The 111,972-nt window shown below is 70.2% G+C and carries 110 protein-coding genes, 1 tRNA gene and 3 pseudogenes (2 of these 114 only partly in view); 79 read left to right on the forward strand and 35 right to left on the reverse strand.

Annotation, left to right across the window (positions count from 1 at the left end; all coding sequences use genetic code 11):
• From ACFYOH_RS00855 to tuf, 5 genes are all read left to right on the forward strand, one after another.
• On the forward strand, positions 1-2,770 hold the 3' portion of the coding sequence (locus ACFYOH_RS00855; protein WP_388619583.1) for a DNA-directed RNA polymerase subunit beta'. It extends 1,130 nt beyond the left edge of the window; 2,770 of the gene's 3,900 nt are visible here — the last part of the coding sequence; its start codon lies beyond the left edge, outside the window; the stop codon is at positions 2,768-2,770.
• Positions 2,771-3,385: 615 nt separating this feature from the next.
• Positions 3,386-3,757, forward strand: coding sequence for a 30S ribosomal protein S12 (gene rpsL, locus ACFYOH_RS00860; protein ID WP_003948652.1), 372 nt, complete (start codon positions 3,386-3,388; stop codon positions 3,755-3,757).
• Between the two features lie 2 nt (positions 3,758-3,759).
• The gene (rpsG, locus tag ACFYOH_RS00865) at positions 3,760-4,230 is read left to right on the forward strand and encodes a 30S ribosomal protein S7 (RefSeq protein ID WP_003998848.1); all 471 of its coding nucleotides are present in this window, start codon (positions 3,760-3,762) and stop codon (positions 4,228-4,230) included.
• A gap of 39 nt (positions 4,231-4,269) precedes the next feature.
• Positions 4,270-6,396 carry an elongation factor G gene (gene fusA, locus ACFYOH_RS00870; protein ID WP_388619585.1) on the forward strand — a complete coding sequence of 709 codons (2,127 nt, stop codon included), beginning with the start codon at positions 4,270-4,272 and terminating at the stop codon, positions 6,394-6,396.
• Positions 6,397-6,552: 156 nt separating this feature from the next.
• Entirely contained in the window at positions 6,553-7,746 is a 1,194-nt protein-coding gene (gene tuf / locus ACFYOH_RS00875) for an elongation factor Tu (RefSeq protein ID WP_351618223.1), read from the forward strand.
• 257 nt (positions 7,747-8,003) lie between these two features.
• Here the strand turns inward: tuf and ACFYOH_RS00880 are convergent, their stop codons facing one another.
• The gene (locus tag ACFYOH_RS00880) at positions 8,004-10,031 is read right to left on the reverse strand and encodes a glycosyltransferase family 4 protein (RefSeq protein WP_388619588.1); all 2,028 of its coding nucleotides are present in this window, start codon (positions 10,029-10,031) and stop codon (positions 8,004-8,006) included.
• Positions 10,032-10,210: 179 nt separating this feature from the next.
• On the opposite strand from ACFYOH_RS00880, the gene ACFYOH_RS00885 reads away from it, so the two are divergent.
• On the forward strand, positions 10,211-10,891 hold the full coding sequence (locus tag ACFYOH_RS00885) for a serine/arginine repetitive matrix protein 2 (protein WP_388619591.1): 681 nt from the start codon (positions 10,211-10,213) through the stop codon (positions 10,889-10,891).
• Between the two features lie 102 nt (positions 10,892-10,993).
• Here ACFYOH_RS00885 and ACFYOH_RS00890 read toward each other — a convergent pair whose 3' ends face one another.
• The 4 genes from ACFYOH_RS00890 to ACFYOH_RS00905 form a co-directional block, all read right to left on the reverse strand.
• Positions 10,994-11,251: a hypothetical protein gene (locus ACFYOH_RS00890; RefSeq protein ID WP_388619593.1), complete on the reverse strand. Its 258-nt coding sequence runs from the start codon at positions 11,249-11,251 to the stop codon at positions 10,994-10,996.
• Positions 11,248-11,595, reverse strand: coding sequence for a hypothetical protein (locus ACFYOH_RS00895; RefSeq protein ID WP_388619596.1), 348 nt, complete (start codon positions 11,593-11,595; stop codon positions 11,248-11,250). Before ACFYOH_RS00895 ends, ACFYOH_RS00890 begins: the two co-directional genes overlap by 4 nt.
• A 214-nt stretch (positions 11,596-11,809) precedes the next feature.
• On the reverse strand, positions 11,810-12,130 hold the full coding sequence (locus ACFYOH_RS00900) for a hypothetical protein (RefSeq protein WP_388619599.1): 321 nt from the start codon (positions 12,128-12,130) through the stop codon (positions 11,810-11,812).
• 198 nt (positions 12,131-12,328) lie between these two features.
• A complete protein-coding gene (locus tag ACFYOH_RS00905; protein WP_388619601.1) occupies positions 12,329-12,829 on the reverse strand; it encodes an ATP-binding protein in 501 nt (166 codons plus the stop codon).
• A 137-nt stretch (positions 12,830-12,966) separates the two neighbouring features.
• Between ACFYOH_RS00905 and ACFYOH_RS00910 the strand changes: the two genes are divergently transcribed.
• Together ACFYOH_RS00910 and ACFYOH_RS00915 are read left to right on the forward strand one after the other, a co-directional pair.
• Entirely contained in the window at positions 12,967-13,812 is an 846-nt protein-coding gene (locus ACFYOH_RS00910; protein WP_388621018.1) for a Scr1 family TA system antitoxin-like transcriptional regulator, read from the forward strand.
• Positions 13,809-13,997 (forward strand): DUF397 domain-containing protein, encoded by a 189-nt coding sequence (locus ACFYOH_RS00915; protein WP_388619603.1) that lies wholly within the window; start codon positions 13,809-13,811, stop codon positions 13,995-13,997. The genes ACFYOH_RS00910 and ACFYOH_RS00915 overlap by 4 nt, the downstream gene beginning before the upstream one ends.
• Here the strand turns inward: ACFYOH_RS00915 and ACFYOH_RS00920 are convergent.
• The 6 genes from ACFYOH_RS00920 to ACFYOH_RS00945 all read right to left on the reverse strand — a co-directional run bounded on the left by ACFYOH_RS00920 (position 13,975) and on the right by ACFYOH_RS00945 (position 19,902).
• Positions 13,975-15,207, reverse strand: coding sequence for an MFS transporter (locus tag ACFYOH_RS00920; protein WP_388619606.1), 1,233 nt, complete (start codon positions 15,205-15,207; stop codon positions 13,975-13,977). The genes ACFYOH_RS00915 and ACFYOH_RS00920 overlap by 23 nt on opposite strands.
• A gap of 105 nt (positions 15,208-15,312) precedes the next feature.
• Positions 15,313-16,611: a YrhB domain-containing protein gene (locus ACFYOH_RS00925; RefSeq protein WP_388619608.1), complete on the reverse strand. Its 1,299-nt coding sequence runs from the start codon at positions 16,609-16,611 to the stop codon at positions 15,313-15,315.
• On the reverse strand, positions 16,608-16,913 hold the full coding sequence (locus ACFYOH_RS00930) for a YrhB domain-containing protein (protein ID WP_388619611.1): 306 nt from the start codon (positions 16,911-16,913) through the stop codon (positions 16,608-16,610). The genes ACFYOH_RS00925 and ACFYOH_RS00930 overlap by 4 nt, the downstream gene beginning before the upstream one ends.
• Positions 16,914-18,638, reverse strand: a complete 1,725-nt coding sequence (locus ACFYOH_RS00935) for a putative T7SS-secreted protein (protein WP_388619614.1) — start codon at positions 18,636-18,638, stop codon at positions 16,914-16,916.
• The gene (locus tag ACFYOH_RS00940) at positions 18,638-19,300 is read right to left on the reverse strand and encodes a hypothetical protein (RefSeq protein WP_388619617.1); all 663 of its coding nucleotides are present in this window, start codon (positions 19,298-19,300) and stop codon (positions 18,638-18,640) included. The genes ACFYOH_RS00935 and ACFYOH_RS00940 overlap by 1 nt, the downstream gene beginning before the upstream one ends.
• Entirely contained in the window at positions 19,297-19,902 is a 606-nt protein-coding gene (locus ACFYOH_RS00945) for a hypothetical protein (RefSeq protein WP_388619619.1), read from the reverse strand. The genes ACFYOH_RS00940 and ACFYOH_RS00945 overlap by 4 nt, the downstream gene beginning before the upstream one ends.
• Positions 19,903-20,436: 534 nt before the next feature.
• Here ACFYOH_RS00945 and rpsJ point away from each other — a divergent pair.
• The 31 genes from rpsJ (at position 20,437) to truA (ending at position 37,750) form a co-directional block, all read left to right on the forward strand.
• On the forward strand, positions 20,437-20,745 hold the full coding sequence (gene rpsJ / locus ACFYOH_RS00950; RefSeq protein ID WP_003948644.1) for a 30S ribosomal protein S10: 309 nt from the start codon (positions 20,437-20,439) through the stop codon (positions 20,743-20,745).
• A 16-nt stretch (positions 20,746-20,761) separates the two neighbouring features.
• Entirely contained in the window at positions 20,762-21,406 is a 645-nt protein-coding gene (rplC, locus tag ACFYOH_RS00955) for a 50S ribosomal protein L3 (RefSeq protein WP_014674369.1), read from the forward strand.
• An 8-nt stretch (positions 21,407-21,414) separates the two neighbouring features.
• Positions 21,415-22,068, forward strand: a complete 654-nt coding sequence (rplD, locus tag ACFYOH_RS00960; protein WP_103812795.1) for a 50S ribosomal protein L4 — start codon at positions 21,415-21,417, stop codon at positions 22,066-22,068.
• Positions 22,068-22,487 carry a 50S ribosomal protein L23 gene (gene rplW / locus ACFYOH_RS00965; RefSeq protein WP_103812796.1) on the forward strand — a complete coding sequence of 140 codons (420 nt, stop codon included), beginning with the start codon at positions 22,068-22,070 and terminating at the stop codon, positions 22,485-22,487. Before rplD ends, rplW begins: the two co-directional genes overlap by 1 nt.
• A 38-nt stretch (positions 22,488-22,525) precedes the next feature.
• The gene (gene rplB, locus ACFYOH_RS00970) at positions 22,526-23,362 is read left to right on the forward strand and encodes a 50S ribosomal protein L2 (protein WP_070026315.1); all 837 of its coding nucleotides are present in this window, start codon (positions 22,526-22,528) and stop codon (positions 23,360-23,362) included.
• Positions 23,363-23,374: 12 nt separating this feature from the next.
• Positions 23,375-23,656 carry a 30S ribosomal protein S19 gene (gene rpsS / locus ACFYOH_RS00975; RefSeq protein ID WP_009190133.1) on the forward strand — a complete coding sequence of 94 codons (282 nt, stop codon included), beginning with the start codon at positions 23,375-23,377 and terminating at the stop codon, positions 23,654-23,656.
• A 45-nt stretch (positions 23,657-23,701) separates the two neighbouring features.
• The gene (rplV, locus tag ACFYOH_RS00980; RefSeq protein ID WP_351143382.1) at positions 23,702-24,049 is read left to right on the forward strand and encodes a 50S ribosomal protein L22; all 348 of its coding nucleotides are present in this window, start codon (positions 23,702-23,704) and stop codon (positions 24,047-24,049) included.
• On the forward strand, positions 24,049-24,867 hold the full coding sequence (rpsC, locus tag ACFYOH_RS00985) for a 30S ribosomal protein S3 (RefSeq protein WP_055706471.1): 819 nt from the start codon (positions 24,049-24,051) through the stop codon (positions 24,865-24,867). The genes rplV and rpsC overlap by 1 nt, the downstream gene beginning before the upstream one ends.
• A gap of 5 nt (positions 24,868-24,872) precedes the next feature.
• A complete protein-coding gene (rplP, locus tag ACFYOH_RS00990) occupies positions 24,873-25,292 on the forward strand; it encodes a 50S ribosomal protein L16 (RefSeq protein WP_030967307.1) in 420 nt (139 codons plus the stop codon).
• Positions 25,292-25,516, forward strand: a complete 225-nt coding sequence (gene rpmC / locus ACFYOH_RS00995) for a 50S ribosomal protein L29 (RefSeq protein ID WP_007494763.1) — start codon at positions 25,292-25,294, stop codon at positions 25,514-25,516. The genes rplP and rpmC overlap by 1 nt, the downstream gene beginning before the upstream one ends.
• A complete protein-coding gene (gene rpsQ, locus ACFYOH_RS01000) occupies positions 25,516-25,803 on the forward strand; it encodes a 30S ribosomal protein S17 (RefSeq protein ID WP_055706472.1) in 288 nt (95 codons plus the stop codon). Before rpmC ends, rpsQ begins: the two co-directional genes overlap by 1 nt.
• Positions 25,804-25,903: 100 nt before the next feature.
• On the forward strand, positions 25,904-26,272 hold the full coding sequence (gene rplN, locus ACFYOH_RS01005; protein ID WP_003998823.1) for a 50S ribosomal protein L14: 369 nt from the start codon (positions 25,904-25,906) through the stop codon (positions 26,270-26,272).
• Between the two features lie 2 nt (positions 26,273-26,274).
• Entirely contained in the window at positions 26,275-26,598 is a 324-nt protein-coding gene (gene rplX, locus ACFYOH_RS01010) for a 50S ribosomal protein L24 (protein ID WP_388619626.1), read from the forward strand.
• The gene (rplE, locus tag ACFYOH_RS01015) at positions 26,598-27,155 is read left to right on the forward strand and encodes a 50S ribosomal protein L5 (protein ID WP_061920719.1); all 558 of its coding nucleotides are present in this window, start codon (positions 26,598-26,600) and stop codon (positions 27,153-27,155) included. The genes rplX and rplE overlap by 1 nt, the downstream gene beginning before the upstream one ends.
• A 5-nt stretch (positions 27,156-27,160) precedes the next feature.
• A complete protein-coding gene (locus ACFYOH_RS01020; RefSeq protein WP_003948630.1) occupies positions 27,161-27,346 on the forward strand; it encodes a type Z 30S ribosomal protein S14 in 186 nt (61 codons plus the stop codon).
• Positions 27,347-27,559: 213 nt separating this feature from the next.
• Positions 27,560-27,958, forward strand: a complete 399-nt coding sequence (gene rpsH / locus ACFYOH_RS01025) for a 30S ribosomal protein S8 (protein WP_004984520.1) — start codon at positions 27,560-27,562, stop codon at positions 27,956-27,958.
• 24 nt (positions 27,959-27,982) lie between these two features.
• On the forward strand, positions 27,983-28,522 hold the full coding sequence (gene rplF / locus ACFYOH_RS01030; protein ID WP_388619630.1) for a 50S ribosomal protein L6: 540 nt from the start codon (positions 27,983-27,985) through the stop codon (positions 28,520-28,522).
• A 3-nt stretch (positions 28,523-28,525) separates the two neighbouring features.
• Positions 28,526-28,909 (forward strand): 50S ribosomal protein L18, encoded by a 384-nt coding sequence (gene rplR / locus ACFYOH_RS01035; RefSeq protein ID WP_030641198.1) that lies wholly within the window; start codon positions 28,526-28,528, stop codon positions 28,907-28,909.
• 41 nt (positions 28,910-28,950) lie between these two features.
• Positions 28,951-29,556, forward strand: a complete 606-nt coding sequence (rpsE, locus tag ACFYOH_RS01040) for a 30S ribosomal protein S5 (protein ID WP_009190144.1) — start codon at positions 28,951-28,953, stop codon at positions 29,554-29,556.
• A 2-nt stretch (positions 29,557-29,558) separates the two neighbouring features.
• Positions 29,559-29,741 (forward strand): 50S ribosomal protein L30, encoded by a 183-nt coding sequence (gene rpmD, locus ACFYOH_RS01045; protein ID WP_003998814.1) that lies wholly within the window; start codon positions 29,559-29,561, stop codon positions 29,739-29,741.
• A gap of 2 nt (positions 29,742-29,743) precedes the next feature.
• A complete protein-coding gene (gene rplO / locus ACFYOH_RS01050; RefSeq protein ID WP_030745257.1) occupies positions 29,744-30,199 on the forward strand; it encodes a 50S ribosomal protein L15 in 456 nt (151 codons plus the stop codon).
• Between the two features lie 243 nt (positions 30,200-30,442).
• Entirely contained in the window at positions 30,443-31,756 is a 1,314-nt protein-coding gene (gene secY, locus ACFYOH_RS01055; protein WP_388619634.1) for a preprotein translocase subunit SecY, read from the forward strand.
• Positions 31,756-32,418, forward strand: a complete 663-nt coding sequence (locus ACFYOH_RS01060) for an adenylate kinase (RefSeq protein ID WP_388619636.1) — start codon at positions 31,756-31,758, stop codon at positions 32,416-32,418. Before secY ends, ACFYOH_RS01060 begins: the two co-directional genes overlap by 1 nt.
• A 100-nt stretch (positions 32,419-32,518) precedes the next feature.
• Complete coding sequence (gene map / locus ACFYOH_RS01065) at positions 32,519-33,355, forward strand: type I methionyl aminopeptidase (protein WP_388621019.1); 837 nt, start codon at positions 32,519-32,521, stop codon at positions 33,353-33,355.
• A gap of 256 nt (positions 33,356-33,611) precedes the next feature.
• Complete coding sequence (infA, locus tag ACFYOH_RS01070; protein ID WP_003948620.1) at positions 33,612-33,833, forward strand: translation initiation factor IF-1; 222 nt, start codon at positions 33,612-33,614, stop codon at positions 33,831-33,833.
• Positions 33,834-33,892: 59 nt separating this feature from the next.
• On the forward strand, positions 33,893-34,006 hold the full coding sequence (gene rpmJ / locus ACFYOH_RS01075; RefSeq protein WP_003998809.1) for a 50S ribosomal protein L36: 114 nt from the start codon (positions 33,893-33,895) through the stop codon (positions 34,004-34,006).
• Between the two features lie 190 nt (positions 34,007-34,196).
• Positions 34,197-34,577: a 30S ribosomal protein S13 gene (gene rpsM / locus ACFYOH_RS01080; protein WP_009300593.1), complete on the forward strand. Its 381-nt coding sequence runs from the start codon at positions 34,197-34,199 to the stop codon at positions 34,575-34,577.
• Positions 34,578-34,642: 65 nt separating this feature from the next.
• On the forward strand, positions 34,643-35,047 hold the full coding sequence (rpsK, locus tag ACFYOH_RS01085) for a 30S ribosomal protein S11 (RefSeq protein ID WP_003956432.1): 405 nt from the start codon (positions 34,643-34,645) through the stop codon (positions 35,045-35,047).
• A 154-nt stretch (positions 35,048-35,201) separates the two neighbouring features.
• Positions 35,202-36,224, forward strand: coding sequence for a DNA-directed RNA polymerase subunit alpha (locus ACFYOH_RS01090; RefSeq protein WP_003966937.1), 1,023 nt, complete (start codon positions 35,202-35,204; stop codon positions 36,222-36,224).
• A gap of 117 nt (positions 36,225-36,341) precedes the next feature.
• On the forward strand, positions 36,342-36,836 hold the full coding sequence (rplQ, locus tag ACFYOH_RS01095; protein ID WP_388619640.1) for a 50S ribosomal protein L17: 495 nt from the start codon (positions 36,342-36,344) through the stop codon (positions 36,834-36,836).
• Positions 36,837-36,910: 74 nt separating this feature from the next.
• Positions 36,911-37,750: a tRNA pseudouridine(38-40) synthase TruA gene (gene truA, locus ACFYOH_RS01100; protein WP_388619642.1), complete on the forward strand. Its 840-nt coding sequence runs from the start codon at positions 36,911-36,913 to the stop codon at positions 37,748-37,750.
• Positions 37,751-37,754: 4 nt separating this feature from the next.
• On the opposite strand, the gene ACFYOH_RS01105 is transcribed toward truA, so the two are convergent.
• The 7 genes from ACFYOH_RS01105 to ACFYOH_RS01135 form a co-directional block, all read right to left on the reverse strand.
• The gene (locus tag ACFYOH_RS01105; RefSeq protein WP_388619645.1) at positions 37,755-39,782 is read right to left on the reverse strand and encodes an acyltransferase family protein; all 2,028 of its coding nucleotides are present in this window, start codon (positions 39,780-39,782) and stop codon (positions 37,755-37,757) included.
• Between the two features lie 35 nt (positions 39,783-39,817).
• Positions 39,818-40,918: a sugar phosphate nucleotidyltransferase gene (locus ACFYOH_RS01110; protein ID WP_388619647.1), complete on the reverse strand. Its 1,101-nt coding sequence runs from the start codon at positions 40,916-40,918 to the stop codon at positions 39,818-39,820.
• A 16-nt stretch (positions 40,919-40,934) separates the two neighbouring features.
• Positions 40,935-42,155: a glycoside hydrolase family 113 gene (locus ACFYOH_RS01115; RefSeq protein WP_388619649.1), complete on the reverse strand. Its 1,221-nt coding sequence runs from the start codon at positions 42,153-42,155 to the stop codon at positions 40,935-40,937.
• A 21-nt stretch (positions 42,156-42,176) separates the two neighbouring features.
• Entirely contained in the window at positions 42,177-43,628 is a 1,452-nt protein-coding gene (locus tag ACFYOH_RS01120) for a glycosyltransferase family 2 protein (protein ID WP_388619652.1), read from the reverse strand.
• 242 nt (positions 43,629-43,870) lie between these two features.
• Complete coding sequence (locus ACFYOH_RS01125) at positions 43,871-45,244, reverse strand: glycoside hydrolase family 26 protein (RefSeq protein WP_388619654.1); 1,374 nt, start codon at positions 45,242-45,244, stop codon at positions 43,871-43,873.
• A gap of 10 nt (positions 45,245-45,254) precedes the next feature.
• Positions 45,255-45,821, reverse strand: coding sequence for a hypothetical protein (locus tag ACFYOH_RS01130; RefSeq protein WP_388619657.1), 567 nt, complete (start codon positions 45,819-45,821; stop codon positions 45,255-45,257).
• A gap of 79 nt (positions 45,822-45,900) precedes the next feature.
• On the reverse strand, positions 45,901-46,776 hold the full coding sequence (locus ACFYOH_RS01135; protein WP_388619659.1) for a hypothetical protein: 876 nt from the start codon (positions 46,774-46,776) through the stop codon (positions 45,901-45,903).
• A gap of 257 nt (positions 46,777-47,033) precedes the next feature.
• Here ACFYOH_RS01135 and rplM point away from each other — a divergent pair, with 257 nt between their 5' ends.
• From rplM to glmM, 3 genes are all read left to right on the forward strand, one after another.
• Complete coding sequence (gene rplM / locus ACFYOH_RS01140; RefSeq protein WP_030345455.1) at positions 47,034-47,477, forward strand: 50S ribosomal protein L13; 444 nt, start codon at positions 47,034-47,036, stop codon at positions 47,475-47,477.
• A 42-nt stretch (positions 47,478-47,519) separates the two neighbouring features.
• Positions 47,520-48,032 (forward strand): 30S ribosomal protein S9, encoded by a 513-nt coding sequence (gene rpsI / locus ACFYOH_RS01145; RefSeq protein ID WP_003998795.1) that lies wholly within the window; start codon positions 47,520-47,522, stop codon positions 48,030-48,032.
• 146 nt (positions 48,033-48,178) lie between these two features.
• Entirely contained in the window at positions 48,179-49,537 is a 1,359-nt protein-coding gene (gene glmM / locus ACFYOH_RS01150; protein ID WP_388619662.1) for a phosphoglucosamine mutase, read from the forward strand.
• A 63-nt stretch (positions 49,538-49,600) separates the two neighbouring features.
• On the opposite strand, the gene coaA is transcribed toward glmM, so the two are convergent.
• Positions 49,601-50,569, reverse strand: coding sequence for a type I pantothenate kinase (gene coaA, locus ACFYOH_RS01155; RefSeq protein ID WP_388621021.1), 969 nt, complete (start codon positions 50,567-50,569; stop codon positions 49,601-49,603).
• Positions 50,570-50,803: 234 nt separating this feature from the next.
• Between coaA and glmS the strand changes: the two genes are divergently transcribed.
• Positions 50,804-52,651 (forward strand): glutamine--fructose-6-phosphate transaminase (isomerizing), encoded by a 1,848-nt coding sequence (gene glmS, locus ACFYOH_RS01160; protein ID WP_388619665.1) that lies wholly within the window; start codon positions 50,804-50,806, stop codon positions 52,649-52,651.
• 68 nt (positions 52,652-52,719) lie between these two features.
• Here the strand turns inward: glmS and ACFYOH_RS01165 are convergent, their stop codons facing one another.
• Positions 52,720-53,499 carry an SDR family NAD(P)-dependent oxidoreductase gene (locus ACFYOH_RS01165; RefSeq protein WP_388619666.1) on the reverse strand — a complete coding sequence of 260 codons (780 nt, stop codon included), beginning with the start codon at positions 53,497-53,499 and terminating at the stop codon, positions 52,720-52,722.
• Positions 53,500-53,591: 92 nt separating this feature from the next.
• Here ACFYOH_RS01165 and ACFYOH_RS01170 point away from each other — a divergent pair, with 92 nt between their 5' ends.
• The 6 genes from ACFYOH_RS01170 to tsaE all read left to right on the forward strand — a co-directional run bounded on the left by ACFYOH_RS01170 (position 53,592) and on the right by tsaE (position 59,711).
• A complete protein-coding gene (locus ACFYOH_RS01170) occupies positions 53,592-53,963 on the forward strand; it encodes a holo-ACP synthase (RefSeq protein WP_365580314.1) in 372 nt (123 codons plus the stop codon).
• Between the two features lie 45 nt (positions 53,964-54,008).
• Positions 54,009-55,442, forward strand: a complete 1,434-nt coding sequence (locus ACFYOH_RS01175) for an NAD(P)H-hydrate dehydratase (protein WP_388619668.1) — start codon at positions 54,009-54,011, stop codon at positions 55,440-55,442.
• 177 nt (positions 55,443-55,619) lie between these two features.
• Positions 55,620-56,540, forward strand: coding sequence for a L,D-transpeptidase family protein (locus ACFYOH_RS01180; RefSeq protein ID WP_388619671.1), 921 nt, complete (start codon positions 55,620-55,622; stop codon positions 56,538-56,540).
• 61 nt (positions 56,541-56,601) lie between these two features.
• Positions 56,602-57,765: an alanine racemase gene (alr, locus tag ACFYOH_RS01185; protein WP_388619673.1), complete on the forward strand. Its 1,164-nt coding sequence runs from the start codon at positions 56,602-56,604 to the stop codon at positions 57,763-57,765.
• A gap of 208 nt (positions 57,766-57,973) precedes the next feature.
• Positions 57,974-59,233, forward strand: coding sequence for an alpha/beta fold hydrolase (locus ACFYOH_RS01190; RefSeq protein ID WP_388621023.1), 1,260 nt, complete (start codon positions 57,974-57,976; stop codon positions 59,231-59,233).
• Positions 59,199-59,711 carry a tRNA (adenosine(37)-N6)-threonylcarbamoyltransferase complex ATPase subunit type 1 TsaE gene (tsaE, locus tag ACFYOH_RS01195; protein WP_388619676.1) on the forward strand — a complete coding sequence of 171 codons (513 nt, stop codon included), beginning with the start codon at positions 59,199-59,201 and terminating at the stop codon, positions 59,709-59,711. The genes ACFYOH_RS01190 and tsaE overlap by 35 nt, the downstream gene beginning before the upstream one ends.
• Before the next feature lie 303 nt (positions 59,712-60,014).
• Here tsaE and ACFYOH_RS01200 read toward each other — a convergent pair whose 3' ends face one another.
• Positions 60,015-60,566: a hypothetical protein gene (locus ACFYOH_RS01200; protein ID WP_388619679.1), complete on the reverse strand. Its 552-nt coding sequence runs from the start codon at positions 60,564-60,566 to the stop codon at positions 60,015-60,017.
• Between the two features lie 125 nt (positions 60,567-60,691).
• Between ACFYOH_RS01200 and tsaB the strand changes: the two genes are divergently transcribed.
• From tsaB to ACFYOH_RS01225, 5 genes are all read left to right on the forward strand, one after another.
• The gene (gene tsaB, locus ACFYOH_RS01205) at positions 60,692-61,348 is read left to right on the forward strand and encodes a tRNA (adenosine(37)-N6)-threonylcarbamoyltransferase complex dimerization subunit type 1 TsaB (RefSeq protein ID WP_388619681.1); all 657 of its coding nucleotides are present in this window, start codon (positions 60,692-60,694) and stop codon (positions 61,346-61,348) included.
• Between the two features lie 17 nt (positions 61,349-61,365).
• Positions 61,366-61,851 carry a ribosomal protein S18-alanine N-acetyltransferase gene (rimI, locus tag ACFYOH_RS01210; protein ID WP_388621025.1) on the forward strand — a complete coding sequence of 162 codons (486 nt, stop codon included), beginning with the start codon at positions 61,366-61,368 and terminating at the stop codon, positions 61,849-61,851.
• On the forward strand, positions 61,844-62,941 hold the full coding sequence (gene tsaD, locus ACFYOH_RS01215) for a tRNA (adenosine(37)-N6)-threonylcarbamoyltransferase complex transferase subunit TsaD (protein WP_388619683.1): 1,098 nt from the start codon (positions 61,844-61,846) through the stop codon (positions 62,939-62,941). Before rimI ends, tsaD begins: the two co-directional genes overlap by 8 nt.
• Entirely contained in the window at positions 62,938-63,195 is a 258-nt protein-coding gene (locus tag ACFYOH_RS01220; protein ID WP_388619686.1) for a hypothetical protein, read from the forward strand. The genes tsaD and ACFYOH_RS01220 overlap by 4 nt, the downstream gene beginning before the upstream one ends.
• 88 nt (positions 63,196-63,283) lie before the next feature.
• Positions 63,284-63,356 (forward strand) — tRNA-Gly (locus ACFYOH_RS01225).
• A 40-nt stretch (positions 63,357-63,396) separates the two neighbouring features.
• On the opposite strand, the gene ACFYOH_RS01230 is transcribed toward ACFYOH_RS01225, so the two are convergent.
• From ACFYOH_RS01230 to ACFYOH_RS01240, 3 genes and pseudogenes are all read right to left on the reverse strand, one after another.
• Positions 63,397-64,266, reverse strand: coding sequence for a hypothetical protein (locus ACFYOH_RS01230; protein ID WP_388619689.1), 870 nt, complete (start codon positions 64,264-64,266; stop codon positions 63,397-63,399).
• A gap of 363 nt (positions 64,267-64,629) precedes the next feature.
• A pseudogene (locus ACFYOH_RS01235) lies at positions 64,630-64,683 on the reverse strand (hypothetical protein); the annotation flags it as partial.
• A pseudogene (locus ACFYOH_RS01240) lies at positions 64,664-65,372 on the reverse strand (glycoside hydrolase family 3 N-terminal domain-containing protein); the annotation flags it as partial. The pseudogenes ACFYOH_RS01235 and ACFYOH_RS01240, both read right to left, overlap by 20 nt.
• A gap of 107 nt (positions 65,373-65,479) precedes the next feature.
• Between ACFYOH_RS01240 and ACFYOH_RS01245 the strand changes: the two are divergent.
• The 5 genes from ACFYOH_RS01245 (at position 65,480) to ACFYOH_RS01265 (ending at position 71,659) form a co-directional block, all read left to right on the forward strand.
• On the forward strand, positions 65,480-66,511 hold the full coding sequence (locus tag ACFYOH_RS01245; protein ID WP_388619691.1) for a LacI family DNA-binding transcriptional regulator: 1,032 nt from the start codon (positions 65,480-65,482) through the stop codon (positions 66,509-66,511).
• Between the two features lie 190 nt (positions 66,512-66,701).
• Positions 66,702-67,745: an LCP family protein gene (locus ACFYOH_RS01250; protein WP_388619694.1), complete on the forward strand. Its 1,044-nt coding sequence runs from the start codon at positions 66,702-66,704 to the stop codon at positions 67,743-67,745.
• Between the two features lie 149 nt (positions 67,746-67,894).
• Positions 67,895-68,251 (forward strand): YciI family protein, encoded by a 357-nt coding sequence (locus ACFYOH_RS01255; protein WP_388619698.1) that lies wholly within the window; start codon positions 67,895-67,897, stop codon positions 68,249-68,251.
• A 42-nt stretch (positions 68,252-68,293) separates the two neighbouring features.
• The gene (locus tag ACFYOH_RS01260; RefSeq protein WP_388619701.1) at positions 68,294-69,568 is read left to right on the forward strand and encodes an RNA polymerase sigma factor; all 1,275 of its coding nucleotides are present in this window, start codon (positions 68,294-68,296) and stop codon (positions 69,566-69,568) included.
• A 90-nt stretch (positions 69,569-69,658) separates the two neighbouring features.
• A complete protein-coding gene (locus ACFYOH_RS01265; RefSeq protein WP_388619704.1) occupies positions 69,659-71,659 on the forward strand; it encodes a cell wall-binding repeat-containing protein in 2,001 nt (666 codons plus the stop codon).
• Here ACFYOH_RS01265 and ACFYOH_RS01270 read toward each other — a convergent pair.
• The gene (locus ACFYOH_RS01270; RefSeq protein ID WP_388619707.1) at positions 71,643-72,830 is read right to left on the reverse strand and encodes a methyltransferase domain-containing protein; all 1,188 of its coding nucleotides are present in this window, start codon (positions 72,828-72,830) and stop codon (positions 71,643-71,645) included. The genes ACFYOH_RS01265 and ACFYOH_RS01270 overlap by 17 nt on opposite strands.
• 90 nt (positions 72,831-72,920) lie before the next feature.
• Here ACFYOH_RS01270 and ACFYOH_RS01275 point away from each other — a divergent pair, with 90 nt between their 5' ends.
• The 4 genes from ACFYOH_RS01275 to groL all read left to right on the forward strand — a co-directional run bounded on the left by ACFYOH_RS01275 (position 72,921) and on the right by groL (position 77,128).
• On the forward strand, positions 72,921-73,868 hold the full coding sequence (locus tag ACFYOH_RS01275; protein ID WP_388619711.1) for a polysaccharide deacetylase family protein: 948 nt from the start codon (positions 72,921-72,923) through the stop codon (positions 73,866-73,868).
• 59 nt (positions 73,869-73,927) lie between these two features.
• On the forward strand, positions 73,928-74,728 hold the full coding sequence (locus ACFYOH_RS01280; protein ID WP_388619714.1) for a polysaccharide deacetylase family protein: 801 nt from the start codon (positions 73,928-73,930) through the stop codon (positions 74,726-74,728).
• Between the two features lie 341 nt (positions 74,729-75,069).
• Entirely contained in the window at positions 75,070-75,378 is a 309-nt protein-coding gene (groES, locus tag ACFYOH_RS01285) for a co-chaperone GroES (protein WP_039652762.1), read from the forward strand.
• Positions 75,379-75,502: 124 nt separating this feature from the next.
• The gene (groL, locus tag ACFYOH_RS01290) at positions 75,503-77,128 is read left to right on the forward strand and encodes a chaperonin GroEL (RefSeq protein WP_388619717.1); all 1,626 of its coding nucleotides are present in this window, start codon (positions 75,503-75,505) and stop codon (positions 77,126-77,128) included.
• Between the two features lie 225 nt (positions 77,129-77,353).
• Here the strand turns inward: groL and ACFYOH_RS01295 are convergent, their stop codons facing one another.
• The 3 genes from ACFYOH_RS01295 to ACFYOH_RS01305 form a co-directional block, all read right to left on the reverse strand.
• A complete protein-coding gene (locus ACFYOH_RS01295) occupies positions 77,354-78,061 on the reverse strand; it encodes an ester cyclase (RefSeq protein WP_388619720.1) in 708 nt (235 codons plus the stop codon).
• Positions 78,062-78,420: 359 nt separating this feature from the next.
• Positions 78,421-79,194, reverse strand: a complete 774-nt coding sequence (locus ACFYOH_RS01300) for an SDR family NAD(P)-dependent oxidoreductase (RefSeq protein ID WP_388619723.1) — start codon at positions 79,192-79,194, stop codon at positions 78,421-78,423.
• Between the two features lie 756 nt (positions 79,195-79,950).
• Complete coding sequence (locus ACFYOH_RS01305) at positions 79,951-80,619, reverse strand: MOSC domain-containing protein (RefSeq protein WP_388619725.1); 669 nt, start codon at positions 80,617-80,619, stop codon at positions 79,951-79,953.
• 80 nt (positions 80,620-80,699) lie between these two features.
• Between ACFYOH_RS01305 and ACFYOH_RS01310 the strand changes: the two genes are divergently transcribed.
• Positions 80,700-81,599 (forward strand): LysR family transcriptional regulator, encoded by a 900-nt coding sequence (locus tag ACFYOH_RS01310; RefSeq protein WP_388619727.1) that lies wholly within the window; start codon positions 80,700-80,702, stop codon positions 81,597-81,599.
• A gap of 176 nt (positions 81,600-81,775) precedes the next feature.
• On the opposite strand, the gene ACFYOH_RS01315 is transcribed toward ACFYOH_RS01310, so the two are convergent.
• Entirely contained in the window at positions 81,776-82,105 is a 330-nt protein-coding gene (locus ACFYOH_RS01315) for a WhiB family transcriptional regulator (protein ID WP_388619730.1), read from the reverse strand.
• Between the two features lie 380 nt (positions 82,106-82,485).
• Between ACFYOH_RS01315 and ACFYOH_RS01320 the strand changes: the two genes are divergently transcribed.
• From ACFYOH_RS01320 to ACFYOH_RS01335, 4 genes are all read left to right on the forward strand, one after another.
• The gene (locus tag ACFYOH_RS01320) at positions 82,486-83,097 is read left to right on the forward strand and encodes a response regulator transcription factor (protein ID WP_003948568.1); all 612 of its coding nucleotides are present in this window, start codon (positions 82,486-82,488) and stop codon (positions 83,095-83,097) included.
• Positions 83,098-84,075: 978 nt separating this feature from the next.
• On the forward strand, positions 84,076-84,663 hold the full coding sequence (locus ACFYOH_RS01325; RefSeq protein ID WP_030641278.1) for a sigma-70 family RNA polymerase sigma factor: 588 nt from the start codon (positions 84,076-84,078) through the stop codon (positions 84,661-84,663).
• 164 nt (positions 84,664-84,827) lie between these two features.
• Positions 84,828-86,336: an IMP dehydrogenase gene (gene guaB, locus ACFYOH_RS01330; RefSeq protein ID WP_388619732.1), complete on the forward strand. Its 1,509-nt coding sequence runs from the start codon at positions 84,828-84,830 to the stop codon at positions 86,334-86,336.
• Between the two features lie 160 nt (positions 86,337-86,496).
• The gene (locus ACFYOH_RS01335) at positions 86,497-87,621 is read left to right on the forward strand and encodes a GuaB3 family IMP dehydrogenase-related protein (RefSeq protein ID WP_388619735.1); all 1,125 of its coding nucleotides are present in this window, start codon (positions 86,497-86,499) and stop codon (positions 87,619-87,621) included.
• A 78-nt stretch (positions 87,622-87,699) separates the two neighbouring features.
• On the opposite strand, the gene ACFYOH_RS01340 is transcribed toward ACFYOH_RS01335, so the two are convergent.
• Positions 87,700-88,263 carry a hypothetical protein gene (locus ACFYOH_RS01340; protein WP_388619737.1) on the reverse strand — a complete coding sequence of 188 codons (564 nt, stop codon included), beginning with the start codon at positions 88,261-88,263 and terminating at the stop codon, positions 87,700-87,702.
• A gap of 138 nt (positions 88,264-88,401) precedes the next feature.
• On the reverse strand, positions 88,402-89,610 hold the full coding sequence (locus tag ACFYOH_RS01345) for a nucleotide sugar dehydrogenase (protein WP_388619739.1): 1,209 nt from the start codon (positions 89,608-89,610) through the stop codon (positions 88,402-88,404).
• A gap of 280 nt (positions 89,611-89,890) precedes the next feature.
• Between ACFYOH_RS01345 and ACFYOH_RS01350 the strand changes: the two genes are divergently transcribed.
• The 9 genes and pseudogenes from ACFYOH_RS01350 (at position 89,891) to ACFYOH_RS01390 (ending at position 105,858) form a co-directional block, all read left to right on the forward strand.
• Positions 89,891-91,600: a glycerol-3-phosphate dehydrogenase/oxidase gene (locus ACFYOH_RS01350; protein WP_388619740.1), complete on the forward strand. Its 1,710-nt coding sequence runs from the start codon at positions 89,891-89,893 to the stop codon at positions 91,598-91,600.
• 197 nt (positions 91,601-91,797) lie between these two features.
• Complete coding sequence (locus tag ACFYOH_RS01355; RefSeq protein WP_388619741.1) at positions 91,798-93,909, forward strand: protein kinase; 2,112 nt, start codon at positions 91,798-91,800, stop codon at positions 93,907-93,909.
• A 163-nt stretch (positions 93,910-94,072) separates the two neighbouring features.
• Entirely contained in the window at positions 94,073-96,910 is a 2,838-nt protein-coding gene (locus ACFYOH_RS01360; RefSeq protein ID WP_388619743.1) for a protein kinase, read from the forward strand.
• Positions 96,911-97,059: 149 nt separating this feature from the next.
• Positions 97,060-98,820, forward strand: coding sequence for a protein kinase (locus ACFYOH_RS01365; protein WP_388619746.1), 1,761 nt, complete (start codon positions 97,060-97,062; stop codon positions 98,818-98,820).
• A gap of 122 nt (positions 98,821-98,942) precedes the next feature.
• Complete coding sequence (locus ACFYOH_RS01370; protein WP_388619747.1) at positions 98,943-100,721, forward strand: serine/threonine-protein kinase; 1,779 nt, start codon at positions 98,943-98,945, stop codon at positions 100,719-100,721.
• 43 nt (positions 100,722-100,764) lie between these two features.
• A pseudogene (locus tag ACFYOH_RS01375) lies at positions 100,765-101,254 on the forward strand (protein kinase); the annotation flags it as partial.
• A gap of 137 nt (positions 101,255-101,391) precedes the next feature.
• A complete protein-coding gene (locus ACFYOH_RS01380; protein ID WP_388619750.1) occupies positions 101,392-102,261 on the forward strand; it encodes a serine/threonine-protein kinase in 870 nt (289 codons plus the stop codon).
• A gap of 136 nt (positions 102,262-102,397) precedes the next feature.
• Positions 102,398-104,011 carry a succinic semialdehyde dehydrogenase gene (locus ACFYOH_RS01385; protein WP_388619753.1) on the forward strand — a complete coding sequence of 538 codons (1,614 nt, stop codon included), beginning with the start codon at positions 102,398-102,400 and terminating at the stop codon, positions 104,009-104,011.
• Positions 104,012-104,052: 41 nt separating this feature from the next.
• Positions 104,053-105,858 (forward strand): GMC family oxidoreductase N-terminal domain-containing protein, encoded by a 1,806-nt coding sequence (locus ACFYOH_RS01390; RefSeq protein ID WP_388619754.1) that lies wholly within the window; start codon positions 104,053-104,055, stop codon positions 105,856-105,858.
• Positions 105,859-105,924: 66 nt separating this feature from the next.
• Here the strand turns inward: ACFYOH_RS01390 and ACFYOH_RS01395 are convergent, their stop codons facing one another.
• Together ACFYOH_RS01395 and ACFYOH_RS01400 are read right to left on the reverse strand one after the other, a co-directional pair.
• The gene (locus ACFYOH_RS01395) at positions 105,925-106,968 is read right to left on the reverse strand and encodes an LAETG motif-containing sortase-dependent surface protein (protein ID WP_388619757.1); all 1,044 of its coding nucleotides are present in this window, start codon (positions 106,966-106,968) and stop codon (positions 105,925-105,927) included.
• Positions 106,969-107,679: 711 nt separating this feature from the next.
• Positions 107,680-107,958, reverse strand: coding sequence for a chorismate mutase (locus ACFYOH_RS01400; RefSeq protein WP_388619759.1), 279 nt, complete (start codon positions 107,956-107,958; stop codon positions 107,680-107,682).
• 285 nt (positions 107,959-108,243) lie between these two features.
• Here ACFYOH_RS01400 and guaA point away from each other — a divergent pair, with 285 nt between their 5' ends.
• Positions 108,244-109,824 (forward strand): glutamine-hydrolyzing GMP synthase, encoded by a 1,581-nt coding sequence (guaA, locus tag ACFYOH_RS01405; protein WP_388619762.1) that lies wholly within the window; start codon positions 108,244-108,246, stop codon positions 109,822-109,824.
• A 3-nt stretch (positions 109,825-109,827) separates the two neighbouring features.
• On the opposite strand, the gene ACFYOH_RS01410 is transcribed toward guaA, so the two are convergent.
• Positions 109,828-110,301 carry a pyridoxamine 5'-phosphate oxidase family protein gene (locus ACFYOH_RS01410; RefSeq protein WP_388619764.1) on the reverse strand — a complete coding sequence of 158 codons (474 nt, stop codon included), beginning with the start codon at positions 110,299-110,301 and terminating at the stop codon, positions 109,828-109,830.
• Between the two features lie 140 nt (positions 110,302-110,441).
• On the opposite strand from ACFYOH_RS01410, the gene ACFYOH_RS01415 reads away from it, so the two are divergent.
• Positions 110,442-111,236 carry a class II aldolase/adducin family protein gene (locus ACFYOH_RS01415; protein WP_388619767.1) on the forward strand — a complete coding sequence of 265 codons (795 nt, stop codon included), beginning with the start codon at positions 110,442-110,444 and terminating at the stop codon, positions 111,234-111,236.
• 15 nt (positions 111,237-111,251) lie between these two features.
• On the opposite strand, the gene ACFYOH_RS01420 is transcribed toward ACFYOH_RS01415, so the two are convergent.
• Positions 111,252-111,972, reverse strand: partial view of a DUF4429 domain-containing protein gene (locus ACFYOH_RS01420; RefSeq protein ID WP_388619768.1) — the 3' portion only. The gene runs 167 nt beyond the window's last position; the window shows 721 of its 888 coding nt (coding positions 168-888); the start codon falls outside the window, past its right edge; the stop codon is at positions 111,252-111,254.

A 111,972-nucleotide genomic window follows, 5' to 3' on the forward strand; every position in this document is an offset into this window, starting at 1 on the left:
TGTTGACGCCCTCTTCGACAACGGCCGTCGCGGCCGGCCGGTGACCGGTCCCGGTAACCGCCCGCTGAAGTCCCTCAGCGACATGCTGAAGGGTAAGCAGGGCCGCTTCCGTCAGAACCTGCTCGGCAAGCGTGTCGACTACTCGGCGCGTTCCGTGATCGTCGTCGGCCCGCAGCTGAAGCTGCACCAGTGCGGTCTGCCGAAGGCGATGGCGCTGGAGCTGTTCAAGCCGTTCGTGATGAAGCGCCTGGTCGACCTGAACCACGCGCAGAACATCAAGAGCGCCAAGCGCATGGTGGAGCGCGGCCGTACGGTCGTGTACGACGTCCTCGAAGAGGTCATCGCCGAGCACCCGGTTCTGCTGAACCGTGCTCCCACCCTGCACCGCCTCGGCATCCAGGCCTTCGAGCCGCAGCTGGTCGAGGGCAAGGCCATCCAGATCCACCCGCTCGTCTGCACCGCGTTCAACGCGGACTTCGACGGTGACCAGATGGCCGTGCACCTGCCGCTGTCCGCGGAGGCGCAGGCCGAGGCCCGCATCCTGATGCTGTCCTCGAACAACATCCTCAAGCCGGCCGACGGCCGTCCGGTGACGATGCCGACCCAGGACATGGTCCTCGGTCTGTTCTTCCTCACCACCGACGGCGAGATGCGTGACGTCAAGGGCGAGGGCCGCTCGTTCGCGTCCGTGGCCGAGGCGATCATGGCGTTCGACGCCGGCGAGCTGTCGCTGCAGTCGCGCGTGGACATCCGCTTCCCGGTGGGCACCATCCCGCCGCGCGGCTGGACCCCGCCGGCGCGCGAGGAGGGCGAGCCGGAGTGGCAGCAGGGTGACAGCTTCCGGCTGAACACCACGCTGGGCCGTGCGCTCTTCAACGAGCTGCTGCCCGAGGACTACCCGTTCGTCGACTACGAGGTCGGCAAGAAGCAGCTCTCCGAGATCGTCAACGACCTCGCCGAGCGCTACCCGAAGGTCATCGTGGCGGCGACGCTCGACAACCTGAAGGCGTCCGGCTTCTACTGGGCCACCCGTTCCGGCGTCACCGTCGCCATCTCCGACGTCGTCGTTCCTGAGGCGAAGAAGGAGATCGTCAAGGGCTACGAGGCGCAGGACGAGAAGGTCCAGAAGCAGTACGAGCGCGGTCTGATCACCAAGGACGAGCGCACGCAGGAACTCATCGCGATCTGGACCAAGGCGACCAACGAGGTCGCCGAGGCGATGAACGAGAACTTCCCGAAGACCAACCCGATCTTCATGATGGTGAACTCGGGTGCACGAGGCAACATGATGCAGATGCGTCAGATTGCCGGTATGCGTGGTCTGGTGTCGAACGCGAAGAACGAGACGATCCCGCGTCCGATCAAGGCCTCGTTCCGTGAGGGTCTGTCCGTGCTGGAGTACTTCATCTCCACGCACGGTGCCCGTAAGGGTCTGGCGGACACCGCCCTTCGTACCGCCGACTCGGGATACCTCACCCGTCGTCTGGTCGACGTCTCCCAGGACGTCATCATCCGCGAGGAGGACTGCGGCACCGACCGTGGCCTCAAGCTCCACATCGCGGAGCGCGGCGCGGACGGCGTGCTGCGCAAGGCGGGCAACGTCGAGACGTCCGTGTACGCGCGCTGCCTCGCCGAGGACATCGTCGTCGACGGCAAGGTGCTGGCCCCGGCCGGTACCGACCTCGGTGACGTGCTCATCGACGAGCTGGTCAAGCACGGCGTCGAGGAGGTCAAGACCCGCTCGGTCCTGACCTGCGAGTCCGCCGTGGGCACCTGCGCGATGTGCTACGGCCGTTCGCTCGCCACCGGCAAGCTGGTCGACATCGGTGAGGCGGTCGGCATCATCGCCGCCCAGTCCATCGGTGAGCCCGGTACCCAGCTGACGATGCGTACCTTCCACACCGGTGGTGTGGCCGGTGACGACATCACCCAGGGTCTGCCGCGTGTCGTCGAGCTCTTCGAGGCCCGTACCCCGAAGGGTGTCGCCCCGATCTCCGAGGCGAGCGGCCGCGTCCGCATCGAGGAGACCGAGAAGACCAAGAAGCTCGTCGTCACCCCGGACGACGGCAGCGACGAGACGGCGTACCCGATCTCCAAGCGTGCCAAGGTCCTGGTCAGCGAGGGCGAGCACGTCGAGGTGGGCCAGCAGCTCACCGTGGGTGCCACCAACCCGCACGACGTGCTGCGCATCCTGGGCCAGCGTGCCGTCCAGGTCCACCTGGTCGGCGAGGTCCAGAAGGTCTACAACTCGCAGGGCGTGTCGATCCACGACAAGCACATCGAGATCATCATCCGGCAGATGCTGCGCCGTGTGACGATCATCGAGTCCGGTGACGCCGAGCTGCTGCCCGGCGAGCTGGTCGAGCGCTCCCGCTTCGAGCACGAGAACCGTCGTGTGGTCCAGGAGGGCGGTCACCCGGCCTCCGGTCGTCCGCAGCTGATGGGTATCACCAAGGCCTCGCTGGCGACGGAGTCCTGGCTGTCGGCCGCCTCCTTCCAGGAGACGACCCGAGTCCTGACGGACGCGGCGATCAACGCCAAGTCCGACAGCCTCATCGGCCTCAAGGAGAACGTCATCATCGGTAAGCTCATCCCGGCCGGTACGGGTCTGTCCCGCTACCGCAACATCCGGGTCGAGCCGACCGAGGAGGCCAAGGCCGCGATGTACTCGGCCGTCGGCTACGACGACATCGACTACTCGCCGTTCGGCACCGGCTCCGGCCAGGCCGTCCCGCTGGAGGACTACGACTACGGTCCGTACAACCAGTAAGCGAGCAGCATGAAGGGCGGTCACCCCTCGGGGTGGCCGCCCTTCGGCGTTCCCGGTTGCCCATCGGCGTTGCCGACCGCCCTCGCGCCTCCCAGCCGCCTTCGCGCCTCCCGGCCGCCGTTCAGGCCCGCGGCGCGCAACTACCACCTCGGCGCCCCAGGGACGGGACAAGGCCTTCACGGCGCGGCAGGCGGCCGTGTACGGGCGGCGGGGGCACCACCAGGGACGCACGTCACAGGCGGCCGGAACGCGCCGGCCGGGAGGCGCGGTCGGCGGCCGGATTCCGCTGTGTTTCAACTGTTTTGACTGGCGGTACCCGGCACGAAGCGGGGCGTTGCGCCGCGCAGGGGCTTGACAGCGTGGCCGACGTGATAGAGGCAAGGCCCATTTGTTTTGACCACAGCGAATGAGGTAGGTACGCTCAGACCTTGTGCCTGGGGTGTGCCCTGGCTCTTGTGCGTGCCTTCAGACCGCACGGGAGCTGTGAGCGGCCACCGTAATCTGTGCTCTTTTCGCCTTGCGGCGGGAGTCCGCCGGATTCGACACACCCGACCGCGTGGGTCGGCGAAGTTCCAGGTTAGCTGTACCCATCGGCACACAGAAACCGGAGAAGTAGTGCCTACGATCCAGCAGCTGGTCCGCAAGGGCCGGCAGGACAAGGTCGAGAAGAACAAGACGCCCGCACTCGAGGGTTCCCCTCAGCGTCGTGGCGTCTGCACGCGTGTGTTCACGACCACCCCGAAGAAGCCGAACTCGGCCCTCCGCAAGGTCGCGCGTGTGCGTCTGACCAGCGGCATCGAGGTCACCGCTTACATTCCGGGTGAGGGACACAACCTGCAGGAGCACTCCATCGTGCTCGTGCGCGGCGGCCGTGTGAAGGACCTGCCGGGTGTTCGCTACAAGATCATCCGCGGTTCCCTCGACACCCAGGGTGTCAAGAACCGCAAGCAGGCTCGCAGCCGTTACGGCGCCAAGAAGGAGAAGTAAGAATGCCTCGTAAGGGCCCCGCCCCGAAGCGCCCGGTCATCATCGACCCGGTCTACGGTTCTCCTCTGGTGACCTCCCTGATCAACAAGGTGCTGCTGAACGGCAAGCGCTCCACCGCCGAGCGCATCGTCTACGGCGCCATGGAGGGCCTGCGCGAGAAGACCGGCAACGACCCGGTCATCACGCTCAAGCGCGCTCTCGAGAACATCAAGCCGACCCTCGAGGTCAAGTCCCGCCGTGTCGGTGGCGCCACCTACCAGGTTCCGGTCGAGGTCAAGCCCGGCCGTGCCAACACCCTGGCGCTGCGCTGGCTGGTCGGTTACTCCCGCGCCCGTCGCGAGAAGACCATGACCGAGCGTCTCCTCAACGAGCTTCTCGATGCCTCCAACGGCCTCGGTGCGGCCGTGAAGAAGCGCGAGGACACCCACAAGATGGCCGAGTCCAACAAGGCCTTCGCGCACTACCGCTGGTAGTCGCTACCCACATCGAGACCGAGAGAAGACTGAAGCCTTATGGCTACCACTTCACTTGACCTGGCCAGGGTCCGCAATATCGGGATCATGGCCCACATCGACGCGGGCAAGACGACCACCACCGAGCGGATCCTGTTCTACACCGGCGTTTCGTACAAGATCGGTGAGGTCCACGACGGCGCTGCCACCATGGACTGGATGGAGCAGGAGCAGGAGCGTGGCATCACGATCACCTCTGCTGCCACCACCTGCCACTGGCCGCTGGAGAACGTCGACCACACCATCAACATCATCGACACCCCGGGCCACGTCGACTTCACCGTCGAGGTGGAGCGCTCCCTGCGCGTGCTCGACGGTGCCGTGACGGTGTTCGACGGCGTCGCCGGCGTTGAGCCGCAGTCCGAGACCGTGTGGCGTCAGGCGGACCGCTACGGCGTTCCGCGTATCTGCTTCGTCAACAAGCTGGACCGGACCGGTGCCGAGTTCCACCGCTGCGTCGACATGATCTCTGACCGCCTCGGCGCTCAGCCGATCGTGATGCAGCTGCCGATCGGTGCCGAGGCCGACTTCAAGGGCGTCGTGGACCTGGTCCGCATGAAGGCGCTCGTGTGGTCCGCCGAGGCGACCAAGGGCGAGATGTACGACGTCGTCGACATCCCGGCCACGCACACCGAGGCGGCCGAGGAATGGCGCGGCAAGCTCCTCGAGGCCGTCGCCGAGAACGACGAGCAGCTGATGGAGCTGTACCTGGAGGGCCAGGAGCCCACCGAGGAGCAGCTGTACGCGGCCATCCGTCGGATCACCATCGCCTCCGGCAAGGGCACCGGCACCACCGTGACCCCGGTGTTCTGCGGCACCGCGTTCAAGAACAAGGGCGTCCAGCCCCTGCTCGACGCGGTCGTGCGCTACCTGCCTTCCCCGGTTGACATCGAGGCCATCGAGGGCCACGCGGTCAACAACCCGGAGGAGGTCGTCAAGCGCAAGCCGTCCGACGAGGAGCCCCTCTCCGCGCTGGCGTTCAAGATCATGAGCGACCCGCACCTCGGCAAGCTCACCTTCGTCCGGGTCTACTCGGGCCGCCTGGAGTCCGGCACTCAGGTGCTGAACTCCGTCAAGGGCAAGAAGGAGCGCATCGGCAAGATCTACCGCATGCACGCCAACAAGCGTGAGGAGATCGAGTCGGTGGGCGCCGGCGACATCGTCGCCGTCATGGGCCTGAAGCAGACCACCACCGGTGAGACGCTGTCCGACGACAAGAACCCGGTCATCCTGGAGTCCATGGACTTCCCGGCGCCGGTCATCCAGGTCGCCATCGAGCCCAAGTCGAAGGGTGACCAGGAGAAGCTGGGCGTCGCGATCCAGCGCCTGGCCGAGGAGGACCCGTCCTTCCAGGTCCACTCGGACGAGGAGACCGGCCAGACCATCATCGGTGGTATGGGCGAGCTGCACCTCGAGGTGCTGGTCGACCGTATGCGCCGTGAGTTCAAGGTCGAGGCCAACGTCGGCAAGCCGCAGGTGGCCTACCGCGAGACGATCCGCAAGGCCGTCGAGCGCGTCGACTACACCCACAAGAAGCAGACCGGTGGTACCGGTCAGTTCGCGAAGGTGCAGATCGGCATCGAGCCGCTCGAGGGTGGCGACACCTCGTACGAGTTCGTGAACAAGGTGACCGGTGGTCGCATCCCGAAGGAGTACATCCCTTCGGTCGACGCCGGTGCGCAGGAGGCCATGCAGTTCGGCATCCTCGCCGGTTACGAGATGACCGGTGTCCGCGTGATCCTGCACGACGGTGCCTACCACGAGGTCGACTCCTCCGAGCTCGCCTTCAAGATCGCCGGCTCGCAGGCCTTCAAGGAGGCCGCGCGCAAGGCTTCGCCCGTGCTGCTCGAGCCGATGATGGCCGTCGAGGTCACCACGCCCGAGGACTACATGGGTGAGGTCATCGGCGACATCAACTCCCGCCGTGGCCAGATCCAGGCCATGGAGGAGCGGGCCGGTGCCCGCGTCGTGAAGGGCCTCGTGCCCCTTTCGGAGATGTTCGGTTACGTCGGCGACCTGCGCAGCAAGACGTCCGGCCGCGCCAGCTACTCCATGCAGTTCGACTCCTACGCCGAGGTTCCGCGGAACGTCGCCGAGGAGATCATCGCGAAGGCCAAGGGCGAGTAACGCACCGCGTTCACACGCCGTAGGCTTGACTCCGGAGCCTCAAGGGGCAAACAGCCGTAAACCCGGATGTTTGCCCCCGGTTCCGGGCCTTTACAGCAAAGATCACCTGGCGCCGATGAAGTAAGGCGTACAGAACCACTCCACAGGAGGACCCCAGTGGCGAAGGCGAAGTTCGAGCGGACTAAGCCGCACGTCAACATCGGCACCATCGGTCACATCGACCACGGTAAGACGACCCTCACGGCCGCCATTACCAAGGTGCTGCACGACGCGTACCCGGACCTGAACGAGGCCACCCCGTTCGACAACATCGACAAGGCGCCCGAGGAGCGCCAGCGCGGTATCACCATCTCCATCGCGCACGTCGAGTACCAGACCGAGGCGCGTCACTACGCCCACGTCGACTGCCCGGGTCACGCGGACTACATCAAGAACATGATCACGGGTGCGGCGCAGATGGACGGCGCCATCCTCGTGGTCGCCGCCACCGACGGCCCGATGCCGCAGACCAAGGAGCACGTGCTCCTGGCCCGCCAGGTCGGCGTTCCGTACATCGTCGTCGCCCTGAACAAGGCCGACATGGTGGACGACGAGGAGATCCTGGAGCTCGTCGAGCTCGAGGTCCGTGAGCTCCTCTCCGAGTACGAGTTCCCCGGCGACGACGTTCCGGTCGTCAAGGTCTCCGCTCTCAAGGCCCTTGAGGGCGAGAAGGAGTGGGTGGACTCCGTCCTCAACCTGATGGCCGCCGTCGACGAGTCGATCCCGCAGCCGGAGCGCGACGTCGACAAGCCGTTCCTCATGCCGATCGAGGACGTCTTCACGATCACCGGTCGCGGTACGGTCGTCACCGGCCGTATCGAGCGTGGTGTCCTGAAGGTCAACGAGACCGTCGACATCATCGGCATCAAGCCGGAGAAGACCTCCACCACGGTCACCGGCATCGAGATGTTCCGCAAGCTGCTCGACGAGGGCCAGGCCGGTGAGAACGTCGGTCTGCTGCTCCGCGGCATCAAGCGCGAGGACGTCGAGCGCGGCCAGGTCATCATCAAGCCGGGCTCGGTCACCCCGCACACCGAGTTCGAGGCCCAGGCCTACATCCTGTCCAAGGACGAGGGTGGCCGCCACACGCCGTTCTTCAACAACTACCGCCCGCAGTTCTACTTCCGTACGACGGACGTGACCGGCGTGGTGACCCTCCCCGAGGGCACCGAGATGGTCATGCCGGGTGACAACACCGAGATGAAGGTGGACCTCATCCAGCCCGTCGCCATGGAGGAGGGCCTGAAGTTCGCCATCCGCGAGGGTGGCCGCACCGTGGGCGCCGGCCAGGTCACCAAGATCGTCAAGTAGGTTCCGCTTGCTTGAGGGTCACCTGACCTGAGGTCTCCGACCTGGGAGAGGCCCGTACGACTTCGGTCGTACGGGCCTCTTCGCGTTCCCGGCGGGGCCGCCGACTCCCCGGCAGTTCATGCGGGGCCGGGCACGCGGTGACGGTCTCGGGGTGCAGCACGCACGGCCTCTCCGGTGCGGCTCGGTTCCACGGGTCCCTCTGACACCGCAGCCTGGCGCCAGGGCTTCGTATTCGTCCCTGCGGGGGCCCGGGGCCGCTACGGCAGGTCGACGGCGTTGACGGACAGGTCGTTGTCGACCGTGTAGTACGGCCGTACGCGGGCGCGTCCGCGCGGGGTCTCCTCGAACACCGTGACGGGGTACACGTACACCTTCTTGCGGTCCTTGACGTCACCGAACCAGCCGCCGACGCGGACCGGTTCGGCCCGGCCTGCGACGCGGACCGACAGGTCCCACAGGTCCTGCTCGTCGTGGTGGTGCCGGGCGACGTCCGCGCAGCTGACGCGGACGTGCAGCAGCCCGTCCCCGTCGTGTTGCCAGGACGGCTCCAGGACCGGGGCGTCGGCGCGGCCGCGGTGCCGCAACTCAACACCCTCGGCGTCGGCGTCGGTCCCGAACAGACGCACCGTCACGCCGATCTCGCCGCCGTCGATGGCGATGCCCTGCACCTCGGCGTGCACGTCGGCCTCACGGGTGCTCAGCGCGACGAACCCGTCCACGGTCGCGTACGGCAGCAGTGCCCGCACCGGGGAGAGCTGCGGCTCGGGCCGGAAGTCCATCAGGCCCCGCAGGTCGAGCAGCTCGCTGCGCAGCCGCTTGCGCGGCCCCTTCGCCGGAGCGATCCACAGGTCCCACACCGCGTTGCCCAGGGGCAGCGTGCGCTCGACGGGAGCCGAGAGCCGGCCGCCGGCGTCGCGGACGAGCGGCACGCGCAGGGTCGTACGGTCCTCGCCGCCGCGCCTGATGAGCAGCAGCTCACCCTCGTCGACCGGCGCGGTGGGCGCCGTCACCACGCGCAGCGAGCCGTCCGCGTCGGTCTGGACGGACCCGCTCATCGGAGCCGGCGCCGGCGACACGGGCGCCTGCTGCCCTGCCACCCGGTCGGCGCGGCTGCGCAGACGGCCCCACAGCGAGGTGCGGACGGGCGCGGCGGTGGAGCGGCCGGCACCGAGCTCACGGAACAGCTCCTCGTAGCGCACGGCGATCGCGGCGGGGTCGAAGCGCTCGGCGTTGCGGCGGGCCGCGGCACCCATCGCGGCCCGAGCGCTGTCGTCGTCGATCAGCCGCAGCAGGCCCTCGGCGATGGAGTCGACGTCTCCCGGCCTGACCAGCAGGCCGTCCTCGCCGTCGCGGATGATCTCACGCGGGCCGAGCGGGCAGTCGGTGCTCACGACCGGGACTCCGCAGCGCATCGCTTCCACGATGGTCATGCCGAAGGACTCGCTGTCCGAGGTCACCGCGGCGATCGAACCCTTGACCCACTCGGCCTCGATCGGCGAGGCGAGTCCCATCAGATGGACCCGGTCGTACAGACCGAGGTCATTGATCAGGGAGCGCAGCTTCCCGCGCTGGCCGCCGTCGCCGTAGATCCGCAGGCGCCAGTCGGGGTGCTTGGCGGCGACCTTCGCGAAGGCCTGCACGAGCAGGTCGTACCGCTTGATGACAGCGAGCCGCCCCGCGGCGACGACCGTCTTGGCGGCAGGGTCGGCCGGGGACACCGACGGCGCGGGGACGCTGTTGGGTATGGAGACGATCGGCAGCCCCGGAACGGCCATGTCACTGCGGTAGTTGGCCGCATCGGCCTCGGAGACCGTGACGAATCCGTTCAGGCGTGCATAGGCCTTCTTCAGGTCCCCACGCAGGGCCTCCGAGTGCGATGCGAGCGTGATGTGCTCCTGGCCGATGCGCAGCGTCTGCTCGCCGCCGAAGCGCGCGACATACACGTTCAGGCCGGGGCGCGTCCCGATCAGCACATCGGGGCTGTTCCGGCGGAAGTGCGCGGCGGCCCGCTCGTCCGTCACGGTGCTGTACTGGTGGTAGCGGGCCTCGGCGGCGGGGAAGACCCGGGCCGGTACGGACCGGTCCTTCTCTGGGACCTCGCGCGTGTCGATGAGGCTGGTCAGCTTGATCCGCGGGTCCACGGCGAACAGCGGGGTGTCGATGCTCTGGAACACCGACACGATCTCCACCTCATGGCGCTCTGCCAGGGCCGAGGCGAGATTGATCGTCGTCCGGTTTGTCCCACCCAGGCCATACACATTGTGGATGAGGAACGAGATCTTCACGCAGTTCTCCTGCTTTGTGGCATGGGTCAGAGCCGCCGACTGGTCGGGTACAGGCCGTCCGCAGGGGCAGTCATACAGTATTCACACATTTTCCATACCGTTTACAAGGGGTTAGAGGTCTCGGAACGAACATGGGCCGGACGGGGCCGGCCGCGGCGATTGCCGTACCATGCGCCACTGTGGCGATACAGAACCCGTATCCGTGGGGCCCTCCTTACGGCGGCCCGCCGCCTCCGCCGCCGAACATCCCGGCGAAGGACCTGCGGCCCCGGCGCATCTGGTACGTGGTGGCCGGACTGCTGGGGCTCGTCCTGGCTGGTGCCGGCGTCGCCTTCATCGTGGTGACCGTGAAGGACACCGTGGGCTTGATCGACACCGCCCACAGCTTCTCCAGCGGCGACTCGCGGACGTTCGGCTTCGTCCGGGGGAAGACCAAGGCGATCTACGTCTCCCAGTCCGGGCCGGGCCATGTCGACTGCCGGATCCCGGATATGCGGTCCGGGTCGATGACCCGGCCGCGCAGCACTTTCCGCATCACCGCCGGTTCCCGCACCTGGGACCGCGTCTTCGAGGTGAAGCCCGACAGCACCGGCGACTACACGCTGACCTGTACGTCGGAGTTGCCGGCAGAGTTCGCGCTCGGAGACAAGCCCAAGGTGGGGGCCACGATCGGCAGCATCGCCGCGGCGATCGGCTGCTTCCTCGCCGCGGCCGCCGCGACCGTGACCATCGCCGTCGTCACCGGCGTTCGGCGCAGCCGCCACCGCCGACGACTCGCCGCCGCGTGGGCCCCGGCGCCGCAGTGGGGCCCACCGCCTTCCGGGCCCGCCCCGTGGCCCCCGGCCGGGCCGCTGCCCTAGCGTGTCGCGGCGAGCGGAACCCCTGCTTCATGAGCAGGGGTTCCTTTGTTTTCGGCTTGGCTGCGCGAACGGCCTCTTCAACGAGAGCGGCCCGATGTCGGCTCACCGGCCCAGGTAGGTGATTTGTAGGACGTAGACGCGCTCGCTGCGTACGACGATCTGATACGTGAACATCCCGCCGGGAACGACGACGTCTCCGCCCTTCGAGTCGTGACCGGCGTGGGCTCGGCCGTGCACGTACAGCGCCTCAGCGGCTCTGACCAGCTCTGCGGCCTTGTGTTCCACCTCGGTGAGGAAGGCGGGTGGGAGGTGACGGGCGGCTGCCTCCGCTGCGAAGGCGTACTCCCAGGTCCAGCTCAATCGCGTACTGCCTTCATCGCCTCGTCCAGGACAGCGCTCAGCTCCCGCAGGGCCGCACCGGCGACGGCCGGGTCTTCATGTTCCAGGTCGTTTCTGGCTCGGGCATGGCGGGCGGCGAGGTCCGGGCGGCGGGCGATCTCGATGTCCCTGGCCCAGGCCAGGACCCAGCTCCGCACCGGGCTGAGTGACTGCCACTCCACGGCCTTGGCGAATGCCTCGTCCTTCGTCCGCTGCATCTCTGGCAGGCGCCCGGGGTCGACGACGGCGAGGGCGGCCCGCAAAGCGTCCGGAGTCTGTTCGGGGCGGGGAACCAGCTCGTGTCCGTGGTCGGCCTGCGGGCTCATGGAGTCCTCCCGGGAGTGCACTGGCCAGGGTAGTCGTCCGGGACGACTGTGGTACGGGAGCGCGGACATGCTGTGCTGTCTTCCTGGTCAGTGGGTGGGGGAATGGCTGGGGCCGGAGCCGGGCCGGGAGTCTGTGGGGCTTTCGGCCGTGGCACGGCAGTCCCGGCAGAGATCTCCGGGCTCGGGGCGGGGATGCGGGGCGTTCGCGGTGCAGTTAGCCGTGGGTCTCCAGCTCGCGCAGGGCGGCGGCGATACGGGTGGCCCCCTCGGGGAAGCGGGCGGCGAGGGTCTTGATGTCGACGCGGGCGCCGGGCGACAGCGACTGGATGTGCACACCGAGCCCGATGGCGAGCCCGGACAGCTCCGGGTGCTGAGCCAGATGGTTGCCGATCACTGTGAGGCGGGTGGTGTGGCGGGTGTGCTCGTGGATGAGCCCGCCGGCGTGCGGCGTGGACGGGGGACGCCGGTTCGAGTGCTTGGTGGCCGCAATGCCGGACCGGGCCGGTGACGGCGCGCTAGGGTGCCGGGAATCCATCAGGAAGAGTGACCTTCCTCGGTGGTCAGGCCCTCGCACTGGGATGCCAGCCCCGGCGAGGGCCGTCGCATGTCTGGGTTGTGTGGCGCCGAGCGTAAGGCAGGCAACGGGCTGCAAATCCACCCGAGTTGGCGATGTTCACCCACGCGGGTGAGTTTGCGCCGTGGGTGGGTGGGGTGGGGCTTGGTGGGGTCCTTTTCACCTCGTTCTTCTTCTCTGGGAAAGGCCGCCCGTGGCACCAGGGCACGAGGCCTCGGGTTCCGGTGTGGGGAGGGTGACCTCGGCCCATACGGTCTTGCGCGGAGCCCGGCCCATCGAGACGCCCCAGCGGTCGGCCAGCGCGTCCACGAGAACCAGCCCCCGGCCCGAGTCACCCTCCGCGGACGGGGATTGGAGCCTGGGCAGGCGGTCACCGCGTGTGTCGGTCACCTCGATGCGGAGCGTGTCTCCGACGACGTAGAGCGTGAGCCGGAAGTTCCGTCCCGGCACCCTGCCGTGGGTCGCGGCGTTGGCCGCAAGCTCGGCCACGATGTGCTGCGCCGCGTCCAACGGAAGTCCCCAGCTGCGGAGTTGCTCGGTGGCCAGAAGGCGCGCGAGGCGGGCACCGCGACGCGTGGGGGACAGGAGGACCGTGAAGTTCGGGATGGGGCTGGTGAGTTCGGTTCTGGGCTCGGCGGTTTCTGCGGTTTCTTGATTCATGTCACTCAGCGTGGCCGAGTGTGCTTCCGTCAATGAGTGACAACGCCTGCACGTACGGTGACTGTCCCGGCTTTGTCTCGGCTGTCTCGGCTGTCTCGCGCGTTGTACGAGTAGTGGTGCGCGTCGGAGGAGGTGTCATGGGCGACGGTGTGGACGAGGCGGGCTGGGACATCGAGCCGGGGGACGAGATCGAGCCGGTGGTGCAGGCGGTGGGGCGCCTGCTGAGGGTGTGTCGGGAGGCGGCCGGGATGAGCGTGTCCGAACTGGCCGAGGCCCTGGGTTATGGCGAGGACATGGTCCGCAAGATCGAGCGCGGGGCGCGGATTCCTCAGCCGGAGACCCTGGACAAGGCGGACCGGATCCTGAAGGCGCAGGGGCACCTCCGGGCGTTCATGGAGGACATGCGGAAGGCTCGGTATCCGAAGAAGGTGCGGGAGCTGGCGGAGTTGGAGGGGCGGGCGGTGGAGATGTTGCTGTACGGAAGCCACAACATCCATGGCTTGTTGCAGACCGAGGAGTACACGCGCACGATCTTCGAGATGAGGCAACCAGCGCTCGCCGCAGACGTCGTGGAGCGGGAGACCGCCGCTCGCATGGCTCGAAAGGCCGTCTTCGAACGCGAGCCTGCTCCCACGCTCAGTTTTGTCCAGGAACAGGTGACTCTGGAGCGTCCCTACGGTGGAAAGATGGTGCTACGCCGACAGCTCGAACACCTCTTGGAGGTGACGCAGTTGCGGAACGTCACGCTCCAGGTCATGCCTACCGATCGTGAGGAGCACGCGGGAGCGGCGGGCCCGATCCAGGTGCTGAAGTTTGCCGACGGCACAGCGATCGGACGCTCTGAGGATGCGTTCAACGGCCGTCCGGTCTCACATCCCAAAGACCTCCGGATCCTTGAACTGCGCTATGGCATGATCCGGGCGCAGGCTCTCACGCCGAGGGAGTCGCAGGCCTTCATCGAGCGAGCACTGGGGAGACTATGAGCGCCGCGCAACTCCACTGGTTCAAGAGCAGCTACAGCGACAGCAACGAACCCGGCTCCTGCCTCGAAGTCGCCCCCACCCCCACCACCATCCACATCCGCGACTCCAAGAACGCCGAAGGCCCCCGGCTCGCCGTCACCCCCACCACCTGGACCGCCTTCGTCACGTACGCCGCCGAAGGCTGAGGACCCATACCACCAGGCCCAGGCCCAGCAGCGCGGCTCCCGTCGCCGGGACCGCCGCCCACCCGCCGTACCGGTACGCGGTGACGCCGAGGGCGGAGCCCGCCGCGCCGCCGAGGTAGTACGAGGTCATGTAGACGGACGCGATCCGGGCCCGGGGGTGGTGCGGGAGGTCGTAGACGACGCTCATGTTGAGCAGGTGGACGGCATGGACCACGGCGTCCATCACCAGGGCCCCCGCCACCAGCCAGGCCAGGCTGCGGCCGCCCGGCCAAGTCGCCGCGAACGCGATCACGCCCAGGACGAGCAGCACACCAGTGGCCACAGCCTGGCGGCCGGTGTCGATCAGTCGGCCGGTCGCCTTGGCGGCGATCGCGCCCGCCGCGCCGACCAGCGCGAACAGTCCGATCGAGGACGAGCCCCAGCCGTAGTGCGGGCCCGCCAGCAGGAACGCCGAGGTCACCCAGAAGACGCTGAACGCCGCGAAGCAGCACGCTCCGATCAGCGAGCGGCGGCGCAGCACCGGCTCGGCGGCGGCGAGCCGGAGGGTGGCGGCGAGTTGGGCGCCGTAGCCGATGGACACGTCAGGTGGGGACGGTGGCAGCAGCCGTACGAGAAGCAGGGCCACTGCCGCCAGTGTCCCGGCCGCGACCAGGAACACCGTCCGCCAGCCGAACGCGCCGCCGACCAGCCCGGCCGCCGTGCGGGAGAACAGGATGCCGAGCAGAACGCCGGTGAGCAGGGTGCCCATCGCCCGGCCGCGCTGGTCGGCGGGCACGACGGAGGCGGCGTACGGGATGAGGATCTGCACGACGACCGCCCCGGCGCCCACTGCCAGGCCGCCGGTCAGCAGCACCCACAGCGCGGGGGCCGCCCCCGAGAGGAGCATTCCGGCACCGGCCGTACCGAGCAGGATCCCGACCAGGCGGCGGCGCGCCACGATGTCGCCGAGCGGCACGATCAGCAGCAGGCCCAGGGTGTAACCGGCCTGGGTGGTGGTGACCAGCGGTCCGGTCGCGGACGGGGAGGCGCCGTACGAGGCGGCGATCCGGGGGAGCAGGGGCTGGCAGTAGTAGAGGCAGGCGGCGATCAGGCCACAGGCGGTCGCGAGGAGGCCGATCAGATGGGGGTGTGGTGGGGCAGGTGCCGCGGTCCCGTCCGGCATGTACTGCCGGTCGCGGTCCGTCTTATCGGTCGGGGCGGGAACCGTCATGACAGGAACGCTAGGCAGCTGCCCCGCTCACCCCAAGATCCAATCCCGCTCTCCGCGACTGTCCCAATCGGCTCTGCCGTGAACTCGGCCGAGGGATCAGTGGGATCAGCGGTAGCGGATCACATGCAGACGATGGACCCCTGTCGGATCGAAGGACACCGGCTCGTCCGACGAACCGTCGATGACCATGACGCCGTCCTCCAGGCGCACCGCATTCACCAGCCAGCCCACGGCCTCGCGGCCGCGGCCGTCCGTGCGGCGGACCCAGACCAGGGCGCGGGCACCGACCGGCAGCGCCGAGAGCGCGTCCAGCGTCGTCTGCCAGTCCGGATGCTCCGACACGGACAACACCTGGCCGAGCTGGGCGAGCGTCGGCTCGTACCATGCCGCATGCCCTGGAGCGGGCGGTGTGGGCAGGTTCGCCGTGCCCGGATCCTCGCCGGCGTCCCAGCGGGCCAGCCAGGCCCAGGGGGCCGAGTTCGGAAGGCCGAAGGGCGCGGTGTCGTCCTTCGGTACGACGACCGTGGCGTCGAGCATGGCGTCCTGCCACTGTCCGGCACCCAGGAAGCGCCTGCTGTTGCACGAGAACACCCAGCCGCGCTGCGTCTCGTCCTGCGCGGTCGGCCTGTCCAGGTCCACCTGTCCCCGGTAGGCGTCGTCGAGCCAGAGCCGGGCCTTGGCGACCGCCGAGGCGAAGTCGGGTGCCGATTGCTGCCAGGGAGCACGCCGACTCGCGGACGCCCCGGGCAACGCCCGGAGGAAGACCAGTTCGCGCAGCAGTGGGGCCGTGTCCAGCCGAGCCAGCGATGAAGTCAGGCCATCCAGGAGGACGACCTGGCCCTTGTTGTTGTGCGCGTACAGCAGGTTCCCGGTGGCCTCCTGGCCGCCGATCTCGCGACGCACCCAGATCACCCCACGGGTGTCGGGTCCCGGCTCACCTACCGCCTTGATCACGTCATCCCAGTCACTCACGTCGACGCGCTCGAATGCTGGGAAGTAGCGGCGCCCGAGCCGGGCCCACCAGCCTGGGGCCTCATCGGAGGGGCGCCAGGGCAGGGGAACGGACGGCGCGCCACTGATCGCGGAGTGGAGGGCGATCACACAGCCGCGTGCGTTGATCCTGCGCGGCTGGCCCTCGACGCGTTGTGCCGCTTCCTGTGGTAGCGCGGGCTCCAGATCCGCGAACGGGGAACTCGGCGCAGGGTGGAACAGGGAGCCGCCGTCCTTTGGGACGATGACAGAGGACGCGAGCATCGGGGTGCTGGGGTAACCGGGCTGCGCCAGGGCATGGCAGGCGAACATCCAGGCGGTGGCAGTCTCATGCACGGGCTGGGGAGCGGAGAGTTCGACGAGCCCTCCGTAGGTGCCGTTCAGCCACGTGGCCGCTCGCTGTGCAGCGCTCATCGCGGGAACTCCCTAGGCGGCCAGTCGCCGGAAGCCCGTCGGCTCATGTAGTCGTCCACGGGAATGATGCTCGGCGGAAAGTGGGCCTTTCCCCCATCGTGCGGAACGACAACGACACTGGTGATGGGGGACTGCAGCCAGTCCTGGGTCTCGATGTGCTCTTTGAAGTCGAAGTGAATCAGCCAGCCGTAGGGGTGGTCGACGCTTTTCTCCGGAAACAGGACGATGGAGTCCACCTTCTCGGGATACACCGTCTTGAGAAGTGCAGCGGCGGAATCCACCGCGTCGTTTCGGCTGATCATTTATGGAGTCCCCTTGCCGTACGGTACGTGCATGATTTCCTTCGCGTCTTTCTCCAGTAGGCCCAGCGTTCCGCTTTGACCGTCAAGGAAAACCACTCCGTGTGGCGTGTTCACTGCATTGAAGAAATGCCCGGAATCTCCTCGACCGATGAAGACAGCACTCCTGGCACCCTCGCCTCGCGCGTGGAGGTCGCGGATGATGTCATCGTAACTGTCCACCTTGTGCCAAGCGGTCGCCGGATCCTTGACTCCGAGGGGCTCGAGCGGGAGGTGGCCAGGGCCCTCCCTACGCGCCGCGCTGGCCTCGATGCCGTCCAATCGGTGGTTCACTGTGACCGTGGTGTGCGCACAGTTCTGGGTGTACCCGTCCTCCCAGCGGTTATTGATGTCCTTCAACCACGGGTACTGATCGTCAAGGAATTCCTGGGCGACCTTCGGGTCCACTGAGTCGTAGTGAATCGCCTTTTCCGATACGTGGTCCGTGGACTGCGCCAAATGACTCCACTTGCTGCCTGCGGCGGCATCCTCGCCCGCGTGTTCCAGGCCCCCCTTGGCCATGTTCGCGGCCGTGACCTCCGCGCCGTCCTCCACGGCCGTGCGCAGCCCACCGGCCGCGAGGCCGGCGCCGTCCGTGCCGACCAACTGCGGGAGCAGCCGGCCCACGAACTCGGAAGGGTCCTTCTCGAAGCCGTCCACGGCTGCCTTGAGCGCCCGTTCGGGATGCGCCGCCGTCGACACCAGGCCGGAGAGCGTCATGGAGACGCCCTGCAGGTACTCGGCCGGGTGGGTCAGGTTGTACGGGTCCATCGGGTCGAGGCCGCGTACGAAGTTGACCAGGCCGGCAGCGCCCTTGACCACGCCGCCGGCGACGTGCAGCAGCTCCGTGTTGGCGGCTTGCGCGCCGTCCATGAAGTCGTCGCCGAGGCGGTCCAGCGGCGGCGGCTCGGCGGGGGCATGGGCCAAGGCCGCCTTGATCCTGCCGGTGGCGGTGGCGGCGGCGGTGTTGCGCTGTTTGCGTGCTTCGCCGAGCTTCTGCCGGGCCGCCTCGATGTCGGCCTTGCCGGGGTCGTGGAACGGCTCGGGCTCGGGGCCCGGGTCCTCGTTCGCCTTGATCTTCGCGTTGTAGGCGTCGATGCGCTTGTTGTACGCGCTGATGGACGACTCGGAGGACTCCTTGCCACGCTTGTACAGCGCGATGGCCTCCTTGGCCTGAGTCTGCGCCCACTTCACGGTCTCCGCGTAGGCCGTCAGCGCGTCCGAGGCGTCCCCGCAGGCGTCGGCCGCCTGCAGCCACTTCGCGGGGTGCACGCCGAACTTCTTGCGGAAGGCATCGCCACCCTCGCCCTTCCAGCCCGTGGAGTCCACCCTCTTCAGACCGGCGCCGACCTTCTCGAAGGCGGTGAAGAAGTCCTTCAGGTGCTTGGCGGTCGCCACGATCCTGCCGTGGTCGCCGTGGACCAGGTCCTTGGGGTCGTCACTCTCGCCCAGTTGCTGCTCACCAGGGGTGGCGCCGAGGTCGGAGGCGATCTCGTCGCCCCAGTCCTCCACTTTCCGGGCCGCGCCGTGATAGCCGGCCGCGTCGAGGCCTTCGCCGATCTTGTGAGCGCCGTAGTCGATGCCGGCGCCGACCACCTTCTTGGTGTCGTCGGCAAGCTTCTCGCCTTTGCCGAGGGCCCAGTTGGCGCCGTCTTCCAGGCCGTGACCGATGTCCCCCAGGACGCCCATCAGCCTTCACTCCCGCCCTGCTGCATGCGGGCCCGCTCCTCGGGCGAGGGGCCGAAGGTGTCGTCGAGGAACTTGTTGTACTGCGAGTCCGACACGCCGAAGGCGCCGTGCATGTCCGCAGGGTTGATTCCCGGCATGCCGGTGATGTGGGACGTCATCACGTCCCGGCCGGCGTCCTTCCAGCCCTGGAGACTGTTGTCGTAGGCCCGCTCGAAGGACTGCTTGCTGTAGTCGGGGTGCAGGTCCTGGGTGGCGATCTCTCCCCAGCCCTCCTTGGTGACCTCGTCCTCCGACGCGTGCGGATTGCCGATCAGCGAGTTCAGCCCGATCTTCATCGTGCCTCCGACGTACTGGTCGGTCTCGTAGTACGTCCCGGCCGACATGCCCGTCTTCACGGCCAGGGCGTTGCCTTCGTTGATCAGTGAGCGCACGCCCCACTCCCAGCGCTCGCAGAACGAGTGGAAGGTGCCCGTGAGGGTCTCGTCGCCCAGTTCGAGGCCGGACAGTTCCAGTTGGCTGAAGCCCCGCCCGGCTCCCGCCATGCCGACCATGCCGAGATCCTTCAGCTCGCCCAGGGCCAGGGTGAGCCCCTGCGCGATCTCGTCAAGGCCGCCGGTCGCGAGGTCCGCTCCGCCTGCCTGCGCTCCCGCGCCCCCGTTCATCGCTCCTCCTCCGTCGGGCCGGTCATGGCCCCGTCACCCACGTATCCCTTGTTGACCGCGTACGCGTCCGGAACGATCCCTGAGACCGGCGGGAACAGCCCCGCACGTTCCCCGCCGTCGGCCGCGTCCAGCGCGACACCGCAGGGCACCCCCGCCTGCGGGACGGCTGTGTCGAGAAGCCGGGCCCCGAGCACCGTCTCGTACGTCCACTCCTCGTCGCCCTCGCCCCGGGCCAGCGCGTAGCGTGCGAGCGCCGGCTCGTCGGAGAACGCCAGGATCCAGCGGACCCCGCCGAAATCAACGGTCAGCCAGCCCTGGTCCTGGACGGGCACCAGTACGGCCGTGTCCCGGAACGTCGCGAGCTCCTCGGTGAACCGGCTCCGCCGGGCGTCGGCCTCTGCCTGGGCAGTCTCGGGCGGGACGGGCGGCGGTGCGGCCTCGTCCTGCCTGGCGTGTGCCGGGTGGGCCGATGCCCCGGCAGTCGTCCGCGTGGCGGAGGCCGGTGGGGAACCCTGGTGCTGTGCGGGACCGGCCATGTCCGCGTATTCGGCAAGACGTGAGCGTCGAACCGGCGCCTGCTCGCCGTCCCCCAAGTCAGTCATACGACAAACGCTGACACAGGAATGATCTCCGTTGCCAGCCGCACCTCACGGCAGTGGCGCGCATCCCGAAGGTGTCCACAAGACCTTCACACCCCGCCCCGCCCGGTCCGGCGGTTTGACCTACGTCACCCCGGGGGTATTCTCTCCGGTCCGATTGGCATCCACCCCGCCCCATATGGCAGACTGTCCGAGTTGCTCGGTCGAGTGTTGATGCTGCGCGCCTCCCGCCGGGAGGACCGGAAGCGAGTCCCACAGTACTCGTCGTCCTAACTGCCCACGGGCAGCACTGGGGCGGACGTACGGGAATCTTCCGGGAAGTGTGGGCGCGGCACCGGCCAGGCGCCCGGTGGGCCCGAGGTCCCCGGTCCGCGGTTCCGGAAGGGCCGTGCGCATTCCCGCAGGGATGTTCGAACAAGGGACATCCATGTCAGCGGGAGCGCGACACGCCCGACCGCGTGGGTCGGAGAAACGACGGCAGCAGTAAGGAATCCGCCGGGTTCCAGAGCGTAAGAGAGACAGGACTACTGAGTAGCCATGGCGGGACAGAAGATCCGCATCCGGCTCAAGGCCTACGACCACGAGGTCATCGACTCCTCGGCGAAGAAGATCGTCGAGACGGTGACCCGCACTGGTGCGTCGGTCGCGGGCCCGGTGCCGCTGCCCACTGAGAAGAACGTGTACTGCGTCATCAAGTCGCCGCACAAGTACAAGGACTCGCGCGAGCACTTCGAGATGCGCACGCACAAGCGCCTGATCGACATTCTCGACCCGACCCCCAAGACCGTTGACTCTCTGATGCGACTCGACCTGCCGGCCGGTGTCGACATCGAGATCAAGCTCTGAGGCTGGTGGGCTGAGAATGGCTAAGCAGATCAAGGGCATCCTGGGCGAGAAGCTCGGCATGACGCAGGTGTGGGACGAGAACAACCGTGTTGTTCCGGTCACCGTCGTCAAGGCCGGCCCCAACGTCGTCACCCAGGTTCGTACGAACGACGTCGACGGCTACGAGTCGGTCCAGATCGCCTTCGGCGAGATCGACCCGCGCAAGGTGAACAAGCCCCTCAAGGGCCACTTCGCCAAGGCCGACGTCACCCCCCGTCGTCACCTCGTCGAGATCCGCACCGCGGACGCCTCCGAGTACACGCTCGGCCAGGAGATCACCGCTGAGGTGTTCGAGGCCGGTGTGAAGGTCGACGTGACCGGCAAGAGCAAGGGCAAGGGCTTCGCCGGTGTCATGAAGCGCCACAACTTCCGTGGCCTCGGCGCCGGACACGGCACCCAGCGCAAGCACCGCTCTCCCGGTTCCATCGGTGGCTGCGCCACCCCGGGCCGCGTGTTCAAGGGCCTCCGCATGGCGGGTCGCATGGGCAACGAGCGGGTCACCACCCAGAACCTGACCGTCCACGCCGTTGACGCGGAGAAGGGTCTGCTGCTCATCAAGGGCGCGGTTCCCGGTCCGAACGGCGGCCTCGTCCTGGTCCGCACCGCGGCCAAGGGGGCCTGAGGTAACCGATGAGCACTGTTGACATCCTTTCGCCGGCGGGCGAGAAGGCCGGTTCCGTCGAGCTCCCCGCGGAGATCTTCGACGCCAAGGTCAGCGTTCCGCTGATCCACCAGGTCGTCGTCGCGCAGCTGGCCGCTGCCCGTCAGGGCACGCACAAGACCAAGACCCGTGGCGAAGTCCGTGGTGGTGGCAAGAAGCCGTACCGCCAGAAGGGCACCGGTCGCGCCCGCCAGGGTTCGACCCGCGCGCCGCAGTTCGCCGGTGGTGGCGTCGTGCACGGTCCCGTGCCGCGCGACTACTCGCAGCGCACCCCGAAGAAGATGAAGGCCGCCGCCCTGCGCGGTGCCCTCACCGACCGGGCGCGTCACAACCGCATCCACGTCGTCTCCGGCGTGGTCGAGGGCGAGACCCCCAGCACCAAGGCCGCCAAGTCGCTGTTCGGCAAGATCTCGGAGCGCAAGAACCTGCTCCTGGTCGTCGACCGCGCCGACGAGGCCGCGTGGCTGTCCGCCCGCAACCTGCCCCAGGTCCACATCCTGGAGCCGGGCCAGCTGAACACGTACGACGTTCTCGTCTCGGACGACGTGGTCTTCACCCAGGCCGCTTTCGAGTCCTTCGTCGCCGGCCCGAAGGCCAACGACACCGAAGGGAGCGAGGTCTGATGGCCATCCGTCACCCCGCTATCGCCTCGAAGGCCGCCAAGGCCGCCAAGGCCGCGCGCGTCGCCAAGGCGCGCCGTCACGCCGCCGAGGGCAAGAACACCGTCGAGACCCCGCTGAGCAAGTCGTACACGGACCCCCGTGACGTCCTGCTGAAGCCGGTCGTCTCGGAGAAGAGCTACGCGCTCCTCGACGAGAACAAGTACACGTTCATCGTCGACCCGAACGCCAACAAGACCCAGATCAAGCAGGCCGTCCAGGCGGTCTTCGACGTCAAGGTCACCGGGGTCAACACGATCAACCGCCAGGGCAAGCGCAAGCGGACCCGCACCGGCTTCGGCCAGCGCGCGGGCACCAAGCGCGCGATCGTGACCCTCGCCGAGGGCGACCGTATCGACATCTTCGGCGGTCCGACCGCGTAAGCGGGTCGGATCGTCCGATATCGGACGAGGACTGAGAAATGGGAATCCGCAAGTACAAGCCGACTACGCCGGGCCGTCGTGGCGCCAGCGTTGCCGACTTCGTCGAGGTCACGCGGTCCACGCCGGAGAAGTCGCTGGTCCGCCCCCTGCACAGCAAGGGCGGCCGTAACAACGCCGGTCGTGTGACCGTTCGCCACCAGGGTGGCGGACACAAGCGCGCCTACCGCGTGATCGACTTCCGTCGTCACGACAAGGACGGCGTGCCGGCGAAGGTCGCGCACATCGAGTACGACCCCAACCGCACCGCGCGCATCGCGCTCCTGCACTACGCGGACGGCGAGAAGCGCTACATCCTCGCGCCGCGTGGCCTCAGCCAGGGCGACCGCGTCGAGAACGGTCCCGGGGCCGACATCAAGCCGGGCAACAACCTCGCCCTGCGCAACATCCCGGTCGGTACGACCCTGCACGCCATCGAGCTGCGTCCGGGCGGCGGCGCCAAGTTCGCCCGCTCGGCCGGTGCCTCCGTGCAGCTGCTCGCGAAGGAGGGCTCCATGGCCCACCTGCGCATGCCGTCCGGTGAGATCCGCCTGGTCGACGTCCGCTGCCGCGCCACCGTCGGCGAGGTCGGCAACGCCGAGCAGAGCAACATCAACTGGGGTAAGGCCGGCCGTAAGCGGTGGCTGGGCGTCCGCCCGACCGTCCGTGGTGTCGTGATGAACCCGGTTGACCACCCGCACGGTGGTGGTGAGGGCCGGACCTCCGGTGGTCGCCACCCTGTGTCCCCGTGGGGCAAGAAGGAAGGCCGTACTCGTTCGCCCAAGAAGGCGTCGAACAAGTACATCGTCCGCCGCCGCAAGACGAACAAGAAGCGCTAAGGACGGGTTGAGATGCCTCGTAGCTTGAAGAAGGGACCCTTCGTCGACGACCACCTGATCAAGAAGGTGGACGTCCAGAACGAAGCCGGTACCAAGAACGTCATCAAGACCTGGTCCCGTCGCTCGATGATCGTCCCGGCCATGCTCGGCCACACGATCGCGGTGCACAACGGCAAGACCCACATCCCGGTGTTCGTCACCGAGTCGATGGTCGGCCACAAGCTCGGCGAGTTCTCGCCGACCCGCACCTTCCGGGGCCACGTCAAGGAAGACCGGAAGTCGAAGCGCCGCTAGTAGCGGATCGCATTCAGACACGTAAGTAACTCTGAAGGGACAACCATGGAAGCCAGGGCCCAGGCGCGGTACATCCGCGTCACGCCCATGAAGGCCCGCCGTGTGGTGGACCTCATCCGTGGCATGGATGCCACGGAGGCCCAGGCTGTTCTGCGATTCGCTCCGCAGGCAGCCTCGGTACCGGTCGGCAAGGTGCTCGACAGCGCCATTGCCAACGCCGCGCACAACTACGACCACACCGATGTCGACAGCCTCTTCGTTTCCGAGGCCTTCGTCGACGAGGGCCCGACCCTGAAGCGGTTCCGTCCGCGTGCCCAGGGCCGTGCCTACCGGATCCGCAAGCGGACCAGCCACATCACCGTGGTCGTCAGCAGCAAGGAAGGAACCCGGTAATGGGCCAGAAGGTTAACCCGCATGGGTTCCGGCTCGGTGTCACCACGGACTTCAAGTCCCGGTGGTACGCCGACAAGCTGTACAAGGACTACGTCAAGGAAGACGTCGCCATCCGTCGGATGATGACGTCCGGCATGGAGCGCGCCGGTATCTCGAAGGTGGAGATCGAGCGCACCCGTGACCGCGTCCGTGTGGACATCCACACCGCTCGCCCGGGCATCGTCATCGGCCGCCGCGGCGCCGAGGCCGACCGCATCCGCGGTGACCTGGAGAAGCTGACCGGCAAGCAGGTCCAGCTGAACATCCTCGAGGTCAAGAACCCGGAGACGGACGCTCAGCTGGTGGCCCAGGCCGTCGCCGAGCAGCTGTCCTCCCGCGTCTCCTTCCGCCGTGCCATGCGTAAGAGCATGCAGTCGGCGATGAAGGCCGGCGCCAAGGGCATCAAGATCCAGTGCGGTGGCCGTCTCGGCGGCGCCGAGATGTCCCGCTCGGAGTTCTACCGCGAGGGCCGTGTGCCCCTGCACACGCTCCGCGCGAACGTGGACTACGGCTTCTTCGAGGCCAAGACGACCTTCGGCCGCATCGGTGTGAAGGTCTGGATCTACAAGGGCGACGTCAAGAACATCGCCGAGGTCCGCGCCGAGAACGCTGCCGCCCGTGCGGGTAACCGCCCGGCCCGCGGTGGCGCCGACCGCCCGGCCCGTGGTGGCCGCGGTGGCGAGCGGCGCGGTCGCAAGCCGCAGCAGGCTGCCGGCGCCGAGGCCCCCAAGGCCGAGGCCCCCGCCGCTCCGGCTGAGAGCACCGGAACGGAGGCCTGACCGACATGCTGATCCCCCGTAGGGTCAAGCACCGCAAGCAGCACCACCCGAAGCGCAGCGGCGCTGCCAAGGGTGGCACGACGGTTGCGTTCGGCGAGTACGGCATCCAGGCGCTCACCCCGGCGTATGTGACGAACCGTCAGATCGAGGCCGCTCGTATCGCCATGACGCGTCACATCAAGCGTGGTGGCAAGGTCTGGATCAACATCTACCCGGACCGTCCCCTCACCAAGAAGCCTGCCGAGACCCGCATGGGTTCCGGTAAGGGTTCTCCGGAGTGGTGGATCGCCAACGTCAAGCCCGGACGCGTGATGTTCGAGCTGTCGTACCCCAACGAGAAGATCGCCCGTGAGGCGCTGACCCGTGCGGCCCACAAGCTGCCGATGAAGTGCCGGATCGTCAAGCGCGAGGCAGGTGAAGCGTGATGTCGGCCGGTACCAAGGCGTCCGAGCTGCGCGAGCTGGGCAACGAGGAGCTTCTGGCGAAGCTCCGCGAGGCCAAGGAAGAGCTGTTCAACCTCCGCTTCCAGGCGGCGACGGGTCAGCTCGAGAACCATGGCCGTCTCAAGGCGGTCCGCAAGGACATCGCCCGGATCTACACCCTCATGCGTGAGCGTGAGCTCGGCATCGAGACGGTGGAGAACGCCTGATGAGCGAGAAGAACGTGACTGAGCAGAACACCGAGGCGCGCGGTTTCCGCAAGACCCGTGAGGGTCTCGTCGTCAGCGACAAGATGGACAAGACCGTCGTCGTCGCCGTCGAGGACCGCGTCAAGCACGCGCTGTACGGCAAGGTCATCCGCCGTACCAACAAGCTCAAGGCGCACGACGAGCAGAACGCCGCGGGCGTCGGCGACCGCGTCCTCCTCATGGAGACCCGGCCGCTGTCCGCGACGAAGCGCTGGCGCGTCGTCGAGATCCTCGAGAAGGCCAAGTAATTCCTGCGGGGCAAACCCGCAGGTCAGTTCCGCCAGGCTCGGCAGGGGCTCTCGTAACTGAAGCCCCTGCCGGGAACCGGCAGACAAACAGGAGATAGACGTGATCCAGCAGGAGTCGCGACTGCGTGTCGCCGACAACACTGGTGCGAAGGAGATCCTTTGCATCCGTGTGCTCGGTGGCTCCGGTCGCCGCTACGCGGGCATCGGTGACGTCATCGTCGCCACCGTCAAGGACGCGATCCCCGGTGGCAACGTGAAGAAGGGTGACGTCGTCAAGGCGGTCATCGTTCGCACCGTCAAGGAGCGCCGCCGTCCGGACGGCTCGTACATCCGCTTCGACGAGAACGCCGCCGTCATTCTGAAGAACGACGGCGACCCTCGCGGCACCCGCATCTTCGGCCCGGTCGGCCGTGAGCTGCGCGAGAAGAAGTTCATGAAGATCATCTCGCTCGCGCCGGAGGTGCTGTAAGCATGAAGATCAAGAAGGGCGACCTGGTCCAGGTCATCACCGGTAAGGACAAGGGCAAGCAGGGCAAGGTCATCGCGGCCTACCCCCGCGAGGACCGTGTCCTGGTCGAGGGTGTCAACCGGGTCAAGAAGCACACCAAGGCCGGCCCGACCGCTGGCGGTTCCCAGGCCGGCGGCATCGTGACCACCGAGGCGCCGATCCACGTCTCCAACGTCCAGCTGGTCGTGGAGAAGGACGGCAAGAAGGTCGTCACGCGTGTCGGCTACCGCTTCGACGAAGAGGGCAACAAGATCCGCGTTGCCAAGCGGACGGGTGAGGACATCTGATGGCTACCACCACCACTCCGCGTCTGAAGCAGAAGTACCGCGAGGAGATCGCGGGCAAGCTGCGTGACGAGTTCAAGTACGAGAACGTCATGCAGGTTCCCGGCCTCGTCAAGATCGTGGTCAACATGGGTGTCGGCGACGCCGCCCGTGACTCGAAGCTGATCGAGGGCGCGATCCGCGACCTGACCACCATCACCGGTCAGAAGCCGGCCGTCACCAAGGCCCGCAAGTCCATCGCGCAGTTCAAGCTGCGTGAGGGCCAGCCGATCGGTGCCCACGTCACGCTCCGTGGCGACCGCATGTGGGAGTTCCTGGACCGCACCCTGTCGCTCGCGCTGCCGCGCATCCGCGACTTCCGCGGCCTGTCCCCCAAGCAGTTCGACGGCCGTGGCAACTACACCTTCGGTCTCACGGAGCAGGTCATGTTCCACGAGATCGACCAGGACAAGATCGACCGTACCCGGGGCATGGACATCACCGTGGTCACCACGGCGACCAACGACGCTGAGGGCCGCGCGCTCCTTCGTCACCTCGGCTTCCCGTTCAAGGAGGCGTGAGCGAGATGGCGAAGAAGGCTCTGATTGCCAAGGCTGCTCGCAAGCCCAAGTTCGGTGTGCGTGGCTACACCCGCTGCCAGCGCTGCGGCCGTCCGCACTCCGTGTACCGCAAGTTCGGCCTCTGCCGCGTGTGCCTTCGTGAGATGGCTCACCGTGGCGAGCTGCCGGGCGTGACCAAGAGCTCCTGGTAGTCCCGGCAATTCGGGAACACCAAGGCTCTCGGTAAGTAGATAGGGCGGTCAGACGCCCAGCTCGCATGCCTTAGGCTTGTGGGGTTGGGCGTCTGTCGCCGCCCGTACGACTTACTACGCCGTAGGTCCACCGCGCCGCACCCGTCCCGTCTCGGATCGGGGAGAGGGATGGCGCACCAGGAAACCCCGGCGAGAGAGGCCGAAGGCCAATTCATGACCATGACTGATCCGATCGCAGACATGCTGACGCGTCTGCGGAACGCGAACTCGGCGTACCACGACTCCGTGGCGATGCCGCACTCGAAGATCAAGTCGCACATCGCGGAGATCCTCCAGCAGGAGGGCTTCATCACGGGCTGGAAGGTCGAGGACGCCGAGGTCGGCAAGAACCTCGTCCTGGAGCTGAAGTTCGGCCCCAACCGTGAGCGCTCCATCGCGGGCATCAAGCGGATCTCCAAGCCCGGTCTCCGGGTGTACGCGAAGTCCACCAACCTGCCGAAGGTGCTCGGCGGCCTGGGCGTGGCGATCATCTCCACGTCCCACGGGCTCCTCACCGACAAGCAGGCCGGCAAGAAGGGCGTGGGTGGGGAAGTCCTCGCCTACGTCTGGTAGCAGAAGGGAACGGAGGAAACAGCTATGTCGCGCATCGGCAAGCTCCCCATCGCGGTTCCCGCCGGCGTGGACGTCACCATCGACGGCCGTACGGTGTCGGTCAAGGGCCCCAAGGGCTCGCTGTCCCACACCGTCGCGGCTCCGATCGACATCGCTAAGGGCGAGGACGGCACCCTGTCGGTGACCCGCCCGAACGACGAGCGTCAGAGCAAGGCCCTGCACGGCCTCTCCCGCACGCTGGTGGCGAACATGATCACCGGCGTGACCCAGGGTTACGTGAAGAAGCTCGAGATCAGCGGTGTCGGTTACCGAGTGACCGCCAAGGGTTCGAACCTGGAGTTCGCTCTCGGTTACAGCCACCCGATCCTCGTCGAGGCCCCCGAGGGCATCACCTTCAAGGTGGAGTCCCCGACCCGTTTCTCGGTCGAGGGCATCGACAAGCAGAAGGTCGGCGAGGTTGCGGCCAACATCCGCAAGCTGCGCAAGCCCGACCCGTACAAGGCCAAGGGCGTCAAGTACGAGGGCGAAGTCATCCGCCGCAAGGTCGGAAAGGCGGGTAAGTAAGCCATGGCATACGGGCAGAAGATCCTCAAGGGCGACGCCTACAAGCGCGCCGCGATCAAGCGCCGTCACATCCGGATCCGCAAGCGGATCGCCGGTACGGCGGAGCGCCCCCGTCTGGTCGTGACCCGCTCCAACCGCCACATCGTGGCGCAGGTGATCGACGACCTGAAGGGTCACACCCTGGCGTCGGCGTCCACCCTGGACGCGTCGATCCGTGGTGGCGAGGCCGACAAGTCCGCGCAGGCCAAGCAGGTCGGCGCCCTGGTCGCCGAGCGTGCCAAGGCCGCCGGTGTCGAGGCCGTCGTGTTCGACCGTGGTGGTAACCAGTACGCCGGGCGCATCGCCGCCCTGGCGGACGCCGCCCGCGAGGCCGGGCTCAAGTTCTGAGCCGGTTCCGTAGCTAGCGGAAAAAGAGAGAGGTAATTCCAATGGCTGGACCCCAGCGCCGCGGTGGCGGTGCCGGTGGCGGCGAGCGGCGGGACCGGAAGGGCCGTGACGGCGGCGCTGCTGCCGCCGAGAAGACCGCGTACGTTGAGCGCGTTGTCGCGATCAACCGCGTCGCCAAGGTTGTGAAGGGTGGTCGTCGCTTCAGCTTCACCGCGCTGGTCGTGGTGGGCGACGGTGACGGCACCGTGGGTGTCGGATACGGCAAGGCCAAGGAGGTGCCGGCCGCCATCGCCAAGGGTGTTGAGGAGGCCAAGAAGCACTTCTTCAAGGTCCCCCGGATCCAGGGCACCATCCCGCACCCCATCCAGGGTGAGAAGGCTGCCGGCGTCGTGCTGCTCAAGCCCGCGTCCCCGGGTACCGGTGTTATCGCCGGTGGTCCGGTGCGTGCCGTGCTCGAGTGCGCCGGTATCCACGACGTGCTGTCGAAGTCGCTCGGCTCCGACAACGCCATCAACATCGTGCACGCGACCGTGGAGGCCCTGAAGGGTCTGCAGCGTCCCGAGGAGATCGCGGCCCGCCGTGGTCTGCCGCTCGAGGACGTCGCTCCCGCGGCTCTGCTCCGTGCGCGTGCCGGGGCGGGTGCGTAATCATGGCGCAGCTCAAGATCACGCAGGTCAAGTCCTACATCGGCAGCAAGCAGAACCACCGTGACACCCTGCGGTCGCTTGGTCTCAAGGGGATCAACACCGTGGTCGTCAAGGAGGACCGCCCCGAGTTCCGCGGCATGGTGCACACCGTCCGCCACCTCGTGACGGTCGAGGAGGTCGACTGATCATGGCGGAGCAGAACCCGCTGAAGATCCACAACCTCCGTCCCGCCCCGGGCGCCAAGACCGCCAAGACCCGTGTCGGTCGTGGTGAGGCGTCGAAGGGTAAGACGGCCGGTCGTGGTACCAAGGGCACCAAGGCCCGCTACCAGGTTCCGGAGCGCTTCGAGGGCGGCCAGATGCCGCTGCACATGCGCCTCCCGAAGCTGAAGGGCTTCAAGAACCCGTTCAAGACCGAGTACCAGGTCGTGAACCTCGACAAGCTGGCCGCGCTCTACCCCGAGGGTGGCGAGGTCACCGTCGAGGGTCTGGTGGCCAAGGGTGCCGTTCGCAAGAACAGCCTCGTCAAGGTCCTCGGCCAGGGCGAGGTCTCCGTGGCGCTGCAGGTGACGGTCGACGCCGTCTCCGGCTCCGCCAAGGAGAAGATCACCGCCGCCGGCGGTACGGTCACCGAGCTGGTCTGAGTTCCTCAGGTCCCTCGATGACGTGAACGATCCCGACCGGGGATACTCCACAAAAGGGGTATCCCCGGTCGGTCGTTCCAAGGGTGGTGCTCTCGCCGGTAAGGTGGCCAGCACTGCCTACTTTTTTCGGCTGCTCCCATGGGGCACCCTGAGCGGCAGTTGACCGTTAGCTATTCGTCTGTATCCGTCGAACCTCAAGACCGTCACCCTTGACGCAGTTGCGCGGGGGTCGCAGGAGGCACCGTGCTCACCGCGTTCGCCCGGGCGTTCAGGACGCCCGACCTGCGCAAGAAGCTGCTCTTCACGCTGGCCATCATCGTGGTCTACCGGGTCGGTACCCACATCCCGATCCCCGGCGTCAACTACAAGGCCGTCCAGCAGTGTGTGACCGAGGCCGGGGCCAACCAGGGCCTGTTCGGCCTCGTGAACATGTTCAGCGGCGGTGCGCTGCTGCAGATCACGGTCTTCGCGCTCGGCATCATGCCCTACATCACGGCCAGCATCATCCTTCAGCTGCTGACCGTGGTCATCCCGCGCCTGGAAGCCCTCAAGAAGGAGGGCCAGGCCGGTACGGCGAAGATCACGCAGTACACCCGGTACCTGACGGTGGCGCTCGCCATCCTGCAGGGCACCGGCCTGGTCGCCACCGCCCGCACCGGCCGGCTGTTCAACGGCTGCTCGGTCGCCGCGAGCATCGTCCCGGACCAGGCGATCTTCACGACCATCACGATGGTCGTCTGCATGACCGCCGGCACCTGCGTCGTGATGTGGCTCGGTGAGCTGATCACCGACCGCGGCATCGGCAACGGCATGTCGATCCTGATGTTCATCTCGATCGCCGCGACCTTCCCGTCCGCGCTGTGGGCCATCAAGAAGCAGGGCACCCTGGCCGGCGGCTGGATCGAGTTCGGCACGGTCATCCTGGTCGGCCTGGTCATGGTCGGGCTCGTCGTCTTCGTCGAGCAGGCCCAGCGCCGCATCCCGGTGCAGTACGCGAAGCGCATGATCGGCCGTCGTTCCTACGGTGGTACGTCCACGTACATCCCGCTCAAGGTGAACCAGGCGGGTGTGATTCCGGTCATCTTCGCCTCCTCGCTGCTCTACATCCCGGCGCTCGTGGCGCAGTTCGCGGGGGGCAACTCGGGCTGGAAGAACTGGGTCCAGAACAACCTGACCAAGGGCGACCACCCGATTTACATCACTCTGTACTTCTTGCTCATCGTTTTCTTCGCGTTCTTCTACGTGGCGATCTCCTTCAACCCCGAAGAAGTCGCCGACAACATGAAGAAGTATGGTGGCTTCATCCCGGGCATCCGGGCTGGCCGACCGACCGCTGAGTACCTCAGCTACGTGCTCAACCGGATCACCTGGCCGGGTTCGCTGTATCTGGGTCTGATTGCTCTCGTGCCAACAATGGCGTTGGTCGGGTTCGGGGCGACGAACAACTTCCCGTTCGGCGGAACCAGCATCCTGATCATCGTGGGTGTCGGTCTCGAGACGGTGAAGCAGATCGAGAGCCAGCTCCAGCAGCGCAATTACGAAGGGTTCCTCCGCTGATGCGTATCGTCCTCGTCGGGCCGCCGGGTGCCGGTAAGGGAACGCAAGCCGTCCGCCTCGCCGAGAAGCTGGCCATCCCGCACATCTCCACGGGCGACCTGTTCCGGGCCAACATCAGCCAGCAGACCGAGCTGGGCAAGCTCGCGAAGTCCTACATGGACGCCGGCAACCTCGTCCCCGACGAGGTCACCATCGCCATGGCCAAGGACCGCATGGAGCAGCCGGACGCCGAGAAGGGCTTCCTGCTGGACGGCTTCCCGCGCAATGTGTCGCAGGCCGAGGCGCTGGACCAGCTCCTGGAGACCGAGGGCATCAAGCTGGACGCGGTCCTGGACCTGGAGGTCCCGGAGGACGAGGTCGTCAAGCGGATCGCCGGCCGGCGCGTCTGCCGCAACGAGTCCGCGCACGTCTTCCACGTGACGTACAGCCCGCCGAAGAAGGAGGGCGTGTGCGACGTCTGCGGCGGTGAGCTGTACCAGCGCGACGACGACTCCGAGGACACCGTTCGCAAGCGGCTGGAGGTCTACCACACGCAGACCGAGCCGATCATCGACTACTACAAGGCGCAGGGCCTGGTCGTGACGATCTCCGCCCTGGGTCCCGTGGACGAGATCACGCAGCGGGCCCTGGAGGCCCTCAAGCGCGAGAAGGCCGAGAGCTAAGATCCCGGCTCTTACGGCCGCGGCGCCCTCCCGGGTGCCGCGGCCGTACTGTTGTACAGATACCCCAGCCGATGTGAGTGACGGAGAGCGCAGGCCCCCCATGGTGCAGATCAAGACGCCCGAGCAGATCGCGAAGATGCGTGCGGCGGGCCTGGTCGTCGCCGCCATCCACGCGGCCACCCGCGAGGCCGCGGTGCCCGGCGCCTCCACCAAGGACCTGGACGAGGTCGCCCGCAAGGTTCTCGCCGAGCACGGCGCCAAGTCGAACTTCCTGGGGTACGGCGGCTTCCCCGCCACCATCTGCACGTCCGTGAACGATGTCGTCGTCCACGGCATCCCCTCCGACGAGGTCGTCCTCAAGGACGGCGACATCATCTCCATCGACTGCGGCGCGATCGTCGACGGCTGGCACGGCGACGCGGCCTACACGGCGTTCGTGGGCTCCGGTCACGCTCCGGAGCTGATCGAGCTGTCCCGGGTGACGGAGGAGTCGATGTGGGCCGGCATCGCGGCCATGAGGCAGGGCAACCGCCTGGTCGACGTCTCCAAGGCCATCGAGACGTACATCCGCCGCCAGCCGAAGCCGGGCGGCGGCAAGTACGGGATCATCGAGGACTACGGCGGCCACGGCATCGGCACCGAGATGCACATGGACCCGCATCTGCTGAACTACGTCGACCGCCGCCGCGGCAAGGGCCCCAAGCTGGTGCCCGGGTTCTGCCTCGCGATCGAGCCGATGGTCTCCCTCGGCACCCCGCGCACGGAGGTCCTGTCGGACGACTGGACGGTCATCACGACGGACGGCACCTGGTCCTCGCACTGGGAACACTCGGTCGCCCTGACCGCGGAGGGTCCCCTGGTCCTCACCGCCCCGGACGGCGGCAGGGCCAAGCTGGCGGAGTACGGCATCTCGACCGCCCCGGACCCGCTCGGCTGATGGCGGCCCCGCCCGCAACCGCCGGTCGGTGGCCGGCGTCAAGGAAGGGGCGCGGCAGGGCCAAGCTGGCGGAGTACGGAACACCGCCGCTCCCGATCCGCTCGGTTAGTGATCTCCCGGCTGGGGCAGACTGTCTCGATTCGCCTTTCACGGTGCGCCGACGTAGACTGACTCGTCGGCTCTTGTGCACCCTCATGCCTGCAAGCATGGGACTGCGACCTGAGTCGAACAAGGTAGTCGATTCGAAGGGCGAAGCGTGGCCAAGAAGCAAGGTGCCATCGAGATCGAGGGCACTGTCGTCGAGTCTCTTCCGAACGCGATGTTCAAGGTCGAGCTCCAGAACGGCCACCAGGTCCTGGCACACATCAGCGGCAAGATGCGTATGCACTACATCCGCATCCTCCCTGACGACCGGGTCGTGGTGGAGCTGTCTCCGTACGACCTGACGCGTGGCCGGATCGTCTACCGCTACAAGTAGATCTTGCCCGCATCCCGCTCCCACGGGGTGGTGGCACTGACCCGGAGAACCTCAATCCAATGAAGGTCAAGCCGAGCGTCAAGAAGATCTGCGACAAGTGCAGGGTGATCCGCCGTCACGGTCGGGTCATGGTCATCTGCGAGAACCCGCGCCACAAGCAGCGCCAGGGCTGACGCACGACCTAACCCTCTGCACCTCTATCGCAGAGATTCGCGCGACGCGAGCTGAATATGTTCATACGCAGAACCCGAGCCCACCAGCTCGACACCCCCGGTTCGGAGGCCGGGGACCCAGTTCGTACCTGATACGGCGACTGGGAGCCGGTTCTGCGGAAGACCTCCGAAGATCACCAGGAGCCATTGAATGGCACGCGTTTCCGGTGTTGACATCCCGCGCGAAAAGCGCGTGGAGGTCGCCCTCACCTACGTGTTCGGCATCGGCCGGACCCTCTCGAAGGAGACGCTGGCTGCGACCGGCGTCGACCCGAACACCCGCGTTCGCGACCTCTCCGAGGAGCAGCTCGTCGCGATTCGTGAGTACGTCGACAACAACATCAAGACCGAGGGTGACCTCCGTCGCGAGATCCAGGCCGACATCCGCCGCAAGGTCGAGATCGGCTGCTACCAGGGTCTGCGTCACCGTCGCGGTCTGCCCGTCCGCGGTCAGCGCACCAGCACCAACGCCCGTACCCGCAAGGGCCCGCGTCGCGCCATCGCCGGCAAGAAGAAGCCGGGCAAGAAGTAGTCCGCAGCGGACACCTGTCCACGGTCTTCGCTGTAGGACCGACCACCTCCCGTAGGAGTTAGTAGATGCCCCCCAAGGGTCGTCAGGGCGCTGCCAAGAAGGTGCGCCGCAAGGAAAAGAAGAACGTCGCTCACGGCCACGCGCACATCAAGAGCACGTTCAACAACACGATCGTCTCCATCACGGACCCGTCCGGCAACGTGATCTCCTGGGCCTCCGCCGGCCACGTCGGCTTCAAGGGCTCCCGGAAGTCCACGCCGTTCGCCGCGCAGATGGCCGCCGAGTCGGCCGCCCGCCGCGCCCAGGAGCACGGCATGCGCAAGGTCGACGTGTTCGTCAAGGGCCCGGGCTCCGGTCGTGAGACCGCGATCCGCTCCCTGCAGGCCACGGGCCTCGAGGTCGGCTCCATCCAGGACGTCACCCCGACCCCGCACAACGGCTGCCGTCCGCCGAAGCGCCGCCGCGTCTGACGCCTGGCAGCTTCGTCTGGCTGTGGGTTCCGGGCGGTACGGCTCCGTAAGGGTCGTACCGCCCGTACCCTTGCAGTACCCGCACTTTTCACGGGTGCGGTTTCCGTAGGACGTCAAATAGCGGGCGTCCACGAATGAAGGATCTGATCCACACATGCTGATCGCTCAGCGTCCCTCGTTGACCGAAGAGGTCGTCGACGAGTTCCGCTCCCGGTTCGTGATCGAGCCGCTGGAGCCGGGCTTCGGCTACACCCTCGGCAACTCCCTCCGCCGTACGCTCCTGTCGTCGATCCCCGGCGCTGCTGTCACCAGCATCCGCATCGACGGCGTCCTGCACGAGTTCACCACCGTGCCGGGCGTCAAGGAGGACGTCACCGACCTGATCCTCAACATCAAGCAGCTGGTCGTCTCCTCGGAGCACGACGAGCCGGTCGTGATGTACCTGCGCAAGCAGGGCCCGGGTCTGGTCACCGCCGCCGACATCGCGCCCCCGGCCGGTGTCGAGGTGCACAACCCCGACCTCGTCCTCGCCACGCTCAACGGCAAGGGCAAGCTGGAGATGGAGCTGACGGTCGAGCGCGGCCGCGGCTATGTCTCCGCCGTGCAGAACAAGCAGGTGGGCCAGGAGATCGGGCGTATCCCGGTCGACTCGATCTACTCGCCGGTGCTCAAGGTCACGTACAAGGTCGAGGCCACGCGTGTCGAGCAGCGCACCGACTTCGACAAGCTGATCGTCGACGTCGAGACCAAGCAGGCGATGCGTCCGCGTGACGCCATGGCGTCGGCCGGTAAGACCCTGGTCGAGCTGTTCGGTCTCGCCCGCGAGCTGAACATCGACGCCGAGGGCATCGACATGGGCCCGTCCCCCACGGACGCCGCCCTGGCCGCCGACCTCGCGCTGCCGATCGAGGAGCTGGAGCTCACGGTCCGCTCCTACAACTGCCTCAAGCGCGAGGGCATCCACTCCGTGGGTGAGCTGGTCGCGCGCTCCGAGGCCGACCTCCTCGACATTCGCAACTTCGGTGCGAAGTCCATCGACGAGGTCAAGGCGAAGCTGGCCGGCATGGGCCTGGCCCTCAAGGACAGCCCGCCCGGATTCGACCCCACGGCCGCGGCTGACGCCTTTGGCGCCGACGACGACGCGGACGCGGGTTTCGTGGAGACCGAGCAGTACTGATCGCCACAGCCTCCGGGGTTCGCGTCAGCGGACCCCGGATCTCTGACAGACAACCGTCTGCTCAGATACTGACCCTGGTACCTGACACGGCCGGGGCAGACACACAGGAGAAGAACAATGCCGAAGCCCACCAAGGGTGCCCGTCTGGGCGGCAGCGCCGCGCACGAGAAGCTGCTCCTCGCGAACCTGGCGAAGAGCCTCTTCGAGCACGGCCGTATCACCACCACCGAGGCGAAGGCCCGCCGCCTGCGCCCGTACGCCGAGCGTCTGATCACCAAGGCGAAGAAGGGCGACCTTCACAACCGCCGTCAGGTGCTCCAGGTCATCACGGACAAGGGCATCGTCCACACGCTCTTCACCGAGATCGGCCCGCGGTACGAGAACCGTCCCGGTGGCTACACCCGCATCACCAAGATCGGTAACCGCCGTGGCGACAACGCGCCCATGGCCGTCATCGAGCTGGTCGAGGCGCTGACGGTGCAGCAGAAGGCCGTGGGCGAGGCCGAGGCCGCCACCAAGCGTGCGGTCAAGGAGGCCGAGGAGGCCAAGGTCGAGGAGACCAAGGCCGAGGACGCCGCCGAGACTCCCGCTGAGGAGTCGACGGAGGCCTGAGGCTCCGCCTGAGCTGAGCGGGTCCGCCCTTCACCCGGGCGGGCCCGCTTTCGCGTACCTGAGAGGATCCAAGGGTGAGTGAAGTACAGCCCGGTCATGTCCGCGTCCGCCTCGACGTCTCCTACGACGGCACCGACTTCCACGGCTGGGCCAAGCAGGCCGGCGGCAGGCGGACCGTGCAGGGGGAGATCGAGGACGCGCTGCGGACCGTCACCCGGTCCCGGGAGACCTACGAGCTGACCGTCGCCGGACGCACCGACGCCGGGGTGCACGCGCGGGGACAGGTCGCGCATGTCGATCTGCCCGAGGGGGTCTGGCGGGAGCACCACGAGAAGCTGCTCAAGCGACTCGCCGGACGGTTGCCGAAGGACGTGCGGGTCTGGGCGCTCAGGGATGCGCCGAGCGGCTTCGACGCCCGCTTCGCCGCGATCTGGCGGCGCTACGTGTATCGCGTCACCGACAACCCCGGCGGAGTGGACCCCCTGCTGCGGGGCCACGTCCTCTGGCACGACTGGCCCCTGGACGTCGCCGTCATGGACGCCGCCGCCAAGTCCCTCGTGGGGGAGCACGACTTCGCGGCGTACGCGAAGAAGCGCGAGGGGGCGACGACGATCCGCGAGATCCTCGACTTCGGGGTGCGCCGGTGCGCGGACGGCATCGTGGAGATCGAGGTCCGCGCCGACGCCTTCTGCCACAACCAGGTGCGTTCCATGGTCGGCGCGCTGCTGTTCGTGGGCGACGGCCACCGCGACGTGGAGTGGCCGCGGCGGGTCCTCGACGCGGGCGTCAGGGACAGCGCCGTGCACGTCGTTCGCCCGCACGGGCTGACGCTGGAAGAGGTCGCCTATCCGGCGGACGACCGGCTTCTGGAGAGACAGCGGCAGGCGCGCCGGCTGAGGGTCCGGGCCGACTGACGGATCAGCCGGCCAGGGCCTTCTTCAGGGTCGGCTTGATGAAGGGCACCAGCGACTTGGCGTAGCCCGCCGTCATGTGGCTGGCGTCGAAGTAGACGATCCGGTCGGCGATCACCGTAGGGCAGACGCTGTCCGCGCAGAACGCCGGCAGAGAGTCGAGGACCCGGGCGCCATGGCGTTCGGCGACCTTCTGCTCCACGGCGCGGAGGTCACGGTATTCGACGGCCTTGTCCTCGGTGGGATTGCAGGCGGAGACGTCGTGGATGTGGGTGGCGAGGCAGTCCGGTACGTTCCTGCCGGGCTGCGGGGTGTCCGTGATGTAGACGAGCTGGGCGCCGGAGGCCTCGAAGACCTTGAAGGCCTGCTCGGCACCGGCCTCGGTCACCTCGCGCCGGATGCGGCTGGTGACGACGATGACGTCGGGCTTGAGATCCCCGATGCTCTTGAACGCCGAGGTCCGCCAGCTGTCGCACTCGGAGTACTCGCGGTTCAGCTCGGGGTTCTTGATGGCGTAGACCTCGGGGGAGCAGCCGCCCTTCGCCATGGTCACCACCTTCACGTGCAGCGACTTCCCGAGGGCGTCGAAGGCGTCGCCCCACTGCCAGGCGTGGGAGTCCCCGATGACCACGATCGAGTTCTTGCCCTGCTTGTCGCCGATGACGCAGTTGTCGCGCATGACGAACTTCTTGACGTCGGTGTTGTCTATGCAGCCGTAGTGGGTCATGTCCTTGGGGGAGCCCGGCAGAGCGCTCTGCGCGGTCGCGGAGAGCTCCTTCTGGAGCACGGCCCTCCGCACCGAGGCCTCGCCGGCGTACCCACCCGCGTCCCCGTTGGCGGCGGAGGCCGAGGTGACCAGGTTGAGCGGGATGAACATGGCGCAGGCCGTGGCCGCGGCCGCCCCCGCGGTGGCCGTGCCGCCGGCGAAGATGCCCTTCCAGGGGGTCGTCACCAACTGCGCGTTGTTCCTGAAGCGCAACTCCACGACGTAGTACATGAGGACGGCAAGGATGAACGACAGGGACAGCACCCGGAAGCGGTCCGAGTAGGTGATGTCCCGGCCCACCACGAACGGCCAGAGGATCAGGATCGGCCAGTGCCAGAGGTACCAGCCGTAGCTGACGTTTCCGACGTAGTCGGTCACCGGGTTGTGCAGGATCGTCTCCACGCCGAGGCGGGGATTGGCGCAGCCGCCGGCGATGATCATGCAGGCGCCCAGCACAGGTCCGGCCACCGCGTACCCCGGAAGGGGTGTCTCCTTGGTGATGAGGAGGGCGGTGCCGATCGTGGTGGCCAGTCCCAGCCAGGAGATGACGGCGGCCAGCCCCTGGTTCATGCGGGACAGCAGCGGTGCGCCGAGGGCGAGCAGGATGCCCGAGGCGAGTTCCCAGATACGGGTCTGGGTGCCGAAGTAGGCGAGGGGCTGGTTCTCGGCGGTCTGCTTGACCGACAGGTACAGCGACCCGGCGATCACGGCGGTCAGGAACAGCGCCACCAGGGCGCGGTTGCGGAAGAGCCTGCGGGAGAGCCAGACCGTGACGACGAGGACGATCGGGGCGGCGACGTAGAACTGCTCCTCGATGCCCAGCGACCAGAAGTGCTGGTACGGGGACTGCGTACCGTTATTGGCGAAGTAGTCGGTGCCGGTCTCGACGAGGCGCCAGTTCATGAAGCTGAGCGCCGCGCTGAGGCCGTCCCGCATGGTGTCACGGAACCTGAGCGGGCTGGCGTAGAGCCAGGCCACGATCGCCGTGGTGATGACGACCACGGCCATGCCCGGGGCGAGCCGCCGCATCCGGCGGGCCCAGAACTTGCTCAGGGACACCTTGCCGGTCTTGTCGATCTCGGCCAGGAGCTGGCTGCCGATGAGGAAGCCGCTCAGCACGAAGCTGACGTCCACGCCGCCGTGGATGTCGATGATGCCGCAGTGCATGGTGACGACCATCATGATGGCGACGGCACGCAGGCCCTGAATGTCCGGCCGGTACTTGCGAAGACGCTCGGTCTGTGCGGCCGTTGAGCGATGGCGGGTCACGGTTCTCCAGTAACTGTCCGGGCTGGCCGGCGACTTCAGTGGACCGTCGGGCAGGCGACAGCCGTACCGCTGACGCGCACCCCTTGGGCGGGAATGCGGATGCCGCACGCGAGCCGCAGCTGGGCGGGCAGTTCGTTCTGCGCGCCGACGTGCGAGTGGCAGCCCACCACCACCTCGCGGAGGAACGATTCGCTGCCGATCGACGAGTCGTGGTCGACCACCGACTCGTGGATCTGCGCGCCCTCGGCCACGCTGACGTTCGCGCCGACGATGGACCGGTCGACGACCACGCGCGGGCCGATGACGGCGTGCGGGCCGATCGTCGAGCCGCCCGTGACGCGGGCGGTCGCGTCGACCGTGGCCGTGGGATGGATCAGGGCCTCGGCCGACGGCCCCACCAGCGGCGAGGTCGCCCTGCCGGTGACCAGGTCGGCGGACCCGTGCACGAAGGCGAGCGGGGTGCCGAGGTCACGCCAGTAGTCGTCGGTGACATGGCCGAAGACACGCCCGCCCCCGGCGACCAGCTGCGGGAAGGTCTCCTGCTCGACGGAGACCTCGCGGTCGGCCGGGATGGCGTCCAGGACGGAGCGGCGGAAGACGTAGCAACCGGCGTTGATCTGGTCGGTGACGCATTCCTCGGTCGTCTTGGGCTTCTCCAGGAAGGACAGCACCCGGCCGGTCTCGTCGGTGGGGACGAGACCGAAGGCGCGCGGGTCGGGGACCCTGGTGAGGTGCAGGGTCACGTCGGCGTCGCGGGCCTGGTGCTGCTCGATGACGGCGCGCAGGTCCACGCCGGACAGGATGTCGCCGTTGAGGGTCAGCACCGGCGCGTCGGCCGAGGGGCCGCGCAACAGCCGTGCGGCGTTGCGGATGGCTCCTCCGGTGCCGAGCGGGATCTCCTCGACGGCGTAGGAGATCTCCAGGTCCTGGGAGAAGTCCTTGAACTCCTGCTCGAACAGGTCGGCGAGGTAGGAGGTGGCGAACACGACGTGCTCGACGCCGGCGTCCATCAGCTTGGCGATCTGGTGCCGGATGAAGGAGGAGCCCGCGACGTTGAGCAGCGGTTTCGGAGTGTGGTTCGTCAGGGGGCGCAGTCGGGTTCCCTTGCCGCCCACCAGGATGATGGCTTCTTGCATGATTGCGTCCCTCGGGTCAGCTTGCGGTCTCGTTGCCGGGTCCTGCGTAGCCGGAGCTGAAGCAGGACCTGATGGCCTTCTCGGTGAGGGGGCGTCCGGCGAAGTCCAGCCGGGAGGCGACCTTGTCGTCGGGCTTGGTGTTCGGGTCGTCGTCGAAGTAGACCGACCACCAGTAGACGCCGCTCATATGCCGTTCCTGGACGACCTGGCAGACGGCGGTGTACCAGTTGGCCTGCACCTGGGGGTCGACCGCGCGCTTGGTGTAGAAGTCGCCGGGGGCGTGGTAGGCGCCGTGCATCGCGCCGATGCCCGCCTCGGCGATGGTGATCTTGGGCAGGGGGCCGGTTGCCTTCCTGTCCAGCCACTTGTTCCAGCCGGCGACCAAGGTGGACACCGAGGCGTTGTCGCCGACCTTGACCGGGAAGTAGGCGTCGATGCCGAGATGGGTGACCGGCATGGTCACGGGGCCGGTGACGTATGCGTCCCAGTTGGCGTCGTAGGCGACCTCGCCGCCGAACAGCTTCTCGGCGTCGTTCACGACACCGTCCCAGTGCGGATCGCCCTGCAGGGAGTTCAGTTCGGTGCCGATGACGAAGGTGGTCGCCTTCTCGCTGTCGGCGGCCTTCAGATAGGGGGTCAGGCATCTCTCGTAGGACGTGAACCAGGCATCGCGATCGGCGGGCTTGATGTTGCCGCGCCAGCCGTTCTCCGCGGTCAGGGAGTGCTCGTCCATGAGGGGCCGGACGGTCGTGCGCAGGCCGGCCTCATGGAAGATCCGCAGCACGCGGGCAAGATGCTCGGGCGTCGGTGTCTTGTCACCGGCGCTGATCTTCGTCGACGAGCGGTTCCCGGTGAAGAACGGGAAGGACACGCTGACGGAGTTGGCGTGCAGTCCGACCAGGTAGTTCGCGTGCAGCCGGGCCTGCTTCTCGACATAGGTGAGGGAGTGCCTGGGGTTGTCCTCCCAGTAGAGCTGGGCGCCCCACTGCGGCATGCCCTTCTTCCACTCCTTGTCCACCTTGGCGACCTCGGTGGTCGGTGAGGTGGCCGCGGAGGTCTGGCCGTCACCGCCCTTGGCCGGCCCGGTGGGTTCCTTGCCGTCGAGCACCAGGTGCGGCACGAGCGAGCCCGACGACCACTGCAGCGGGTGGTCGCCGATCACGAAGGGGGCCGCGATCACGAAGGAGATGACGGCGACGGGGAGCACGGCGAGCATGGGCAGGCGTGCGCGCTTCATGGGTGTGTGATCTCTTCCGGGTCAGGCGGGCTTGGCGATGACGACGAACTTGTTCTCCTCGCGGCGGACGAACTTCCACAGGCCCTTGATGCCGCCGAGCCCTTCGATGAGGGAGAAGTAGGGCAGCAGGAGCAGGACGGCCATGGGCTCCCACCACTTGCGCCTGCCGTTCACCGAGGCGATCGCGTTGAGGCGCAGGCCTTCCCAGTACGCCCAGATCACGTAGGCGAAGCTGACCGACCACAACAGGACGACCGACTGGGTCACGGGCGAGGTGTTCATGTCGCCGATGAACCACGCCACGAACAGGATCGTGCCGACGTGCTGCAGCGGGCCGAGGATCCAGCTGGTCACGCAGATGGTCAGGAACCAGCGGTAACGCAGCGGGACCTTGCGGTTGAAACAGAGGGCGACCAGGCCCCAGGCCCAACGCTCGCGCTGCTTGACGAAATCCTTGGTGTTGGCCGGCGAAGCGCCGTAGCAGCGGCCGTTGAACCAGTCGCTGCGGCCCGGGTAGACGCGGCAGAAGGTCAGGGCCAGCCGGGCGTCCTCGACGATCTCCTTGGGGCCGAAGTCCCAGCCGATCTCGGCCTCGATGGAGGCGCGGATGACGAGGAGCTCGCCGTGCACACCGGCGGCCGGGGTGCCGAGGCCGGTGAAGGCGCGGAACCGTGCGATGTCGTCGGCGGGGCGGATGGCGTCGGCGAACCAGGTGAGCAGGCTCACCGCGTTCTCGCGCGGGTAGGTGAGGATGCCCTGCGCCATGTGCTTGACCTCTTCGGGGGTCGCGCGGCGCTGGCGGTTGATGAACTGAGCGAGGGACGCCGAGGTGTCGGGGCCGACACCGGTGTCGTCGTCCATGTGCAGGACCCACACGTTGTCGAGGGCCTCGCCCTCCTCGATGCGCAGCTCGTGGGCGTAGTTGTTCGCGCGGGCCTTGAACCGGGTGCCGTTCTTGGTCTGGTAGGCCTTCGGGACCGTGACCACGCGGATCAGGTGGCTGCTCGCGGCCAGCTCGTCGATCCGCTCGGCGGCCTCGCAGCCCTCCTCGGTGAGGACGTCCACGCGCATGTACGGGAACCATTCCGGCAGGTGTTCCACGTAGGAGAGGACCGAGCGCTCCAGGGCCGGGTAGGTGTCGTGGCGCCCGATGGTGGGCACGAGGACGATCAGGAAGTCCTGCTCGACCAGGGCGGGCGGGGTCATCAGGTGGGCCTTGCGGAGCCGGCGGCGGATGAGCACGAAGCCCTGGATGGAGACGAGCACCCCGGGCACCGGAAGGGCCCAGCAGATGGTGATCAACCAGGCCAGCGGCGAGTGACTGGGTGTGTACGACCACAGGCTGAAGACGGTCAGCAGGACCAGCGGGATCAGGAACGGCAGGATGCCCGGCTTCCATGCGGCGGTACGTTTCGCCAGCTTGGTGCTGTGCCGCGAATGCGACATCCCCCCGTCGACCATTGTCGATGCCATGACGACTGCGGAACTCCCCTGAGATCGGTCGGCGCGTCGAGGCAGCAGATCTCGGCCGTGGTGCGAGGCGCACCACGGCACGTCTACTCAGGGTTCACTGCCCCCCGACGCCTTCTTCGGCGTCTCGGCCACTCGCCGCTCAGATGCCCCCCCAGGCGCCCAAACCACTGGCCGAACAGATACATGATCCTTGCATGTATGTGCGCGGTAAGGAACACGTGTGAAGCGTATGTGTTCAAAATTTAATCAAATGATGCCTTGCGGAGTGACCTCCACTCTTCGGCGGTGATCACTCGGGGCGAGGCGTACGTCCGTTTCACGTCGGCCGCGGTGTTCTTGTGCCGCGGCTCGGACACGTTCTCGTACGTCAGCGCCTGCCCCCACACCGTCCACAGCACCCACGGTGTGCGGGACAGGGGCCGGGGCTGGTGCGCGTTGAGGGGCACGGAGAAGGACTCGGCGACGATCCGGGGCCTGGCGTACTCCTCCAGGCTTCGGTACCAGACCTCGGTCCAGGCGCCGCGCCCGTACGGCCGGGCGGGGCTCCCGCTGTAGTCGTCGACGCCCACGACGTCCACGTACGCGCCGCCCGGGTAGTACGGCCGGGGCGGAGTGCCGTAGGAGCCGTCCCAGGAGTTCGGGGCCCAGACGAAGATCAGGTTGTGCAGGCCCCGGTGGTGCACCAGGTAGTCGTGCGTCAGCCGCCACAGCCTCCGGTACCCGGCCGGGTCCTGCCCCGCCCACCAGAAGCCGTGGCCGGGCTTCGTGTTCATCTCGTGGTACGGCCGCAGCAGCACCGGTACGCCCCGGGCGCCCAGGTAGCCCAGGTGGTTCGCGAGATAGTCCAGGTCGTGCAGCAGGGCCCCGTGCTCGGCGGTGCCCTCGGTGATCACCCGGCCGAACCAGCCGGGATCATCCACGGCGGGCGAGTTGCGGTGCAGGGTCTGCGGGAAGCCCTTGATGGGACTGCCGGGATAGGGCTGGTGGAAGGAGAAGCCGACGATGCCCGCCGGGGCTCCGCCGTTGTGGGGCAGGGCGACCTCCGTGCCGGAGGCGCATTCCGTGTGCGTGCCGGAGGGGCGGTACGAGCCGTCCGCCGGGCGGGGCAGCCCTGCCCACACGCCCACGGCGAGGTCGACGGCGTCCTCCGCGTAGCCCCACATACGGCGGCAGCTCGGCCAGGCCCGCGAGTAGGACCGTGCCTCACCCACCGCCCAGCCCGGCTGCCCGTACCCCGGCCCCAGGTCGAGCTCCACGAAGCCGGGCAGCCGGCCGGTGATGTCCCGGACCTTGCGGTAGTAGTAGCCCGGCTGCTTCGTCCCCCGGTAGTCGCCGTAGTCCACGTTGTACCGCTCGTTGTGCAGCTCCACGTGCTGCCCGATCACCGTCCGGCTGGGGCGACCCCGGCGCGCGTCGTTCTCCAGCCCGGCCAGCAGCGCGTACACCCGGCGCGCGGCGGGGGTGGCATGCGGATCGCGATGCCGCAGATCACCGGGCACGAGCACCGGCGCCCGTCCGTCGCCCCCGGCGGCCCACTCGGACCAGGCCCACACCGCCGCCGGCCCACCCAACGCGACTCCCGCCGCGGCCCCCAACAGCCCGACCCGCCCTCGCATGCGCACAGGGTCACGCGACTTTCAGCAGGAGCGGAGCAGCGACGGCCGGATTGCCTCGGGCGACGCGTTCGAGACCGATACTGCGGCGACCGCCGGCTCGGTCGTCGCGGAGGGTGGCGCCGGGGTTCAGGCCTGCGTCGGCGACCGCGGGTGGAGCGGTGGCGGACCGGGGGAGGGGGCGGTTGGCCGCGGTGCCGTCGTCGCCGTGGCGTGCGGGGGAGACGGCCGCGGCGCCGCTGGTGACGCCTTCGATCAGGCCTGCGTCGGCGACTGCGGGTGGAGCGGTGGTGGACCGGGGGAGGGGGCGGTTGGCCACGATGCCGTCGTCGTGGCGCGCCGGGGAGACGGACACAGCGCCGTCGGTGACGCCGGGGGTGGCGTCGGCCTGGTCGTCGCGGAGGGTGGCGCGGGCGGCGGGGGGAGGGGGCAGGGTGTCGGGGCGGACCGCGCCGGCGCCCCGGGCGGTGTGCGGACCGGTGGCGGTGCCGCCGTCCGCGCCGGCGCCCGTGCGCCCGCTCTCGTCGGTGGTCGGCGCGGTCGTCCGTGGGTGGAGGCTCAAGGTGTGGTGCATGGGCATGGGCCGGTTCCCCCGGGCGTTCGTGGTGGTGGCCGATGTGGGGCGGCCGGTGTGCGGGGGAGAGGCTGACCCGCCCGGGTCAGCCGTTGGCGGCTGCCGACGCCTGGGCCTGGCCGCGGCGGTAGATCTGGTTGAAGACGAACTGCTGCAGGTCGGTGCCGGCCCGGAAGACCGCCGTGTCCTTGTTGGTGACGTTCTTGCCGTTGAGGAAGCCGCCGGTGGTGAAGTAGGCGTAGCGGCCGACGGCGTTCGTGGTCGTCAGGCAGATCGCGGAGTCGCAGAAGTTCTTGACGCCCTTGCCGGGCAGGGAGCGCACCACGGCCTTCTTGGCGGCCTGCTTCCTGACCTGCGTGGCCTGCGCCTGCTCGTCGAAGACGGCGACGCCGACGGTGATCGCGACGCCGCCGTTGGTGTAGGTCGCGCGGATCAGGCGGGTGCAGCCGCCCGCGGTGAGGATCTTCGGCAGGTTGCCGCTGGCGGCGGAGGCGCAGTTCGTGGTGTCGGCCGTCGCGCCCTTCTTGTACACGGTCTCGCCCATGGTCAGCTGGGTGCCGGGGAAGAGGGTGTCGGCGCTGAGCGGGGCGGTGTCCTTCTTGGCGCTGGCTATGAAGTCCCTCGGGTCCAGCGGCGGCGGGGCGCTGGTGGACGCGAAGGATGGCGTGGGGGAGCCGCTGGGCACGGAGGCGCTGGCGGGCAGGCCGGTGGGACCGCCGGAGGCGTCGGTGCCGCTGTTCGCGGAGACGACGGCCATGGCCACGGCGGTGCCGACGGCTACCGTGGCGACGGCGCCGGCGCCGATGAACAACAGTCTGCGGCGCTTGTTGCGGGTCTCCGAGGCCTCGGCGAGCGCCGCCCAGTCCGGGGTCCCGTCGTCACCGCCGCTGTTCCAGGACTGCTGCGAATGCGGTTTCCAGGGATCCCATTGAGACTGGGGTCCCCCCTGCCCGTAACTCATGGGGCGCATCTTAGACGGGGGGCGCGGGTGAGCACGCCGATCGGCCGTTTTGACCCTCGCCGACGACCCCGGTATTCTGCTTGTTCGTTGTGTATTGGCTTGCTCATTCTCACGGGACGGGCCCTTACACCGGTCCACCGGGCCGATGACCAGCGACCCCATGTACGCGGTTTGCGTCGCCGCCGTGCGGTCAAGGCTGTCGTGATCGTTTCGGTGACCTGTTCAGGACCATTCACTCGAAGCGAAGGCTACGAACCGTGCGTACGTACAGCCCCAAGCCCGGCGATGTGACGCGCCAGTGGCACGTCATCGACGCTCAGGACGTTGTCCTGGGCCGTCTCGCCACCACTGCAGCGACCCTTCTCCGGGGCAAGCACAAGCCGATCTACGCGCCGCACGTCGACGCTGGTGACTTCGTCATCATCATCAACGCCGACAAGGTGCACCTGTCCGGTAACAAGCGGACCCAGAAGATGGCGTACCGCCACTCCGGCTACCCGGGTGGTCTGCGCTCCGTCCGTTACGACGAGCTGCTCGACAAGAACCCTGAGAAGGCCATCGAGAAGGCCGTCAAGGGCATGCTCCCGAAGAACACCCTCGGCCGTCAGATGCTGTCGAAGCTGAAGGTCTACAAGGGTGACCAGCACCCGCACGCTGCCCAGCAGCCGGTGCCGTTCGAGATCACCCAGGTCGCGCAGTAAGTCCGGCCACCCCCTAAGACTGAACAGAATCTGAGGAGAATCGTGGCCGAGACCACTGCCGAGCAGCCGCTCGAAGAGCTTGACATCGACAGCTACACCACCGAGTCCGAGGTCCCCGTCGAGGGCGAGTACACCTCGGAGTCCCTGGCCTCCCGCTTCGGCGAGCCCCAGCCGGCCGCCGGCCTGGGCCGCCGCAAGAACGCCATCGCCCGCGTCCGGATCGTCCCGGGCACCGGCAAGTGGAAGATCAACGGTCGCACCCTCGAGGACTACTTCCCGAACAAGGTGCACCAGCAGGAAGTCAACGAGCCCTTCAAGGTGCTCGAGCTGGAAGGCCGTTACGACGTCATCGCCCGCATCGCGGGTGGCGGTGTCTCCGGTCAGGCCGGTGCCCTGCGCCTCGGTGTCGCCCGCGCCCTGAACGAGGCCGACGTCGACAACAACCGCGGCCCGCTGAAGAAGGCCGGCTTCCTGCGCCGCGACGACCGCGCGGTCGAGCGGAAGAAGGCCGGTCTGAAGAAGGCCCGCAAGGCTCCGCAGTACAGCAAGCGCTAAGCGTCGCCTGCTCGTACTCCGAACGCCCCGGCGGCACGCCACTTGTGCCGTCGGGGCGTTCGTTTATCCCAGGCAAGGGCGTATAACGACACGGGACGCTCAGCCGCTCAACGGCTCGTGTGATCGCAGTTTCCTCAGGAGGACAAGTGGGACGACTCTTCGGCACGGACGGCGTGCGCGGTGTTGCCAACGCGGACCTGACGGCCGAGATGGCGCTCGGCCTGTCCGTTGCGGCGGCCCACGTGCTGGCCGAGGCGGGCACCTTCGAGGGCCACAAGCCGACGGCGGTGGTCGGTCGGGACCCGCGGGCGTCCGGGGAGTTCCTGGAGGCGGCCGTGGTCGCGGGCCTGGCCAGCGCCGGCGTGGACGTGCTGCGCGTCGGCGTGCTGCCGACGCCCGCGGTGGCGCATCTGACCGGCGCCCTCGGCGCCGACCTCGGCGTGATGCTCTCCGCCAGCCACAACGCGATGCCGGACAACGGCATCAAGTTCTTCGCCCGCGGCGGCCACAAACTCGCCGACGAGCTGGAGGACCGGATCGAGGCGGTGTACGACTCCCACCGGCACGGCGAGCCGTGGGAGCGGCCGACGGGCGCGGGCGTGGGCCGGGTGCGGTTCTACGACGAGGGCTTCGAGCAGTACGTCGGCCATCTGCTGTCCGTCCTCCCGAACCGGCTCGACGGACTGAAGATCGTCCTGGACGAAGCGCACGGCGCGGCCTCGGGGGTCTCGCCGGAGGCGTTCTCCCGGGCGGGCGCCGAGGTCGTCACGATCGGCGCCGAGCCGGACGGTCTGAACATCAACGACGGCTGCGGCTCGACCCACTTGGACCACCTCAAGGCCGCGGTGGTCGAGCACGGCGCCGACTTCGGCATCGCGCACGACGGCGACGCCGACCGGTGTCTGGCCGTGGACCACACCGGCGAGGAGGTCGACGGCGACCAGATCCTCGCCGTGCTGGCGCTGGCCATGCGGGAGCGCTCCGCGCTGCGGGCCGGCACGGTCGTCGCCACCGTGATGTCCAACCTGGGCTTCAAGCTGGCGATGGAGAAGGCCGGGATAAACCTGGTGCAGACCGCCGTCGGCGACCGGTATGTCCTGGAGGAGATGAAGGAGCACGGGTACGCGCTCGGCGGCGAGCAGTCCGGGCACGTCATCATCCTCGACCACTCGACCACCGGCGACGGCACGCTGACCGGGCTGCTGCTGGCGGCGCGGGTCGCCGAGACCGGCCGCTCGCTGCGGGAGCTGGCGTCCGTGATGGAGCGGCTGCCGCAGGTGCTGATCAATGTGCCGGACGTGGACAAGTCGCGGGTGCGGACGTCGGCGGAGCTCGCTGCCGCGGTGACCGAGGCCGAGCGCGAACTCGGTGAGACGGGACGGGTGTTGCTGCGGCCTTCCGGAACCGAGCCGCTGGTGCGGGTGATGGTCGAGGCCGCGGACATCGACCAGGCCCGGTCCGTCGCCGGGCGGTTGGCCGACGCCGTGAAGTCGGCGCTGGGCTGACCCGGGGCCGCCCGGAGTGACAAAGGGTGCATACCTGGTCACTGATTGCAGGGCGGCCCGCGCCTACAGCTTGCGCAGCCTCAGCCGCTGCACCTTGTGGTCCGGGCCCTTGCGGACCACAAGGGTGGCCCGGCCGCGGGTGGGGGCGATGTTCTCCACCAGGTTGGGCTTGTTGATCGTCCGCCACAGGGTGCGGGCGTAGTCGAGGGCCTCCTCCTCGGAGACCTGGGTGTACTTGCGGAAGTACGAGTCGGGGTCCTGGAAGGCCGTCTGGCGCAGCTTCTTGAAGCGGTTGAGGTACCAGCGCTCGATGTCCTCGGCGCTCGCGTCGACGTACACGCTGAAGTCGAAGTAGTCGGCGAGGCCGACCCGGGTACGGCCGTCCTTGCCGGGCAGGGCGGGCTGCAGGACGTTCAGGCCCTCGACGATCAGGATGTCGGGGCGGCGGACCGTGAGTCTCTGGTCCGGGACGATGTCGTAGATGAGGTGGGAGTAGACGGGGGCGGTGACCTCGTCCTTGCCCGCCTTGATGTCGGCGACGAAACGGGTCAGGGCGCGGCGGTCGTACGACTCGGGGAATCCTTTCCGCGACATCAGGCCGCGCGCCTCCAGCTCCCGGGTGGGCAGCAGGAAGCCGTCCGTGGTGACCAGCTCTACGCGCGGGTGCTCGGGCCAGCGGGAGAGCAGGGCCTGCAGAAGGCGGGAGACGGTGGACTTGCCGCAGGCCACCGAGCCGGCGACGCCTATGACGAACGGGGTGCCGGACTGGGAGCCCTGCTCGCCGAGGAAGGTGTTCAGCGCCCCTCTGAGTCCGTCCGTGGCGCCGACGTAGAGGTTGAGCAGCCGGGAGAGCGGGAGGTAGATGTCCCGCACCTCGTCCAGGTCGATCACATCGCCCAGACCGCGCAGCTTCTCCACCTCCTCGGCGGTGAGCGGCAGCGGCGTCTTGTCGCGCAGCGCGCTCCACTCGGCGCGGGTGAGGTCGACGTAGGGAGTCGCCTCCGGCCTGTGCCGGTGGGCGCTCCGGGGCATCGAGGAGACCGGTGAGATCACAGTCCATTGTTAACGGAGTTTGAACGAGGCGGCGGGTGGGGTGTGTCACGCCCGCGCGACCGACCGGGTCGGGGTGTAGTCGGTGCTGACCTCCGCTTCCGGCGTCCGCGCGGACCGGCGGGTCGGAAACGGCCTTCGTACGGCGGTGGGAATTTCCGATTTCGGGCAGGCGGAGGCCAGTTCGGGCCGTTCCCGGGTCGTAGGCTGCGGCCCATGTGCGGAATCGTTGGATACGTAGGGTCACAGTCGGCGCTCGATGTCGTGATGGCCGGGCTGAAGCGGCTGGAGTACCGGGGTTACGACTCGGCGGGTGTCGCCGTGCTGGCCGACGGTGGGCTGGCCGCGGCGAAGAAGGCCGGGAAGCTGGTCAATCTGGAGAAGGAACTGGTCGAACGGCCGCTGCCGACGGGCGTGACGGGCATCGGCCACACCCGCTGGGCCACGCACGGCGGTCCGACGGACGCCAATGCCCACCCGCATCTCGACAACGCGGGGCGTGTCGCCGTCGTCCACAACGGCATCATCGAGAACTTCGCGGTGCTGCGGGCCGAACTCGCCGAGCGCGGCCACGAACTGACGTCCGAGACGGACACCGAGGTCGTCGCCCACCTGCTAGCCGAGGAGTTCTCCGCCTGCGCGAACCTCGCGGAGGCCATGCGGCTGGTGTGCCGGCGGCTGGAGGGCGCGTTCACCCTGGTCGCGGTGCACGCCGACGAGCCGGACGTGGTCGTCGGCGCGCGCCGGAACTCGCCGCTGGTGGTGGGCGTTGGAGAGGGTGAGGCGTTCCTGGCCTCGGACGTCGCCGCGTTCATCGCCCACACGCGCTCCGCGATCGAGCTGGGCCAGGACCAGGTGGTGGAGCTGCGCCGCGACGGCGTGACGGTGACGGGCTTCGACGGCCGCCCGGCCGAGGTCCGCAGCTACCACGTGGACTGGGACGCCTCCGCCGCGGAAAAGGGGGGGTATGACTACTTCATGCTCAAGGAGATCGCCGAGCAGCCCAAGGCGGTCGCCGACACGCTGCTGGGCCGTATCGACCCGTCGGGTTCGCTGACGCTGGACGAGGTCCGTATCTCGCCCTCAGAGCTGCGCGAGATCGACAAGGTCGTCATCGTCGCGTGCGGTACGGCCTTTCACGCCGGCCTGATCGCCAAGTACGCCATCGAGCACTGGACGCGCATCCCCTGCGAGGTGGAGCTGGCCAGCGAGTTCCGGTACCGGGACCCGATCCTGGACGGCCGCTCCCTGGTCATCGCCATCTCCCAGTCCGGCGAGACCATGGACACCCTGATGGCGCTGCGGCACGCCCGCGAGCAGGGCTCCAAGGTGCTGGCGATCTGCAACACCAACGGCTCGACGATCCCGCGCGAGTCGGACGCGGTGCTGTACACGCACGCCGGGCCGGAGGTCGCCGTCGCCTCCACGAAGGCGTTCCTGACCCAGCTGGTGGCCTGCTACCTGGTGGCGCTGTATCTGGGCCAGGTGCGCGGCACCAAGTGGGGCGACGAGATCCAGGCCGTGATCAAGGACCTGTCCCGGATCTCGGTGGAGGTCGAGCGGGTCCTGGAGACGATGCAGCCGGTGCGCGAGCTGGCCCGGAGCCTGGCGTCGAAGAACACGGTGCTGTTCCTGGGCCGGCACGTGGGCTACCCGGTCGCCCTCGAAGGCGCCCTGAAGCTCAAGGAACTCGCCTACATGCACGCCGAGGGCTTCGCGGCGGGCGAGCTGAAGCACGGTCCGATCGCGCTGATCGAGGAGGACGTGCCGGTCGTGGTCGTCGTCCCCTCCCCGCGCGGCCGCTCGGTCCTGCACGACAAGATCGTCTCCAACATCCAGGAGATCCGGGCGCGGGGGGCGCGCACGATCGTCATCGCCGAGGAGGGCGACGAGGCGGTGGTCCCGTACGCCGACCACCTGATCCGCATCCCGGCCACCCCGACCCTGCTCCAGCCGCTGGTGGCGACGGTGCCGCTGCAGGTCTTCGCGTGCGAGTTGGCCACCGCCAGGGGGAACGAGGTGGATCAGCCGCGGAATCTGGCGAAGTCGGTCACGGTGGAGTAGCTACTCGTTGCTCGCGCAGTTCCCCGCGCCCCCCAGGGGGTGCGGGGCTGTCGGCTTCGGGGCGTTGCTCAATGGACCGACAGGCCGCCGTCGATGAAGATCGACTGGCCTGTGACGTAGGCGGAGGCCTGGCTTGCGAGGAAGACGGCCGCGCCCTCGAAGTCCTCGGCGAGGCCGTTGCGGCCGGTCATCGTGCGGGCGGCCAGGGCGGCCACCTGCCCCGGGTCGGACGACAGCCGCCGGTTGAGGGCGGTCATCACGAACCCCGGCACCAGGGTGTTGACGGTGACGCCGTACGGCGACCAGGCCTCGGCCTGCGAGCGGGCCAGCGACTCCAGCGCCCCCTTGGAGACGCCGTACGCCCCGCTCTGCACGAAGGCGCGGTGGGCCTGCTGCGAGGTGATGTGGATGATCCGGCCGAAGCCGCGCTCCGCCATGCCGGGCCCGAACCGCTGCCCCAGCAGGAAGGGCGCCTCCAGGTTCACGGCCATGGTGGTGTCCCACACGTCCTCGCCCAGCTCACCCATCGGCGGCCGCAGGTTGATCCCGGCGGAGTTGACGAGGATGTCCGGCTCACCGAAGACACCGGCCGCCTCCTCGGCCGCCGCACGCACACCGTCACGGGTGCCCAGGTCCGCCGAGACCCAGGCGGCCCGGCAGCCGTCGGCCGTCAACTCCGCGACGGTTTCCTCCAGTTGCTCCTTGGTGCGGGCCACGACCACCACGCTCGCGCCGGCCCGCGCCAGCGCCCCGGCGATGGCCCGGCCGATGCCTGAACTGCCTCCGGTCACCACGGCGACACGGCCGTCCAGCGAGAAGAGTCGGGAGAGATGGGCCTGGGTCGTCATGGACGGAGCGTAGACGGCACGCGCCCGGCGCGGCAGTTGGATTTCGCCAGGTGGGCGGGTGCCGCCGGGTCCGCGATCGTAGGCTGCCCGGCATGAGCATCATCGGAGTGGGGATCGACGTCGCCGAGATCGACCGGTTTCGCGCGTCGTTGGAGCGGACGCCCGGGCTGGCCGATCGGCTGTTCGTGGAGCGGGAGCTGCTGCTGCCCAGCGGGGAGCGGCGCGGGATCGCCTCGCTCGCGGTCCGGTTCGCCGCCAAGGAGGCCCTGGCGAAGGCGCTGGGGGCGCCGCCCGGGCTGCACTGGACCGATGCCGAGGTGTACGTCGAGGACAGCGGACAGCCCCGGCTGCGGGTGACGGGCAGCGTGGCCGCGCGGGCCGCGGAGCTGGGCGTGCGGTCCTGGCATGTGTCGCTCAGCCATGACGCGGGCGTCGCCTCGGCCGTGGTGGTCGCCGAGGGCTGAACGGCCGGGTGTGGGCGACGGCCGTTCCGGGGCAGACTCGGTGCCATGCGGAGTGCGTACAGCGTGGAGACGGTAAGGGCGGCCGAACGGGCGCTGATGGCGCGGCTGCCGGAGGGTGCGCTGATGCAGCGGGCCGCCGCCGGGCTGGCCGCCGCCTGCGCCGAGTTGCTCGGACGGGTGTACGGCAGCCGGGTGGTGCTGCTCGTCGGCAGCGGTGACAACGGCGGGGACGCGTTGTACGCGGGGGCCCGGCTGGTCCGGCGCGGCGCCGGGGTCACGGCCGTGCTCCTGACGCCCGAACGGGCGCACACCGGCGGGTTGGCCGCGCTGCGGCGGGCGGGCGGCGCGGTCGCCGCGGCCGGTTCCGCCGAGGGGCTGATCGAGCGGGCCGACCTCGTCGTGGACGGGATCGTCGGGATCGGCGGCAAGGGCGGCCTGCGGCCGGAGGCCGAGGCCCTGGCCGGGGTCGCCGCGCGGTCCCGGGCCGCGGTGGTGGCCGTGGACCTGCCGAGCGGGATCGAGGCGGACACCGGGGAGGTGCGCGGGGCCGCGATCCGGGCCGATCTGACGGTGACCTTCGGGACGTACAAACCGGGGCTGCTGATCGATCCGGGGCGGGAGTACGCCGGGGTGGTGCGGCTGGTCGACATCGGCCTCGAACTGCCCGGCGGGCCCGAGCTCCGGGCCCTGCAACACGCCGACGTGGCACGGCTGTTGCCGGTGCCGGCCGCGGAGAGCGACAAGTACCGGCGCGGGGTCGTCGGGATCGCCGCCGGGTCCGCGCGCTATCCGGGCGCCGCCGTGCTCGCCGTCTCCGGCGCGCTGCGGGGCGGGGCGGGGGCCGTACGGTACGTCGGGCCGGCCGGGGACGCGGTCATCGCCCGCTTCCCGGAGACGCTGGTGTCCGACCAGGGGCCGGCGAAGGCGGGGCGCGTACAGGCCTGGGTGGTCGGGCCGGGGGCCGGGGAGGACGCGGCGACCGTGACCGAGGTGCTCGCGGCGGATGTGCCGGTGCTGATCGACGCGGACGGGCTGCGGCTGGCCGAGCGGGACGCGGTGCGCGGGCGTACGGCGCCGACCCTGATGACACCCCATGCCGGAGAGGCGGCCGCGCTGCTGGGCGTGCGCCGGGAGGAGGTCGAGGGGGCTCGTCTGGCCGCGGTGCGGGAGCTGGCGGCGGCGTACCGGGCGACGGTGCTGCTGAAGGGGTCCACGACCCTGGTCGCCGACGCCGGGGGCGGGGCGGTGCGGGTGAACGCCACGGGGACGTCCTGGCTGGCCACGGCGGGCAGCGGCGACGTGTTGTCGGGCCTCGCCGGGTCGCTGCTGGCATCGGGGCTCTCGGCGCTGGACGCGGGGAGCACGGCGGCGTACCTCCACGGCCTCGCCGGGCGGTTCGCGGCGGACGGGGCGCCGGTGGGCGCACATGACGTCTCCGACCGGATCCCGGAGGCCTGGCGGGACGTGCACGCGCTGTAGCTGACGGGGCGCCCGGCGCCGCGGCCGGCCGGGGGCGGGGCCGCTCACCGGCGTCGGCACAGTGCAGGCTGCGCCCACCCGCTGGGGACCGACGGCCGCCGTATTCAGGTCCACCCCCCGGGTGACCCTCCCGCGCGGCACTCCCGATGCGGCGGAACCCCGCGCTTGGCTGATCGCATGATCAGCAGACGAATCGCGTCCAGAGGTGTCGCGGTGCTGCTCGCCACCGCGACCGCCCTCCCGGTGGCCGGCACCGCCGTGGCCTCCCCACCGGCCGGCATCCCCGTGGCCGGCACCCCCGTGCCCCCCGCCCCGGCCCCCGCTCCCGAGCTCGTCCCGGGTGTCGCGCCCCCGCCCGGGCAGGCATGGCAGATCGACACGCCCGACCAGGCGTTGCCGCCGAGGGTGTACGCGCCCACCACACGAGAGAACGCCGTGGAACCCAAGGCCGCGGCGCCGGGGACGTACGACCTCATCGAGTACGTGCCGCTCGCCGACGCCGTCGCCAAGGTGACCTGCAGCAGGCAGACCGGGCCCTATCAGCGGCAGGTCGAGCGGTGGCTGAAGCTGAGGGTCGACGGGAAGCAGTCCGCCGCCGACTGCAAGGCCATCCGGGCGTTCCAGATCGCGTACAAGATCAAGCCCGCCAGCGGGTTCGCCGGACCCGTCACCTGGTCGACCATGATGCTCGTGTCGGCGAGGAGGAACCCGAACGCCGCCAAGAAGTGCCCCGTCCGGTCGTACAAGGTCGCCTGCGTCGATCTGGACCGTCAGCTCACCTGGGTGCAGAAGGGCTCCAAGGTGGTGTTCGGGCCGGTGCCCATGCGCAGCGGGCGCAACGGGCACGTCACCCGCAAGGGCTGGCACGCCATCTACTGGCGGCACAAGAACCACTGGTCCACCCTCTACAACCAGCCCATGCCGTACGCCCAGTTCTTCGACGGCGGCGAGGCGTTCCACGCCGTCTACGGCAGCATCTACACCACCGTCGGCTCCTACGGCTGCGTCAATCTGACGCTCGGCGACGCGCGCACCCTGTGGAACGTGCTGAAGAAGGGCGACCGCGTCTACGTGTGGGGGCGGCGGCCGGGTACCTGAGAGCCAGGTGGCCGAGACTGCGGCCGGGGCCCGAACGGCCCTCTGAGAGACTGGGGGCGCGATGAGTGAGACTGCGACTGTGCCGACCGCCCCCCTGCGCGCCCGCGCCGAGATCGATCTGGGCGCCCTGCGGGCCAATGTGCGTGCTCTGCGTGCCCGGACGCCGAACGCGGCCCTGATGGCCGTCGTCAAGTCCGACGCCTACGGCCACGGGGCGCTGCCGTGCGCCCGTGAGGCCCTCGCGGCGGGTGCGACCTGGCTCGGCACGGCCACGCCCGAGGAGGCCCTCGCGCTGCGCGCGGCCGGGCTGCCGGGCCGCATCCTGTGCTGGCTGTGGGTGCCGGGCGGCCCCTGGCGGCAGGCGGTCGAAGCCGACATCGACGTGTCGGTGAGCGGCATGTGGGCGCTGCGGGAGGCCGTCGCGGCCGCCCGCGAGGCCGGGCGCACCGCGCGCGTGCAGCTCAAGGCCGACACCGGGCTCGGCCGCAACGGCTGCCAGCCCGGGGACGACTGGGCCGAGCTGGTCCGTGAGGCCCTGCGCGCGGAGGCCGACGGCCTCGTCCGCGTCACCGGGCTGTGGTCCCACTTCGCCTGCGCCGACGAGCCCGGCCATCCCTCCATCGCCGCCCAGCTCGCCCGCTTCCGGGAGATGCTGGCGTACGCCGAGGAGCAGGGCGTGCGCCCCGAGGTGCGGCACATCGCCAACTCCCCGGCCACGCTCACCCTCCCCGAGACCCACTTCGACCTCGTCCGCCCCGGCATCGCCATGTACGGCATCTCGCCCAGCCCGGAGCTGGGCACCCCGGCCGACTTCGGGCTGCGCCCGGTGATGACGCTCAGCGCCTCGCTGGCGCTGGTCAAGCACGTGCCGGGCGGGCACGGCGTCAGCTACGGCCACCACTACGTCACCCCCGGCGAGACCACCCTCGGCCTCATCCCCCTCGGCTACGGCGACGGCGTCCCCCGGCACGCCTCGGGCACCGGCCCGGTGCTGGTCGACGGCAAGTGGCGCACGGCCGCCGGCCGGGTGGCCATGGACCAGTTCGTGGTGGACCTCGGCGGCGACGAGCCCGCGGTGGGCAGCGAGGCCGTGCTGTTCGGGCCCGGCGACCGGGGCGAGCCGACCGCCGAGGACTGGGCGCAGGCCTGCGGCACGATCGCGTACGAGATCGTCACGCGGATCGGAACCCGGGTTCCGCGCGTCTATGTGAATGCCTCCGAGTAATTGCCTCCGGGTAAATCTCTCCGTGTCAACGCGTCCATGCCACGCGTCATGTGACGGCGTACATGTGAACGGGGAAGGAGTCCGGTAACCCGTTCGAGAGACGCGACCCGGATCACGTGTAACACCGGTCATACCTGTTACGGCGGCAGCGGGGGCACCATCGGTCGCACCCATGAGCGAACTGCAGTACGGCGAAGAGGAGCGGTACGTGAGCGAGAGCAGTGCGGAGGCCGTGGCGGACGTCGTCGCCTCGGCGGCCGCCGCCTCCGCCGCGGGGGCGGCCGGAAGCTTGCGCAGGGCGACCGGCATCGCCGGTGCCGCGATAGGCGTGCTGGCCGCTGGCGCGGCGGCCGGCGTCGCCATCGAGCGGATGACGGTGGGCCGCGGGATGCGCAGGAAGGCCCGGCTGGCGCTGGACTCCGCGGGCCCCTACGGCACCCTGCGCGGCACCCCGGGCAAGGCGACCGCGGACGACGGCACCGAGCTGTACTACGAGGTCGACGAGGTCGAGCCCGACCCGGGTCCGCACGTCTCCCCGCGCCGGCGCCGGCTGTTCGGCCGTAAGGCCCCCGCCCCGGTCACCGTGGTCTTCTGCCACGGCTACTGTCTCAGCCAGGACTCCTGGCACTTCCAGCGCGCGGCCCTGCGCGGGGTCGTCCGGACCGTGCACTGGGACCAGCGCAGCCACGGCCGCTCCGGGCGGGGCGTGGCCCAGACCCGGGACCGGGTGCCGCTCACCATCGACCAGCTCGGCCGCGATCTGAAGGCCGTCCTGGACGCCGCCGTACCGGAGGGCCCGATCGTGCTGGTCGGCCATTCGATGGGCGGGATGACCGTGATGGCGCTCGCCTCCGAGCATCCGGAGCTGATCCGCGAGCGGGTCGTCGCCGCCGCCTTCGTCGGTACCTCGTCCGGGCGGCTCGGTGAGGTCAACTTCGGGCTGCCGGTCGCCGGCGTCAACGCGGTGCGCCGGATCCTGCCCGGAGTGCTGAAGGCGCTCGGGCAGCAGGCGGAGCTGGTGGAGAAGGGGCGCCGGGCCACCGCCGAGCTGTTCGCCGGGATCATCAAGCGGTACTCGTTCGGGGGACGGGACGTCGACCCGGCCGTCGAGCGGTTCGCGGAGCGGATGATCGAGTCCACGCCGATCGACGTGGTCGCCGAGTTCTACCCGGCCTTCACCGACCACGACAAGACCGAGGCGCTCGCCTCCTTCCGGGACATGCCGGTGCTGGTCCTGGCCGGCGTCCAGGACCTGGTCACGCCCAGCGAGCACAGCGAGGCCATAGCCGACCTGCTGCCCGACGCCGAGCTGGTGCTCGTCCCGGACGCCGGGCACCTGGTGATGCTGGAACACCCCGAAGTGGTCACCGACCGCCTCGCCGATCTGCTCACCCGCGCGGGTGCGGTGCCCGCAGGAGCTACGGTTATGGGCTATGGAAGCACCAGCAGCACCGCGGAACCCCGCTGAGACCCGGCTGACGATCACTTCGCCCGAGCAGATGCGAGAACTGGGCCGCAGGCTGGCCAAGCTGCTGCGGGCCGGCGATCTGGTGATGCTGAGCGGTGAGCTGGGCGCGGGCAAGACCACGCTGACCCGCGGGCTGGGCGAGGGGCTCGGCGTGCGCGGCGCGGTCACCTCGCCGACCTTCGTGATCGCCCGGGTGCATCCCTCCCTGGGCGACGGCCCGCCGCTCGTGCACGTGGACGCCTACCGGCTCGGCGGCGGCCTGGACGAGATGGAGGACCTGGACCTCGACGTCAACCTGCCCGACTCGGTGATCGTCGTGGAGTGGGGCGAGGGCAAGGTCGAGGAGCTGACCGAGGACCGGCTCCAGGTCGTCATCCACCGCGCCGTCGGCGACACAACAGACGAGGTACGGCACGTCGCCCTGACGGGCCTGGGGGAGCGATGGGCGGACGCGGGCCTGGAGACACTCGCGGCCTGAGCGCCGTACCAGGATTCCGACAAGCCGTCGGCAACATGTTGCGCAGGACGTCCCGGGCGTGGTCACATGGTATCCAGCCCGTAGTTAGGCGTACCTAACTACGCCGCCCCCGCACTTCAGGAGGCGCCCCATGACCGAGCCCGGTCCCACCATCGTGTCCATGCGCGACCTCCTGGCATCGTGCGAGGCGGCGAAGGCGGTTTCCTGTCCGCCCCGGGCCCCTGAGGACCGCCCCGAAGGGGCGCGACCGGCCACGGCGGAGCCGCGGACGAACGGCGTCCCCACAGAGCACCCCGACGCGGCTTAGCGAATCACCACCACCCGCACCCCGATGGTCGCGAAGGCCCACATCGCGTTCCCATCGGCCCGGGTCTCCCGGATCCCGCCCGTCCGCACCCCCGGCTCGGCGCGGGCCGCCCGCGGAGCGACCGCCGCGCTGAACCCGATGGTCAGCCCGTCCACGCTGGTGAACCGGACCACGTGCTCGACCGGGACACCGTCCGTGCCGTTGGTCGCGCTCGACCGGGACGTGACCCAGTAGGAGCCGGGCAGCGGGTCGACCGTGCCCGGGTCGACCTTGAACGTGCGCTCCACCCGGTTCCCGCCGTCGACCAGCCAGACCCGGTCGTCGTCCAGCGAGTACACGACCCGTTCACCCGTGCCGGACCCGCCCGGCACCGCGGTCGTGCTGTGCCGGGTGACCCTGCCCGCGCTCACCGAGGGGGACGCGTTCGGCCCGGGCCTGCCGCTCAGGCTCGCCGGCGCGTTCGCCTGGGCCTGGTAGGTGAGGAAGCCGACGGCGCCGACGGCCGCCGCGGTGAGGCCGGCCACGATCGCCGAGCTGCTGCCTGCCACGTGCGCCCACCTCCGCCCTGCGATATGCCTCGTGCGATATGTCGTACTTCGTACAGACCGTAGCAGCCGGTGACCGTACGACCAGGACGGCGATGCTTGCGGCGCGGGCGCCGTAGGCTGTTCGCGTGCTCTTGCTCGCTCTGGATACCGCAACACCCGCCGTCACCGTCGCGCTGCACGACGGCACGGACGTCGTCGCCTCGTCGAGCCAGGTGGACGCGCGCCGGCACGGAGAGCTGCTGCTGCCGGCCGTGGACCGTGTGCTCGCCGAGGCCGGGCTCAGGCTGGACGCCGTCACCGGCGTCGTCGTCGGCATCGGCCCCGGCCCCTACACCGGCCTGCGCGTCGGTCTCATGACCGCCGACACCTTCGGTCTGGCGCTCGGCGTCCCCGTCCACGGCGTGTGCACGCTGGACGGCCTCGCCTACGCCGCCGACATGGAGAAGGGCCCCTTCGTCGTGGCGACCGACGCCCGGCGCAAGGAGGTCTACTGGGCGACGTACGCCGACTCGCGGACCCGGCTGACCGAACCGGCCGTGGACCGTCCCGGCGACATCGCCGAGCAGGTCGCCGGGCTCCCGGCGGTCGGCGCGGGCGCGCTGCTCTACCCGGACACGTTCCCGAGCGCCCACGAGCCCGAGCACGTCTCGGCCGCCGCCCTCGCCTCGCTCGCCGTGGAGAAGCTGGCCGCCGGCGAGGAGCTGCCGGCACCCCGGCCGCTGTACCTGCGCCGCCCGGACGCCCAGGTTCCCAAGAACTACAAGGTGGTCACCCCGAAGTGACCGTACGACTGCGCGAGATGCGCTGGTGGGACATCGACCCGGTCCTGGAGCTGGAGAAGGACCTGTTTCCCGAGGACGCCTGGTCCCGGGGCATGTTCTGGTCCGAGCTGGCCCACGCCCGGGGTGCCGAGGCGACCCGGCGCTATCTCGTGGCCGAGACCGGCGGCCGTATCGTCGGTTACGCCGGACTGGTCGCCGCCGGTGACCAGGGCGACATCCAGACCATCGCCGTCGCCCGCGACCAGCAGGGCACCGGCCTCGGTGCCCGGCTGCTGACCGAGCTGCTGCGTGCGGCCACCGCCTTCGAGTGCCACGAGGTGATGCTCGAATGCCGGGTCGACAACGTCCGCGCGCAGAAGCTCTACGAGCGCTTCGGCTTCGAGCCGATCGGCTTCCGCCGCGGCTACTACCAGCCGGGCAACGTGGACGCCCTGGTGATGCGCCTGAGCGATCCCTCTTCATCAGTACGTCCACCAGTACAGGAAACCGAGAGCAATGACTGACTCACGCGACGAGCCTCTCGTACTCGGCATCGAGACCTCCTGCGACGAGACCGGCGTCGGCATCGTCCGCGGCACCACCCTGCTGGCGGACGCCGTCGCCTCCAGCGTCGACGAGCACGCCCGCTTCGGCGGAGTCGTGCCCGAGGTGGCGTCCCGGGCGCACCTGGAGGCGATGGTCCCGACCATCGACCGCGCCCTGAAGCAGGCCGGCGTCTCCGCCAGGGACCTCGACGGCATCGCCGTGACCGCGGGGCCCGGCCTCGCGGGCGCCCTGCTCGTCGGCGTCTCGGCGGCCAAGGCGTACGCCTACGCCCTCGGCAAGCCCCTGTACGGCGTCAACCACCTCGCCTCGCACATCTGCGTCGACCAGCTGGAGCACGGTCCGCTGCCCGAGCCGACCATGGCCCTGCTGGTCTCCGGCGGCCACTCCTCCCTGCTGCTGTCGGAGGACATCACCTCCGACGTCCGCCCGATGGGCGCGACCATCGACGACGCGGCCGGCGAGGCCTTCGACAAGATCGCCCGGGTGCTGAACCTGGGCTTCCCGGGCGGCCCGGTCATCGACCGGTACGCGCGCGAGGGCGACCCGGAGGCGATCGCCTTCCCGCGCGGGCTGACCGGCCCGCGCGACCCGGCGTACGACTTCTCCTTCTCCGGTCTGAAGACGGCCGTGGCCCGCTGGATCGAGGCCAGGCGCGCGGCCGGTGAGGAGGTACCGATCCGCGATGTGGCCGCCTCCTTCCAGGAGGCCGTCGTCGACGTCCTGACCCGCAAGGCCGTCCGCGCCTGCAAGGACGAGGGCGTCGACCACCTGATGATCGGCGGCGGTGTCGCGGCCAACTCCCGGCTGCGCGCCCTCGCCCAGGAGCGCTGCGAGAAGGCCGGCATCCGGCTGCGCGTGCCCCGCCCCAAGCTGTGCACGGACAACGGCGCGATGGTCGCCGCGCTCGGCGCCGAGATGGTCGCGCGGGGCCGGGCCACCTCCAGCCTGGACCTGTCGGCCGACTCCTCGCTGCCGGTCACCGAGGCGCATGTCCCGGGCAACCACGACCATGTGCACGAGGTCAGCAAGGAGAACCTGTACTCGTGACCGTCGCGCTGATGTGGGAGGCCCGGGCCGTCGCGGGCCGGGGTGAGGAACTGCTGGCCTGGGTACGGCAACAGCAGCTGGCCCCCGAGCCGTTGCGCCGGGAGACCTTCCGCGCCCCCGAGGACCGGGTGCTGGTCATCACCTGGTGGGACGCGCCGTACGACGCCGGGATCCCCGAACTGCCGGAGCCCGACCCCGAGTGGGTGACGCGGCCGGTGCACCGGTGGCGGTTCGAGTCGGTGACCGAGGTCTGAGTCGCCGAGGGCTGAGTTGCCAAGGTCCCCCCGCCCTGCGCTATGATCATCACACAGCGAACGGCCGGAAGAACGGCCCGGACGCAGTGCGTTGGTGGTCCAAGGAAAGACGCCCCGCTTCCTGCGGGGAGATGCAGGTGCAAGGCCTGCCCGGCGCTCCAGTCGAACCCCGTCCCGGGACTCCCGGGGCGGGGTTTCGCGTTATCGGCGCCCGGCCTCCTGCGGCTCGACCGCTTCCGCCTCGGGGCCCGCGAACTCCGCGGCCGTGGCCCGCCGTTCCTTCAAGTGCGCGTACCCCATCAGGCCGAACAGCACGGCGAGCAGCACCGCCGAGGAACCGGCCGTACCGAGGTCGAGGCCGCCCTTGGCGACCGGCTTGGTCAGCAGGTCGCCGGCCGTGGCGCCGAGCGGGCGGGTCAGCACGAACGCGATCCAGAACAGCAGGACGTTCGGCACGGCGGGGACCTTCATCAGGGCGACCAGGACGAGCAGCACGCCGGTCACCAGGGACGCGCCGCCCAGATAGCCCAGGCCCGAGCTGTCGGACAGGAAGTCGCCCATCGAGGTGCCGAGGGTGTTGGAGACCAGGATCGCCGACCAGAACAGCGCCTCGCCCCGGAAGGTGACGATCTCGGTGATCTGGAAGGTCATCCCGCTCAGCTTCCAGCCGAGGAAGATCAGCAGCAGGACCGAGATCAGGATCGCGGCGCCCTCCGGGTAGCCGAGGCCCAGCCCCTGCGGGCCCCAGCCCAGCTTCGTCGCGCCGTTCGAGAGGTACTTCTCGCTGGCGTCCCGGTTCATGAAGTCGGACATGGTGGTGCCGGCCATGGAGGTCGACAGGATCACGGTCCAGTAGAAGAACGGGTTGTAGCGCCGGGAGCGCAGCTGGACCACCAGCGTCACCACGAAGACCAGGAACAGGGCGATGGTGGTGAGGAAGTAGCCGAGCTTGAGCGTCTGGGCGAACAGGTCGCCCGCGGTCTCGCCCAGGGTCGTCGCCGCGATCTTCATGATCCAGAACGCGAGGGTGACCTCGGGCAGTTTCTTCATGACGGATTTCGTGGTCGTCATGGGCGTCAAGGTTGCTCCTGTGAGGGGGTGTCAGGTGATCAACGACCCTGTCAGGGGCAACCTGAATGCATCCTGAACGCCCGTGTCAGAGGTCTTGCGAAAGCGCGTTCGCTGTGCTTCCGCCGTGACTTCATACGTTCCACCCGGCCCCAGAGGTTCAATCAGTTCCCCGCGACACCGCCACATCGCAGCGAAGTCGCCGCTCGGGCCCTACCTCCCGGACCGGCCCCGTCAGCCGCAGCCGCACCCGGTGCCGTACGTCCGTGCTCGACGCGGCCAGCCGCAGCTCCAGCGCGCCCGGCTCCACCACCCGTGCCCCCGTGCGGTCCGTGAACGAGGACAGGTCGGCATGGAAGCGGAAGGTCAGCCGGTGGACGCGCCCGGCGGCAGCTCCACCCGCCGGTACCCGATCAGCCGTACGTCGGGCCGGGTCACGCTCGCCACCGGGTCGTGCAGATATCTCGAAGGGGGCAGGGTGATGTCCGCGAACTCCCGGACGCCCGCCCGCACCGGTGCCAGATTGCGGGCTCCCGCCGAGGACGCGTACCCGGCGAAGTGTTTGAGCGTGGCGACGACCCCGGCCGACTCCAGGCCCCGCTCATGGGCCGTGCCGATCGTGCCGACCAGGTACGGATCCTCGCCGATCGTCTCCTCGACCCGCCCCCAGCGGGGGTCGCGGACCACGTCCAGGACGGGGGCGAGGCCCTGGTGGACGCCGCAGGCGCGCAGGTCCTGGCCGATGCGCCGGCCCATCTCCGCCACCAGCGCCGGGTCGAAGGCCGCGCCCCAGGCGAGCGGCACCGGATACGCCGTGGCACGCCAGGCCGTGAAACCGGCCAGGCACTCCTCGTGGGCGACGGCCGGGATGCCGAAGCGGCCGGCGGCGGCGATCCGGCGCTGGGCGCGGGCCAGGGCCTGCGCACCGAGCGCCGGGTCCACGGGGGCGGTGCCGAAGGAGCGGGTCAGCTGGCCGAGGCCGTGGGCGATCAGCCCGTCCCAGTCGAAGTCGGCGGTCATCTCGCGCTGCAGGGGGGCGACTCCGTCGCCGTCCGTGGCGGCGCCCACCACACGCCGTACAGCTGGGCGGCCCTCTCCTCCAGGGTCATCGCTCACGAATGGTCCCGAATGTTTCGAAAGTGACGTCGAATGTTCCGGGAATCTATGGCGCGCACAGGCCTTCGTCAAGCGGGCCCGCGGCGATACGATCGCGGGCATGAAGCCTTCGAAGCCCACAGAAACGCAGACGGCGACCCTCGCCGAGATCGCCCGTGAGGCAGGGGTGTCGGCTCCGACTGTTTCGAAGGTGCTCAACGGCCGCGCCGATGTCGCCCCGGCGACCCGCACCCGGGTCGAGGAACTGCTGCGCGCCCACGGCTACCGGCGCCGCCGCGCCGAGGCGTCCCGCTCCCCGCTCATCGACCTGGTCTTCCACGAGCTGGAGAGCGCCTGGGCGCTGGAGGTGATCCGGGGTGTGGAGAACGTGGCCCGGGACGCCGGGCTGAGCGTCGTGCTGTCCGAGTCGGCCGGCCGGCTCACCCCGGGCCGCACCTGGGCCGACCAGGTCGCCGCGCGCCGCCCGCACGGGGTGGTGCTGGTGCTGTCCGGGCTCGACGAGTCCCAGCGGGCGCTGCTGGCCAGTCGGTCCATCCCGTTCGTGGTGATGGACCCGGCGGGCGACCCGGGCCCGGACGTGCCGTCCATCGGCGCCACCAACTGGCAGGGCGGGCTCGCCGCCACCCGCCATCTGGTCGAGCTCGGCCACACCCGGATCGGCGCGATCAGCGGCCCGTCGAGGATGATGTGCAGCCGGGCCCGCGTCGACGGCTACCGCGCCGCCCTGGAGACGGCCGGCCTGCCCGTCGACCCCTCGCTGATCGTGGCCGGCGACTTCCACCACGACGCCGGCTACCGCCTGGGCCTGCAGCTGCTGCGCCGCCCCGACCGGCCGACGGCCGTGTTCGCGGGCAACGACCTGCAGGCGCTCGGCCTGTACGAGGCCGCCCGTGAGCTGGGCCTGCGCATCCCGGAGGACCTCAGCGTGGTCGGCTTCGACGATCTGCCGGTGGCCCGCTGGGTCGGCCCGCCGCTGACCACCGTACGGCAGCCGCTGACCGAGATGGCCGAGGCCGCCGCCCGGCTGGTGCTGGAGCTGGGGCGCGCGCCGGAGGAGCGGGCGGCGACCCGGGTGGAGCTGGCGACCAGCCTCGTCGTCCGCAGCAGTACGGCGGCGCCCGTGGCCGTGTGACGCCGTTGGTCGGAAGGTGACGTATTGACGGGTGGGGTGGGCACCCCCACCTCCTCCGAAGCCGGTCGGCTATTCGACCGAAACTTTCGAATGTTCCAACGGTGGCGTTGGGATGGGAATTTCCCAAGAAAACGGGTTCTCGCAGCTTCCGCTAACAGTCCCCTAATAATTCGGACTTACGTTCCTGCCCGTGACGCGACAAGAGGAGCAAGGCGACGCGGGCAGACGAGTGGGCCGACGGCGGGGAGCGCTGAAGGCCGTCGGCCTCACTCTGACGGGATTCCTGGTGCTGGGCACGGCCGCGGCCGGCTATGCGTATTGGCATCTCAGCCACAACATCAAGAGCGTCGACATCAACAGCGCGCTCGGCGACGACCGCCCGGCGAAGGCGGTGATCGCCCCGGCGACCGCCGCCGCCCCGCTGCCGACCGGCTCACTGAACATCCTGGTCCTCGGCTCGGACTCGCGCAGCGGCAAGGCCAACCAGGAGCTCGGCGGCGGCGACAGCTCCGGCGCCCGCTCGGACACGGCGATGGTCGTGCACCTCGACGCGGGCCGTACGAGGGCCACCGTGGTCAGCATCCCGCGCGACACCCTCGTCACCCGCCCGTCCTGTCCGCTCGCCTCCGGCGGCTCGACGGCGGCGGCCTACGGTGCGATGTTCAACAGCGCCTACGCGGTGGGCGGGCCGGTGTGCGCGGTGAAGACCGTCGAGTCGATCACGAAAGTCCGCATGGACCACTACATCGAGATCGACTTCTCCGGCTTCGCCAAGCTGGTCGACGCGCTCGGCGGGGTCGACGTGACCACCACGCAGAACATCGACGACGACCAGAGCCATCTGCACCTGAAGGCCGGCTCCCACCACCTCGACGGCAAGCAGGCCCTCGCGCTCGCCCGCACCCGGCACGGCATAGGCGACGGCAGCGACCTCGGCCGCATAGGGCTGCAGCAGATGCTGGTCAAGGCCCTGTTGGAGCAGATGGCCGCCACGAACCTGCTCACCGACCCGGCCAAGCTGTACCGGGTCGCCGACGCGGTGACCGCGAGCCTCACCACGGACACCGGCCTGGACTCCCTGGGCGAGCTGACGCGGCTCGGCCAGAGCCTCAAGGGCCTGACCGCCGGCCATGTGAAGACGGTGATGATGCCGGTCGTCACCGCCCCCTCCGACCACAACCGGGTGATCGCGAACGAGCCGGCGGCGACCAGGCTGTGGGCGTCCCTGCGCTGAGCCGGTACGGCCCCGACGAAGAGCCGAGAAGGAAGAGCGGAGAAATCCGCCGGAAAAATCTTCGGGGAGTGTGTCGATCCGGGTGTCTGCCGTTCGACGCAGGGGTGAGCGGCGGGGACAGGCCCCGCCGCCCGACCGAAGGAGCCACCATGCCCCGCTATCTGTCGCTCGTGCGCATCGACGAGTCCGCCGCCCCCGCCGAGGGCCCCAGCCCCGAGCTGATGCAGCGGATGGGCGAGCTGATCGAGGAGGTCACCAAGGCCGGCGTCATGCTCGACACCGCCGGGCTCACCCCGTCCACCCAGGGCACCCGGGTGCGCTGGGAGGGCGGCAAGATCTCCGTCACCGACGGGCCGTTCACCGAGACCAAGGAGGCCGTCGGCGGCTACGCGATCATGCAGTGCAAGGACAAGGCCGAGGCCCTGGAGTGGACCAAGCGCTTCCTGCAGGTCCACGAGGACTTCTGGACCGTGACCTGTGAGGTGCGGGAGATCGCCGAGGGCTGAGTGCCTGGCGTCGTGTCGTACGGCGGTGTTGCATGGTGGGCTGTGGAACCACAGCCCACCCCGGCACAGCCCGGCACCGTCCATGCCATCGAGACCGTCTTCCGTCTGGAGTCGCCCCGCGTCATCGCCGGTGTCGCCCGGATCGTCCGGGACGTCGGCATCGCCGAGGAACTGGCACAGGACGCGCTGGTCGCCGCCCTGGAGCAATGGCCCCGCGACGGTGTGCCCGACAACCCCGGCGCCTGGCTCATGGCGACCGCCCGGCACCGCGCGGTCGACCTGATCCGGCGCCGCGAGACCTACGCCCGCAAGCTCGCCGAGATCGGCCGGGACCTGGAGACGACGGCCCCACCGGAGGTTCCTGGCGACCCGGACGACATCGACGACGACCTGCTCCGGCTCGTCTTCACCGCCTGCCACCCGGTGCTGTCGCCGGAGGCCCGCATCGCGCTCACCCTGCGCCTGCTCGGCGGCCTGAGCACGGCCGAGATCGCCCGCGCCTACCTCGTCCCGGAGCCGACGATCGCCCAGCGCATCGTCCGCGCCAAGCGCACCCTGGCGAAGAGGAACGTCGCCTTCGAGGTGCCCTACGGCCCCGACCGCGAGGCCCGCCTCGGCTCCGTCCTGGACGTCATCTACCTGATCTTCAACGAGGGGTACGCGGCCACCGCCGGTGACGACCTGCTCCGCCCTGGCCTGTGTGAGGACGCGCTGCGCCTGGCCCGCGTGCTGTCCGCACTGATGCCCAAGGAGCCGGAGGTGCACGGGCTGACCGCGCTGCTGGAGTTCCAGGCGTCCCGCACGGCCGCCCGTACCGGCCCCGACGGCGCACCCGTCCTGCTCAAGGATCAGAACCGCCGCCGCTGGAACCGCATGCTCATCGCCCGTGGCATCCGCGCCCTGGACCGGGCCGGCGCCACCTCCACCGGGGCCCCGGGGCCGTACGCCCTCCAGGCGGCCATCGCTGCGTGCCACGCGCACGCCTACCACTACGAGGAGACCGACTGGCGTGCCATCGCCACCCTGTACGGCCTGCTGGCCGCCCGCGCCCCGTCCCCGGTGGTCGAGCTGAACCGCGCGGTCGCCGTGTCGATGGCCGACGGCCCGGCCGAGGGCCTGAAACTGGTGGACGCCCTGACCGCCGAACCCGCCCTGCGCGACTACCACCTGCTGCCCAGCGTCCGCGGTGACCTGCTGGCCCGCCTCGGCCGTACGGCGGAGGCCCGGACGGAGTTCGAGCGGGCGGCGGCCCTCACCCGCAACGAACGCGAGCGGCAGCTGTTGCTCGCGAAAGCGCATTCCCTTACTGATCATTGAGGGTTTACAGTTGCGCGGCTGCCACGCAACCTGCGTGTCACCTTCCGCAGGCTGGGCAGTATCAACCGCTACCTGTGGGGGGTACACCCTTTGTCGTATCTCAGATCCTCCGCGCGGCGCCGGGCCGTCGCGCTCTCCGTCGCCACGGCCCTGGCCGCCGGCACCGGCGTGGCGCTGGCCCCGGGCGCGTCGGCCGGCGCCTCCGGCTGGACCGCGACCGACGGCATCCTGACCGCGGACCTGGACGGCACCGTCTCGCAGCTGTACGAGGACGGCACCGCGCCCGTGGTCCGGGTGAAGAACGCCATGAAGCCCGCCTGGTCGCCCGACGGCAGCCGCATGGCGTACGTCAACCAGTCGACCGGCCGCGTCAACGTCGTCGGTCACGACTTCGCGGGGCCGGTGGAGCTTCCGGTCAACACGACCAACTCGATCCTCGCCGACGACCCGACCTTCCTGTGGGGCGGCAGCCAGGTCGTCTTCACTCTCAGCGGGCGGCTGCGGGTCGCGCCGTCCGACGGCAGCCGCATCCAGCGGCACCTGTTCGCCACCGCGCAGGAGGGCTGCGACAGCCAGCCCAGCGGCGCCGTCGGCGGCAAGCTGGCGTTCATCCGCTCGGGCAGCACGTGCGGCGGCGACACCCGCTACGGCGCCGTGTGGCTGTACGACGGCGCGACCGGCGGCCTCAGGCAGCTGGTCACCGGAAAGGCGAACGCCCCGGCCATCTCCCCGGACGGCACCATGGTCGCCTACACCGTCGGCGGCAAGCTGTACACGGTCGACGTGGCCACCGGCACGGTCACTTCACGGGCGCCCGAGGAGACCGGCACCATCGCGCGGCCCGCCTGGTCGCCCGACGGCACCCGGCTGGCGTACGAGCTGACCACGGCCTCCGGCGATCACCAGGACCAGGTCCTCGACCTGTCCACGGGCACCACCAAGGTCCTCTACGACTCGCCGACCACCACCAAGTCGGACCTCGCCTGGCAGCCGCTGCGCAAGAACGCGCTCGGCCGGGTCTGGGGCGCCGATGTCCAGGGCACCAACATCGCCGGATCCCGCTGGACCTGGAACACCCTCGGCAAGAGCGAGCCGGGCCTGATGAACGCCTCCTCCGCTGTCCTGGTCTCCAAGGACAGCCAGGCGTACGCGCTGACCGCGCCCGCCCTCGCGGGCAAGAAGCACGGCCCGGTCCTGATGACCTCCGGAAGTGCGCTGGACTCGTCGGTGCAGACCGAGCTCAAGCGGATCCTCAAGCCGGGCGCGAGCGTCTATCTGATCGGCGGCACCTCGATCCTGGGCAGCGGCGTCGCCTCCAAGGTCAGCTCGCTCGGCTTCACGCCGAAGCGGCTGGCGGGCACCTCCCGCTACTCGACGTCGGTCGCGGTCGCCAAGTCGGTCACCAGCGCCCCGGACTACGTCTTCATCGCCACCGGCACCGACTACCACTCGGCGCTCGCCGCCGCGGCGGCCGCCGGCGCGGACGGCACGAGCAGCAAGGCGGTCGTCGTGCTCAACGACGACAACTCGCTGACCTCGTCCGTGAAGTCGTACCTCAACGGCCTGGACCCGCGGAAAACCTACATGATCCCGGTCGGCGCCTCGGCGAAGTACGCGCTCACGCACACGTCCTTCGCCAACTGGCCGTCGACGTACACCTACTACCCGGTCACGGCGAGCACCCACGAGGGCACCGCCGCCGCGCTCGCCCGGTTCTGGTGGTCCGGCCCCAGCAACGCGGCCCTCGTCTCCACCGGCAGCTGGCGCGATGGCACGACGGCCGCCGCGGCGATGAACGTCTTCGGCCCGCTGCTGTGGACGTCCGTCGACCCGCTGTCCGCCGACACCAAGTCCTACCTGGTCAAGGGCGCCGCGAACATCAACGGCGTGGCGGCCTTCGGCGGCACCGGCTCGGTGTCCACCGCGGCGCTGAACTCCGCGGGCACCGCGATCAGCGCGAGCAGCAGCCAGTGGACGTACACGCCGTACTACAACGGCCTGGAGCCGGCGACGAGTTCACCGGCCACCCCGCAGCGGGCGGCCACGGTCTCGCCCGACCTCGGCGCGCTGCGCGCTACGGCAGCGCAGTAGCCGCGGGCGGTGTCGCGGGGGCCCCGACCAGCATGGTCGGCGCCCCCGCGACCCGAGTGAGGAACACCGTCGCCGCGTTCGGCCCCTGCGGCTTGACCTTTCTGCGCAGTTCCTCCGGCTCGACGGCCGACCCGCGCTTCTTCACGGTCAGCGTGCCGACCTCGCGCTCGCGCAGCAGAGCCTTCAACTTCTTGACATTGAACGGAAGTTGGTCGCTGATCTGGTAGGCGGAGGCGTACTCCGTGGGGCGCAGTTCGTCGGCGGTGACATAGGCGATGGTGGGGTCGATCAGCCCGCCGTCCAGGTGTTCGGCCACCTCGGCGACCAGATGGGCGCGGATGACGGCGCCGTCGGGCTCGTACAGATAGCGCCCCACCGGCCGGACCTCCGGGTCGGGCAGCCCCTTGCCGACCAGCGTGCGCGGGCCGGGCAGCAGGGTGGCGCGCACCGCGCCCGGCTCGGTGCCGAACCACACCACCGCCTCCTTGACGTCCCCGCCGTCCGAGATCCACTCGGCCTCGGCGTCGGCGGGCACCGCCTCGTGCGGAATGCCGGGCGCCACCTTCAGCGCCGCGCGGGGTGCGGTGCGGGCGGCCCCGATCGCCCAGGACAGGGGCGGGGAGTAGGCCTCCGGGTCGAAGATCCTTCCGCGCCCGCCCCGCCGTGCGGGGTCGACGAACACGGCGTCGTAGCCGCCCGTGTCCACCTCGGTGACGTCCGCCTCGCGGACCTCGATCAGCTCGGCCAGCCCCAGCGCCTCCGCGTTCGCCCGCGCCACGGCGGCGGTCACCGGATCCCGGTCCACGGCCAGCACCCGGATCCCCGCCCGGGCGAACGCGATCGCGTCCCCGCCGATCCCGCAGCACAGGTCGGCGACCGAGGTCACGCCGAGCTTCGTGAACCGCTCGGCCCGGTAGGCGGCGACACCCGCCCGCGTCGACTGCTCGACCCCGTTCGGCGTGAAGAACATCCGCCCCGCGTCCGCCGCACCGAACTTCGCCGCCGCCCGCTGCCGCAGCCGGGCCTGGCCGAGCGCGGCCGACACCAGCTCGGCGGGGTGCTCGCGGCGCAGCCGGGTGGCGACGGCGAGTTCGTCGGCCGGGGCGGTGTCGCGGACCTCGTCGAGGAGCGCACGGCCTTCGGGGGTGAGGAGAAGAGCGAGGTCGTTCACCGGGTCATTGTGGGCCAGTCGATGGATCGTGCGCCTCCGGCGGCGGTGTCGGCCCGGGCTCCGGGCGCCGTCCTGGGAGGATCCGGCGTCATGCGCGCTGTCGTACAAAACGATAAGAACCGGGCTCGCCGTGGATGTCTGCTCCTCGGCTGCGGAGCCGCCGCGCTGGCCTGTTCCGCCGTTCTGTCCAGCTGTGCCGGGCCCCACACGACCCGCCCCCCGTCCAGCCAGGCCGGCCCCGGCGTGACCCGCCCCGCGTCCGGCCGGGGCGGCCCCGCACAGGCCCTGAGCCCCCAGGCCCGCCAGGCCGTCGAACACGCCCGCCTGGTCGCGGCGGCCAGACGCTGGGGGCTGGCGGAGGCCCCGCTGACGCCACCGCCGCCGCCCAGGACGAAACCGGAGATCACCGCGCGGGCCGGTTTCGAGGTGAGCCACCAGGACGACTGGGACCTGCCCCCGGTCTTCACCACGATCCCCACCAGGCAGAAGATCGTCTTCCTCACCATCGACGACGGCTCCGAGAAGGACCCCGGCTTCCTGCGGATGATGCAGGAGCTGAAGGTCCCGTACACCGCCTTCCTCAGCGACTACCTGATCAAGGACGACTACGGCTACTTCCGCAGGATGCAGTCCTACGGCCACACCCTCGACAACCACACCCTGCACCACCGCTATCTGCCAGGTCTGTCCTACGAGGAGCAGAAGGCCGAGATCTGCGGCATGCAGGACATCATGAAGAAGCGGTTCGGCAGCCGCCCGACGGTCTTCCGGCCCCCTTACGGCAACTACAACCAGGACACCCTGCGCGCCGCCAAGGCCTGCGGCATCAGATACGCGCCGATCTGGAACGAGGAGGTCTACGTCGACCACTGGGAGTACCGCGAGGACGACCAGAAGATGCGCCGCGGCGACATCGTCCTCACCCACTTCCGCGGCCGCTCCGACTGGAACGGCACGATGGTCGACGACATGCGCCGCTTCCTGAACAAGGTCACCCGCGAGGGCTACGCCGTGGCCCGCCTGGAGGACTACCTGTGAGGCCGGGGGCGGGGTACCGGGGAGCGGGCCCCCGGCGGTGCCGCCCGGGCCGGTACGCCGTGGCGCTCCTCGCCGCGGCCCTCCTCCTCACCGGCTGCGCCCAGTCCGTCGACCCCATCGAACGCCTCGGCAAGAAAGCCGCCGAAGGAGTGCACCCGCCCGGGCCGGGCCCCGACCAGACCTACCGCCGCTGGGGCCTGACCGAGCCCCTCGCCCGCCCGCCGCGGCCCGCCGCCCGCGCCCTCGTCCTCACCCCGCAGCGCGGGGGCCGCGCCCTGCCCGGCGTCGTGGACCACGTCCCCACCCACGACCGGGTCGTGTTCCTCACCTACGACGACGGCGCCGAGAAGGACCCCCGCTTCGTCGACATGGTCCGCGAACTGCGACTGCCGGTCAGCATGTTCCTCACCGACAGCATCGCCGGCCCCGCCTACGGCCACTTCGCCCGTCTGCACCGGCTCGGCGCCGGCATCCAGAACCACACCCTCGACCACCGCGCGCTCGCCGGACTGCCGTACGCCGGACAGCGCGCCGAGATCTGCGGCCAGCAGGACCGGCTCAGATCCCGCCTCGGCCTGCGCCCCCGCCTGTTCCGCCCGCCGTACGGCGCGTACGACACCACCACCCTGCGTGCGGCGGCCGGCTGCGGCATCTCCACGGTCGTCCTGTGGCGCGCCGCGATGACCCCGACCGACCTCGTCTACATCCACGGCGAACACCACCTGCGCCCCGGCGACATCATCCTGGTCGGCCCGGACGAGACGACGGGGCCGAGCCTGCGGGAGCGCACGGCGCGGGTGCTGCGCAGGGTGCAGCAGAGGGGGCTGACGGTGGGGCGGCTGGAGGACTACCTGGACTGATCGGCGTCGGCCGGCATCAATCAGCCCGTCCGGCGTTTGAGAACGAGGGCCGCCAGGCAGGCCCGACAGCGGGGGTCTGGGGGCGGCAGCCCCCAGGACGGCAGGACAACACCGGCCCACCGAACAACCCCGGCGCTGACAAAGATCCGGCCGACGCGCCGCACGGCATTGGCACTCCGCTTGACCGAGTGCTAACCCCGGTCATAGTCTCGGCTCTGGCACTCCGCAGGTGAGAGTGCCAACAAAGCGACGGGCAGGTCCGGCACCCGCGACGACGGATCGACCTGGTCGCCACCTCAGACAGTTAACCCCGTGAGATCTCCGAAGGGGGAGGTCGGATCGTGACGACCGCCAGCTCCAAGGTTGCCATCAAGCCGCTCGAGGACCGCATCGTGGTCCAGCCGCTGGACGCCGAGCAGACCACGGCCTCTGGCCTGGTCATCCCGGACACCGCGAAGGAGAAGCCCCAGGAGGGCGCCGTCCTCGCGGTGGGCCCGGGCCGGTTCGAGAACGGCGAGCGCCTTCCGCTCGACGTCAAGGTCGGCGACGTCGTCCTGTACAGCAAGTACGGCGGCACCGAGGTGAAGTACAACGGCGAGGAGTACCTCGTCCTCTCGGCTCGCGACGTGCTCGCGATCATCGAGAAGTAGTCCACCTCTAAGCAATCCATTGCTTTTGAGCTGCGCCCCTGGCCCCCGCGACCGATAACGAAGCCGGGCGCCCGGGGCGCAGTTCGTCTTTCACCCACAGATTTCCGAGAGGGCTCCCGCTGTCATGGCGAAGATCCTGAAGTTCGACGAGGACGCCCGTCGCGCCCTCGAGCGCGGCGTCAACAAGCTGGCCGACACGGTGAAGGTGACGATCGGCCCGAAGGGCCGCAACGTCGTCATCGACAAGAAGTTCGGCGCCCCCACCATCACCAACGACGGTGTCACGATCGCCCGTGAGATCGAGATCGAGGACCCGTACGAGAACCTCGGCGCGCAGCTGGTGAAGGAGGTGGCGACCAAGACCAACGACATCGCTGGTGACGGCACCACCACCGCCACCGTGCTGGCCCAGGCGCTGGTGCGCGAGGGTCTGAAGAACGTTGCCGCCGGCGCCTCCCCGGCCGCCCTGAAGAAGGGCATCGACGCGGCCGTCGCCGCCGTCTCCGAGGACCTGCTCGCTTCGGCCCGCCCGATCGACGAGAAGTCCGACATCGCCGCCGTCGCCGCGCTGTCCGCCCAGGACCAGCAGGTCGGCGAGCTCATCGCCGAGGCGATGGACAAGGTCGGCAAGGACGGTGTCATCACCGTCGAGGAGTCCAACACCTTCGGTCTGGAGCTGGACTTCACCGAGGGCATGGCCTTCGACAAGGGCTACCTGTCGCCGTACTTCGTGACGGACCAGGAGCGCATGGAGGCCGTCCTCGACGACCCGTACATCCTCATCAACCAGGGCAAGATCAGCTCCATCCAGGACCTGCTGCCGCTGCTGGAGAAGGTCATCCAGGCCGGCGCCTCCAAGCCGCTGCTGATCATCGCCGAGGACGTCGAGGGCGAGGCCCTGTCGACCCTGGTCGTCAACAAGATCCGCGGCACCTTCAACGCCGTCGCGGTGAAGGCCCCCGGCTTCGGTGACCGCCGCAAGGCGATGCTGCAGGACATGGCGATCCTCACCGGCGCCACCGTCATCTCCGAGGAGGTCGGCCTCAAGCTCGACCAGGTCGGCCTGGACGTGCTGGGCTCCGCCCGCCGCGTCACCGTCACCAAGGACGACACCACGATCGTCGACGGCGCCGGCAAGTCCGAGGACGTCCACGGCCGCGTCGCCCAGATCAAGGCCGAGATCGAGAACACCGACTCCGACTGGGACCGTGAGAAGCTCCAGGAGCGCCTCGCCAAGCTGGCCGGCGGCGTGTGCGTGATCAAGGTCGGCGCCGCCACCGAGGTGGAGCTGAAGGAGAAGAAGCACCGTCTGGAGGACGCCATCTCCGCGACCCGCGCCGCGGTCGAGGAGGGCATCGTCTCCGGTGGTGGCTCCGCTCTGGTGCACGCCGCCAAGGTCCTCGAGGGCAACCTCGGCAAGGCCGGCGACGAGGCCACCGGTGTCGCGGTCGTCCGCAACGCCGTGGTCGAGCCGCTGCGCTGGATCGGCGAGAACGCCGGCCAGGAGGGCTACGTCATCGTCTCCAAGGTCAAGGACCTGGAGAAGGGTCAGGGCTACAACGCCGCCACCGGCGAGTACGGCGACCTGATCAAGGCCGGCGTCATCGACCCGGTCAAGGTCACCCGCTCCGCCCTGGAGAACGCCGCCTCCATCGCCTCCCTGCTGCTCACGACCGAGACCCTGGTCGTCGAGAAGAAGGAAGAGGAAGAGCCGGCCGCCGCGGGCCACGGCCACGGCCACGCCCACTGAGCGCTGCGCTGAGCCGACGGTGCCCAGTTCCCTACGGGGGGCTGGGCACCGTGCGTTTGCCCCGGAGGCGGGGATCGAGACGGACTGGCGAATGCCCGCTGCTGGAGACACGGCGAGCATCGCCGAGGAGCTGAGGCGGGGCGAGGGGCGGTCGACGTTGCTCCGTCGCGTCGTCGGCGCGCGGCTCGGTCACGTGGACAGTCGGGGCATCTGGGTGGGTGCCTTCTATTGCTCCAACTCGTCCAGTGCCCCCAGCTGTTGCATCAGCCCCAGCTGGTCGTGCTGCCACCACATCTCGGCGATCTTGCCGTCGTCCGTGAGGCGGAACAGTGTCATCCCGGTCATGGTGACCTGCCTGCCGGTGGGCGGGATGCCGAGGAAGTCGCCGTTGTGCGTGGCGTTCCAGGTCCACCGGGCGCAGGCCCGGTCGCCCTGGGTGAACACGTCCTCGACCGTGAACGTGAAGTCGAAGCCCCCGCGCCACATCCGGAATTCGCTGCGGGCGTTGTCCAGCCCGATGGTGTCCTGCGGGTTCACCGGATCGTGGCTGTGGATGTCCTCGTCCAGCAGGTCGTTGAGCGGCGGTAGTTCGCCGGAGGACTGCAGCGCCGCGTAGAACCGCCGTACCGTGTCCTCGGCCAGCCGCTCGTCCCGTACGACGTCCAGATCGATGAACGTCGGCACCTCGTCGCACAGGGCGACCATCCCCTGGAAGATCTTGTCGGTCTCCGGCAGCTTCGAGTTCCGCATCGCGTCCTCGTACGACGGGAACTCCACCACTTCGACGATGTGCGACGCGTCCGAACGGTCCTTCCCGACCAGCGCGTGCGTCGCCGTCCGTTTCCCCTTGGTCTGCGCGACCCAGTCGTCCATGAGCCGGTTCATCTCGTCCAGCCGGCTTGTCCTGCACTCGATGAGCTGTACGAAGGTCATGACGCCGCCTCCCGGCTCCCTTCGCTTGGATAGGACGGCACAATTGTCCCACTTGCAGGTTTTTGTCGCTTAGTGCTGTGTGATGCGCATATCCGGGCCCACCGCATGCCGTCCTTTGCCACTATGAAGTCATGCATGCTCGGGGGAAGCGCTCGGAGAGAGTCCCGGGCTTGTCCGGCAGGCCACGGCCCAGGCGGAACACCTGGCTCGGCAGAATCGGCACGGGACGGGAGGCGGCAAGGGCACATCTGACCCTCGCCCGGGCCGTGACGGGGCCCCGGGCGAGGGTGCACCTGGCTCTGGCTCTGCAACATGGCTGGTGGCCGGACGGGCGGCGCCTGTCGAGGCCCGGGCCGTGGCTACTGCGGCCCGTACTTCCGCCCCGTCTTCGACGTGATCCCGCCCAGCAGCCCCCGCGGGGTGACCTTCACCAGGCCCATCAGCGCCTTGTAGCGGGGGTCGGGGATCGACAGGGTCTTGCCGCGGGCCAGGTCGGACAGGGCCGCCGCGACCAGTTTGTCGGCGTCCAGCCACATCCAGCCGGGGATGTTGTCCGTGCCCATCCCGGCCCGCTGGTGGAACTCGGTGCGCACGAAGCCGGGGCACAGGGCCATCAGGCGGACGCCGCTGCCGGCCAGGTCCTTCGCCGCGCCCTGCGTGAACTGCACGACCCAGGCCTTGGAGGCGCCGTAGGTGCCCCGGGGCACGAAGGCGGCCACGGAGGCGACGTTGACGACTCCGCCCCGGCCCCGCTCGCGCATCGCCTCGGTCGCCGCCGACGTCAGCCGGAGCACCGCCTCGCAGTGCACCTTGAGCATCTTGAGCTCGTCGGCCATGGGCACCTCGAGATAGCGGCCCTTGTTGCCGAAGCCGGCGTTGTTGACCAGCAGGTCGACCGGGTTCTTCCGGTCGCCGAGGCGGCCGGCCACCGTCTCGATGCCCTTGTCCTCGGACAGGTCGGCGGTCAGCACCTCCACCTCGATGCCGTGCCGGTCGTGCAGTTCGGTCGCCTGTTCGTGCAGCCTCTTGGTGTCCCGGGCCACCAGGACGAGGTCGTGCCCGTCTGCCGCCAGCCGCCGCGCGAACGCGGCACCGATCCCCGCGGTCGATCCCGTAATCAGAGCCGTTGTCATGGCCCAAGGGTATTGACCCGGAGCGAGCGCGTCCGCTCCCCTCGGACACGGGAGTTGGACGGTATGGGTTCGGTGACCGCCCGTACGGCGGTGTGTGCGGGGCCCTGGCAGGGCGGGGCCGATGCGGGGCGCCTGCTTTGCGCCGGTATCCCGGGCAGCCCGATTGACGGGGGCCTTGCGCTCTGCGGGGCTTCTCGGTCGGCGGGCGGGCCTCGGTCTGTGCGGGGTCTCTGGGGCGGCGGGTGCGCCCTGGTCTGTGACGGGCCGCCCGGTTGGTGGGCGCTCTGCGTCGGGCCTTCCGGTTGCCGGATGCTCTGCCCTGCGCGGGGCTTCTCGGTCGGCGGACGGGCCTCGGTCTGTGCGGGGTCTCTGGGGCGGCGGGTGCGCCCTGGTCTGTGACGGGCCGCCCGGTTGGTGGGCGCTCTGCGTCGGGCCTTCCGGTTGCCGGATGCTCTGCCCTGCGCGGGGCTTCTCGGTCGGCGGACGGGCCTCGGTCTGTGCGGGGTCTCTGGGGCGGCGGGTGCGCCCTGGTCTGTGACGGGCCGCCCGGTTGGCGGATGCCCTGCGTCGGGCCTTCCGGTTGCCGGACGGCTCGCGCTGTGCGGGGCCTTCAAGCCGGTCTGGTCGAACCCCGCTCGGTCCGCCGTGTCCGCGGCTGACGGCCGCCGTGCCGGGCCTCCCGGACGGACTCAACGGCCAGTCGGCTTGGTCGGCCCGGTCGGCGGCGCGGACCGTCGGGGTATCGCTGACGGCTGCTCAGCCCAGCTGCTCCGCCATGTACTTGCGGGCCTTCTCCAATGACTCCGGGTGCAGTGCCTCGCCCGCCGCGAGCAGCCGCGGCAGCAGCTCCCGCTCGGTGGTGACCGCGCGGAACTGCAGCGCGGCCGTCACCCCGTGGTCCGGCCGGTGCACGATCTCGATCGGGTCGCCCGCCCGTATCTCACCCGGTTCGATCACCCGGAGGTAGGCACCCGTTGCGCCCTTCCGTGTGAACCTCTTGACCCAGCCGCGCTCGCCCAGATGGCCCTGGAACGTACGGCACGGGATCCGGCCCGAGGTCACCTCCAGCACCACCCCGGAACCGATCCGCCAGCGCTCGCCGACCAGCGCCCCGGAGACGTCCAGACCGTCCGTCGTCAGGTTCTCGCCGAAGCAACCGTTGGCCAGCGACCGGCCGAGTTCGCGCTCCCACTCGTCGAGGTCCTCGCGCGCGTAGGCGTACACCGCCTGGTCGTCCCCGCCGTGGTGCCGCAGCTCGCACACCGCGTCCCCGGCCAGCCCGCTCGCGCCGACGCCCTTGCGGCCCGGCGCCGCCACCCGCACCGGCCCGTCGGCCGGCTTCTTGTCGATGCCTGTCACACCCTCCGCCTGGTCCGTGTACGGCACCGGCTGCGGGCGGCCCAGATTGACCGAGAGAAGCTTCATGACCGCACGGTACGGGACCACACCTCAAAGCGTCGAGCGAATATTGCGCGCCACCCCCAAGATGCCCTTATGCTCGAACGGTGATCGAGGCCCGTCATCTCCGTGTCCTGCGCGCCGTCGCCGCCACCGGTTCCTTCTCCGCGGCGGGGCGTGAGCTCGGCTGCACCCAGCCTGCCGTCAGCCAGCAGATGAAGGCCCTGGAGACCTCGGTCGGGACCCCGCTGCTGGTCCGCACCGGCCGCGAGATGCGCCTGACCCAGGCCGGCGAAGCCCTCGTCAGGCACGCGTCCGGCATCCTCGCGGGGCTCACCGCGGCCGAGGAGGAGGTCGCCGCGATCGCGGGGCTGCGGGCCGGCCGGGTCCGGCTGGTCTCCTTCCCCAGCGGCAGCTCCACCCTGGTCCCCACCGCCCTGGCCGCCCTCCGCGCCGCCCACCCCGGCACCCGTGTCTCCCTGGAGGAGGCCGAGCCCCCGAGGTCCGTCGAGCTGCTGCGCGAGGGCGACTGCGACCTGGCCCTGGCCTTCCGTTACGAGGGCGCGGCCGTCGCCGAGGACTGGGACGACCTGGTCGTACGGACCCTGCTGATGGACCGCCTGGTGGCGCTGGTGCCCGAGCGGCATCGCCTCGCGCGCGCGGAGAGCGTCGCCATCGGAGAGCTGGCCCAGGAGCCCTGGATCGCGGGCTGCCCGCGCTGCCGCGGCCAGCTGGTCGAGGTGTGCGAGGGGGCCGGTTTCACCCCGCGCATCGACTTCGCCACCGACGACTATCCCGCGGTGGTCGGCCTGGTCGGCGCGGGCCTGGGCGTCGCCGTACTGCCCCAGCTGGCGGTGGAGTCGGTACGGCCGAGGGGCGTGCGCACGGTACGGCTGGAACCGGCGGTACGGCGGGAGATCGTCGCCCTCACCCTGCCCGACCTGGCACAGGTGCCGGCCGTGGCGGCGACGCTGGAACAACTGGCCCGGGCGACGGGGCGCGGCTGACCGGCGAGGCGGGCATCCCGTCCGTGCGAGGTGGGCATCCCGTCCGGCGGTGCGACCGGAGACACGCCCCCGCAGGGGGCTTCGACAGGGTCAAGGGCACGCACGTGGTGACGCAGCGTGCCCTGGGGTGGTGGAAATGAGCGCACCCAGCGGGCTGTAGGTGCTGAAACGTTCCTTCAGTGGTTCGGGGCGGTGTCCGCGCCGGCGGTCGAAGCCGTCACCAGGCGGTTGCGCGCGCGCCCCATCAACTCCTCACGCTCGTCCTCGGTCAGGCCGCCCCACACGCCGTACGGCTCGCGCACCGCCAGTGCGTGCGCCGCGCACTCCGCGCGGACCGGGCACCTCATGCAGACCTCCTTGGCCGAGTTCTCGCGAGCGCTCCGAGCCGCCCCGCGCTCGCCCTCGGGGTGGAAGAAGAGCGAGCTGTCCACGCCGCGGCAGGCAGCCAGCAGCTGCCAGTCCCACAGGTCCGCGTTCGGTCCGGGAAGGCGGGAGAAATCTGCCATTACGTGACCCCTTGTAGCCGTTCTGAGCGGATACGGTGCCAACGACCGTACATCTCCGGTCTAAGGAGATGAAAATATGACTCATTGCGAATCTAGCCTCAGACACCTCAAAACGGGAAGAAAAGCGGCCAAACGGGGCATAGTTGTGATGAAAAGTTGAGGGTCTGATGTCCAGGTCTGCGCCGTGACGAGACCCTCACGTAGAGTGCCGAAGACGGCATGTAGCCCCGTAACTCTTTCGAGTGACCGTCGTTGAGAGTGCGGAGGCGGTTGAAAACAGAAGCGCTCGGGCAGGCGTCCGAGACGGTCGACCGCACAGGTGACGATTCCGTACCAGCCTGGAGGCTCAAGGTGACGCGCATCAGCTGCGGAGGGCGGTCATGACATCCGTCCTCGTCTGCGACGACTCCCCGCTTGCCCGAGAAGCGCTCCGCCGCGCGGTCGCGACCGTGCCCGGTGTCGAGCGTGTGACGACGGCGGCCAACGGCGAGGAAGTCCTCCGCCGCTGGGGCGCCGACCGCTCCGATCTCATCCTGATGGACGTGCGCATGCCCGGCCTGGGCGGCGTGGAGACCGTGCGCCGCCTGCTGTCCGCCGACCCCGGCGCGCGCATCATCATGCTCACGGTCGCCGAGGACCTGGACGGCGTGGCCCTCGCGGTCGCCGCCGGCGCCCGGGGCTACCTGCACAAGGACGCCTCGCGCGCGGAGCTGCGCGCCACGGTGACGCAGGCCCTCGCCGACCCCACCTGGCGGCTGGCCCCGCGCCGGCTCCGCTCGGCAGAGATGGGCGCCGCGCCCACGCTCACCGCGCGTGAGATCCAGGTGCTGGAGGGCATGAGTCACGGCCGCTCCAACGCCGAGATCGGCCGCGAGCTCTTCCTCTCCGAGGACACCGTCAAGACGCACGCGCGGCGCCTGTTCAAGAAGCTCGGCGCCTCGGACCGGGCCCACGCGGTGGCGCTCGGCTTCCGCTGGGGACTGGTCCGGTAGGCAGTGCCCAGCCCTGCGGGGCAGGCGGGCCCGGCCCGGCGCCGGGCACGTACCCGCCTCCCCTGGCGGCAGCGGGATGTCTCACCGGCCCCTTCGGGGAGTCCCGGGCCGACCGTCGACCGGAACGCGACGCACGTACGGCACCGCGCCGGGCTCGGGCACCGGAGCACCATGCCCTGGCCCTGCGCGGCGCTGGACGACCGCGCTCGTCGGGGACGCGCCGTGGCGGCACGCACGCGTGCGCGGAATCGCCCTGCGGCTTCGTTGCCGTGGCGGCGTGTTCTGCCCAGTCGTGCGGTGTGTGGCGCGGGTGACGGCGCTCTTCGGTTCAGCTGCCGTGCCGGTGCGTCGCCCCAGCCGTGTGGCGCCTGGTGTGGGCGACGTCCTGCGGGGCGCGGCACACACGCGTGCGCGGAGCCGCCCTGCGGCTTCGTTGCCGTGGCGGCGTGTTCTGCCCAGCCCCGCCTCCGTGCGGCGCCCACGCGCCACGCGGACGGTCGCACCCTTCGGTACCCCCGCCGTACCAGCACAATGCGGAGGTGGGTGCCGGTGAAGTGCCATGACGGGTGTTCCGGTTGCCCGTGGGCGCGGCCGTGAGGGGCGCTCGCGGGGTGGAGCCCGTCACACGGGAGGAGCCGCGCGGCGGCCGGCCGGCCGGAGGGCCGGCCGCGCGCGCGTACGGAGATCCACTCCGTCAACACCCGTGGTCCGCGCCGTCCGGCGAGGCACCAGGCGCCCCCGGCGCACGACTGCGCAGGCCGCCGCGGCGGACGCTGCGCAAGCCGGCCCGCCGGACGAGCGCTGCTCGTTTCGGCGCGGATGCCGCATCCTTGAGGTGTGGAGTCTCTCGGGGACGAGTCGGTCGAGCGGAAGGGGAGGGCGCAGGAGATGAGTGCCGGCGCACCTGCTCATAACGCTTCGGTGCACAACCACGAGCACAATGCGACGGACCGGACGGCCACAAGGCACCATGGACCGATGCGCGACGACGAGGCGGGCACGGCCCATGGGGCGATCGGTGCGCTCGTCCATCGCGCCGTCGACGGGGACGAGCAGGCCACGCACGATCTGCTCGCCCATGTCCACCCCCTGGCGCTGCGCTACTGCCGAACCCGGCTGTCCCGGCTGCCCGGCGACGCGCGTCACTTCGTCGAGGACCTCGCCCAGGAGGTCTGCGTCGCCGTCCTGCTCGCGCTGCCCCGCTATCGCGACACCGGCCGCCCCTTCGAGGCGTTCGTCTTCGCCATCGCCTCCCACAAGGTCGCCGACCTGCAGCGCGCCGCGATGCGCCACCCGGGGTCGACCGCGGTGCCGTCCGACGAAATGCCCGAGCGGCCGGACGACTCCCTCGGCCCCGAGGAGCGCGCCCTGCTCAGCAGCGACGCCGAGTGGGCCAAGAAGCTGCTCGCCAACCTGCCGGAGAACCAGCGCGAGCTGCTCCTGCTGCGCATCGCCGTGGGCTTGACCGCGGAGGAGACCGGGCAGATGTTGGGAATGTCACCCGGCGCGGTCCGGGTCGCCCAGCACCGGGCGCTGAGCCGCCTGCGGGCGCTCGCCGAGCAGTAACACCCTTGTGCGGAGCCCCTGCAGCTCCCCTTGTTGAACAGGCATGCTTCGGCTTCCGTACGAACGTACGAAGCCTGAAGTCACCCCGTACCGTGGAATTTGCTAGCGATGCTTCCCGTTAGCATGGACATCCGCACCGATCAAGGCCATTTGGGGAAGGTGTCATGACTGCCAACGTCGACGGAGTGCCCGGAAAATTCGCGACACTCGGGCTGACCTACGACGACGTGCTGCTGCTGCCGGGCCCGTCGGACATGGCACCCGATGAGATCGACACCGCCTCGTACGTCTCCAAGAACGTGCGGGTCAACATCCCGCTGCTGTCCGCCGCCATGGACAAGGTGACCGAGTCCCGCATGGCGATCGCGATGGCCCGCCAGGGCGGCGTCGGCGTGCTGCACCGCAACCTCTCCATCGAGGACCAGGCCAACCAGGTCGACCTGGTGAAGCGCTCCGAGTCCGGCATGGTCACCGACCCCATCACCATCCACCCGGACGCCACGCTCGCCGAGGCCGACGCGCTGTGCGCCCGGTTCCGCATCAGCGGCGTCCCGGTGACCGACGGCGACAAGCGGCTCCTCGGCATCGTCACCAACCGTGACATGGCCTTCGAGAGCGACCGCGGCCGCCGGGTGCACGAGGTCATGACCCCGATGCCGCTGGTCACCGGCAAGGTCGGCATCTCCGGCCCGGAGGCCATGGAGCTGCTGCGCAAGCACAAGATCGAGAAGCTGCCGCTGGTCGACGACGAGGGCGTCCTCAAGGGCCTGATCACCGTCAAGGACTTCGTCAAGGCCGAGCAGTACCCGAACGCCGCCAAGGACGCCGAGGGCCGCCTGCTGGTCGGTGCCGCGGTCGGTGTCGCCGGTGACGCCTTCGAGCGCGCCCAGGCCCTGATCGAGGCCGGTGTCGACTTCATCGTCGTGGACACCGCGCACGGCCACTCCAGGCTGGTCGGCGACATGATCGCCAAGATCAAGTCGAACTCCTCCGGCGTCGACGTCATCGGCGGCAACGTCGCCACGCGCGACGGCGCCCAGTCCCTGGTCGACGCGGGCGCCGACGGCATCAAGGTCGGCGTGGGCCCCGGCTCGATCTGCACCACGCGCGTGGTCGCCGGCGTCGGCGTCCCGCAGGTCACCGCGATCTACGAGGCCGCGCTCGCCGCCAAGGAGGCCGGGGTCCCGGTCATCGGCGACGGCGGTCTGCAGTACTCCGGCGACATCGCCAAGGCCCTGGTCGCGGGTGCCGACACCGTCATGCTGGGCTCGCTGCTCGCGGGCTGTGAGGAGTCCCCGGGCGAGCTGCTGTTCATCAACGGCAAGCAGTTCAAGTCGTACCGCGGCATGGGCTCGCTGGGCGCCATGCAGTCCCGCGGCGAGCGCAAGTCGTTCTCCAAGGACCGCTACTTCCAGGAGGGCGTCGCCTCCGACGAGCAGCTGATCCCCGAGGGCATCGAGGGCCAGGTGCCCTACCGCGGCCCGCTGTCCTCCGTCGTCCACCAGCTGATCGGCGGTCTGCGCCAGTCGATGTTCTACGTCGGCGGCAAGACCGTGCCCGAGCTGCAGGCGAACGGCCGGTTCGTGCGGATCACCTCGGCGGGCCTGAAGGAGAGCCACCCGCACGACATCCAGATGACGGTCGAGGCGCCGAACTACAGCAGCAAGAGGTAGCTCTCAGGTAGCACGACCGCGCATCCACGCGCGCGTGAAGGCCATCCAGCGGCGGTCCCGGAGCATCCGGGGCCGCCGTTCTCGTCCCCGCGGAGGGCTTGTGCCGTACCCGTCGGCGATACTGGAAGGCGCTGCAACGCATAGGGAAAGGCCTAGAGACGTGACTGAGATCGAGATCGGGCGCGGCAAGCGCGGCCGCCGGGCGTACGCCTTCGACGACATCGCCGTCGTCCCCAGCCGCCGTACGCGGGACCCGAAGGAGGTCTCGATCGCCTGGCAGATCGACGCCTACCGCTTCGAGCTGCCGTTCCTGGCCGCCCCCATGGACTCCGTGGTCTCCCCGGCCACCGCGATCCGCATCGGCGAGCTCGGCGGCCTCGGCGTGCTCAACCTCGAAGGCCTGTGGACGCGGTACGAGGACCCGCAGCCGCTGCTGGACGAGATCGCCGAGCTGCCCGCCGACCAGGCGACCCGCCGCCTCCAGGAGATCTACGCGGCGCCCATCAAGGAGGAGCTGATCGGCGCGCGCATCAAGGAGGTGCGGGACTCCGGCGTGGTCACGGCCGCGGCGCTCTCCCCGCAGCGCACCGCCCAGTTCTCCAAGGCGGTCGTGGACGCGGGCGTGGACATCTTCGTCATCCGAGGTACGACGGTCTCGGCGGAGCACGTGTCGTCCTCGCACGAGCCGCTGAACCTGAAGCAGTTCATCTACGAACTGGACGTCCCGGTGATCGTCGGCGGCTGCGCCACGTACACGGCGGCCCTGCACCTGATGCGCACCGGCGCGGCCGGCGTGCTGGTCGGCTTCGGCGGCGGCGCCGCCCACACCACCCGGAATGTGCTGGGCATCCAGGTCCCGATGGCCACGGCCGTCGCCGACGTGGCCGCGGCCCGCCGTGACTACATGGACGAGTCCGGCGGCCGGTATGTGCACGTGATCGCGGACGGCGGCGTCGGCTGGTCCGGCGACCTGCCCAAGGCGATCGCCTGCGGCGCCGACGCGGTGATGATGGGCTCCCCGCTGGCCCGCGCCACGGACGCGCCCGGCAAGGGCCACCACTGGGGCATGGAGGCGGTCAACGACGAGCTGCCCCGCGGCAAGAAGGTCGGCCTCGGCACGGTCGGCACCATCGAGGAGATCCTCACCGGCCCGTCCCACACCCCCGACGGCTCGATGAACTTCTTCGGTGCCCTGCGCCGCGCGATGGCCACGACCGGCTACAGCGAGCTGAAGGAGTTCCAGCGGGTCGAGGTGACGGTCGCGGACAGCCAGCACCGCCGCTGACGCGCCCACGGGAGCAGTGCGACGCACAGGGCCCGGCCACCGGCGAGGTGGTCGGGCCCTGCCGCTTGCGGGAGGGCGTTACGCGGCGGCCTTCTTGGCGCCGGAGAACGCGGCGAACGCGGCGATGGCGAAGAAGAGGAAGGTCAGCGGGTCGGCGTCGTCCTTCCAGACCTTCTGGACCACGTCGAAGTGCTGGAAGAACAGCTCGTTGAAGCCGACGTGCAACTGGTCGGCGCCGATCATGGCCTCGCCCACCAGCTGGCCGAGGTACACCGAGCCGAGCGCGAGGATCGCGCTCACCACGGGGAGCGCCGGGTTGCGGCCGCCCGCCTTGCCGGCCGCGAGACCGACGACGAAGCCGACGCCGACGGCCGCGTAGCCGATCTCGTGCTTGGTGGCGCCGATGACGAGGCCGTAGAGCGCGGCCGCGACCACGGCGGCGACGACCGCGGCGACGACGCCGAGGACGACGTTGTTCCGGGCCGGAGCGATCGGCGCAGGCGGGGCGAAAGCGCCCGCCGGGGCGACGGGGACGCCCGGCTGCGGCGGGTACGGCGCGCCGGCCGGGGCCTGCTGCGCGTACGGGTTGCCGTCGACCGGACCGGGCTGCGGCGACTGCGGCGGTGGAGCTGACTGGGTCATGACAGAAATCCCCCCGATATGGAGCACGACTGAAGGACGGAAACGGAAAACCCCCGGCACACGCGTGTGCCGCGAGTCCGGGGGAGATTAACAGCCGGGGGCGACAACGCCCCGGCTGTTTTCCGTTCGTGACCGGGCTCAGAGCCGGTGCGCCGCCCCCGTGGGCGTGGCCCCGCGCGTGTCCAGCAGCAACTGCGCCTTCACCGACAGCCCCTGCAGGTCGTACGTGCGGTGCTGCTGGAGCAGGATCGTCAGGTCGGCGTCGGCGGCGGTCTCGTAGAGCGAGTCCGCGCGCGGGACCGGGCGGTCCAGCACGTTCCAGGAGGCCACCAGGGGGTCGTGGAAGCTCACCGAGGCGCCCAGCTCCATCAGCCGGATCGCGATCTCCTGCGCCGGTGTGCCCTGCAGATCGGCGAGATCGGGCTTGTAGGTGACGCCGAGCAGCAGCACCCGCGCGCCACGGGCGGACTTGCCGTGCTCGTTGAGGAGGGTGGCGGCGCGCTGGACGACGTACCGGGGCATCCGGCTGTTGACCTGCTGGGCCAGCTCCACCATGCGCAGGGTGCGGGTGGCGTGCCCGGTCAGGTCCTGCGCGACACCGTGCCCGCCGACGCCCGGGCCGGGCCGGAACGCCTGGAAGCCGAAGGGCTTGGTCTCCGCGCACCGGATGACGTCCCAGAGATCGACACCCAGCTCGTGGCACAGCACGGCCATCTCGTTGACGAGGGCGATGTTGACGTGCCGGAAGTTGGTCTCCAGCAGCTGTACGGTCTCCGCCTCGCGCAGCCCACGCGCGCGGACCACCTTGTCGGTGAGCCGGCCGTAGAAGGTGGCGGCCGACTCGGTGCAGGCGGGGGTGAGGCCGCCGATGACCTTGGGGGTGTTGGCGGGGGAGTGGTCGCGGTTGCCGGGATCGACCCGGCTCGGAGAGTAGGCGAGGTGGAAGTCGCGGCCGGCGCGCAGCCCCGAGCCCTCCTCCAGCAGGGGGCGCAGGAACTCCTCGGTCGTGCCGGGGAGCACCGGCGACTCCAGGATGACGGTGGTGTGCGGGCGCAGCCGCTTGGCGAGGGTACGGGCGGCCGCCTCCACCTGGCCGAGGTCGAGTCCGCCGTCGGCGCCGCGCGGGGTCGGCGCGCAGATCACCGCGGTGCGCACGCGGCCGAGCTGGGCCGGGTCGGTACCGGGCCGGAAGCCCGCGGCGTGCATCCGGCGCAGTTCGGCGGGACTGAGGGAGCCCGCCTCGGGGCCGGTGGCGTAACCGATGGTGGGGATGCCTGCGGCGACCGCGGCCTGAGCGAGCGGCAAGCCGTAGGGGCCGAGTCCGATGACGGCGAGGTCTGCGGGCATGGCGTGGGCGGTCCTTCCCATAGCCGAAGCGGGACAGGCGCGCAACCGCTGTGGACAGGATGAGCGCGTGCAATGTCAGACTAGGTACACATATGACTGTTATGCGTGATTCTGTTCGTGTGTCTTCCGAGGGTTGTGGGCGAGTTGTCCACAGGTTGGGAACGCGTGGTGGCTGAAGTCGGGCAAGCCGGTCAGAATTTGGGCATGAGCAGGGGATGAACGAACCGGGGCTTCGCCCACCGGGTGCGGCCGACGCGAGTGAGGGACAGCGGGAGGCAGCGTGAGGACAGCGACTCTGGGGCCGACGCAGCGCGCCGAGGCGCTGGCCGCGATGGCGGAGCGGGAGCTGGACGTGCTGGTGATCGGCGGCGGGGTCGTCGGCGCGGGCACCGCGCTGGACGCCGTCACGCGCGGCCTGTCCACCGGTCTGGTCGAGGCCCGCGACTGGGCGTCCGGCACTTCAAGCCGGTCCAGCAAGCTCATCCACGGCGGTCTGCGCTATCTGGAGATGCTCGACTTCGCCCTGGTTCGCGAGGCCCTGAAGGAGCGCGGACTGCTGCTGGAGCGGCTCGCCCCGCACCTGGTCAAGCCGGTCCCGTTCCTCTACCCGCTGCAGCACAAGGGCTGGGAGCGGCTCTACGCCGGCTCGGGCGTCGCGCTCTACGACGCGATGTCCATGGCCCGCGGCCACGGCCGGGGCCTGCCCCTGCACCGTCATCTGAGCCACCGTCACGCCCTGCGCGTAGCCCCCTGCCTGAAGAAGGACGCCCTGGTCGGCGCCCTGCAGTACTACGACGCCCAGATGGACGACGCCCGCTTCGTGGCCACGCTGGTGCGCACGGCTGCGTCCTACGGCGCGAAGGCGGCCAACCGCGCGCGGGTGACCGGGTTCCTGCGCGAGGGCGAGCGCGTGGTCGGCGCCCGGGTGCAGGACGTGGAGGGCGGCGGGGAGTACGAGATCCGCGCCAAACAGATCGTCAACGCGACCGGGGTGTGGACCGACGACACACAGGCCATGGTGGGGGAGCGGGGCCAGTTCCACGTCCGCGCCTCCAAGGGCATCCACCTGGTCGTGCCCAAGGACCGCATCCACTCCACCACCGGCCTGATCCTGCGCACCGAGAAGTCCGTCCTCTTCGTCATCCCCTGGGGCCGGCACTGGATCGTCGGCACCACCGACACCGACTGGAACCTCGACAAGGCCCATCCGGCCGCGTCCAGCGCCGATATCGACTACCTGCTGGAGCACGTCAACTCGGTGCTCGCGGTACCGCTCGGCCGCGACGACGTGCAGGGGGTGTACGCGGGTCTGCGCCCGCTGCTCGCCGGCGAGTCCGACGCCACCAGCAAGCTGTCCCGCGAGCACACGGTCGCCCATCCGGTGCCGGGGCTCGTGGTCGTGGCGGGCGGCAAGTACACCACCTACCGCGTGATGGCGAAGGACGCGGTCGACGAGGCGGTGCACGGCCTGGACACGCGGGTCGCCGACAGCGTGACGGAGGAGATCCCGCTGCTGGGCGCGGAGGGCTACCAGGCGCTGTGGAACGCGCGCGCTCGCACCGCCGCCCGCACCGGGCTCCACGTGGCCCGCGTGGAGCACCTGCTGAACCGGTACGGCTCCCTGGCCGAGGAGGTCCTGGACCTCATCACCGCCGACCCCGCCCTGGGCGCGCCCCTGCAGGCGGCCGACGACTATCTGCGCGCCGAGGTGGTGTACGCCGCCTCGCACGAGGGCGCCCGGCACCTGGACGACGTCCTCACCCGCCGCACCCGGATCTCCATCGAGACCTTCGACCGGGGCACTCGCAGCGCCCGGGAGGCGGCCGAGCTGATGGCACCGGTCCTCGGCTGGGACAAGGACCAGATCGAGCGCGAGGTCGAGCACTACGAGAAGCGGGTGGAGGCCGAGCGCGAGTCCCAGCGCCAGCCCGACGACCTGACGGCGGACGCGGCGAGACTGGGAGCGCCGGACATAGTGCCGTTCACCTGAGGGAGCGCGGCCGTGGCCGTCCATGAGCCGGGAGCCCCGGGGGAGCCGAACGCCCGTCACCCCCGCCGAAACCAGGCGCATTTCCCCGAAACCGGTGCACCGGATCCCGCCTGAGGCGAAGGGCCCCCTGGGCGTCGGCCACTTGTGGGGTGAGAGACAATGGAGGCTCTGTCAGGGCGGGTTGTATGAGGGGACGCATGTCGGAGGCGGAGCGGGCGGGAACATCTCGTCAGGGGACTCGTCAGGACAAGAGCGAGCGTCGTCTCCTCGCCGGGCGGTACCGGCTGGGAGACGTGCTGGGCCGGGGCGGCATGGGCACGGTCTGGCGCGCCGAGGACGAGACCCTGGGCCGGACGGTCGCCGTCAAGGAGCTGCGGTTTCCGTCGAACATCGACGAGGAGGAGAAGCGGCGCCTGATCACGCGCACCCTGCGCGAGGCCAAGGCGATCGCCCGGATCCGCAACAACAGCGCGGTCACGGTCTTCGACGTGGTCGACGAGGACGACCGGCCGTGGATCGTCATGGAGTTGGTGGAGGGCAAGTCCCTCGCCGAGGTCATCCGCGAGGACGGCCTGCTGGAGCCGAAGCGCGCCGCCGAGGTGGGACTCGCCGTCCTCGACGTGCTGCGCTCCGCGCACCGCCAGGGCATCCTGCACCGGGACGTGAAGCCGTCGAACGTGCTCATCGCCGAGGACGGCCGGGTCGTGCTCACCGACTTCGGTATCGCGCAGGTCGAGGGCGACCCGTCCATCACCTCCACCGGCATGCTCGTCGGTGCCCCCTCCTACATCTCCCCCGAGCGCGCCCGCGGCCACAAACCGGGCCCGGCGGCCGACCTGTGGTCGCTCGGCGGCCTGCTGTACGCGGCGGTCGAGGGCGTGCCCCCGTACGACAAGGGTTCGGCGATCGCCACGCTCACCGCGGTGATGACCGAGCCCATGGAGGAGCCCAAGAACGCGGGCCCGCTCAAGGACGTCATCTACGGTCTGCTCACCAAGGACCCGGCCGAGCGGCTCGACGACGCGGGCGCCCGGGCCATGCTCAACGCCGTGATCCACGCACCCGAGCCGGAGCCGATGGACGCCACGCGCGTGGTGCCGCTGCCGCCGCCGGGCCCGGCCGAGGGCAGGCGGGGCGAGGAGGCCGGGGAGAAGCTGCGCGGCGCGCTGCGTTCGGTCCGCAAGGCGGCCGGGGCGGCCACGGCGGCCGCGTCCACCCGGGCGAAGAGCGGCGGCGACCCGGCCGCGCCGGACACCGGTGAAGCCGCGGGTACGGACGGCGCCACCGCGGGCGGGGGACGTCCTGCCACCCAGGGCGGGGTACGCACAGGCACCCAGGGCGGGGCACGTCCTGCCGGGCAGGGCGGGGTGCGAGCGGCCTCCCCCGGCGGGGTGCGGCCGGCCTCCTCCAGCGGGGTCGGTGCCGGATCCACCGGCAGACAGGCCGGTTCTGCCTCCGGTGCCGCCGGTGTACCGAACTCCAGCACGAACAAACCGAGTTCGGGCTGGCCCGTGGTGCCGCCGCCGGACCTGGACCTGCCGACGCGATCGGTGCCGAGGGCGCCGCTGACCGACGTGGTGCCCAAGCGCACGCTGGTGATCATCGCGGTGATCGTCCTCCTCGCCGTGCTCGGCACCATCCTGGCCTTCACCCTGAACGGCGACGACAAGGGCGGCAAGGGCAGCGGGGCCAAGGCGGCGGCGAGCACCAGTGCGTCCACGAAGCAGGACAAGAGCGACAAGAGCACCGGCAGCGGGGCGAGCCCGTCGTCGGGCGGTACCGGTTCCACGTCGGGCAACGCCGTCGACGCGAGCGCGTCCACCGACGACTCCGGCTCGTCCGGCAAGTCCGGCGCCAAGGACGGCGGGACCGCGCCGGTGGTGTCGACCCGCAAGGGCGCTCAGGGCTACTCGATCGGGCTGCCCAAGGGCTGGTCGTACAAGTCGACCGACGGTGCGGGCGACCGCTACACCGGTCCCGACGGGCAGAGGCTGCTCGTCGGCTGGACCGGCACCCCCAAGGACGACCCGGTGGCGGACTGGGAGAACCAGGAGCGGTCCATGGTGCGCTCCCAGTACCACAGGATCCGCATCGAGAAGGTCGGCTACCGCGGCTGGAACACGGCCGACTGGGAGTTCACCTATGTCGATGACGACGGCACCAAGTACCGCACCATCGACCGCGGGTTCGTGGTCAACGGTCATCTCGGATACGGCCTGATGTACACCGCGAAGGCCGCGAACTGGGACAGCGCGCTGCGCAAGGACACGTGGCAGACGCTGACGGCGTCCTTCGAGCCCAAGTCGTAGGCTCCTGACGACGGTTTGGGGCGTGAGAATCCGTCATCCGCTTAATGCGGATTGCCTCCGGCACGTATCGTGAATGGTTGCGGACCGTACGCAGCCGGAAGTGTGTGCGAAACGGGTCGCGAGGCGAACGGATGTGACCGACCGGGCTGCCGGGGGAGGCAATGTGGACGACTACGCGGGTCGGGTGCTCGCCGACCGCTACCGCCTGCCGTTGCCACCCTCCGACGAGTACGAACTCACCGAGACCCGCGCCTTCGACACGTACAGCGGTCAGGAAGTGCTCGTCCGACAGGTGCCGTTGCCGGAGGTCGTCGAGGCCGAGGTGCTGGACGCGGAGGGGCTGCCCGAGGGCTTCACCGCGCGTGAGCGCGGGGCCGGGGCCCGGCGGACGCCGGACGCCCGGACCGCCACCCGGCGGCCCGCCGACCCGGCCGTACGGCGAGCCGTCGAGGCCGCGCAGGCCGCGGCCCGCATCCCCGACCATCCGCGCCTCGACCAGGTCTTCGACGTGTTCGCCGAGGGCGGGTCGCTGTGGATCGTCAGCGAGTTGGTGACCGCGCGCCCGCTGGCCGCGCTGCTCGCCGAGCAGCCGCTGTCGCCGTACCGGGCGGCCGAGGTCGCGGCCGACGTACTCATGGCGCTCCGGGTGCTGCACGGCCATGGCTGGGTGCACCGCAACATCACCGCCCGCACGGTGCTCGTCTGCGACGACGGCCGCGTGATGCTGACCGGCCTCGCTGTCGGCGCCGCGGAGGAGGCGTTGTGCGGGTACGACCCGGTACCGGCCCAGGACGGGCCGGCAGAGGGTGCCGTCGGGGGAGCGGGGACGGAACCGGAGACGGCCGGTCCTGGGGCTGGTCCGGGGGCCGCAGTTCGGGCTGCCGGTGGCCTGGGCACTGCTCCTGGGCCGGTCGGTGGCCTGGATGGGTCTGCGGGGTCCGGTGGGCCGGGAGCAGGCCGGGGTCCGGGTGCGACTCCCCTCACCGCGGGCCGTGGGGATGCCACCGGTTCCGCAGACGGGGCGAAGGGGGTGGCCGACGGGGCGGCCGGAGCGAGCGGAGTGCCGTCCGCGGACGTCGCACCCGAGGCAGCGCGACGGGCCGCGATCCAGGCAAGGGCGGCCGGCGGGCTGCCGGTGCCGGGGGCGAACGGGGTGTCCGGCGGGGCCGGTGTGCCCGGCCCGGCGGGGCAACGGCCCTTGGAGAACGGCGCGGACGTCCGCGCCGCCCGCGCCGGGGCCATCGCCGCGTACCGCGCGGGTGCCCGTGCCGCCGCCCGGGTGCAGGAGGCCCGGCAGAACGGGCGCGCCGCCCTGCCCGGCGCCCGCCCGCCCGCCGAGGGCGACACCGGCGCCACCCGGGCCGACGGCACATCCCAGCCGCCGTACTCCGGCGCTCCGGGCACCACGACCCCGCCCCAACGGATCGCCGATCCCTACGGAGTGCAGGGCGCCCCCTGGCACGGCGCCGCACCGCGCCCCGCTGCCGCCGGCCCCTCCTCGGCCCTGGGCAGCGGCCCGCAACGCCCCGGCCTCCCCTCGGCGAACCCCCGCCCGTCCGTCCCGGGCCAGACCCCGGCCCCGGACCCCGCCACCACCTCCCGGACCCCCACCGACCCCACCCGCCAAGCTTCCGGCCCGCCCCCTTACGGCACCGGTCCGGCCCGCCAAGGCCCGCACCCCCACGCCACCGGTGCCGCCTCCCCCGCCTACCCCCACTGGAACGCCCCCGGAGCGGACGGTGGGCGGCGTGGGCCCGCGAGTGCGCTGGAGGCCGAGCGGGCGCGGCAGGTGCGGATGACCGTGGTGGGGCCGGTGACTGAGCGGTGGGCGCCGGAGCAGGCCGGGCCCGTGCACGAGAACTGGCAGCTGGCGGCGCCGATCGGACCGGCGACCGATCTGTGGGCGCTGGGCGCGTTGTTGTTCCGGGCCGTGCAGGGGCACGCGCCGTATCCGGAGGAGTCGACGGCCGAGCTGGTGCAGCTGGTGTGCGCCGAGCCCCCCGCCTTCGCCGAGGAGTGCGGCCCCCTGCGGCCGGTCGTGGAGTCACTGCTGCGCCAGGACCCCACCGAGCGCCTGGACTTCGAGGAGCTGAACGGCTGGCTGCGCTCGCTGGTGCGCTCCGCGCCCGAGCCGGACGCCGGCACCCATGTCGTACCCGTGCCGCCCGCCGACCCGAGCCGGCTGCCGATCGTCCGGCGGCGCGGCGAGCTGGTGCGGATGCGGCGGCGGCGCGCCGCGCTGCCCGACACCCATCCACACGGCCGGCACAAGCGCGAACGGGGCCGGGAGGAGACGCGTTCGCCGCGCAGTCTCGGCCGGACCCTGCTTCTGCTCATCCTGCTCCTGCTGGCCGGAGCGATCGCGTACGCGCTGCTGTTCATGCCCAAGCAGGGGGCGAGCGGGGCCGCGGGCAGCGACCGGACCCGCAGCGCGGGGGACGTCGGTTCCGCGCCCTCGGCCACCCGGCAGCCCCCCTCCGAGCAGGGCGGCAGCCCCTCCGCGTCCGCACCCGCCACCGAGCCGCAGACCGGCGGCGACCCGGCCGTCGCCGACGGCTTCACCCTGCGCAAGGATCCGGAGGGGTTCCAGATCGCCGTCGCCAAGGGCTGGGACCGCACCCCGAAGAACGGCAGCGGCCAGGTGGTGTACGCGCACGACGCCTTCGAGCTGATCGTCGTACCGGGCAGGGACAGCGCGTCGACGTACGGCAGTGACCCGATGGCCTACCAGCGGGACAAGGAGAGCGAGCTCCAGCCGTACCGCGACTCCAGCTGGGCCACGGCCACCGGTCTGAGAACCATCGAGGTGGGCGGGCGGACCATGGCCGAGGGCCAGTTCACCTGGACCGACGGCCAGGGCCGCGACCTGTTCGTGCGGAACATGGCGATCCTCCTGAACGGCCGCTACCACCTCATCCAGGTGCGCGGTCCGGAGGCCCAGCGGGACGCGGTGACCCGGCTGTACGAGCAGGCCACGGCGACGTACCGCTACACGGGTTGAGCGCCCCGTATACCGAGTGGCCGGTACTGGACGGTTCGGGCGGCGACAAGCGTCACAGTGCTGTCACCTTGGTACCCCGCTGGTTCCCAGTTGGTTGACCGGTCCTTAGTCTGACCCTGTCAAGAGCATTGCGGGGCAACGTGAATCAGATGCAGGGCCTGCTCATAGCGGGCCGCTACCGGCTCGCCGATTCGATCGGCAGCGGCGGCATGGGCCGGGTGTGGCGCGCCCACGACGAGGTGTTGCACCGGACGGTCGCCGTCAAGGAGTTGACCGCGGCGCTCTACGTCTCCGACAGCGACCGGGCGGTGCTGCTCGCCCGGACCCGGGCCGAGGCCCGCGCCGCCGCGCGCATCAACCACTCCGCCGTCGTCACCGTGCACGACGTCCTCGAACACGACGGCCGTCCTTGGATCGTCATGGAGCTGGTCGAGGGCAACTCGCTGGCCGACGCGGTCAAGGAGCGGGGGCGGGTGGAGCCCGCGGAGGCCGCCCGTATCGGGCTGTGGGTGCTGCGGGCGCTGCGCGCCGCGCACTCCGCCGGTGTGCTGCACCGGGACGTCAAGCCCGGCAACGTCCTGCTCGGCCGGGACGGCCGGGTGCTGCTCACCGACTTCGGCATCGCCCAGATCGAGGGCGACTCCACCATCACCCGCACCGGCGAGGTCGTCGGCTCGGTCGACTACCTCGCGCCCGAGCGGGTGCGCGGCAACGATCCCGGCCCGGCCTCGGACCTGTGGGCGCTCGGCGCCACGCTGTACACGGCGGTCGAGGGCCGTTCGCCGTTCCGCCGTACCTCACCGCTGAGCACCATGCAGGCGGTCGTGGAGGAGGAGGCCGACGCGCCGCGCCACGCCGGTGCGCTCGGCCCCGTCATAGCCGCCCTGCTGCACAAGGAACCGGAACGCCGGCCGGGCGCGGAGGAGGCGGAGCAGATGCTCGCCGAGGCGGCGGAGGGGCGCCGCCCGCACGCGGCCCAGGCGTTCATCCCGACCCAGGGCTCGGGCCTGCACACCGGTGGGCCGAACACCTCGGGTTACGGCTCCGGTCCGACCGCGTCCGGTTACGGCCCCACCGGGCCCACTCCCGGCTACGACCCGACCGTACCGAGCCCCGGCCACGGCTCCACGGGAACCGCTCCGGGCTACGGCCCCGGAGTGCCTTCGGGCCCGGGCCGTTCCATGACCGGGCCGACGGCCGTGGCGCCCACGCCCCAGGGTCCGGCCCCCGTACGGCCCCGGCCCCGCCGCCGGCTGCGCACCCTCGCCTTGGTCGTCGCCGTCGCCGCCGTGCTCGGCGGTGGCGCGGCGGTGGCCTTCCAGGAGTGGGGCGGCGGCTCGGCGCAGAACACCGGGTCGAGCGGTGGCGCGGGCCCGGCCACGACCTCTCCCTCGGCGGGCGGCAGCGTCACGCCCGGCGGTGACGGACCCCTGCCCGCCAGCTGGCAGGTCCGTCATGACCCGCTCGGTTTCAGCCTCTCCCTGCCCAAGGGCTGGAAGCGGAGCGTCTACGAGCTCAAGGACGGCCTCAAACAGATCGACTACAGCCCTGACGGCGGCTATCACTTCGTCCGCGTCGCCATCAACAGCTCGCCCGACTTCCCCGACGCCTACCAGCACCAGGTGGATCTGGAACAGCAGTTGCAGCGACTGGTCAGATACAAGCGCGTCGTCCTGGAGAAGAACATCTACCGCGACCGCGGCGGCTCGCTGTGGGAGTACACCTGGTATGCGCTGAAGAAGGACTCGCCGCATATCGAAGGTCCGCGCCATGCGATCGAGGAGACGTACTACTCGCGTTCCGGCACCGAGTACGCCATCTACATGTCCACGCCGGAACAGGACTGGGCGAAGACCAGTAAGCAGTTCAAGTGGGTGCTGCAGGGCTGGCAGGAGCCGGCCGCGGGCTGACGGCTGACGGCGCCGATGCGGCCGTACGAGCGCTGATACGGCCGAAAATGGCTGGTCGATCGGCGCTGCTTGGCCGATCGGCGCCCCGGAGGGCACGGGTCCGGTGAGGCATGATGGGGCGCATGGGGACCGAGGGCGCCGACTTCCGGGTGATCGCGGGCCGTTACCGTCTGGAGGCGCGCATCGGGCGCGGCGGCATGGGCGTCGTGTGGCGGGCCCACGACCAGGTGCTGGGCCGGCGTGTCGCGGTCAAGGAACTCCTCCCGGACGACTCCCTGTCCGAGGGCGACGCGCGGCGCCGCCGGGACCGTACGTTCCGTGAGGCACGGGCGGTCGCCCAGCTGCGGCATCCGCACATCATCGTCGTGCACGACGTGGTGGAGCAGGACGAACGCCCCTACCTCGTCATGGAGTTGGTCGACGGCTGCTCGCTCGCCGACCTCATCTCCCGGCAGGGCCCGGTCGACGCCGCCGAGGCCGCGCGGATCGGCATCGCCCTGCTCAGCGCGGTGCGCACCGCGCACGAGGCAGGGGTGCTGCACCGGGACATCAAGCCCGCGAACGTGCTGATCGAGTCCGGCACCGGCCGGGTCGTGCTGACCGACTTCGGTATCGCGCAGGTCGCGGGCGCCACCACGCTCACCGAGACCGGGTCCTTCGTCGGCTCGCCCGAATACACCGCGCCGGAACGGATGTCCGGGCTGCGCACCGGCCCGGAGTCCGACCTGTGGTCGCTGGGCGCGCTGCTGTGCACGGTGCTCAGCGGCGAGTCGCCGTTCCGGCGCGACTCGCTCGGCGGCATCCTGCACGCCGTGGTCGCCGCCGACATCCGGCCCCCCGCCGAGGCCGAGCCGCTGCTGCCGGTCGTACGGGGGCTGCTGGACCGCGACCCGGACCGGCGGCTCGGCGCGGCCGAGGCCGAGCGGATGCTGCGGACGTACCTGGAGACGGGCCGGACCCCGGAGGCGCCGGACACCTCGTCCGGCCCCACCGTCACCGGCCGCGCGCACCGGATCGGCGGGGGCTGGGGCCCACGGTCCGGGGCGGCCGAGGGACGTACGGCGAGGTCCGGGGCCGCGGGGAGCCGTGCGCCGGAGGCCGCCGCGCCGTACCCGCCGACCCAGCGGGACCTTCCGCACGACGGGCCGCAGCCGCCCGCCACGGCCGGGCCGGCCGCGGAGCCCCAGGCCCGGCAGACGTCCACACGCGGGGTGCTGGTCGCGGCCCTGCTGGTCGCCGCGCTGGCCGGGGCCGGTGTGTCGGCGGCGGCACTGCTGCTGCACCGGGACGAGGGCGGGGGCGGCGGCAGCCCCGGCGGTACGGCGACCTCCCCGGCGACCGGGACCGCCACGGGCCCGGCCTCGTCGCGGACACCCCCGACACCCACCACCTCCGGCCCGGCGCCCACCGCGACCCGCCCGTCGGCCACCGACCCGGGCTCGGCCGGCCCGGGCACCGCGCCCTCCGGTTACCGCACGGCCCGGGACGCGGCCGGTTTCTCCCTCGCCGTACCGGAGGACTTCGTCCGCAGTCCGCAGGGCGAGCGCGTCTTCTACCTCTCACCCGGTGACACCTTCCGCCTCGGCATCAAGATCGCCGATCCCCAACCCGGCGGTCCGAAGGCGGTGATGGACCGGTCGGCCGCCAACGGCCCGGTCAGCAACCCCGGTTACCGCGACGGCCGGGTCACCCAGGCCACGCACGACGGACATCCGGCGGCGCTCTGGGAGTTCACCTGGAACGGCTTCAGCGCGGCGGAGGGGCCGCGCCACACCTACGACCTGTGCTGGGAGGTGGCCGGGCGCACGTACGACGTGTGGGTGTCGGCGCCGGTCGGCAAGGTGCGGGAGGCGCGGGAGTACTTCGACGTGGCGGTCGACACCTTCCGTGCGGGGTCCTGAACTGCCGCTCGGTCACGGGACCGACGACACGACGAGTTTTGTTCTGCAACCGCCGCAACCGCAGCCGACGGCACAGCCGCACGCACGGCCGCGCCCCGTCCCGGCTCAGCAGCAGGATCCCGGCGCCGGGCGGATCGTCGCCGGCCGGTACCGGCTGCTCGACAAGCTGGGCCACGGCGGGATGGGAACCGTGTGGCGGGCGCAGGACGAGACGGTGGACCGGGAGGTCGCCGTCAAGGAGCCACGCGTACCGGACCACTTTCCCGAACGGGAACGTGCCAACGCCTTCGAGCGCATGCGCCGCGAGGCCCGCGCGGCGGCTCGTCTCGACCACCCGGCGGTGGTGAACGTCCACGATGTCGCGGTCGTCGAGGGCCGGCCCTGGATCGTCATAGCTGGTGCGCGGCCGCACCCTCGGCGACGGCCTGCGCGAGGGCACACTGGACGCCCGCGAGGCCGCCCGGATCGGCCTGCAGGTGCTCGGCGCGCTGGAGGCGGCGCACGCGGCGGGCGTGCTGCACCGGGACGCCCGAACAAGGGGGACTTCACGGCGTGCGGCCGGGAGGTGGCCGAGTCGGCGATCGCGAACCTGGACATCAAGGAGCTCTGAACGTCCGGCTTTTGGTCCCCCGCTTCGACAAGGGCCTGGTGCTCGCGGTACTCATGTGACATGAGTGGAGACGGTGAACTCCCGCCCGACGCACGTCTGATCGGCGGCCGCTACCGGCTGGCCGCAAGGCTCGGGGCAGGGCCCACCGGGACCGTGTGGCGGGCCCTGGACGAACAGGAGCCGGGCCGCGAGGTCGCCGTCAAGGAGCCGCTGCTGCCCGGCGATCCGGCCGAGGACGAGGAGAGCCGCCGTATCGCCCACCGGCTCTACCGGGAGGCCCGCGCCGCGGCCCGGGTGCGCCATCCCTCCGCCGTGACGGTGTACGACGTCGTGACCGAGGACCATGTCCCCTGGATCGTGATGGAGTTGGTGGCGGGCGAGTCGCTGCAGGAGGTCCTGTGGCGCGCCCCCCTGCCGCCCGCCGAGGCCGCCCGGATCGGGCTCGCCGTCCTCGGCGCCCTGCGCGCCGCCCATGCCGTCGGCATCGTGCACCGGGACGTCAAACCGGCCAACGTCCTGCTGGAGTCCGGCACCGGGCGGGTGGTCGTCACCGACTTCGGGACCGGCGACGGGCATCCGGGGGAGGCGCCCGCCGGTTTCGTCGCCCCCGAGCGCGCCGCGGGCCCCGGTGCCGGCCCGGCCTCCGACCTGTGGTCCCTCGGCGCCCTGCTCCGCACCGCCCTCGCGGACAGGGACCCCGGCCCGCTGGGCCCCCTGCTGGACCGGCTGCACGCCGACGAGCCCGAGGCGCGCCCCGGCGCGGAGGAGGTCACGGCGGCCCTGCGGGACTACCTCGGCCTCACGCCCGTACCGGAACCGGCACCCGAAGCCGCACCCGAGCCCCCCTCGCCCCGGCCCCCGGACCCCCCACGCCGCACCCCGCGCACCGCACTCGGCCTGCTCCTCGCGAAAAAAGCCGGACTCGAATGATCCTTCCGCGCGCCACCGTGTCAACGCGCTGATCAGCACATTCCCTGCCAGTGATCACTGGCAGTGTGTGAGCACTCGGTGAATCCCCGTTACCGACGGGTACACAAAGCCTGTGCTCCGGCATACCCTGCGCGTCATGACGGACACGCAGGCCCCGGACAGCACCGGCACCAACCCCCTCGCGCCCGCCCCCGAGGGCGCGCGCACCGCCGCCGACGTGGTCACCCCGGAACTGGTGGCCCAGCTCACCAAGGGCGTCGTCGGCTCCGGCCGTACCGCCAACCACACCCCGTTCACCGGCGAGAAGCTGGCCGACCTGCCCGAGTCCACCCCCGAGGACGTCCGGAAGGCCTTCGATGCCGCCCGCGCCGCGCAGGCGGTGTGGGAGAAGACCCCGGTACGGCAGCGGGCCGCCGTCCTCCTGCGCTTCCACGACCTGGTGCTGGAGCGGCAGGCCGAGGTGCTCGACCTGATCCAGCTGGAGACCGGCAAGGCCCGGCTACACGCGCACGAGGAGGTGCAGGCCGTCGCGGTCGCGGCCCGCCACTACGGCCGCAAGGCCCCCGCCTATCTGCGGCCCAAGCGGCACACCGGCGCCGTCCCCACGCTCACCAAGGTCACCGAACTGCGCCATCCGCGCGGTGTCGTCGGCCAGATCGCACCCTGGAACTACCCCCTGGAGCTGTCCGTCGGCGACGCGCTGCCCGCATTCGTCGCCGGCAACGCGGTCGTGATGAAGCCGGACACCGAGACCTGCCTCACCGCCCTGTGGGCGCGCGACCTGCTCATCGAGGCCGGGCTGCCCGAGGGCGTCTTCCAGGTCGTGCTCGGCGAGGGCCCGGTCGTCGGCCCGGAGCTCGTCCGGCACGCCGACTACGTCTCCTTCACCGGCTCCACCCGCACCGGCCGCGAGGTGGCCCAGGGGGCCGCCGCCCGCCTGGTCGGCGTCTCCCTCGAACTGGGCGGCAAGAACGCCATGCTCGTGCTGGACGACGCCGACATCGAGAAGGCCGCCGCCGGCGCCGTACGCGCCTGCTTCTCCTCCGCCGGGCAGCTCTGCATCTCCATCGAGCGCCTGTACGTCCACGAGTCGGTCGCCGACGCCTTCCTGGAGCGCTTCGCCGCCCGCACCAAGGCCATGCGGCTCGGCAACTCCCTCGCCTACGGCGCCGACATGGGCTCGCTGGTCGGCGAGCGCCAGCTCAAGACCGTTCAGCGGCATGTCGAGGAGGCCGTGGCGAAGGGCGCCAAGGTGATCGCGGGCGGGGCCGCCCGTCCGGACATCGGCCCGTACTTCTTCGAGCCGACCATCCTCGACGGCGTCGAGGACTCCATGGCCGTGTGCGAGGAGGAGACCTTCGGCCCGGTCGTCTCCATCTACCGGTTCAAGAGCGACGACGAGGCGATCGAGCACGCCAACGCCACGCCGTACGGCCTGAACTCCTCTGTGTGGACGAAGAGCGCCGGGCGCGGCCGCGAGGTGGCCGCCCGCCTGCGCACCGGCACGGTCAACGTCAACGAGGGCTACGCCCCCGCCTACGGCAGCGTCCAGTCCCCGATGGGCGGCATGAAGGACTCCGGCCTCGGCCGGCGCCACGGCTCCGAGGGCATCCTCAAGTACACGGAGGCCCAGACGGTGGCCCAGCAGCGGCTGCTGCCGATGGCGCCGTCGCTGGGCATGACGGACGAGGCGTACGCCAAGTTCATGAGCACGAGTCTCCGGCTGATGAAGGCATTCCGGTTCCGCTAGCAGCACCGTTCGTCAACACCCGTTCCCGACGAGGAGAGCACGTGTCGCAGGAGAAGTCTGTCCAGACCCGGGACGAGGACGGGTACGACTACGACGTCATCGTGGTCGGATCGGGGTTCGGCGGTTCGGTGTCCGCCCTCCGCCTGACCGAAAAGGGCTACAAGGTGGGCGTCCTGGAAGCCGGCCGCCGCTTCACCCGGGACTCCCTGCCGAAGAACTCCTGGGACCTCAGGAACTACCTCTGGGCCCCGAAACTCGGCATGTTCGGCATCCAGCGCATCCATCTGCTGGGCAACGTCATGGTGCTGGCGGGCGCCGGTGTGGGCGGCGGCTCGCTCAACTACGCCAACACTCTCTACATACCGCCGAAGGCCTTCTTCGACGACCCCCAGTGGCGGGACATCACCGACTGGCAGGAGGAGTTGAAGCCGTACTACGACCAGGCCCAGCGCATGCTCGGCGTACGGCTCAACCCGACGATGACCCCCTCCGACGTGCATCTGAAGGCGGCGGCGCAGCGGATGGGCGTCGGCGACACCTTCCACCTCGCGCCGGTCGGCGTGTTCTTCGGCGACGGCAAGGACGCCGACGGCGAGGCGAAGGTCCGGCCGGGCGAGCAGGTGAACGACCCGTACTTCGGCGGCGCCGGTCCGTCCCGCAACGCCTGCACCGAGTGCGGCGAGTGCATGACCGGCTGCCGGCACGGCGCGAAGAACACCCTGAACGAGAACTACCTCTACCTCGCCGAGAAGGCGGGCGCGGTGGTCCACCCCATGACGACGGTCGTGTCCGTGACGGACGACTCGCGCGGCGGCTATGCGGTGGCGACCCTGCCGACGGACCGGAAGAAGAAGGGCGAGGGCCGGCTCTTCACCGCGCGCAGGGTCGTCCTCGCGGCCGGCACCTACGGCACCCAGACCCTGCTGCACCGGATGAAGGCCGGCGGCCAGCTGCCGTATCTCTCCGCCCGGCTCGGCGACCTGACCCGCACCAACTCCGAGGCGCTGGTGGGCGCGCAGACCGACAACCGCCGCTACCGCAAGGCGACCGGAGAACCGAGGGCCGACTTCACGCGGGGCGTCGCCATCACGTCCTCCATCCACCCCGACGAGAACACCCACATCGAGCCGGTCCGCTACGGCAAGGGCTCCAACTCGATGGGCGGCCTGTCCATCCTCCAGGTGCCCTACGCCGAGGGCTCCTCCCGCGCGCTTGCCTGGCTGGCGAACGCGGCCCGGCACCCGCTGCTGTTCCTGCGCTCCCTCTCCAACCGGCGCTGGTCGGAACGGACCATCATCGGCCTGGTCATGCAGTCGCTGGACAACTCCCTGACGACGTACCTGAAACCGGACGGTGTCGGAAAGGGCCTGCTCACCGCCCGGCAGGGCCACGGCGCCCCCAACCCCAAGCAGATCAAGGCCGCCACGGAGGCCGCCTCCGCGCTCGCCGCCGAGATCAACGGCTTCGCCGGCAGCAACGTCGGCGAGCTGATGGGCACCCCGCTCACCGCGCACTTCCTCGGCGGCTGCCCGATCGGCGACTCCGCCGAGACCGGCGTGATCGACCCCTACCACCGCCTCTACGGCCACCCCGGCATCTCCGTCGTGGACGGCGCCGCGGTCTCCGCGAACCTGGGCGTGAACCCGTCACTGACGATCACCGCGCAGGCCGAGCGCGCGATGTCCTTCTGGCCGAACAAGGGCGCGGAGGATCCGCGTCCGGCGCAGGGTGCGGCGTACGAGCGGCTGAAGCCGGTGGGGCCGCAGACTCCGGCGGTGCCCGCGGAGGCGTTCGGCGCGCTGCGCCTGCCCTTCCTGGGGATGCCGGCGGTGCCGCCGAAGCGGTAGCGCGGGTATGCCGAAGGGGCCTGCACCCCCCTCCTGGCGCAGGCCCCTTCGGCTGTGCGACCGCGCTTACGCGGCTGCGTCCGAACCGGCGCCCTTGCGGCGGCGGACGGCGAACACCGCGCCGGCGCCGGCGACGACGGCGACACCGCCGACCAGACCGATGGTCGGCAGCATGGAGCTGGAACCGGTCTCGGCGAGCGAGCCGGTGACGTCCTGGGTGTTGCTCTTGCTCGGCTTCTGGGTGGGAACCGGGACCTGGCCACCCTCCTGGGGCTTCGTCCCGCCCGTGTCGGTGCCGGCCTTGACCATCTTGATCAGGTAGCTGGCCTGGTCCGAGCCGATGCAGTTCTCCTCGTCGTCGAAGTACATCCCGCCACCGATGGTCAGGCCCTCGCCGACCGGCGCGTTGGCCTTCACGTTCAGCCGGAGCTGGTAGTTCACCGTCTGGCCGGCCTTGATGTCGGCGAGGTCGAGGTAGCCGTCGGAGTGGCCGGCGCCGTCCTCGACGTCGTACCAGGCTCCGTCGTACTTCACCTGGAGCTGGACCTGGCTGGTCTTGAACGCGAACTGGGCGTTCGGGTCGCTCGGGCCGACGCCCGCGTAGAAGATGACGTCCTTGAGGTCGGCCGACGTCGGGTTCTTGACGCCGAGCGTGAAGGGGTGCCAGCCGCTGCCCACGGCGATCTCGCCGGGCAGACCGCTGAGCGAGGTGTGGATCTTGGACTTGTAGTGGGCGTCGTCCTCCTCGCAGATCCCGGACGGCGTCGTCGGCCCGTCGCTGGGCTCGGCGCTCTCGCTGGGCGAGGTGGACGCGGACGCGGACGCGGAGGCGGAGGCCGACTCGGACGCGGAGGCGGACGGCGACGCCGACGTGCTCGTGCTCGCCGAGTCGGAGGCGGACGGGCTGTCCGACGTCTGGCCGGCGGGCGAGTTCTGGTCGGTGGCCGGGCTGGTGCTCGCGTCTGCCGAGGGGGTCGTCTCGGTCGAGGCCGAGCTGCTGACCGAGGTGCTCGGGGACTCGTCGGCGAACGCGGCAGGGGCACAGACCAGGGCGAGCGGCGCGAGGGCAGCCGTCGCGGCCGCGGTCATCATGGCGCGGCGAAGCTTCATTGAGGACCTCTTGTGGGGCTCCCGTGCTGCCGCGCGGCAGCACGTGTCTCGGAGGCCTCCGTGTGTGGGGCACGGGCATGGCCGTTGGTTGCAGGGGGTGAGACCCGTGACCTGTGAGAAGGGTTGTGCGCCGGTCGGGCGGAGGCCGTGTGATGCGAGTCACGCTCAGCCTGGGCGCTCGGCCGGGGCGTTCGGCCTTGGCGTTCAGCCGGGGTGTCCGACGAGGCACGGCGAAGGGCCCCGCGGGACGGAGAGACCGCGGGGCCCTTCTTCCGGTCAGCACCGACGTCAGGGCGGCGCCGGTGCCCGGGGCGGCGCCGGGGGGTTGCGCCGCTGGTTCCTTGGTCCTGCCTCCGAGAGGCGGACGGTGTGCAGCAATGCCGTGGTCGGTGCGGGGACGTGGCGGATGCCCCGGCACTGGTGCGCATGTGCAGTTTTCCGCCGGCCGGCCCCGGGCGTCCCCGGAGCCGGCCGTTCCCTTGGGTGACCGGGCTGCTGTCCCCTGCCGTCCGGTCACTTCCCTGGAGCGAGGTCCCACGGCGCACGGCACGACCCGTACGCCTCATCGCTCCAGCGAGCCACGCGTGGTTCTGTCGGGCCCGCCCCTGGCTGGCACGGACACCTCACTCAACGAAGCGCCGCGCGAGCCGGTCACGCGCCGTACGGGTGAGGCGGCGTTCGCACTCACGTACGGCGCTCCGCGTGCGTCGCTCAGACGCGGCCCCGGCACAGCTCCAGCAGGGTCATGGCGAGGCCGGTGCCCGGCTTGCCGAGGGCCTCGCGGTAGCGGCCGAGGATCTCCATCTCGCGGGAGAGGTGCACCCGGCGTCCGCCGGAGGCGATGCGGGTCTGCTGGACGACGGCGGAGACGGCCATCCGCTCCTGGATGAGGCCGATGATCCGGTCGTCGAGCACGTCGATGCGCTCACGGGCGTCGGCGATGGTCTGCTCCGGGGTCGAGACGGTCTCTTCCGGGGTGGTGGTGGTCATGTCGGGGGCTCCTGGTGAAGGTGGCTGGGACGCCCCGGAACGGCAGGACCCGGAAAACGACAGGCGCCCCGGGCCTTGTCGGCCCGGGGCGCCTGGGAAGTCGCTTGGCGGTTCGCTCAAGCAGCACGACCATGGCAGCCGGCGGGCCGGATGCCATAGGTAAAGACGAAGGTCGAGTGCTTGCGCATGGGGTCAGTATGCCATGGCTGCGTCCAGGGGAAGCCTCCACGTCCACACCGTTAGACTCGTTAGCACAGACCCCGCCCGACCACCAGAAGGCACCCCGTGTCACCAGCGACTTCCACTGCCGCCACCCCGGACACCGTCCTGGTCGTCGACTTCGGCGCGCAGTACGCCCAGCTCATCGCCCGTCGCGTCCGTGAGGCCCGGGTCTACAGCGAGATCGTGCCGAGCACCATGCCGGTGAAGGAGATGCTCGCCAAGAACCCCGCGGCGATCATCCTCTCCGGCGGCCCGTCGTCGGTGTACGAGGAAGGCGCCCCCCGCCTGGACCGCGAGATCTTCGAGGCCGGCGTCCCCGTCTTCGGCATGTGCTACGGCTTCCAGCTGATGGCACAGGCCCTCGGCGGCACCGTCGACAACTCCGGCGCCCGCGAGTACGGCCGTACCGACCTGCATGTCTCCAGGACGTCCTCCACCCTCTTCGAGGGCACCCCGGACGAGCAGCACGTGTGGATGTCGCACGGCGACGCCTGCTCCGCCGCCCCCGAGGGCTTCACCGTGACCGCGTCCACGGACGTCGTCCCGGTCGCCGCCTTCGAGAACGACGAGAAGAAGCTCTACGGCGTCCAGTACCACCCCGAGGTCATGCACTCCACGCACGGCCAGCAGGTGCTGGAGCACTTCCTCTACCGCGGCGCGGGTCTGCAGCCGAACTGGACCACCGGCAATGTGATCGAGGAGCAGGTCGCGGCGATCCGCGAGCAGGTCGGCGACAAGCGCGCCATCTGCGGTCTGTCCGGCGGCGTGGACTCCGCCGTCGCCGCCGCCCTCGTCGCGCGGGCCATCGGCGACCAGCTGACCTGCGTGTACGTCGACCACGGCCTGATGCGCAAGGGCGAGACCGAGCAGGTCGAGAAGGACTTCGTGGCCGCGACCGGCGTCAAGCTGGTCGTCGTGGACGCCGAGGAGCGCTTCCTGACCGCGCTCAAGGGCGTCTCGGACCCCGAGGAGAAGCGCAAGATCATCGGCCGTGAGTTCATCCGCGTCTTCGAGCAGGCGCAGGCCGACATCATCGCCGACGAGGGCCCGGCCGTGGAGTTCCTGGTCCAGGGCACCCTGTACCCGGACGTCGTCGAGTCCGGCGGCGGCACCGGCACCGCCAACATCAAGTCGCACCACAACGTCGGCGGCCTGCCCGAGGACCTCGAGTTCAAGCTCATCGAGCCGCTGCGCAAGCTGTTCAAGGACGAGGTCCGCATGGTCGGCCAGGAGCTCGGCCTGCCGGAGGAGATCGTCCAGCGCCAGCCGTTCCCGGGCCCCGGCCTCGGCATCCGCATCGTCGGCGAGGTCACCAAGGAGCGCCTGGACCTGCTGCGCGACGCCGACGCGATCGCCCGCGAGGAGCTGACCGCGGCCGGCCTCGACCGGGACATCTGGCAGTGCCCGGTGGTCCTGCTCGCCGACGTCCGCAGCGTGGGCGTCCAGGGCGACGGCCGCACCTACGGCCACCCGATCGTGCTGCGCCCGGTGTCCTCCGAGGACGCCATGACCGCCGACTGGTCCCGGCTGCCGTACGACGTCCTGGCCCGCATCTCGACCCGGATCACCAACGAGGTCCGCGACGTCAACCGGGTCGTCCTCGACGTCACCTCCAAGCCGCCGGGCACCATCGAGTGGGAGTAGGCCCTAGGTGCGCCTGAGCGTGCGCAAGGGCGTACCGGGCTTCCAGACCTGGACGACGAGATGCTTCTCGTCCTCGACGTAGGTCCGTACGACCTCCGTCAGCTCGGTGCGGAAGAGGTGGAACGGCTCCGGCGGTTCCACCTCTTTCGCGTACCCGGACTTCCGCTCACCCCCGACCTCGTACGCCCGCCCCGCGATCCGTACGTCCCCGCCGCCCATCCCCGTGCCCTCGCCCGGGTTCGCCTGGAGCGCGAAGCGCGGATCGCGGCGCAGGTCGAGGGCCTTCAGCGAGCCCGCCATCATGCCGAGCCACAGCTCACCGTCGCGGAAGTCGGCCTCCAGGCCGGAGGTGCGCGGCGCGCCGTCCTTGCGGAGGGTGGCGAGGACATGGTGACGGAAGGCACGGAAGCGCTGCTCGACGGTCGTCGCCAGCTCGGGTTCGGCGGCAGCGAAGGCCGCCCAGTTCACACGGGTCATGCACGGCAGTCTCACCGGCAAACCGGACATCCTCTGTCGTGTTTCCGCCGCGTACGTCATCTTTACAAAACAGCTCTGCCCTTTTGCGCTGACCGGGGGTAACTTCCGGCGCGTACCGCAATCCCAGCGCTGGAGGACCTATGCACGGGCCCACCCCGCCGCTGCCGCTGCCCACCGATCAGCTGCAGTTCGCCATGCCGCCGATGTTCGACTCGGTCGAGGACGAGCGCCGGCACCGCAAGGAGCGGCTCGCCGGTGCCCTGCGGATCTTCGGGCGGGCCGGGCTGGAGGACGGGGTCTCCGGGCACATCACCGCCCGCGACCCGGAGTTCACCGACTGCTTCTGGGTCAACCCCTTCGGGATGCCGTTCAAGCACGTCACCGTCGGCGATCTCGTCCTCGCCAACCAGGACGGGCAGGTCGTCGAGGGCCGCTACCACGTCAACCAGGCCGCGTTCACCGTGCACGCCCAGGTCCACGCCGCCCGGCCGGACGTCGTCGCCGTCGCCCACTGCCACTCCGTGCACGGCCGCGCCCTCGCCGCGCTCGGCGAGCTGATCGACCCCATCACCCAGGAGAGCTGCGCCTTCTACGAGGACGTGGCCCTCTACGACGCCTACAGCGGCGTCACCGTCGACATCGAGGAAGGCCGCCGGATCGCCGGGGCCCTCGGCTCCCGCAAGGCGCTCGTGCTGCGCAACCACGGACTGCTCACCGTCGGCGACTCGGTGGACGCCGCCGCCTGGTGGTTCCTGTCCATGGAACGGTCCTGCCAGGTGCAGCTGACGGCGAAGGCGGCCGGCCGCCCGGTCCTCATCGACCACAAGCTGGCCGTCGCCACCCGTGAACAGCTCGGCGGCGACCTGGTGGCCTGGATCAACTACCAGCCCCTGTGGCAGGACATCAGCCGCAGCGAGCCCGACCTGCTGAGCTGAACCCGCCGGGCATGCTCAGCCGAACTCCCTGAGCACCGCCGCCTTGGTCATCGCGAACTCCTCGTCCGTGAGCACCCCGTCCCGGTGCAGCTCCCCCAACTCCCGCAGCCGGCGCAGCAGTACGTCATGGTGGTCGGCCCGCCCCGGTACGGCCGTCCGCCGCCGGTCCCGGCCGTCGTACCCGGCACCCGTGCGGGTGGAGGGATGCGGCAGCCGGGCGGTGACGGCCGTCGCGACCAGCGCGGTCAGCAGATCGCGCCGCACGCTGCCCCACAGGTCCAGGGTGTAGGGGTCCCGCTCGGGCGGCAGCTTGGAGAACACCGTCTCCGGGGTCACGAACCGCAGAAAGCCGTCCTCGTACCCCGAGTTGGGCAGCCACTCCACCTGCACCAGGTCCCCGAGGGCGATGATCCGCGGGCCGGTCGCGCGTTTGACCCGGTCGGCGGTGTCGGCCCAGTCGATGCGCACCTGCGTGCCGTCGAAGGAGACCGTGCCGTCGGAGGACCGCACGGACACCGGCACCGGCGGGCCCGGCAGCAGATAGCCGCTCGTGGGCTCCTTGGGGATCCGGTCCAGGAGCAGGGCGTGCCGGATCTCCTCGGCGACGTACTCCGCGACCCCGCCGCGGTCCGCGTCCACCGTCAGCCGGTAGGGGTCGGCCGCATCCGGCAGCCGTCCGCCCGTCGCCTGCAGCAGCGGGTCGGCGCCCTCGCGCAGCCGCATCCGCAGCCGGCCA

The organism is Streptomyces sp. NPDC007856, from assembly GCF_042868225.1.
Taxonomy (GTDB): Bacteria; Actinomycetota; Actinomycetes; order Streptomycetales; family Streptomycetaceae; genus Streptomyces.

Coding starts and splice junctions, on each gene's coding strand:
- rplX (WP_388619626.1), top strand. CDS start 26,275: ATGAAGATCAAGAAGGGCGACCTGGTCCAGGTCATCACCGGTAAGGAC.
- ACFYOH_RS01345 (WP_388619739.1), bottom strand. CDS start 89,610: ATGCCCGCAGACCTCGCCGTCATCGGACTCGGCCCCTACGGCTTGCCG.
- ACFYOH_RS01135 (WP_388619659.1), bottom strand. CDS start 46,776: ATGAGTTACGGGCAGGGGGGACCCCAGTCTCAATGGGATCCCTGGAAA.
- ACFYOH_RS01300 (WP_388619723.1), bottom strand. CDS start 79,194: ATGACAACGGCTCTGATTACGGGATCGACCGCGGGGATCGGTGCCGCG.
- ACFYOH_RS01120 (WP_388619652.1), bottom strand. CDS start 43,628: ATGGCATCGACAATGGTCGACGGGGGGATGTCGCATTCGCGGCACAGC.
- ACFYOH_RS01305 (WP_388619725.1), bottom strand. CDS start 80,619: ATGAAGCTTCTCTCGGTCAATCTGGGCCGCCCGCAGCCGGTGCCGTAC.
- ACFYOH_RS01170 (WP_365580314.1), top strand. CDS start 53,592: ATGAGCATCATCGGAGTGGGGATCGACGTCGCCGAGATCGACCGGTTT.
- rplV (WP_351143382.1), top strand. CDS start 23,702: ATGGAAGCCAGGGCCCAGGCGCGGTACATCCGCGTCACGCCCATGAAG.
- ACFYOH_RS01395 (WP_388619757.1), bottom strand. CDS start 106,968: ATGAAGCTTCGCCGCGCCATGATGACCGCGGCCGCGACGGCTGCCCTC.
- rpmJ (WP_003998809.1), top strand. CDS start 33,893: ATGAAGGTCAAGCCGAGCGTCAAGAAGATCTGCGACAAGTGCAGGGTG.
- ACFYOH_RS01020 (WP_003948630.1), top strand. CDS start 27,161: ATGGCGAAGAAGGCTCTGATTGCCAAGGCTGCTCGCAAGCCCAAGTTC.
- ACFYOH_RS00940 (WP_388619617.1), bottom strand. CDS start 19,300: ATGAACGGGGGCGCGGGAGCGCAGGCAGGCGGAGCGGACCTCGCGACC.
- ACFYOH_RS00945 (WP_388619619.1), bottom strand. CDS start 19,902: ATGACTGACTTGGGGGACGGCGAGCAGGCGCCGGTTCGACGCTCACGT.
- rpsQ (WP_055706472.1), top strand. CDS start 25,516: ATGAGCGAGAAGAACGTGACTGAGCAGAACACCGAGGCGCGCGGTTTC.
- rplW (WP_103812796.1), top strand. CDS start 22,068: ATGGCCATCCGTCACCCCGCTATCGCCTCGAAGGCCGCCAAGGCCGCC.
- ACFYOH_RS01180 (WP_388619671.1), top strand. CDS start 55,620: ATGATCAGCAGACGAATCGCGTCCAGAGGTGTCGCGGTGCTGCTCGCC.
- ACFYOH_RS00920 (WP_388619606.1), bottom strand. CDS start 15,207: ATGACGGTTCCCGCCCCGACCGATAAGACGGACCGCGACCGGCAGTAC.
- rplC (WP_014674369.1), top strand. CDS start 20,762: ATGGCTAAGCAGATCAAGGGCATCCTGGGCGAGAAGCTCGGCATGACG.
- ACFYOH_RS01355 (WP_388619741.1), top strand. CDS start 91,798: ATGTCGGAGGCGGAGCGGGCGGGAACATCTCGTCAGGGGACTCGTCAG.
- ACFYOH_RS01175 (WP_388619668.1), top strand. CDS start 54,009: ATGCGGAGTGCGTACAGCGTGGAGACGGTAAGGGCGGCCGAACGGGCG.
- ACFYOH_RS01410 (WP_388619764.1), bottom strand. CDS start 110,301: ATGACCCGTGTGAACTGGGCGGCCTTCGCTGCCGCCGAACCCGAGCTG.
- ACFYOH_RS00895 (WP_388619596.1), bottom strand. CDS start 11,595: ATGAGCCCGCAGGCCGACCACGGACACGAGCTGGTTCCCCGCCCCGAA.
- ACFYOH_RS01340 (WP_388619737.1), bottom strand. CDS start 88,263: ATGACCCAGTCAGCTCCACCGCCGCAGTCGCCGCAGCCCGGTCCGGTC.
- rpmD (WP_003998814.1), top strand. CDS start 29,559: ATGGCGCAGCTCAAGATCACGCAGGTCAAGTCCTACATCGGCAGCAAG.
- ACFYOH_RS01325 (WP_030641278.1), top strand. CDS start 84,076: ATGCGCGACGACGAGGCGGGCACGGCCCATGGGGCGATCGGTGCGCTC.
- groL (WP_388619717.1), top strand. CDS start 75,503: ATGGCGAAGATCCTGAAGTTCGACGAGGACGCCCGTCGCGCCCTCGAG.
- rplR (WP_030641198.1), top strand. CDS start 28,526: ATGGCATACGGGCAGAAGATCCTCAAGGGCGACGCCTACAAGCGCGCC.
- rplP (WP_030967307.1), top strand. CDS start 24,873: ATGCTGATCCCCCGTAGGGTCAAGCACCGCAAGCAGCACCACCCGAAG.
- ACFYOH_RS01415 (WP_388619767.1), top strand. CDS start 110,442: ATGCACGGGCCCACCCCGCCGCTGCCGCTGCCCACCGATCAGCTGCAG.
- ACFYOH_RS01165 (WP_388619666.1), bottom strand. CDS start 53,499: ATGACGACCCAGGCCCATCTCTCCCGACTCTTCTCGCTGGACGGCCGT.
- alr (WP_388619673.1), top strand. CDS start 56,602: ATGAGTGAGACTGCGACTGTGCCGACCGCCCCCCTGCGCGCCCGCGCC.
- rplO (WP_030745257.1), top strand. CDS start 29,744: ATGGCGGAGCAGAACCCGCTGAAGATCCACAACCTCCGTCCCGCCCCG.
- ACFYOH_RS01090 (WP_003966937.1), top strand. CDS start 35,202: ATGCTGATCGCTCAGCGTCCCTCGTTGACCGAAGAGGTCGTCGACGAG.
- fusA (WP_388619585.1), top strand. CDS start 4,270: ATGGCTACCACTTCACTTGACCTGGCCAGGGTCCGCAATATCGGGATC.
- map (WP_388621019.1), top strand. CDS start 32,519: ATGGTGCAGATCAAGACGCCCGAGCAGATCGCGAAGATGCGTGCGGCG.
- ACFYOH_RS00905 (WP_388619601.1), bottom strand. CDS start 12,829: ATGAATCAAGAAACCGCAGAAACCGCCGAGCCCAGAACCGAACTCACC.
- ACFYOH_RS01245 (WP_388619691.1), top strand. CDS start 65,480: ATGAAGCCTTCGAAGCCCACAGAAACGCAGACGGCGACCCTCGCCGAG.
- ACFYOH_RS01130 (WP_388619657.1), bottom strand. CDS start 45,821: ATGCCCATGCACCACACCTTGAGCCTCCACCCACGGACGACCGCGCCG.
- ACFYOH_RS00925 (WP_388619608.1), bottom strand. CDS start 16,611: ATGAGCGCTGCACAGCGAGCGGCCACGTGGCTGAACGGCACCTACGGA.
- ACFYOH_RS01315 (WP_388619730.1), bottom strand. CDS start 82,105: ATGGCAGATTTCTCCCGCCTTCCCGGACCGAACGCGGACCTGTGGGAC.
- ACFYOH_RS00910 (WP_388621018.1), top strand. CDS start 12,967: ATGGGCGACGGTGTGGACGAGGCGGGCTGGGACATCGAGCCGGGGGAC.
- ACFYOH_RS01385 (WP_388619753.1), top strand. CDS start 102,398: ATGACGGACACGCAGGCCCCGGACAGCACCGGCACCAACCCCCTCGCG.
- rpsC (WP_055706471.1), top strand. CDS start 24,049: ATGGGCCAGAAGGTTAACCCGCATGGGTTCCGGCTCGGTGTCACCACG.
- tsaD (WP_388619683.1), top strand. CDS start 61,844: ATGACTGACTCACGCGACGAGCCTCTCGTACTCGGCATCGAGACCTCC.
- guaB (WP_388619732.1), top strand. CDS start 84,828: ATGACTGCCAACGTCGACGGAGTGCCCGGAAAATTCGCGACACTCGGG.
- ACFYOH_RS01295 (WP_388619720.1), bottom strand. CDS start 78,061: ATGACCTTCGTACAGCTCATCGAGTGCAGGACAAGCCGGCTGGACGAG.
- ACFYOH_RS00915 (WP_388619603.1), top strand. CDS start 13,809: ATGAGCGCCGCGCAACTCCACTGGTTCAAGAGCAGCTACAGCGACAGC.
- ACFYOH_RS01380 (WP_388619750.1), top strand. CDS start 101,392: ATGAGTGGAGACGGTGAACTCCCGCCCGACGCACGTCTGATCGGCGGC.
- rplE (WP_061920719.1), top strand. CDS start 26,598: ATGGCTACCACCACCACTCCGCGTCTGAAGCAGAAGTACCGCGAGGAG.
- glmS (WP_388619665.1), top strand. CDS start 50,804: ATGTGCGGAATCGTTGGATACGTAGGGTCACAGTCGGCGCTCGATGTC.
- ACFYOH_RS01365 (WP_388619746.1), top strand. CDS start 97,060: ATGCAGGGCCTGCTCATAGCGGGCCGCTACCGGCTCGCCGATTCGATC.
- ACFYOH_RS00935 (WP_388619614.1), bottom strand. CDS start 18,638: ATGGGCGTCCTGGGGGACATCGGTCACGGCCTGGAAGACGGCGCCAAC.
- ACFYOH_RS01060 (WP_388619636.1), top strand. CDS start 31,756: ATGCGTATCGTCCTCGTCGGGCCGCCGGGTGCCGGTAAGGGAACGCAA.
- rpsM (WP_009300593.1), top strand. CDS start 34,197: ATGGCACGCGTTTCCGGTGTTGACATCCCGCGCGAAAAGCGCGTGGAG.
- coaA (WP_388621021.1), bottom strand. CDS start 50,569: ATGCCCCGGAGCGCCCACCGGCACAGGCCGGAGGCGACTCCCTACGTC.
- rpsG (WP_003998848.1), top strand. CDS start 3,760: ATGCCTCGTAAGGGCCCCGCCCCGAAGCGCCCGGTCATCATCGACCCG.
- rpsK (WP_003956432.1), top strand. CDS start 34,643: ATGCCCCCCAAGGGTCGTCAGGGCGCTGCCAAGAAGGTGCGCCGCAAG.
- ACFYOH_RS00900 (WP_388619599.1), bottom strand. CDS start 12,130: ATGGATTCCCGGCACCCTAGCGCGCCGTCACCGGCCCGGTCCGGCATT.
- ACFYOH_RS01110 (WP_388619647.1), bottom strand. CDS start 40,918: ATGCAAGAAGCCATCATCCTGGTGGGCGGCAAGGGAACCCGACTGCGC.
- rpmC (WP_007494763.1), top strand. CDS start 25,292: ATGTCGGCCGGTACCAAGGCGTCCGAGCTGCGCGAGCTGGGCAACGAG.
- ACFYOH_RS01125 (WP_388619654.1), bottom strand. CDS start 45,244: ATGCGAGGGCGGGTCGGGCTGTTGGGGGCCGCGGCGGGAGTCGCGTTG.
- ACFYOH_RS00930 (WP_388619611.1), bottom strand. CDS start 16,913: ATGATCAGCCGAAACGACGCGGTGGATTCCGCCGCTGCACTTCTCAAG.
- rplF (WP_388619630.1), top strand. CDS start 27,983: ATGTCGCGCATCGGCAAGCTCCCCATCGCGGTTCCCGCCGGCGTGGAC.
- rplQ (WP_388619640.1), top strand. CDS start 36,342: ATGCCGAAGCCCACCAAGGGTGCCCGTCTGGGCGGCAGCGCCGCGCAC.
- ACFYOH_RS01320 (WP_003948568.1), top strand. CDS start 82,486: ATGACATCCGTCCTCGTCTGCGACGACTCCCCGCTTGCCCGAGAAGCG.
- rplB (WP_070026315.1), top strand. CDS start 22,526: ATGGGAATCCGCAAGTACAAGCCGACTACGCCGGGCCGTCGTGGCGCC.
- rpsS (WP_009190133.1), top strand. CDS start 23,375: ATGCCTCGTAGCTTGAAGAAGGGACCCTTCGTCGACGACCACCTGATC.
- rpsH (WP_004984520.1), top strand. CDS start 27,560: ATGACCATGACTGATCCGATCGCAGACATGCTGACGCGTCTGCGGAAC.
- rpsJ (WP_003948644.1), top strand. CDS start 20,437: ATGGCGGGACAGAAGATCCGCATCCGGCTCAAGGCCTACGACCACGAG.
- ACFYOH_RS01255 (WP_388619698.1), top strand. CDS start 67,895: ATGCCCCGCTATCTGTCGCTCGTGCGCATCGACGAGTCCGCCGCCCCC.
- ACFYOH_RS01400 (WP_388619759.1), bottom strand. CDS start 107,958: ATGACCACCACCACCCCGGAAGAGACCGTCTCGACCCCGGAGCAGACC.
- ACFYOH_RS01230 (WP_388619689.1), bottom strand. CDS start 64,266: ATGACGACCACGAAATCCGTCATGAAGAAACTGCCCGAGGTCACCCTC.
- rplD (WP_103812795.1), top strand. CDS start 21,415: ATGAGCACTGTTGACATCCTTTCGCCGGCGGGCGAGAAGGCCGGTTCC.
- ACFYOH_RS01370 (WP_388619747.1), top strand. CDS start 98,943: ATGGGGACCGAGGGCGCCGACTTCCGGGTGATCGCGGGCCGTTACCGT.
- tsaE (WP_388619676.1), top strand. CDS start 59,199: ATGGAAGCACCAGCAGCACCGCGGAACCCCGCTGAGACCCGGCTGACG.
- ACFYOH_RS01275 (WP_388619711.1), top strand. CDS start 72,921: ATGCGCGCTGTCGTACAAAACGATAAGAACCGGGCTCGCCGTGGATGT.
- rimI (WP_388621025.1), top strand. CDS start 61,366: ATGCGCTGGTGGGACATCGACCCGGTCCTGGAGCTGGAGAAGGACCTG.
- rpsE (WP_009190144.1), top strand. CDS start 28,951: ATGGCTGGACCCCAGCGCCGCGGTGGCGGTGCCGGTGGCGGCGAGCGG.
- ACFYOH_RS01115 (WP_388619649.1), bottom strand. CDS start 42,155: ATGAAGCGCGCACGCCTGCCCATGCTCGCCGTGCTCCCCGTCGCCGTC.